A 115,343-nucleotide genomic window follows, 5' to 3' on the forward strand; every position below is an offset into this window, starting at 1 on the left:
AGTGATGTATTTGGTTTTACTGAAAAACTATGCGCTGAAAATGCACAACACTACTATCAAAAAATTACTGCCGCATTAGCAACACCCGAGTTTACGCCGCATGCATTGATGGACCGCTTTAACATTGAACTAATAGCCACAACCGAAGGGGCTCTTGATCAACTCCCGCACCACCGTGCAATTGCAGGCTCTGCGATGGCAAAACGTGTGATCACCACCTTTAGACCTGATGATGTGGTTGATGCTAGCCGTGAAGATTTTATCGACAACGTTGCTAAACTCGGTGAAATAACCGACCAAGATACAACCACTTGGCAAGGTTATTTAGCGGCAATTCAAATACGTCGTGATTACTTTCGTGTTGAAGGGCGTGCAACGGCCACCGATCATGGCCACCCTACTGCATTAACTGCTGACTTAACGACAGCTGAGTGCGAAGCATTATTTGAAAAATGCCGAACAGGCAACTCATCTGAGCAAGAGCAAGAGTTATTCCGAGGCCAAATGCTTACTGAACTTGCAGGTATGAGCATTAAAGATGGCCTAGTGATGCAAATTCACCCTGGTGCGCATCGTAATCATAACCAAGCAGTATTCGATCAATTTGGCCGAGATAAAGGCTGTGATATCCCAAGCCAAACTGAGTACGTTAATGCGCTAAAACCATTACTGAGTAAATACGGCAATCATCCTGATCTAAAGATTATCTTGTTTACCTTGGATGAAACTACCTATAGCCGTGAACTTGCGCCACTGGCCGGTCACTACCCTAGCCTGAAATTAGGCCCGGCGTGGTGGTTCCATGACAGCCCTGCAGGTATGCTACGTTTTAGACAGCAAACAACTGAAACAGCAGGTTTTTACAATACTGTTGGGTTTAATGATGACACTCGGGCATTTTTATCGATACCTGCTCGTCATGATGTTGCACGCCGTGTTGACTGTCGTTATTTGGCAGAACTTGTAGCGAATCATCAAATTAGCGAAAGTACCGCGCAGACTCTGGCTTATCAACTAACCTATGGGCTAGTGAAAAAAGCATATAATCTCGATAGATAACAATAATAGAGCCACTTAATTTAAGTGGCTCAACCATTGAGGACACACCATGACTTTAAAAACATCACTGTTATCAAAGCGTATTATGATGGGAACAGCTCTAAGCTCTAGCCTTTTACTGGCTGCATGCCAAGAACAAGCTGACCTTAAAGCACCATTGCAAGCAAGTGAGACTAACGCCCTCAGTAGCGCATTAGTTGCTAAAGTGGACATTGTTAATCCATCTTCGTTTAAACGCCCTGATGAGCCAATCTATCTTAGCTATTACGATTTAGGCCTTAGCCAAACTGCGGCTTTAACTGTAAAAACAGCGCAGCAAGTGTTACCTAGCCAAGCAGTAGATATTAACTCGGACGGTGAACTTGATGGTGTGTATTTTATTGTCGATTTAAATGATAAACCGATTGAAGTCACTATTACACAGCAAAGTAAGCCACCAATCACAGCACAAACAAAACGTGTGCAAGCTGATCTTGCCCATAAACAAGGTGGTCAATGGCAACCACACTCACGCCCGCCAAAACACCAAGTTGGCACAGGTAAACAAGAGTATGTCGGCGGTGAATTTAAAAATGTTGATGAGTTAACGCCACCAGATTATTACACCGATCATTCAAATTGGATCCGTTATGAAGGCCCAGGTATTGAGTCCGATAAAGTCGGCTATCGTTTTTACCTCGATTGGCGCAATGGCTTTGACATTTTCGGTAAATTAACAACTAAGCCTGTGCTGCATACTGTCGGCCTTGATGGTTATTCTTCGTATCATGACAAACAAGACTGGGGTATGGATATCCTTAAAGTTGGCAACTCTTTAGGTGCTGGCGGATTTGGTTTGATGGGTAGTAATGATGAGCTGGAACATGTCGCTGATGTGAACCAACGCACAGCACGCATTGTTGAAAACGGCGATTTACGCGCCAGTATCCAAATTGATTACCAAGGCTGGCAAAACAGCTATCAACAGCAAAATTTAACCGCGAATATTAGTATGCATGGCGGCTCACGTTTAGCACATGTAGAACTAAGCACTGATAAAGATTTGCCTAATCTAGTGGCCGGTGTGGTGAAACACCCTGAGACTGAGTTTATTCAAGGTGATCTCGATGCAATAAGTAATTATGGCTACAGTTATATTGCCAGTTGGGGCAATCAAAGTTTAGATAAATCAGCTTTAGGGATGGCGGTTTTCTTTAAAAAAGGCGATGTTATTGACGTACGCCAAGATAAAAATAACTACCTTGCAGTACTAAAACCAAAAGGGCAAAGTACACAGCATGTAGATTACTATTTTGCCTCAGTGTGGCAACCGGAAAGTGGTATCAACGATAAAGAAAGCTTTATTGAGTACCTTGATCAACAAGCTGAAAGATTGACTATTAAACCTCGCATTACCTTGCACACCACAGCAACAGCAAAAAAAACGACACAACCGCTTAATGATAAGTCAGCACTTCAGTGGGCGCGTGCCCTTGCCGATTCGGAGCTGAAAAGAAAAACACTGAGCTATCATGCCAATGGCTGGGACGTTAATCGTAAACGTAGCCCAAAGTTTGAATACGATATTATAGGCTTACAGCCTTATGCATACTACCAATTAGGGCTGGCAACGGATGAGCAAATTTATAAAGATGTAATTGCCCAAGTTACTGGCAGCTTTATTGATCAACAAGGGAAAATTAGCGCCTATAAACAAAGCAATTTTAATATCGATAATATTCCACCGGGTCGTAACCTTATCCAGTTATATCAAGATACCAAGCAACAGCATTACTTAACAGCTGCGCAGACTCTGCGAACTCAGTTACAGCAGCAGCCTCGTACCTCGCAAGGCGCATTTTGGCACAAAAACAAATACCAACATCAATTATGGCTAGATGGCGTATATATGGGTATGCCATTTTTAGCCCAGTACGGTAGCTTATTTGAAACGGGCCACCAGCAGCAAGAAACATTTGCTGAGGTTGTAAAGGAATTTAAACTCACTCGTGAAGTGCTTAGAGATCCAAAAACGGGCCTTTACTATCACGGTTGGGATGAATCTAAACAACAAGCGTGGGCTAATAAACAAACCGGTGTTTCCGCAGAATTTTGGGGCCGTGGTATGGGCTGGCTCGCGATGGCGGTAGTTGATGTACTCGATTACATCCCAGCAACAAATACAGAGCAACGCGATACCTTGCTCGCTATGGTACAAGAGTTAGCCACTGATATTGCCAAAGTACAAGATGCTGATACCGGCACATGGTGGCAAGTTTTAAACAAACCAACGACTTTAGGCAACTATCAAGAATCAACTGCAACAGCGATGTTTGCTTACTTTTATGCCAAAGCACTTAATAATGGCTATATCGATGCTGATTATCAAGACACTGCGCTTGCAGCGTATCAAGGTTTACTTAACCAATTTACATTAGTACATAGCGATGGCACGGTCAGTATGACAAACCAATGCTATGTTGCAGGCCTTGGCTTTGGTCGTGATGGTAGTTATCACTATTATATGAGCGAGCCGGTCAGCAAAAATGATCCTAAAGGAAATGGTCCCTTCATTCTAGCAAGCCTTGAAGTAGCTAAGCTTCTAGCTGGTAACAACTAACCAGCCATAGATTATTCAGCCGGAAAGCAAAGTCCATCGCATTTTTGCTTACCGGCTAACACTCACTTCCCTGCAACAACATCAGCACACTAAGCTCATAAGGATTTATGATGCGTATATTGAAATCCATTAAAATCACCTCTAAACAACAGATTATTTCTTTTTTTATCTACTGCTTATGCTGCTCAATACTAAATGTGTCTGCTCAAGAGGATAACAGCTCACTGAGCTATGCCGTGCAAATGGCAGAGTCAGAGATGATCCGCAACCCACAGGCGTACACCATTGATTGGCGCAGTGAACCGCGCTGGGACTACACCCATGGCTTAGTGTTACTGTCATTTGCCAAGCTCTACCAGCAGCAACCAGAGCAGCGCTATTTCAATTACATTAAAGAATATCTAGACGCGTTAGTAATGGAAGATGGCAGTATTAAAACCTATGTAATGAGCAAATATAATCTCGATATGCTCAATGCGGGCAAGTTACTGTTTTTTATGTTTGATCAAACCAAAGACCGTAAATATCGTCTTGCCCTCGATACCCTCTATGCACAATTCGCCTTACAACCTCGCACACAAGATGGCGGATTTTGGCATAAAAAACGCTATACCTCGCAAATGTGGCTTGATGGCTTATATATGGCAGCCCCCTTTTATGCCGAATATATCCGCCGCTTTGGTACGCCAAATCAGTATGATGATGTTATTAAGCAGTTTGAATTAATTGAACAACACACTTATCGCAGCGACACCGCATTACCCGTGCATGGTTGGGATGAGTCAAAACAACAACGTTGGGCGGATAAAAAAACCGGACAATCGCCTAATCATTGGTCGCGCTCTATCGGCTGGTACGCCATGGCAATGGTCGATGTGTTAGACCAACTACCGAATGAGTACCCGAAAAAAGCGTGGCTAACACAACGCTTTACCGCATTGATTGATAACATGTTAAAGCTACGCTCCGACTCTGGAGTGTGGTTTCAAGTTACAGATAAAGCTGAATTAGACGGTAATTATTTAGAATCCTCTGGTAGTGCTATGCTCAGTTATGCGATTGCCCGAGGTGTAAATCAAGGTTACTTACCTGATAGCTACCAAGCAATTGCAAAAAATACCTTTGATGCTGTAATTAGCAACTTTATCAAACGTGAAGCAGATAACACCTTATCAATCCAACAAGTATGTGAAGTTGCCGGACTTGGCGGTAAACCATACCGTGATGGCAGCTTTGCTTATTATATTAGTGAGAATGTCCGAGCAAACGATCCTAAAGCAGTCGGCCCTTTTATTCTTGCCAGTTTAGAAGTGAGAAATAATTGATGCTAAACAACAAATACTATTACTATTTAGCGCTGTTGGTTGTTTGCTTGAGTAGCAGCCAAGGTTACGCAAAAGAGTTACAATTATTATCACAAAAACAAACTCAAAATCCGTGGCAAGCTGATCTCGGCAATGGCGAGTATAAAAACCCAATCTTACATGCCGATTATTCCGATCCAGATGTGGTTGCCGTAAATGGCCATTATTACATGACCGCATCTAGTTTTAATTCCGCACCTGGCTTGCCTATTTTACATTCTACCGATTTAGTCAACTGGCAGTTAATTAATTATGCGCTGCCGATACAGCTGCCACAAGCCCATTTTGCAAAAGTACAACATGGCAATGGCGTATGGGCGCCAACAATCCGTTTTCATGATAATAAATTTTGGATTTTTTACCCTGATCCTGATTTTGGTATTTACGTTACAACTGCAAAGGACCCAGCTGCAACATGGTCAACCCCACAGCTTATTTTAGCTGGAAAAGGATTGATCGACCCTGCACCTTTATGGGATGACAATGGCAAAGCGTACTTAGTACATGCATGGGCAAAAAGTCGTGCTGGCTTTAATAATGTGCTGACTTTACGGGAAATGAGCAATGACGCAAGTTGGGTAAGCGACAAATATACACATATTGTCGATGGAAAAAATCACCCAGGTTATCGCACCATTGAAGGTCCTAAATTTTACAAACGCAACGGCTATTACTATATTTTTGCTCCCGCTGGTGGCGTAGATTTAGGCTGGCAATCGGTATTTAGAGCAACAGAAATTACCGGCCCCTATGAAGCCAAAGTTGTAATGGCACAAGGCAATTCAGTGATCAACGGTCCCCATCAAGGTGCGTGGGTTCACACCCAATTTGCTGAGGACTGGTTTATTCACTTTCAAAGCAAACAAGCGTATGGCCGAATCACCCATTTACAACCTATGCGCTGGGAGCATGACTGGCCAATCATTGGTATAGATAAAAATGGTAATGGAACTGGGCAACCGGTTTTACAGCACACTAAACCTCGAAGCAAAATTAGCCCACAACCCACCAGCATAGTGAACAATGATGAATTCAACAGCGCTGAGCTAAGCTTATTATGGCAATGGAATGCAAATCCAAGTAGCAGCTGGTATTCACTGACAGACAACCCCGGCTTTTTACGCTTATACTCGCAGCCAATTACAGCCCAAAATAGTACTAATTTATGGTCAACGCCTTCTTTGTTACTACAAAAAATTCCCGCAGAGCAATTTGCTTTTACGACCACATTGCAGGTCAACAAAACAAGCTCTGCTAGTTCCTCAGGAGTTATTTTATTTGGTGAAGACTATGCATGGATTGGTATCAAAACATCTTCTACTGGCGAACAACAGCTAGTCTATGTGCACTGTTTTAATGCGAGAAAAGGCTGTAAAGAAAGTATCGTAGAGCAACAACCACTGACACAACCCTATCTTGAACTAAAAGTCGTTCTACAACCAGGCGCCACCGCCATTTTTAGTTATAGAACCGATGCGAGCGCTGAATTTAAAATTATTGGTGAGCACTTCCAAGCTAAAAAAGGCCGTTGGGTCGGTGCTAAGTTAGGCTTATTTAGCCTGTCGCAAACTCCCGGCGCTAGCAGCTATGCCGATTTTGACTATGCCCGTTATAGCACTTTGGATTAAATGAATATGTTTAAACAGCAAAAGTTGAACTTTTTTGCCATATTATTGCTCTGTGTTCAGCCATGCATAGCAGCTGATTACACCGTTGAAAATACTTATAAAAAACTACTCAAACACTATCCACAAATGCAGCTGCCAGCAACGAAACTTCCTGACTCTGTGATCGCTCATAGAGCATTGGTTTACAAACAAACTGCGACCAGTGCGTTAACGTTAGATATTTACCAGCAACAGCAGCAAACTCAAACAGCACCTTTAATTCTATTAATACACGGTGGTGGCTGGCAGTCTGGTACACCTTCATTAATGACCGCGCTTGCCATTACGCTGGTAGAGCGAGGCTATATTGTTGCAACCCCCAGTTACCGACTCAGTGGTGAAGCACCTTTCCCAGCTGCAGTAGAAGACTTAAAAGATGCATTACTTTGGCTTAAAAAAAATGCGCGACAGTATAATATAGATAGCACTAAAGTTGTTTTATCGGGAGGCTCTGCGGGTGGCCAATTAGCTGCGTTATTAGCCTACAGCGGCGGGGTTATTGATAATGCCGATACTGCCTCGAAGCGAATTAATGTCCAAGCGCTGATAAACATAGATGGCCTAAGTGATTTCACCTCCGCTGAAGCATTACCATTTGAAAACAATCCAGCTAAAGCCGTCACTTCAGCCAGTAAATGGTTAGGGGGCCGTTATGAAAGCATCCCACAGCGTTGGCGCGCCGCATCGCCTATTTTCTATATTGATAAAAACGCGCCTGCGACACTCTTTATTAACAGCTCAGTGCCACGCTTTCGCGCAGGTCGAGACAGCGCAATATTAAAGCTAAAAGAGCTGCATATAACCAGCCAAGTTTATCAATTCGAGGACGCACCGCATTCCTTTTGGTTATTCCAGCCGTGGTTAACGCCAACGACTGGTGTTATTGATGACTTTTTAACAGCACAATTCGCTAACAGTCGTTGAGCACTATTGAAGTTATAATCGAAAGCCACTTTGACTTAACAATTCTATTTAAGTCTTAAAGTGGCTTTTGCTTTATTAGTTGCTAAGTGAGTTTAAATACGCCACTAAAACCTGCTCTTTAGTGGCATTTTTAAATTGTGGCTGATGTTGTTTTAGCCAGTCATCATCCACACCATCTTGATCTGTATCAGAGATTGCAGCAAAGCCTAAAAATTGCTTTTCATAAGTATCCCAATCGCCTATTAATTCAAATTCGTGGTCAATTAAACCGTTTTTCTTGATTGGCACAGCATCTGTTAATTGCTGATAAACTAAGTTATCAACATTATCAATAAATCGACCATTTGCATTGCGACTTGCACCTATATCTTGCGCTTTGCTGGCATCGTTAAATGCTTGCTCTGCACTAACATAGACCAATGTCTGTTGCATGGGTGAGGTAATGATTGCTTGATCAGTTAACCAAGGGCTCTTTGCATCACTCTTTGTGCGCTTTGCTTTGACTGCTTTACGGTAGTTTACACCTAAGTAGTTATGCTCACTTAGCTGTGGATTATTCTCAATGGTATTACCCATGATATAGGCTTGATTTTCTTTTATCTCAGGGGAGTACCAAATATCGGCAAACTGCATAATTTTGCTGGCTTTACCGGGTTTGTAATAATTATTGATTAAATTAAACCGACCATTTTCTGAGCCATACACATTGTTATGTCCCCAATTAAAAATAATATTATTGATAAGCTCAACAAACTCTTCATTTTGTGGGTACGGTGATTTAAGCCGATGACCATTGATCCTTGGTGTTCTACTGGCATGATTGGCAATTATGTTATTAATAAAGCTCGCATTTGCGCCGCCCCAAATACCACCATAACCATGATCCCCTTTTGGGTGAATGGAATGGCTTAAACTGTGCGAAATCATTGAGTTTTGTAGTGTGAAATTACGATTATTATAAAAACTCGCCGTTTCATCCACTGACCAACTTAATGAGCAATGATCAATAATCACATTTTCACTGTTACGTACCGTTAAAGAATCATCGGCATAGCCAAAAGTACCTAAGCGAAAGCGCAAATAACGAATAATCACATTATCAGCGGCAGATACCGTAACCGGAGCCCCGACAATAGCAATCCCACCTGGCGAGCTTTGCCCTGCAATGGTGATATTACCATGTGATATTTTAAGCTCCCCTGCCAATTTGATCACACCCGACACCGCAAATACGATAGTGCGAGGATGTTTTTGTTTAATTGCATAGCGAAGACTGCCTGGCTGCGGCTTTTCAACGTTATCTTCTAATGTAGTCACTCTATAAACTATGCCATCAACGCCGCCGGTCGCGTATTTACCAAATCCTTTTGCAGTTGGAAAAGCCAATGGCGTGTTAACTTGTACAGCGTATAAATTAGTCGAAACAAAAACCGTCAACACAGTAATGATGCTTATTAATACGATATTGAGATAGTTTAAATTATTATTCTTCAGAACTTGCATAATGTTCCTTGGCTATTGCGTTTTTAATGCTGGTTAAAATAAAAAATTGTCAATATGTAAATTGACAGTTTCATTAATACAGTGTTAACTTCATGTTATTCCATTTTGCCACCGGTGGCAAGTTGGGATTAAAATCAACGGGAATCGCATAACTTGCACACACAATTATAAGCCTGAAAAAGGAATAAAGATGAAAAGCATGAGATTAAGCGCGATCGCTGCAGCATTAATGGTTGCAATGCCACTTTATGCACAAACAGCCGATCCTGCACAGCCAAAGCTTGATAATAATACACAACAAGCCACAGCTGATGCCGAACAAGAATCAAAAAAAGCAGCCCAAGTTGCTGAAGATGATATAGAAATTATAGCTGTAACCGGTGTCTATCAAGCCGATTTGAAAGCACGCGCCATGGAGCGTGATGCTAAAGCCTTTAGTTCGGTGATTGCCACGGATGATATGGGCAACTTTGTTGACCAAAATGTCGCAGAGTCACTGCGTCGTATTCCCGGTGTCACTTTAGAGCGCAGCGAAGGTGAAGGAAAATACATTGCGGTGCGTGGTTTAGGGCCTAAATTTGTATCTGTGAGTATGAATGGTGCAGAACTCTCTGGTGCGGGGGATGATCGTAAAATAGGCCTAGATGGCATCACCAGTGATTCACTTGGTGCCATTGAAGTATTTAAAACCCTTACCCCAGATATGAACCTCAATTCAATTGGTGGTGCAGTAAATGTTAAAGCCATCTCTGCGTATGATCGTGGCAAAAACACTCTAAAAATGAAGCTACAAGATTCATACAGTGAATTACGCGAAGAGCAATCGCCAAAGTTTAGCATTGATGGTACCCAGCTATTTTTAGATGAAAAAATTGGCGTTGGTTTTGCTCTTTCTTATGAAGATAGGAAAACCCAAGTAGATGAAGCACGCCATCATAGCACCCGCGAGTTAAACTTTTTAAAAGGCGGGATTGGCCTCAGTGAAGAGGAGCTCAGTGTTGCACCAGAAATATTGATCCCCGCGCAACTTGAAAACCGCCGTGAAATTGCCGATAGAACACGTACCACCGCAACCCTAAATGTAGAATTTAAGCCCACCGCAGACAGCTTTTATTACATTCGCGGTAACTACTCAAATTACACCGATGATGACATCGCGCAAAGAGAGTTTTATAACTTTTATAATGGCGACCAAGCAGATGAAATTATCTATGTAAATGCTGATACAAAAGAGTTTGCTCTGTCTGATATCGATGTATTTAATCAGTATTTTGTCCAAGAAGGTGAAACGACCACGACTAACTACAGCTTTGGCGGTGAAAACTATATTACCGATACATGGCGGGTTGATTATGAATATGCATATTCTAAAACAGATGATAAATCAGTAGGCGATCGCCGAGTGCAATTTCGTGAGCGCGAAAATATTGTCTACGGTCAAGGCAGTAAAAATAATATTGTTGCGCAGGTGCTTACTCCAGAAGAAGCCGCTGCCTTAGGTGGTTTTGCGTTAGATCCAGACAATGATGTTTTTGCCGGTGAAGCCGATGGTGACATCAGCGATTTATCAAATATGGAATACGACAACTTATTTATGGAAGACAGTGTTCGTACGGATGAAGTCACCAGTATCAAGTTAAATATCCAAAAAGACTTTGATTTTGAGTACCTGAATTTCATCAAGTTTGGTGGTACTTATAATGAACGCGAACATTTCCGAGATAAAGATCGCTGGAGCTATGCAATAAATCCACTCGACTGCGGCACAGATGAAACCTGTATTACCGTCGCCAACTCAAATGTTACAGATTACAACTATGGGGTGCCTGAGGGTGGCTTATTTAACTACCCTTTTGTTAGTAAAGATGACCTTGAGTACATAGTTGATTCAACTAAAATCACACGCGAAAGTGCCACCGGTGGCGAGGTATCAATCGACAGTACCAAAGAGGACTATACCTTATACGAAGATACCTACGCTGCCTATATTATGGCCGAGCTGCAGCTATCAGAACAAGTTAGTGTAATCACCGGTGTACGCTATGCACATACCGAGTTTTCATCAACTGGCTATATGTCATTATCAAATGATGATTGGGATTTTGGCGGTGATCACACCTTAGATATTTCGGTGCCTTTACCTGAAGCATCTATTACCTACAGTGAATTTTTTCCAAGTATGCATCTGCGCTACGAACCGAATCCTGAAATGTTAGTGCGTACATCACTGTGGACTAGTTATACCCGCCCTTCGTTTAAACAAGCCCGTGGTTATGCACGTTTTGATAGTGATATTAGCCTATGTGATCCAACAACCAACGAATGCTACAGCACCCCCGACGGGCAAAGTGCCATTGATTTACAAGGCTATATTTTAGGGCCTGACAATGCGCTACAAGTAGGTAATCCAAACTTAGTGGCAATGACCTCAGATAACTTTGATGCCTCATTTGGCTGGTATCCATCCAAAGAGTTATTTATGGAAGCAGCAGTATTTTACAAAAATATCGATAACTTCATCGTGGATGTCACCGGTATTCAAATGAGTATTGATGAATTACCGCTTACTTTACCTGTAAACCAAGTATCTGATTTTGCAATTCCTCAAGATCTTGCTCTAAATCAGGTTGATATAACCCTCAATGGTGATAAAGCCACCGTTTACGGGATTGAACTTAGTTACAACCAGTTCTTCGAAAATGGCTTATTTTGGCAAAGTAATATGACCTTTGTAAAAAGTGAAGCCGAACTCGACGCCACGATACGACAAGACAAAATGCAGCTACCAGGCCAAGCAGATATTACCGGTAATGTTGCTGTGGGTTGGGAAGATGAAACTTTCTCGTTCCGCCTAATTAGTAATTACCGCTCGGATATTCTTGAAGAAGTTGGCTCTTGTCCTGCTACTGCCTCGGTAGCAGATCCCAAATCATGTAAATCATGGGCAGATATCTATCAAGACGATATTTTAACCTTTGATATGAAAGTCAAATATGACTTCACAAAAAGCCTCAGCGTGTACTTTGATGCCATTAACTTAACCGATGAAGCGGATTTACGTTACTTCAAAGGTAATGATTTATCTGGGGGCGAGATCCTTTACCAACGTGAGGATTATGGCCGCACGTTCCAGTTGGGTATGAATTATAAGTTTTATTAACAATCAACGAGTAATAAAAAAAACGTTAATTTCACACACAATTAACGCGTAAATGACGCGCTTTCATCCTTGGAGGGATGCATGAATAATACAATAAAAATACCATCGTGTTTGCTGCTCACCGCGATCTTAGCAGGCTGCGGTGAAGAAAGTTCTATCAATGTCAAAGAAGCCCCATTGCCACCTATTCAAGGGGTGTTTGTTGACAGCCCAGTGGCTGGTTTAACCTATAATAGCCCCTCGGTAACCAATGGCGTAACCACAGCTGACGGACAGTTCGATTACTATAGAGGTGAAGCTGTCGATTTTTCTATCGGTGCGCTTACCTTCCCTACGGTTGCCGCAGCAAATGTGCTTACCCCACTCGCGGTATTTTCAACCGATACCGTGTTTCATCCTGCGGTTATTAATAGCTTACGTTTATTGCAGTCACTCGATGTTGATGGTGATCCAAGTAATGGCATCACCATTAGCGCGCAAGCAGCCCAAGCGGCGCAGATGACGCTTGGTGAAGGACAAACGGTTACTGATTATTTTAGTAGCGATGAGTTTGAGGCTAACGTTAATGCCTGGCTCGCTGATGCAGGCTCTGTTAACAGTAGCTTAATTCCAGCTGATCAAGCTATTGTGCACTTTGTTGATTTTATTTTTGAACAATACAACAGCACCCAACCCTTAGCATTTAATACTGCCGATTTTAGCGGAACATTATACAACCCATTAGTGCAAGGCAGCGAGGCAACTATTGCACAGTTGATATTAACGCCCGTTGATGAAGCAAACCTTAGCGGTACATTCAGCCAAGTTGTCGATGGCAGCGAAACTGTAACAGGCAGTTATGCGTTTTTATTCGGTAACCGTGTACTTGCACTGACCTCAGGTGAAGGCGAGTCTGCTACCACTGAGTATATTATTTCTCGCTCACATAATACGGTTAATAATAGCTACAGTGTTTGTGCCACCAGCGATGTAAGCGCATTGGCAACACTGGTGTTGACTTGTGATAGTAATGATGATGCTAAAAACAATATTTTAGTGTTCTCCGAGCAGCAAGCGCAGGAAGAACTCATTAAGCTTAATGATCTCGCAGAGCAAGCAGGATTAGCCTTAATTGAAGAATTTGATACTGACACTGAGACATTTTTCTCATCAAGCTATAAAAGCTTATCGGCTGAGCAAGGTAGCGGTCCGCTATATTTTAAAAGTGGTGGTAGCGCAGAAATTGATGATGTAGCAGGCCAACTAATTCTTGAAGGCGATCGTATTACCATCGGTAATACCCTGCCCGGCAAAGAATCAACAGCGGCTGATAACTCAGGTGTGGGTATTTATAATTTAAGTGAAGGCTTTACCCTGAGCTTTGATGTGATTGCTCACAACGGTGCTGGTGGTCTTTCGCTGTATGTTGATAATAATACCGCCAGTCAAAGTAACTCAGTGCATGGCGGTGCCTCTAAGTTTTACGGCAAAGATATAAATGAAACCAACACCCCTGCGGGTAAACGGTTTTCTTATACCTACATTCCAGGTGAAGATGTAAATACCGGTGCCGATCTCACTCATGTCGATGCACGGGGTATTTTAAACCCAGATATTAAAAATTCGTACTTTCAAATACGCACTGATTCAGCTGCCATGATGGTCATTGACAATTTAACCATTGAAACTGTCGCTACGGATGTGCCAGATGTTGAACCACCTGTTGAGCCACCCATTGACCCTCCTGTAGAAGGTGAGATCCCAACAGTAGAATTACCAATCACCACTGACTTTACCGCGCTTACTGCGGATATTTTCTCTGTTGATCATCAAAAAATTATTGATGCTAACGGCGCTGAAATCCCAATGTTTAGCAAAACAGGCGGCTCAGTCACTGTGATTGATACCGGCTTAGAACTCGATGGTGGCCGTTTCACATTAGGTAATACTACGCCAGATATTGAAACCGCAGCAACGGATACCACCACCAGTGGAGCGTTGGATTTGTCTCGTCCATATCAAGTGGTGATGGATATTGTCAGTGTAAGCGACCCTGAAGGTGATAATAAATTCCAAATTTATGTGGATAACAATACATCTAGCAGCTCTAAATCAATCCATGGTAATGACTCACGTTTTTATAATGAATTGATCAACTCGCTTACTGTTGGTCAAACTTTAACAGTACCTGGGCAGCTTGCGACGAAAAACTCATTTTTACAGTTACGTACCGAAACAGGCGGCACTGTGGTGATCAATAACCTCAGAGTTGAGTATGTTAAAGATCCATCGGTATTTAGCTGCGCAGATGCAGCTGAACTGTATTTTTGCGATGACTTTGCCAATGGTGATTTAACTAATTGGCAAATTTTAGCCAAGCCCGATAACACTGAAGCCCCAATGGGTGAATTTGATGTACTCGACATTATGGGCAATAACATGATGCGTTACACCGCAGGCGGTGCCGGTGGAGAAATTATTTTAGCCACCGAAGAAGCTATGGCAAACGTGCCAGCGACGGGCAACTACTTTGTTGAAGCGAAAATTCGCCCACGGCAGAACTCTACAACGGCCAATAAGCAAATCTTCTTAATGGCACGCTATTTAAATGCCGGTAACTGGTATGCCGGTGGCTTAAATGTGCAAAACTCATCAAGCAGCACCCAAGTGGAAGTTGCCGTGAGTAGCGAAGGGTCAATTGCGCGTCCTGTGCAAACAAAATCACCAATCTTACTCGGTGAGAAAGGCGCCACTGAAGATGGCGTTTGGTACACCACTCGCTTTGAGATGATTGATGATCAACTTACCGTGTACTTGAACGGTGAAATAATGGGCACGGCTAGTGATACCAGCTATACCGCACGAGGCTTAATTGGTGTGTTTACGAATAATCGCTCGTTTGAGATTGATGATGTAAAAGTGGGCGACCCTAGCATCAAGCCGATTCAGCTAACCCTTGATTATAAAGAACCGACGTGGGATACCAGTACCACTATGGATCCGTTGTTGATCAATGTTACAGCGATTAAAAACGATGGAATTACAGCCGATACCTACACGGTCACATCAAGCAATGACGCTGTGGTGAGCGTTACAATTGATGCAAATATGATCACCCTCACGCCGATTGCCGCAGGTGATGCAACTGTCACGTTTGTATCTGATTCAGATCCAAGTATTACGCGTACTATTAAAGTCTCTGTGGCAGAAGGCTTTGTTATGCCAACCGCTGACTATGGTGACTTAACAGATAAAGTGATGCCAGCGATTGCTAGCGATAACCAATTTGTTGATACCCAGCTATCAATTACTTTTGATAACGCCCCTACCTTTGGCAGTTTAGGTGAAGTACGTATTTATAAACAAAACGACAACACCCTTGTTGATACACTTAAGGTTGGAAAGAACATTGATGTTATTGGCTACACTGGCCAAGATAAAGTCCGCTCTGTGTATTACTACCCGCTCACGATTGAAGGTAATACCTTAACTATTAAGCCACATAATAATGTGCTTGAATATGGCCATACCTATCGTGTTGTCATTGGTGATGATGTGGTACTGGGTGCACAACTAAACGGTGCTGATTTTGTTGGCTTAGGTGATAACAGTCAATGGACGTTCACCACTAAAGTAACAACGCCTGCAGGTAACCAACTACTGGTTGATGATGACGGTGTCGCTGATTTTAGAACCGTGCAAGGTGCACTTAACTTTGCAATGGCAAGCCTTGCTAAAGATGAGCAAACCACCATTTCTATCAAAGATGGTATCTATAATGAGTTGCTGTTCTTACGCAATAAAAATAACGTAACAATACAAGGGCAAAGCCAAGAAAACACCATTATTCAGTATGAAAACTACGAAACACTCAATGGTGGCTCTGGTGGCAGTGCGCCAGTAGGTTCAGGCACACCGGGCGGTGGTCGTGGTGTATTTTTAGTGGAAGGTGCGGATATGTTAGTGCTCAACAACCTAACATTGAAAAACACCCATTTGCGTAACAAGGTTGATTCAAACCAAGCTGAAACGATTTACTTTAATAGTAATGGCCGCTTAGTGGCTAACAATGCCAGCTTTATCAGTGAACAAGATACTCTATTACTTAAAGGTTACACTTGGTTTTACAATAGCTTAGTTGCAGGTAATGTTGACTTTATTTGGGGTTACCCAGTTACTGCATTATTTGAAGACAGTGAAATTCGCACTATTGGTGATTCGAAAGACGGTGATCCAACTAAAGACTCATCAGGTGGCTATGTACTGCAAGCCCGCGTGCCAGTACCAACAGATCCTGGCTTTATCTTCTTAAATAACCGTTTTACTCATGGCCCAGGCCCAATTGGCAATGATGTGTTAGACAATTCAACCTATATTGCACGCAGTGGGGGCAGCGACAGCTATTTTGATAACATTACGCTTATCAATAATAAGTTTGACACTCACATTGCAACCTCAGGTTGGGCTGTGCAAGGGGTTAACAGTCAACCGGCTCCAAACCCTGAAATCGCAACGGCCACCAGTGGCTGGCGCGAGTATGGCAGCATGGACTTAGCAGGTAATGCCCTTGATTTAAGTGCTCGTGTTGGCGGTTACATTATGCAAGACAGCGATGTGGTTAACTTACTTGACCGGAACGCTATTTTTGCCAGCTTTAACGATGGCCAAGGTTGGACACCTGAACCACTTGCCATTCCAGTATTACCCGATGAGCCAGTTGCAATAACACCGGTGAATAATAATCTGGGTTTTGCTGGTTATAATTTTAACCTAACCGGTGGCGCAGGAGGCACTGTGGTAACGGTCGATAATGGCACAGCGCTTAAATCGGCTTTAGCACAAGCAAAATCATCAGGCGTTCCAGTAACTATTTATGTGGATGGTGTCATTACTGATGCGAACAGCGGCGGTGACAATTCTTCTATCGAAATTAAAGATATGGATAATATCTCCATCATCGGTGTGGCAGATCGTGGTGAGCTAAGTGGTATCGGCATTGCTATTCGTCGTGCTAATAACATCATTATCCAAAACTTAAAAATCCATGAAGTACTTACCGGCGGTAAAGATGGTATTTCGATCGAAGGTGATGAAAATAAACCTACCGCGAATATCTGGATCGATCATAACGAACTCTATTCATCGTTAAATGTTGATCAAGACTATTACGATGGTTTAATTGATTCTAAATCGGGTGCTGAAAACATCACCATTTCATATAACTATATTCACGATAGTTGGAAAACCTCATTACATGGTCACAGTGATGATGACTCAAGTAGCAATAAAAATCGCCATATTACCTTTCACCATAACCGTTTTGAAAACATAGTCTCGCGGGTTCCATTATTTAGATTTGGTCAAGGTCATCTGTTCAATAACTATTACAACAATATCACCTCTAGTGCGATTAACTCACGGATGGGCGCAGAGCTACATATTGAAAATAACTACTTTGAGCATACTAAAAACCCTGTGGTTTCTTTTTACTCAAAAGTAATTGGTTATTGGAATACCTCGGGTAATTACTTAGGTGAAGGCGTTAGTTGGGGCGATGTGGCTGATGGTGATGTGGCAGCAGAAGTAACGGCTTCGGGCATAACGCCAACAAGCTCTTACCAAGCACCTTATGAGTATACTTTGACGCCAGTCATGGATGTTAAAGCGCATGTAATTGCCCATGCGGGGATTGGTAAAATTGATCAAAGCAATTTGGACATTCCTGACATTGCAGCGCCAAGTGAGCCACCGGTGCAACAGCCGCTAGGTTTACCATTTACTGAAAATTTTGCCGCAGCGAATACCGACGAGTTTTTTAGTAATAGTTATCGCGACTTATCGGGCTTAGCTGGATCTGGTACCCCGCTGTTTCATCGTGTCACTGGCACTATTGATGTATCAGCAGGCCAATTAACCATGACAGGTGCGCGTATTAGTATTGCTAATACCACCCCTGCGGTGAGTACCACCGCAGCAGATGCAAGCACCACGGGGTTACTGGATTTAAGTAATAGCTATCAAGTGAGCTTTACGGTCGCCGATGTGACAGGCAATACCGCCAAGAACTTCCAAATATATGTAGATAACAACACCTCTGGTAGCGCGAATTCAATTCACGGTAGTTCGTCGAAGTTCTACTCAGTACAGCTTCAAGACCTAGTCCCTGGGCAAACCTACACAGTCGATGGACTCGTAGCCACTGCTACCTCATTCATCACTATCAGAACGGAAAGTGAAGCCACTATCACATTGGATGAAATAACCATTCAATAGTTGTAATGAGCGCAGCCAAGCGCTGCTTTCACTCAATATGATAGTTACCAATCCCCTTGCTCTGTAGAGCAAGGGGATTTTTTTATCCATATCATTCCTTTCTCTTTGTGCAATAAGACCTTTAAGTGAATAATTCACAAAGAGATTAACAGGCGCTGCGCTTAAAGAGCTAGGGCATCATGAAATTAAAGTTTTTAAATTGATATTAGAGTCAAACGTGGCAGGACTTGCGGCGTTCAAAATGTGCCAGATATTAAAAAAGAAAGCGCCCTACTGTGTAGTAAGGCGCATTGTATCTCTGTAAGCAAAAGATTAAGGAGATTTAATCTAGGCTATTTAGCACATTTATTAGTAGATTCACGTTTCACTAAATAAGGCGTGACTACGTCATCTAATTTAATTCTTTCACTTTGTGTCGATTGGCTTTTATTAATCAGCTTTTGCACCGCTAAGCACGCCATATTTTGTACCGGCCTGCGAATGGTGGTTAACGATGGAATAATCCGTGAAGCCAAAATATTATCATCAAACCCAGCAACCGAAAGCTCTTCTGGTACTTTGATATTGAGGTTATTAGCAACACGCAAAACCCCTGCCGCCATTTCATCATTATTAGCAACAATGGCAGTTGGGCGTGGCTCAGTGTTTAATAAACTCATCGCGCACTCGATGCCGCTTTCGTAACTGTTTTTACCTTCAATGATGCGATGTGAAGGCAATTGCACATTACATTGTTGCAATTCAGCTAAAAAGCCGGCTAAGCGTTCGATTGAAGAACGATATACTTGCGGACCTGAAATAAAACCAATGTCTTTATGACCCAGTTCAACCAAGTAGCTGGCCATTTCTTTCATCGCCGCCCGTTCATCAGACACCACAATGTTATCGGCATCGTCTAAATCGACCGATGCTAAACGCACATACGGACAACCAGCTTCACGAATTGCTGCAGCCAACTCTTTGTTTTCAGATACTGGCGGTAAAATAATCACGCCATCAAGCTTAGAGCGCGAGATAAATGACAGGCAATCATCAATAAATTCAGCACTTTTAGAGTAACTAGGATGCACAACCAGCTCATAACCAAGTTCTGAGCAGACGCTTAATGCGCCTCGTTGCACCTGATCAATATACAGTGCATCGGGGTTATCATAAATTAAACCTAATAAATAAGAACGACTAGATGCTAGCCCCCGTGCTTGTTTGTCAGGAGAAAAACCAACTTCGCTGATAATTTTAAGCACTCGCTCTCGCGTCGCTTCACCCACAGCAGGAGAGCGGTTGATCACACGTGAAACTGTGCGCTTTGAAACACCGCACAGCTTAGCTACATCATTAATCGTTACTGACATAAAAGTTCCTATTTAGGATGATTGCAAAGTTTAACACTAACCGTAGATCCATAGAAGTAGTTAGTCAGCTCTTGTTATACATTGACTACTTTGATTTAAAAGAAAAATGGAGCTGTTGAGCTCCATCACAGATTTGTTTGGTTAAGTTGACCTAAACGCTGACAAATAAATTATCTCAAGTTCAGGTTAGTTACTCGATTAAACCAAATAAGCGCGGTAATGTTTCACTGATCGCAGGTACATAGGTCACTAACATTAATACCAGAAACATCACAGCATACAGCGGTAACATTGGTTTGATGATTTTATGCAACGACGTTTTTGCCACCGCACAACTGACAAACAGTACACTGCCAACCGGTGGCGAAACCAAGCCAATCGATAGATTTAACACAATCATAATACCAAATTGAATGGGTGACATGCCAAGCTGCTCAGCTACTGGTAAAAATATTGGGGTAAATATCAACACCGCTGGGGTCATATCAATAAACGCACCAACTAAAATCAGAATCAGGTTGATCAGCAGTAAAATTAATAACGGGTTTTCACTGAGCGTTAAAAAGAACTCACTGACCAGTTGTGGAATATGGGTGTACGACAATAACCACGACATGCCCGACGACGCGGCAATGATCAGCATTACAATAGCGGTTGTTTCACAGGCTTTCAGTAATATAGCAGGCATTTCAGCTATATTGATTTCTCGGTAGATAAATACCGACAGTACTAAAGCATAAATAACGGCAATAGCGCCTGCTTCAGTTGCGGTAAATACCCCGCCAATAATGCCGCCAATAACAATAAAGATCAGTAGTAAGCTTGGCAAAGCAGCGAGTATTTTTTCCAGCACAAGCTTAAATGGCAGTCTTGCTGTTACTGGGTAGTTGTTGCGAATAGAGTAAATAGCGCAAACAATCATCAACGCCAGCCCCACTAAAATCCCAGGTAAGTAGCCGGCAATGAATAATGCCGCTATCGACACCCCACCACTGGCAATTGCATAGATAATTAAAATATTACTCGGTGGTATTAACATGCCCGTAGTAGCGGCACTGGCCGTTACCGCTGCAGCAAAACTGGCACTGTAGCCATGTTTTTTCATCTCCGGCACCATAAAACTGCCAATCGCTGAAGTTGCAGCAACGGCAGAGCCTGAGATTGCACCAAATAACATGCACGACATTACATTTACCAGTGCCAAGCCGCCGGGTAAAAAGCCTATCATCGCCATCGCACATTCAATTAGCCGTTTAGCAATGCCGCCTTGGCCCATTATCAACCCAGATAGAATAAAAAACGGGATTGCCAGTAATGCAAAGCTATCAATCCCCCCCGCCATTTGCTGAGCTATGGTAGTGGTGGCAGGCGTGAAGTCGATGTGCATTAACAGCGCCGCTAATGTTGACAGTGCAATACACAAAGAAATAGGTACATTAATAAACAATAAAGTAAAAAAACAAACGATTAATACAATTGCCGTTAAATCCATTACGCTTGCTCCTTGAATGTTTGCTGTGCATAATTAACTAAGTTTTCAATGCAGTTTATAACTATCAGCACCCCGCTCAGCGGTAACACGATATACACATAACCCATGTTGATCTCAAGCGCTGCTGACGTTTGCTTTAATTCAAAGCTCAACATCATTAAACGACTGCCGCCATAAACCAAGATACTTAACGCAGTGAACAACACGCAGATTTCGATTAAAAATGAGCATTTATGTCTAAGCGACGGGATCATTTTTTGATAAAACAGATCAAGCCCTAAGTGGGCTTTAGTGCGATACGCATAGGACGCGCCTAACACCCCGATCCAAATCAGTAAAAAACGTGCTAACTCTTCGGTGTATGAGCTGGGCGCTCGTAAAATAAACCGTGAAAAAACTTGCCAACAAACGACGGTTACAATCGCTATCATGGCTAAAATCAGTAATCGCTCGATGATGCGATTTAAGTGTGTGTTTAGTTGTCGCATTGTGTGCCTCTACATGCTTTTTATTTTTTTAATATGCTCTGCAACCGCTGTATCAGCGAACGAAGCATGAAAATCAGCCACTTTATCTTGAAACGCTTGTTTATCTGGGTAGGTCACTTGTACGCCCTCAGCAATCACCGCTTTAAGTGCTTCATCGGATGCGTTTTGCCACAGTGAACGTTGATACTCAACTGAGTCGGCCATCGCTTGGCTTAACCACTGTTGTTGTTCACTATTAAGCGAATTCCACACGTCTAAACTGGCTAAAATCACATCTGGCACGAAAGTGTGTTCATCCAGTGAATAATATTTAGCGATTTCGTAATGACGAGATAAGTAATAGCTTGGTGGATTATTCTCTGCGCCATCTACTACACCTTGTTGCAGTGCAGCATACAATTCACCCCATGCAATCGGCGCTGCTGCGCCGCCTAAAGCTTGCACTGTTGCCACGGCTGTGGGGCTATTTAACACGCGAATTTTTTTGCCAATTAAATCTTCAGGGGTATTAATCGCACCATTAGTAGTATAAAAGCTGCGGCTGCCTGCATCGTAATAACCCAACCCTTTGAGTCTTGCAGTACTTACTTTATTAAGTAGCTCGGTACCTAAATCGCTTTTAAGCACTCGCCAAAAATGTTCGCTATCACGAAATAAATACGGAATACCAAACACTTTCATCTCTGGTACAAAGCCTTCCAGCGGGCTTGCCGATACTTTAGTGATTGATAAACTGCCTATTTGTAATAACTCAATGAGTTCGCGTTCAGACCCTAATTGACCGCCTGGGTAGATGACAATTTCCATTGTGTCATTGGAATAAAATGCCAAACGTTCAGCCATATATTCCATTGCTTGATGCACCACATGACGGGTATCGAGTGTATGCGCCAAGGTTAATCGCACTGTTTTTTTGTCATCGCTGCAACTGCTAAGCAAAAATAACGACAAAACCAGCATTATCTTTATGAGAAGATTTCTATTCATTATTATTTCTTCTTATCGCTATATGATCATAAAAGAGCTGATTATCTCAGCTCGCTCGGTTGATATTTATCCATATCATCATAATCGAGGTTTTCACCTGCCATGCCCCAAATAAAACTGTAATTTTGTGTACCAGCACCTGAGTGAATTGACCACGGCGGCGACACCACAGCTTGCTCGTTATGCACCCAAATGTGGCGAGTTTCAGTGGGCTCGCCCATAAAGTGACACACGGCTTGCTGCTCGGGCAGTTCAAAATAAAAATACACTTCGTTACGGCGATCATGTTGATGGGCAGGCATAGTATTCCAAACACTGCCCGGTTTTAGCTCAGTTAAGCCCATTTGTAATTGGCATGTTTGCACCACGGTATTGATCAGCATCTGGTTAATATCGCGCTCATTTGAAGTTTCAAGTGCTCCTAAGTGCAGTACATTGGCATCATCACGCGTTACTAACTTATTTGGGTATTTATGATGGGCAGGCGCAGAATTGAGATAAAACTTTGCTGGGTTCTTGCTGTCGTGACTTTTAAATACCACGTCATTGGTATCTTTACCTAAATACAAGGCATCTTTATAGCCAAGCTGAAAATCTTCGCCATCAGCAGTTACTGTGCCGCTGCCACCGACATTTATTACTCCGAGTTCGCGACCCGTTAAAAAGTTTGCAGCTTTTAAGTTGTCTACGGTTTCTAGCGTAAGTGACGTGCTGGTTGGTACTGCACTGCCCACCATAAAACGCTCATAGTGAGTGTATAGCCAATAAATGCTGTTCTCTTGCATGAGTTTGTCGACCAAAAACTCATCTCTTAACTGTTGGGTGTCATAGCCTTTAACTTCATTTGGCCCGACGGCATAACGTGACTCTATTTCTGTGCTCATAACATGCTACCTAAAATTAAAAATTATCGTGCTAACCAGCCACCATCAACCGCGAGAATATGGCCATTGACATAGTCACTGGCTGTTGATGATAAAAAGATGGCTGAACCAATTAAGTCTTCTGCTTCGCCCCAACGCCCCGCAGGAATACGCTTTTCAATTTCGCTATTGCGAGCGGCATCATCTTGTAAAGCTTGGGTGTTATCAGTTCTGAAATAACCAGGGGCAATGGCATTGACCTGAATATTGTGTTGTGCCCATTCGTTTGCTAATGCTTTAGTAAGACCCGCAACTGCATGTTTACTGGCGGTATAGGCTGGCACTGTCATGCCGCCGCTGTATGACAACATCGAGGCAATATTAATTATTTTGCCAAAGCCTTGTTTGATCATATTTGGCGCAACCGCTTGTGCTAATAAAAAGCTAGCATCAAGGTTTACTTTCATCACGTGCTGCCATTGCTCATACGGATAATCCACCGCAGGGCTGCGAAATATGGTGCCACCAACATTAACCAAAATATCAATACCGCCATGGTTTGCTAAGGCTGTTACTGCTAATGCGTTAACTGAATCTGCATCACTTAAGTCAGCGGCATAGTCATAAGCCTCACCACCGCGGTCTTGGATCATCTGACACGTTGTTTGGCAGCCTTGCTCTTTACTACTGCTGCAAATAACCTTTGCACCAGCAGCTGCTAAACCCAATGCTATTTGCTGACCCAGTCCACGGCTTGCACCGGTAACCAGCGCTGTTTTTGAAGTGAGATCAAATAAAGTGGCTGTCATGTTAAGTTCCTATCAATTTATTTATGCTTAATTACTAATTCAATGTAAATCGAATTGGCTAAACTTGTTAACACCCATTCTTCGCTACCGGTGGCAGTTTGTCAAATACTATTTGCCACCGGTGGCAAATATAGCTAAGATGTAACAATCAATCAGCCCATATAACGTTTATAGGTTCATATTATGCAAGCACTGAATAGAAAAAACTTTAATAAAAACAAATACCCAACAAAAATAATGCAATACGGTGAGGGAAATTTCTTGCGTGCCTTTATCGATTGGCAAATTGATAAACTCAATGAAACAACGGATCTTAACGCCGGTGTTGCGGTGATCCGCCCTATCGATTACGACGCAATTCCTTTACTTAATGTCCAAGACGGCTTGTATACCACTATTATTCGTGGCTTAAATGAGCAAGGTGAAACAGTCGCCGATCACCGTATCATTAGTTCAATCAATGAAGAAATTCCAGTTTATAAAGACTTCCCCCGTTATATGGCACTGGCTGAAAACCCTGATCTGAAAATTATTTTTTCAAATACCACTGAAGCCGGTATTGAGTACATTGATACAGATAAACTCAGTGACGCGCCCGCTAAAGCATTCCCTGCAAAATTGACGCAGTGGCTATTCCATCGCTTTAACCACTTTAATGGCTCAGCTGAGAGTGGCATGGTGATCATCCCTTGCGAGTTAATTGACTACAACGGCGAGAAACTCAAAGAAATCGTGTTTCAATACTGTCAACTTTGGCAACTACCAGAGGCGTTTACAAACTGGCTTAGTGAGGCTAACCACTTTTGCTCAAGCTTAGTTGACCGCATTGTGACAGGCTTCCCACGTGATGAGCATCAACAACTGCAAGAATCATTAGGCTACTTAGATAACTTTATGGTGACCGCTGAGTACTTTCACTTGTTTGTTATTCAAGGGCCGCAGCATCTTGCAGAATTGCTATGCTTGCAAAACAGTGACCTGAATATAAAAATTGTTGATGATATCTCACCGTACAAGCAACAAAAAGTCGGTATTTTAAATGGTGCTCATACGGCTTTAGTGCCACTGGCTTACATGGCGAACATTGATTCTGTGGGTGATGCGTTGGCAGATCCTTTGTTTGAAAAATACTTAACGCAATTAATTTTTGCTGAAATTATTCCCACTCTTGATTTACCGGAAGATGAATTAAAGCGCTTTGCCAATGATGTATTGAACCGCTTTAGAAATCCGTATATTTGCCATTTATTACTGGCTATTTCGCTCAACAGTATGACTAAATTTAAGACCCGAATTTTGCCGCAGTTACATACCTATGTAACAACAAATAACGCAGTACCGAATATGATGGCACTGGCTATTGCTGGGCAAATTTTAATGTATAAAGGCCTGCGTAATGACCAGCCAATTGCACTGAGTGATGCACCACAATGGTTAGAATTATTTAATACCTTATGGCATGACTTTGATAACAATGCGTTGTCATTAACGGCCCTTGTTGAACAAGTGCTAGGCGCAAAATGGCATTGGGAAAGTGATTTAAATACGCTGCCAGAATTAACCAGTACAGTCACAACTCACCTACGTAATATGCTCACTGAAGGTGTAGCTAGTACGCTTACTAACCAGTTAGGCCAATAATATGAAAGCATTAATTAAACTACATCCGACCGATGACGTTGCTATTGCAATGCGTAATATCACTGCGGGTGAAATACTGCCCGTTGATGGCGAAGAGATTTTAGTCAATGAGAACATTGATAAAGGCCATAAAGTGGCGCTGCGTGATATTAATAAACAAGAGAATATTATTAAATACGGCGCCCCAATTGGCTTTGCCCTAGAGCATATTCAAAAAGGCGGCTGGGTGCATACCCATTGCGTTAAAACCACCCTTAACGATGAGCTTGAATACCAGTATATTCCTGAATTTATTGAGCAAAGTGAAGCAACTCCTTCACCTGCTGTTAACCTTTACCGTCGTCAAAATGGCGAAGTCGGTATTCGTAATGAAATCTGGCTGATCCCTACGGTAGGCTGTGTCAATGGCATGATCAACCAAATGATCAAAGAGTTTAAACTTCGTCATCCACAATTAGAAATTGATGGCATTTATGCGTTTCCTCACCAGTTTGGCTGCTCGCAGCTGGGCGATGATTTAGACACAACACGGATACTGCTACAAAACATGGCACTGCATCCAAATGCGGGTGGCGCTTTAGTCGTTGGCTTAGGCTGTGAAAATAATCAATTACCGGCATTTCGTGATGGCTTAGGGGATTACGATGAAGGCCGCATTAAGTTTTTGATCACCCAACAAGCCGATGACGAAATTGAAGAAGGCGTTGCGCTACTTGAACAAATTTATGCCCAAGTAAAACAAGATAAACGTCAACCGGGTACTTTATCTGAAGTAAAGTTTGGCCTTGAATGTGGTGGCAGCGATGGTTTGTCTGGTATCACTGCGAATCCGATGCTCGGTTATTTTTCGGATTATTTAATCGCCCAAGGTGGTACCACAGTACTGACCGAAGTGCCTGAAATGTTTGGCGCTGAAACCTTATTAATGTCGCGCTGCAAAGATGAAGAGACCTTTAACAAGCTGGTCAGCATGGTGAATAACTTTAAAGGTTATTACAAAGCTCATAATCAACCGATTTATGAAAATCCGTCGCCAGGTAATAAAAAAGGCGGCATCACTACCTTAGAAGATAAATCGTTAGGGTGTACGCAAAAAGCCGGCAGCAGCAAAGTACAAGCGGTTTTGCACTATGGTGAACGCCTGCAAATACCTGGATTAAATCTATTGGATGCACCAGGTAACGACCCGATTGCCACCAGCGCACTCGGTGCTGCCGGTTGTCATATGGTGTTATTTACCACTGGCCGCGGTACGCCTTATGGTGGATTTGTGCCAACGTTAAAAATTGCCACTAATTCAGAACTGGCGAATAAGAAAAAACGCTGGATAGATTTTGACGCTGGCGTTTTAATTAACGATGTCACCATGGAGCAAGTCCACGGGGAGTTTGTTGAACTGCTAGTCAACATTGTAAACGGCCAACCCACCTGCAATGAAATAAACGACATTCGTGAAGTCGCTATTTGGAAAAAAGGAGTGACGTTATAAATGACGCCTAAGTCCATCGCAATTATTGGCGAATGTATGGTTGAGCTTAGCGGCCAACCATTTACTGCCATGCAGCAAAATTATGGCGGCGATAGCATGAATACCGCCATTTACTTAAAAAAACTCGCAGGCAATGAAGTAAACGTCAATTACGTCAGTGCTATGGGCACTGATCCACTAAGTCGTGCCCTCATCGAAAAATGGCAAGCTCATCATATTAATACCGACAATGTGCTACTCAGTCATAACAAACAACCGGGTTTGTATATGATTCAAAACGATGCATCTGGAGAGCGTACTTTTCAGTATTGGCGCAGCGATTCAGCGGCTAAATATTTAGTGCAACATGCTGATTTTAATAAAGTGCTTACAGCGCTCGCTCAAGTTGATGCTATTTATTTGTCGGGGATCTCACTGGCAATCTTATCGGAGCAAGACTGCCATACTTTACTCAGCCATTTAGCGCAGCTAAAACAGCAAGGGATAAAAATTATTTATGATAGCAACTACCGCCCTGCATTATGGTTAAGCAAAATGCACTGCCACCTTGCCAATAATAAAGCCTATGCACTGGCCGATTTAGCATTAGTGACCTTTGACGATGAAGCACAATTGTGGGGAGATAGCAGTGTTGCGCAATGTACCGAACGCTTGCACCAACAAGGCGCTCATGAGGTCGTTGTAAAACTCGGCGCGGATGGCTGCCAATACAGTAAAAAACACCCTGATAATGCCATTTCAGTCGAGCTGTTTAATACTGTCGCGGTAGAAAAAGTGATCGACACGACCGCCGCCGGCGACTCGTTTAATGCCGGTTTCTTAGCGTATTGGCTAACGGAGCAGCCTATAAAGCACTGTGCTCAAGCGGGTAATTTACTGGCCGCACAAGTGATCCAACAACGTGGTGCTATTGTTAAGATAGACACCCCAGCAATAAAAAATACCATAGAAAATAAGTAACACTATGAAAAAACGCTTTTTATTATATTTTTGTTTATTGATTACCTACTTTGGCTTGCAGGCGGCAACGCCGCCAATTGGTAGCGAGCCAAGTAAGGTATTGTATGTTGATAAAACACGGCCAAGCGCTTTTAAAACCATTCAAGCCGCGATTGATGCCAGTAGCCAGTTTAAATCGGCGATTATCTTAATTGGCCCTGGGTTATATCAAGAAAAACTGTACATCACCCGTAATAACCTCAGTTTAGTCGGCAGTTCGCTTAGCGATACGCGTATCGAATATGCGCAGCTTCGTAACAACTGGCGGGAGCAACACGATAGTGATTGGGGCGCTGCGGTGATCAATATTGCTGGCAGTGACATCAATATTGTTAATCTAACAGTGACCAACAATTATGGTCGCTTACATAACACCCATGACCATCAATTCGCTATTCGCGGCTTTGAAAATGCCACACGGATCATCTTGCATCAGTGTGATATTAGCGCCGATGGTGCTGATACATTAAGTTTATGGAATAAAGACAATGGCCTTTATTACCATTCTTATTGCTCATTTACTGGGGCAACGGATATGGTGTGCCCGCGTGGTACGGCGCTTATCGAACACTCAACATTTTTCAATCTGAAACAAACGGCAACCTTGTGGCATGATGGTGAGCGTGATCCAGAGCAAAAACTCGTCGTTGCCAACAGTACCTTTGACGGGGTGAAAAACTTCTGGCTTGGCCGCCATCACTATGATGCGCAGTTTTATTTATTTAATAATCAATTTTCAAAAAATTTGGCCGATAAAGCCATTTTTAAGAAAACCTATAAGGACGCTTCACGCAATCGTAACAACTATTATGGTGATCGTTACTACTTTTATGCCAATCAGAGCCCAATGGATTTTCCTTGGTTAGCAACCAATATAACCCAAGCTCAACACACGCAGTTTACTGAACCATCATTAGAGCAATGGGTATTTAAAAACAACTGGCAGCCTAGTAAGGTGCTTAGTGAACTACAACAAGAAATACAAAATCAACAATTTAAAAGCGAGCCATTTACGTTATAAACATCAGTAATGCCTCGCAATCGAACCTGAGTGCATACCTAAGCCTACTTTTTTAAAATAACTGCTGTGAGACGCTTATTTTATTTAAGTAGACTTCCTCTCATGGGTATGCACTCGAATTTACCACACCACTAACTTGCCACTAAGGCGCCGCTTTGCCATCAGCGTCGATGCCACGCTTCCAATACGCTGAACACACGATTCTTGCACTAGGGACAGCAAACTGCTCTTTGGCAAGATTTTGAATTGTGCGCACAAGTGCAGCTTCAAGCCCCATAAAAATGATTGGCGTATCGGTGTACTGCTCTAAACAGTGCGTGATCTGCTCCAGCAACTCTGTTTGCGGCTCGGTGGTAACTAGCCAGTTAATGCGATGGTTAGTATGTGCCTCTATCGTATCAAGTGTGATGATATCTTGCGAGTCAGCAATATGTATAAACACATCAACATTGGCACTTGCCGGTAGTTGCTGCAAATAGCCGTTAATTGCGTTGACAGAGGTTAGATCTGCAATCATTAAATATTGCGACTGACTAAAATCATCCAGTTTTTTAGGGCCTGGTCCTGCAATAGCCAATTTATCACCGAGTTTGGCCTGTTTTGCCCAGTCAGTGGCTATACCGCGATGTTGATTAACCACAAAATCAAGGGTAATTGTATGCTTAACAGGATCAATCGCCCTAATTGTATATGAGCGTTTAGGTGCTGGGTTAGCTGCTTTAAGGTCAATTTCAACCTCTTCTTGACCATAATGCGGAAGTAATACTTTTACATAGGCACCGAGTTGATCCACTGGAAAATCATAAAACTCATCACCTCCAACGACCAAACGCTTTAAATGCGGGGCAATATCTGTTGTGCTGATCACGGTTGCACGGCGTACTCTTCTCGTCATGTTTGTCTCCTCACACGGTTAATTCATTGTTTAATTGCACAACGCCCCATTAGTTGATAAAGTCAACTATAAAGAATTAATTGACTTTGTCAACTAACTAGGTGGAATATGCCACAACAAAATTTAGCTTCAACTCTCTTTGCACTGACACAAAGCTATCGGCTGATTGTAAGAGACGCTATCAATGCCAGCGAATTAGGATTAAATGCATTGCATGTTAAGTGCCTGCATATCATTGCCGATACTAGGGACTGCACAGCCAATGACATCGTCAATGAAACACAGCGTGATAAAGCACAAATAGCACGCTTAATTAAAGAGTTGCTGTCTTTATCCTTGATCACCAAGTGTGCGGATGAAAATGATAAACGCTGTTTTATTTTGTCATTTACCCAGCGTGGGCAAACACTTTATCAAACCCTTCAACAAGCCGAGCAGCGCGTTGATAGCTTACTCTGCCAAGGGCTTGACCAAGCACAAATTGATAATTTTTTAATGGTCGCTAACACTATGATCAACAATATAAAAAATGAATAACATCGGTAATATGCGCTGGCGACACTAATCTAACTCTTGGCATTTTAACGTGCTAAGCACTATACTGTACAAACGTACAGCATAGTGTGTTTTTATATATGCTTGTTATTCCTATTTATATCGAAGCGGGTATTTGTGGCTTTGAATCTCCTGCCGCGCAATACCAAGAGCTGGGGTTATCCCTCGATCAATTATTGATTAAACACCCTGATGCAACCTTTATCGGTATCGCCTCTGGTGAGTCAATGCAAGGCGTGGGGATTTTTGATGGTGACTTACTCTTGGTTGACCGCGCTGAGGAAGCCAAAAATAATGATGTGATCGTGGCTAATTTAAATGGTTTATTTGTGTGCAAATTACTTGATAAAACCAATGCTCGGTTACTGTCGGCGTCGCCATTATACGGCCCGGTGCAATTGAGCCAAGAAGATGAATTCCAATTAGAAGGTGTGGTGACACGTTCTATCCGGCTACACCGCACAAGCCCTGAGTTATACCAATGTATGCCTTAGTCGATGCAGTGGCATTTTATGCCAGCGCCGAGAAAGTATTTGATCCTGCACTGCGTACTAAGCCTGTTGTCGTACTGACTAACAATGATGGCTGTATATGTGCCGTGTGCCCTATTGCACGGCGGCTAAATATTCCTAAGTTTCAGCCTTACTTTAAAGTTAAACATTTATTAGCCAAACACAATGTAGTTATTCGCTCATCGAATTATGAGCTGTATGCCGACTTAAGCGATAAGATGATGAATATAATCAGTCGCTTTTGTGATAATCAGTTTGTGTACTCGATTGATGAAGCGTTTTTGCACTTTAACGGCTTTACCCCACTCATTAATGACTGGCATCAATATGGTCAGTTAATTCGCCGTACCGTTTGGCGCGAGACAAAGCTGCCCGTTGGGGTTGGCTTTGGTCCAACGCCAACCCTTGCCAAAGCGGCTAATCATGCAGCAAAGAAACTCAACGGTTTTAATGGGGTTGCAGTGATTGATAGTGAGCAAGCACGACAACATATTTTAGCCGCTATGGATGTGGGTGATGTTTGGGGCGTTGGCAGACGCTTAACTAAAAAGTTAAAACTACTTAATATTAACAGTGCGCTTGATTTAGCTCAGCAATCCCCACCTCGCATGAAACGCTTATTTAGCATCATGCTTGCCCGTACAGTGGATGAGTTAAACGGCCGCCCAACCTTAAATTGGCATGACGTACAGCAAAATAAACGCGAGATATTTTCAACCCGCAGTTTTGCAACTAGGTTAAGCTGCCCTATTGCTTTAAAAACAGCGTTAGTGAGTCATGCCATGATTGTTGCACGTAAGCTACGCGCCCAACACTCAGTCACTAAGCGATTGCTGCTGTTTATTGCCAGCTCACCCCATGAGCAACACTACACAAAAAAATCGCTTATTTATGAACTCCCTCACGCGAGTGCCGACAGTACTACCTTTGCTAATGCAGTAACGGCTATTTTCGAGCAACTGTATCAAGTAGGCGTACCTTATTATAAATGTGGTGTAGGGACATTAGAGATAAGCACTGCGCAGTTTCAGCAACAAGATTTATTTACTCAAAAAACAGATAATATTAACTTGATGGCCTGTTTAGATGCAGTCAACAAACGTTACGGTGCAGATAGCTTAACGCTTGCAAGTCAGCAACAAACTAACCAATGGCATATGAAGCGCACTTTTTTATCGCCCCACTATACAACCCGCTGGCAACACTTGCCAAAAATAAGCTGTTGTTAGCGTTGTAATTCAAACTGACAAAGGACATCGCTGTTTTCGACACTGTATGTAAGAGTCGTTGGTGAGATAAAGCGCAGCGTTTGGCTGGTATCTAAATTATCTACCTCATTCTCACAGCGAGTATGGCGTAGTGACATGGTAATACTTTGCGTGGTGTATTTATACTTAGTAGTGACTAAACAAAAGTTAGCGACTTTATTGGTTTGTGTGCCATGGTGTAAGTTGTTAAAAATGATTTCATCGCCGAGCTTAAAGCCAAGATCAGGCTCATTTTCATCAAGCAATGCTAACGCTCCACTAGCACACATTTTAGCGTCACCAGATACTAATTGATAACTGCCAACCTTAGTGTTGAATAAATTAATAAACTGACTCTTATTACTGGGTAACTCAGTTTTAGCGCATAATATATTGCTTACTAAAAGACTGCTTACCCATAGTAAAATTTTATAGTAATGCATTAAAAAACCTACTTTTAGGAATATAAAGAGCATAGCACACTCAAGCATGTGCTTTCTAAGATCATCGCTATAATATTTAAGATAAAAAAATCCCTTGATAAACATCAAGGGATTTTGATTATTTTACTTGGTACTTTTAAATAGTTAAGAGTAATTAAATTCTCTAACCCTTCTATAAAATACACATGTTAATAACACCAGAAGCATGAAAGCTAATGAACCACCACTTTTCTTACTATCAACAGTATTAGGTTCAACGACGACCTTTGGTACATCCTTAACCGTTACAGTAATAGCCTTCTCAACATCAGCTTCACCATCAGAAACCACAACTTTAAAAGCAAGTTCACTAGGCTGGCTCACATCTGGCGCGGTAAACTTAAGCGTATTTGTATTTACACCATCAAGTATTACTTCTATACCTTTTGTTTGTATCCAAGTATAAGTAAGTGCCGCTGACTCTTTATCTGATGCCGTAGCTGTAACAACCACTTCAGTTGCTTCATCGACAACTAGAGTTGAATTGTTTAGCTCAACACTTGGAAGTTGGTTAATGTGTAAAAAATCAATTTTATAATCATGAGAAAATTGCTCATAGCCATCAAAAATGGTTAGATTAACAATCCCCACCACAGATTCGGTTAGCTCACCAACATTGAGCAATACTTTGCCATCTGTGTCTGTTTTGCTTATTGATATTTGTGGATGCTCAACATGCCACTCAAATGTTAAATTATCACCATCAGGGTCAACAGTGTTTGTCGCATCAAGCACAACTTCAGTTAACTCTTCAACACTTTCAGGGATTGTAGCATTTAATATCGGTGCTTTGTTGAGGCTTTGTTCCGCTAGTTTTGCAACCACTTCAATCAAGCCATTCACTTTGCCGTCTAAATCAAATTCACTGCCATCAACAATAGCAAACGTTGCACAACCCGGGCACGCTCGTTCATACACATTACCAGAAAGTGCAGGCACAGATTTCCATCCCGTATTTGATAATACACGGATTTGTAGGTGTGAACTTAGTAGCGAATTAACACGCTGTGGTATCGCAATTTCAGCACTGTTTGCCATATTTGCAAGGGTGATATTTAAATTAACCAAATCACTCTTAGCTTGAAAATGTGGTTCAACTATATCTAGCTCAGTAAAGTGTTCAGCTAAGCTCTGCTCATCTATAGACATATCTGCAATTACATCGTCTGCTGAACTTTCCTTAATTGTACCTACAGATAAATGATTGAATTGATCAACACTCTGTACAAAATCTCCCGATGCCAATATAGCAGAGTGAGTAAATGCAGAGTTATCTAGGTAATCAGCAATACCATCTTTGTCACCATCACCCACACCTTCTTCAAAATCAGGTATACCATCACCATCAGTATCAGCCTCACGATCATCAAATGTAACATCGTCTATAACTTGTAACTTAATAACTTTAGATACCACAACTTCATTATCAACTTTACCTGTCATTGACAGTTCAAAAAAGTCACCATCAAGTGTACTTGGATCAAAATTAACAGCCCAACCAGACTCACTCGAAAGGTATTGAGTAAACGCAGTATTTGGAGATACCTCTAATTCAAGGTCGTATTGAGAATTTGATATAGGTAACCCTAAAACTTTAATTTCTGCAGAGAAGTTATTTAATGAGCGCTGCACTGTTTTATTGATTATTTTACCATTTTGACGCAAGTCTATTGTTAACGAAGGAGAAGCCTCTTCTTCCAAATATACCAACGTGCTGGTGTCGTTCTTATCAACAAAGACATGACTTCTGCCATTAAGCGTAATAACTGCAGGGTTTTGAGACGAAGGACGTTCTAACTCAACTTTGATGGGGCCATACAAATATGTCGAAAAGTAATAGTTTCGATTATTCATATTCAAAGAAAAGCTAGTATAAGTTGAAGGACTTTCACCATGGATGAACAAATCAACAACTATTTTACCACTTTGATACACTTGGGTATACGGTTGAATACTCACCTCAGGGTAAATACTAGCAATTAAATTACCGGTTGCGCTATTGCCCGCACCATCAGTCACCGTAACAGGAACTTGTACATTGCCTGTTCTGAACATAAAGCTACTGTCAATTTCTAACGAGCTAATACCTGATGCAGCCTCATCAATTACATAGCTATTTGTAATAGCATCTTTAAGCCCTACTAAGGTATTGCCATAAAAAGAAACAGAATACCCCTCTCGGATCGCTGGTGGTGTAGTATCAACAATCGTTACTGTTTGAATCGCTGTTGTTTCATTACCAACAAAATCGCGCGCTACCCAGCTTATTTGATGCTCACCTAAAGGAAATGCCGATCCATTTTGCATATACACATCCGGCTCTAAGCGCCCATTATCAGTCACCTCAGGCAAAAAGACATTTGGTACATAGGTATTTTCAGATGTGGCTTCAATTGTAATAGGTTCAAGGTTACCAAAAACGGGGGCTTGATTTTCACCTAAGCTTGCATTATCTGGGTGGCTATCTTCGCTATCATATACACCGTCAGAATCACTGTCTCTGGCTCGAGGGTTAGTTTGAAGGTTAAACTCTTCTAAATTAGATAAGCCATCATAGTCAATGTCAATGGTGGCATCATATGGCACGAGTACATTAAGGTCATTTTCATATTCCCAATAATCAGGAATACCATCCTCGTCAGAGTCCGCGCTAGTATCAAGTTCCGTAAACCATTTAAAGTTATCAAATGATACCCTCTGATAGTTCTGTGAAGTCTTTTCAAATTTAACTTTTACAATATTATATCCATCATCAACAGGTAATAATAAACGTGATGTAGAGTGTTCTGATTCAATGACACTGCCGTTCACACTAACTTCTAAAAGGTGGCTATAATTAGTTTGATAGTCAAAGGTAATAAAACCCGAAGAAAAAATCCCCGCAATAGCAAAACCTGAAACACCAGTGACATCATTCTGAGCTAGGATTAAACTCGCATTGCCATCAGTGAACCAATCTGTATTTCTTTCCCAGGTTCCTATATTTAAAGCAAGCTTAGTAAAGTGATTCGGTAACCTTCCCTCTTCAAAACTTTCATTTAGCAGCTCAAAGCGTTGAGGTGTCGATGTTGAGTCACTAGCACTACTTTGTGCATAAAACTCTTGGATGTTAGTGAAACTGTCGTTATCAAAATCAGAGGTCGCATCATCTGCATCAAGCGGTGACAAGTTTTGAGTAACTTCGTAAGCATCTGACATTTCATCGTTATCAGAATCACCCGATGTAGGGTTTGTACCTAAATTAAACTCTTCAAGCGCTGACAAACCATCAAAGTCATGGTCAGACAGTGCATCTGTGGGGTCTAAACGATCAAGCCCGTATTTTAATTCCCAATAATCTGGAAGTTGATCTTGATCGGTATCTGTTAGGTCACTTTCAGAATAATATACAAAATTATCAAGCCAAACAGTATCTTCTCCACGTGAAGATGAAACATCCTTTTGGTATTTAAACTCTAATCGATGAAGGCCACTAGGAACATCAATAATGACTGTTGTAAACGAAGAGGAATCTTGATTTTGGCTGTTAAAAACGTTCACGCCATCAATAAATACATATAAATGATCACAACATGACTCAGACTCTACCTTATAGTCGAACAGTAAAATACCCTTTGCAAATAAACCTGCAACATCAAAGCTACTAAATTGAGAGTCATCTATATCACCAGCTCGAATACTCTGCAGTCCATCCGTTGTATAGTCATTAGTAATAAACCAAGGAGCTGTTGAACCTTCCACCTGATTTAACCAAACAGGCAAAGTGGGTGATTCAAACGAAGATGTAATATTTAAAAGTTCAGGAAAAGAGCTTGCAAGTTGAGGATCAGTGCCTGAAAAATATTCTGATAAATTATCAAAACCATCATCATCTGGATCTTGAGTTGCATCTGAAGCATCATCAAGGTGCAGAGCATTATCATATTCCCAACCATCTGGCATTGTGTCGCCATCTGTATCTGAGTTATTAGGAAGGCCATTATTTAAAAACTCAAGAAGGTTTGATAACCCATCCCCATCAAAATCTAAAGCTGCATCTTCACTGCTATAAATATCAAGTTCATGTATTAATTCCCATGAGTCAGCAATACCATCTTCATCTGAGTCTAAAAAGTCACTACCAATATATACATTATCAATAAAAACAGCATCTTCTTCGGTTGAAACAGAGATATCTTTAACATAAGTAAATTTCAAGGTGTTAAAACCAGCAGAAACAGGTACTGATATTGCTTTCCAATCGATATGTCCTGATTCTTGAACAATAACCTCATCATTCAAATAAACGTTTAAAAAGTCATACCCAGCCTCAGTTCTAAGCATGTAGTTAAAGCTTACAAAGCGTTGTTCAGCCGTTAAAAAGTTAAATTCAACACTGGTTTGATACGAGTCATCAATATCGTTATTCGTAAGTGCAAAACCTTGAGAGTCACCAACTTCTTTTACTTGCCAAGGCGTGATGGAATTTGAGGAGATAAATTCACTAGGTAATTGACCATCGTCAAAATTAAACACGGCTTCTTCAAGAACACTCGGTGTAGAGTTAGAATCTGATGGATCACTATCACCAAAAAACTCAACAAGATTAGTCCAAGTGTCATTATCTAAATCTAACTGCGCGTCAGATGAATCAAGTGGATTTAGCTCAAAAGACACTTCCCATCCATCAGGCATTTTATCTGAATCTGAATCGGCGATAAGTGGGTCAGTTAAATGAACGTTTAACTCATCGTAATCGGATAAATTATCAGCATCCGAGTCCTGAGCATTAGGCAACGTATTTGCAAGATATTCTTCAAGATTTGATAAACCATCCTGGTCTAAATCAAGGAGAGCATCATCAGCTGAATTAGGGTTCAAACCATATAAAAGCTCCCAATTATCGTCCATTGAATCTAAGTCCGCATCAATAAACTGAATGTTATCGCAACTTATTTCAACATTTTGAAATGTATGAATTACATCAATAGCGCTATAAGATAAGTCAATTGCAGCATTGATTGCACCACAAGCACCATCAACGAAATCAGTCGAGTTCACCCAGTAATTTTGGTTTGCTCTGAGCATTATTTCAAATGCTTTACGCGGGTTCCAACCTTCAGTGTTAGAGAGTAAAAAAAATGCTCGGTTAAAAACGCCACTGCTATGATGAACATCCATGCCATAATAAAAATCACTGGCTCTACCTATCGAATAGCCATCAAGAGAAGGGGTTTCAAAATAGCGTAATGCAGGGATCTCTATTGAAATGTCAGCACCAGAAAGCCAATCAGTTTGTCCCCGTAAGAAGTATTCAGCGGCTTCACCAGCCATATCAGAAAACGACTCATTAATACCACCAGACTGATCGTAATAAAAAAGATCAGAGTTTTGACTAGTAAAACCATGGCTTACTTCATGGGAAACAATATCTAGAGATACTAAAGGGTGATATAAGTCAGATCCATCACCAAAGGTCATGGCTTCACCATTCCATGTAGCATTATCCCAATTTTCACCATAATGAACACGCATCAACAATTGAAAAGTTAATGGTGCAGTGTCATACCACTGTTGATACATATCGAAAACGGCAGTACCGAAGGCATGCGCGTCATTGAGTGGCGAGTAAGCACCATTGATCTCTTTATGTGTATTACGGTCGCATGCAAATGAAAAAGCTTCGGATGGCTCGAAACCTGACTCCATAGAGACTGTTTTTACTTTTTCGTTTTCTAAAAAGCACACGTCACCACCCTGAGTAACATCAAGAGCGGGGAAATCACTACCATATTCATAAAGTCCCGTTTTTACATTACCACCAGGTCCCGTAGCATGTGCGTTTTGAATATTATTCCACTGTTTAAAAATTCGATAATTTGTTTCACCAATTAAAGCTATCGGCCGCTGCTCAAAGCCATTATTAAGTACTTTAAGCTCTATTAATCGAACATAATATGATTGGCCATTTTCAATAAAAATATAGCGTTCATTAGAAATAAGCTGTTGATTTGATATAGAGTCTAATTTCGCACCTTTTAATAGCGCATTGATAGCTATTGAATCATCAAACTCTGTGCTGGCAGTTTGTTTTAGTGCCTCAAAATTAATATCTTTAGCAAAAAAACCACTTATATGTTGATTATTTTTCTTAACCCGAATTTGCTGCCCCCAAATAGGCACTCCAGCTAAGTATTGTTGCATCTTTTTAGTTGAATTTTGTACCGATGAAACAACTTGTTTAGATTTAGTAAAATGAGGTGACTCTAATTCTATAAAATATGAGTCGCTGGATGCCATCGCTTTTGCAACTGTATTTTGTTCTAACAGAGCTTTAATTTCGAGGGAAGACGATTTAGTTACTCGCTGCGAAGTCGCAGCGTGAGAATTAAACGAGCTTAATAAGCAAAATGCAATTAAACCCGAAGAAAGTGATTTATACATAACATTCCTATGTCGTATATTATTATTCAGTTTGCGTTCATAAAAACCAAAGGAATGTAACATAAATATTAGCGTGGAGTAACTACTTTAGACCCAAAACAAATACATCAAAAAGAATAAAAGGACTAAAGTTTATGAAGTCAATAACATTCTAGGAAAATAGGGTTGATTTATGACAACCCAAAAGAAATAGATACGTAGGAATACTTTTACATTACTGCCAATACTTAGCAAAAAGTTGCGGGTAAGCCTGCTTTAAAAACTTAGGTTTATCTTTGAAGCGTTTACCCTTTGGCTGTTCAAGCCCGGAAGGAACAAAAGGCAACTCGTCTTCGTTACGTTCTTCGTACAGTAAACCAGCTATTAAATCGTATTCATCTAAGTACGGATAAGGCTGCTCATTTAAATGATAGACAGGAGTGCACTGGGCTAATGAATCGGCATTTTCAAGGGCGGCATTAAAGGTCGTTTCACCACGAGAAATCAACCAACAACGAAATTCAGAGAAGCCATAATCGTCGTTGCAACCAGCCATTACAAACGCAGCGCCAAATAACTCCCAAGTATAGCTTTGACGCATACAAAGGCTAAATTGTTTATCAAATTCAATAAGCTGCTCATCTGTCAAATCGCTCAGTAGCGTTTTTAACCGTTCACTTACCGACTCTGGCTCGGCGGTTTTATCGGGAACGGTAACTAATTGCCAAAACTCGCTAGACGAAAGCACACTCATGACAGGATCTCTTTCACACGACCAACTTGGCCATCTTCTAATTGCACTTTAATACCATGGGGATGATTTGCTGACTTGGTCAGCAACCGTGAAACAATACCGTTGGTAAGCGTGCCACTGCGTTGGTGTTGTTTTAAAACTATGTTGACTTCAGTACCTGGAGAAATTTGTGAACGAGTAGGAACAGCCATAATACACCTCTTTTGCTATTTTATTGAATTATAGCTACATGTATCACTGATACCAAACTTAAAGTACAGTGATGATGATGTTTTCGTGCTCAATTGCGGTAAAAATGAACTCTTTAACTGTTAAATCAATGCTCGCAAGTTCCTTGCTAAGTATATGTTTGATTAATAGTGTATCTTGATTTTTCGTTGCTTGTTCAAGTGCCAACTGATCTTTAAAGAAACAGCTAATTTTAAGTGACGTAGCTGGTTTTTTTATATCTATATCATGAGTTAACCAACTAAACTCTGTTACTTCATCTTTAATACATTCACAGGCACGCGTTAAAGTCGTACGTAATACTTTATCAAATTGTTTTTGTGTTTTAGTCATTATCGGTTGTTTGCTCTGCTTCGCGTTGTTTTTTAAATTCGTCGTAGCTATCTTGTTGGCGTTTTACGCACTCATGGTACTCTTTATCTGCCATATAACTACATTCCCCAAGCCGCGCAGCTTGGATTTCGTGATAGCGCGAATCTGAACTACAGGCGGTTAAAAACAGTACCAGCACAATGCTCATTACATATTTTAGCTTATTAAAAAGCATTAAAAATTCCTTACATTTTTAACTGGAAAAGTAATTCATCCACGGCGATTTTACTGTATATTGCAGACGTTTTATATCACTAACCGTTAAGGGCTTATTATGATGTTGTCGCAGTTACAAGAGCTGTTCCAGCGTATCGATAAAAGTAAACTATTTCAATCATTTGTTATCGCCGTTATTGTGGTATCAGCGCTCACCGTTGGTGCGCATACTTATTCGTTACACCCCACTGCTGAACTTGCTTTACACTGGATGGACATTGGCATCACGGTATTTTTCTTAATAGAACTCATTATCCGCTATGTGGCGAGCAAAGGTATCAAAGACTTTTTTAGCAAAGGCTGGAATATTTTTGACTTTATAATCGTCATTGGCAGTTTATATCCTGCTGCAGGTTCAAGCATTTTTATAGCCCGTTTACTGCGAATATTCCGTGTACTACGGTTAGTCTCTATGGTGCCAGAACTACGTTTACTGGTTAATTCATTATTAAAAGCCATACCGCAAATGGGCTACATTGCGCTGTTAATGTTTGTTATTTTCTATATTTATGCCGCAACTGGCAGCATGTTATTTGCTGATATAAACCCATTTCTATGGGGTGATGTATCAATCTCAATGCTGACTTTGTTTAGGATTGCAACCTTTGAAGATTGGACCGATATCATGTACGAGACCATGGCGGTCTATAAACTTAGCTGGATTTACTATCTTACATTTATATTCTTAACAGCGTTTGTGTTTTTAAACATGATGGTAGGCGCAATTCTTGAAGTGATGTCAGAAGAGCATCGTAATGCCCGAGAAGAGCAAGCTGATATTGATTCTCTGCCCGCAACCCAAGGGCAAATTAATGAGCTCAAAGCGCAAGTTACAGAGCTTACACAATTGATTAAAAATCAACGTTCATAAGTCACTAAAAATAGGCCAGCTTAGCTGGCCTATTAGTTACACTTTAAATCTGCCTACCAACTCGGTTAATACTGACGAAAGTCGATTCATTTTATCGCCATTTTCATGAGTCGCATTAGCAATATCACTGACATCATCAGCAACATTTTTTATCTCTGTAACATTACGATTAATGTCTTCCGCAACATGTTGTTGCTCTTCAGCTGCGGTCGCTATTTGTGTGTTTAAATCACTGATAGTTGCAATCGATGTGGTGATCTCAGCAAACTGTTGCTGCGCCGAGTGCGATAGCTCCACTGTTTTATGCGTACTTTCAAGACTGCGGTTCATTTCATTGGACACTTGCGCAGACATACTACGTAGCTTATCTAGCTGTGATGCAATCTCTTGCGTTGATTCAGCAGTACGTTGCGATAATGCGCGTACTTCATCGGCTACGACTGCAAAGCCTCTGCCATGCTCTCCAGCCCTTGCAGCTTCAATGGCGGCATTAAGTGCAAGTAAATTTGTTTGTTCTGAAATACCGCGAATAACATTCAAAATCGACATGATGTTTTCACTTTCAGCGTCAAGCTGCGAAATATCAGCACTGGCTTTGGTGATCACCACAGAGAGTTGCTCAACACTTTGCACTGTTTGTGTGATCACCGATTGACCAAGCTCTGACGCTTGTTGCGTTTGCATTGCAAGATCAGCAGCATTAGCACAACTTGCCGACACTTCATTGGCAGTCGCAGCCATTTCGTTAATTGCCGTGGCAGCCATTTCCAGTGCTTGTTGCTGTTGTGAAGTTGCCCCTGTTAACTGTCCTGCCTGTGACGACGTTTGTTGCGATGCATCAGACACATCTTTAGCACATTCATTGATTTGAGTAACAAGCTCAGCAATCAAGTTTAAAAACAGATTAAAACTATTGGCAAGCTTTGCCGTTTCATCTTTGGTTGTTATTGTGAGCCGTCGAGTTAGATCACCACCGCCTTGCGCAATTTCAGCCAGACCATCACTGACTTCAACTATAGGTGAAGAAATTACTTTTGAGATATAACTTGCGATCAAAATGAATACAATAATTAGCACCGCACTAATAATTAAAATTGTAAAGGTCATGGTGTTTGCGGCGCTCATCACCTCTGACTTTTCAACTAAACCAATAAATTTCCAGCCCAACTTAGCTGAAGTATATATATTGGCAATAAAATCTTTGTTATTAATAACAATTTCAAACTGACCTTGGGTATTAGCAGCTAACTGCTTGTACTTCCCACCCGCAATATCAGCTAAACGTTTAAAACGAAAATCTTCATTTTTAACATCAACAAGTACATTTCCCGTATCTTCAATCAGCATTAAGTAACCAGTTTCACCCAGCTTAATATTGGCAATCATTTCTGTCAGTCCTTGCAAAGAAACATCCATTCCCTGTACACCGATAATTTGTCCATTATCTTTTATTGCTTTTACAGTAGAGACAATAACCATATCGTCAGCTGCCCAATAGTAAGCACTGGTGCGAACCGTTTTACCGCCCGCAGATTTACCTGCTAAATACCAAGGTCGAGAGCGTGGGTCATAATTGGCATTAACTTCTCCCGCTGGCCACTGAATATAGCCACCTTGTTCATTGCCCATATAAATATAAGCAAGTCCAGGGTGAGTTTGGCCGAAGTGATCAAACTGTTGAAATGCGGCACGTTCAACACTGCTGCCCTGAAGATGTTTTAGCATCACCGAATTATTTGTATCGACATGAGTTTTGACATCTTGCTTAGCAGCTAAGACCATTTGATGTGAAGCTAGATAAGCAACATTTTTTTCTATTTCGGCAAAAAATATAGCGATACCATTATCTATTTGCCGTGCTTCTCTTTCGCTCATTTGCGCAAAGTTATCAATAGCTTGTTCTCTTGTTTGCGTGATAACAAGGGCTGCAATAATAAAAAGAGGTAAGGCGATGGCTGAGGCAAAAGATAGTTTTAATTTTTTTGATATATTCATACATAGGAGGCCAAATAGAGACTCCCATAAAGATAGTAAGCTATTGAGTATTCAGCAAGAAACGATCTAACTAAATTAACTAAGCAGTGACAAAACTAAAGCGATGCAAAAAGACAACAGCAAAAGGGCTGGCACATTGCCAGCCCCCTATATTAACTAGAATAAATGGCTGCTGGTAAACTAATGTTTGTTATCAACAATAATACGCAGCATGCGACGCAGTGGCTCGGCGGCGCCCCATAATAATTGGTCACCAACGGTGAACGCACTAATGTATTTAGGGCCCATTGCTAATTTACGAATACGCCCTACCGGAATACTTAACGTGCCAGTGACTTTAACTGGAGTTAAATCTGTAGCCGTAATGTCACGCTCATTCGGGATAACTTTAACCCACTCATTATGTGATGCCAAAATCTGTTCGATTTTCTCAACGCTAATGTCTTCGCGTAGTTTAATGGTCATCGCTTGTGAGTGACAACGCATTGCGCCAATACGCACACATAAACCATCAATTGGCACCGGCTGTTTACTTGAACCTAAAATTTTATTTGCTTCAACTTGCGCTTTCCATTCTTCTTTTGATTGACCTGATGGCATTGGCACATCAATCCATGGAATTAAGCTGCCTGCTAACGGCACGCCAAATTGGTCTTGCGGTAAATCGCTTGAGGCAATTTGCTGTGTGACTAGTTTATCAATTTCTAAAATCGCTGCTTGTGGATCGGCCAGCTTATCAGCCACGCTTGCATGAATAGAGCCCATTTGCGCAATCAGCTCTTTCATATTACGGGCACCGGCACCTGATGCTGCTTGATAAGTCATTGGGCTTACCCATTCAATCAGGTCTTGCTCAAATAAACCGCCTAATGCGAGTAACATCAATGAAACGGTGCAGTTACCACCCACATAGGTTTTAACACCTTGCTGTAAACCTTGCTCAATGACGTCTTTGTTGACCGGATCAAGGACAATAATACTGTCGTCGCTCATCCGCAGTGCTGATGCAGCATCAATCCAAAACCCGTGCCAACCCGCTTCACGTAATTGTGGGTATACAGCTTTGGTATAATCGCCACCTTGGCAGGTAATAATGATGTCCATTTTTGCCAGCGATTCAACATCCATTGCATCAAGTAATGGTTTTGCAGGACCCGCTAAATCAGGGCCAAGTTGACCGGTTTGCGAAGTAGTAAAAAAAGTAGTATCGATATTAGCAAAATCATTTTCTTGTTGCATACGCTCTAATAACACAGAGCCAACCATGCCCCGCCATCCGACCAATCCTACTTTTTTCATTGTTTGTTCCACTGTTTGAGTCATAAGAAATACCTAATACGTTAAAAATTAAAATTCATTGCGTGAGATTTAATTTTTATAGCCTCCTAAGCTAACACCACCAGCACACTAAAACTAGTCAATAAACTGTAACTTAAATATTTTTCATAATGTAAAACTGTGCAATAACATACAGCATTTATTTTAAACTTTAATAAAAGCTTAACCTTGTTGAAACCTATATTTACCAAGCTTAGTAAGCACATTAGATAAAGATGTTTTGTGTAATTCTACATTCAACTAAAGGAAAAGATAATGAAGACACTTACTTTCGCTGTACTTGCTTTAGCATCACTTAATGTATTTGCAGATACAACACTTTCAGCGAGCACAATAACGCTAAAAGAAAATGAAAAAGTATCTTTTGAGCGCGCAGAAATAAATATGGAAGAACAACAAGGCGTATTAATCAATACTGCAACAACCTATTACAGTCCAAAGGTGTGGATAAATGGACGCTTAGAGCTGTTTTTTGTTGGCTCTACAAATGGAAATCAATTTTGTGAAGAGCGTGGTCACAACCAAGAAATCTCTGGAAGCACAATTACCTGCGGAGAAGATGAAAGCGCCTATGGAGACTTTGATTGGTATAACCAAACATGGGGAATGAAAAGCACGGGTAGTAAAAATCAATGTTACCCGCTTTATGCAACTATAAAGTGCCAATAAAGTATTGAATTATAAAATTATAGCCCTGTATCAGTTACAGGGCTACTAGCTATTTACTACCTTAGAGACGATGAACTGAGCCTATATAATCAGTAACGCCATCACTACAACTTTGCGCATCATCACCGTTAAACTCCTCTAGTATATAAATTTTTACAGACGCCCCTGAATCTTTAGCTTCAGCAAGCCTTTCTAAAATTTGACCAAATTGACTATCTTGATAAGCTAGCGTTAACTTATCATTATTCCTATGAGTTATGCTATTAGTTGTCTTTACAGTGACTTGGGGTAACTCTAATTGAAGGCTATTTAATCAACCCTATTACGACACAACCACCCGTTTTACAAACAGCAGATAATAAAAAGCCCTACACTTGGCAGGGCTAGGGTAATAATGGCTTATTGTAGTTGCCTTTATTAGATGACTTTAAAACTCGTAACTAAAGCTCACACTTAATTCTCTAGGTGTTTCTTCAGAACGAATTAATACGTCATTTTGTTCAACTTCAAAGTTTTGTCCCAACATATTTTTCACTTTAAGTGTTAGTGTGGTATTAAACGTTGGGTAATAACTATAAACCATGTCTAACGAGTTTAAAGGTTGTTCGTAAGCGTCATCAAAGTTATTAACACCCGCAGCTAAAATACGATCACCAAATACATTGTAGATAACAGAGGCTTGATGCATGCCATCATGTGAATCGTAATTCAGTTGTAAGTTGGCAACATACTTTGAATGCCCCGTCATACGTCGCTTTAGATTCGTAAGATCGGCGCGCTGTTCTTCTGCAATTTCAACTTCTGAATCACTGAGCGTTAAATTACCAGAAGTAAAGAAAGCACCTCCTAATAAATCACTGTGCAACTCAGTTAACCATTCAGCTTCAATACCGTAAACATAGGCTGTATCTGCATTATCAAACTGCAAAGTAAAACGGCCGTCGCTTTCTGTTAATAGCGCTTCGATTGGGTTATCAATATCTTTATAGAATGCGCCAATTGAGTAATTATCGCCATTGTCCATATAAAATTCGATACGTGCATCAAAGTTATCTAAATAGCTAGATTCTAAGAATGGATTACCAAGAGTTCGATAACCAGTAAGCGGATCTTGGAATTGAACAGGGCTTAGCTCTCGCAAATCTGGACGTACAACCGTGCTACCATAACCAAAACGAACTTGATACGATTGCTGACTATATGTCATAGATAACGAAGTAAAATACTCATCTTCCATCACACTTGCTTGTTCTATCGCATCTGCACTTAATTTATCTGCTAGTAGAGCAGGATCAAATGCTGAGCGAGAAAAAGCAAGCGCAACTTGGCGGAAGTCCTCGTAACGCACACCACCACTTAAACGCCAATCTTGAGCAAACGTGATGTCAAAAGAGCCGTAATAAGCATCAATCATTTGCGCTGCTAAGTAATCATCGGCGGTTGGTTCTTGGAACAATAACTCGACATCCGTTGAATCAATAACAGCATCGTCAGCAAAAAAACTACCAATTGAAAGTGCTTCGTCTTCACTTTGTGCTAAATCTAAAGACTGAGTTTGGCTAAAGCGATAGTTAAAAAAGTCTGTGCGGTAATCACGTGTTTTTTCAACAAAATAACCACCACCCGCAATTTCTACTTCGGCGTTATCAAAGTAAAAAACTTTGTTTACATTGACGCCCCAGTTTTCAACATCGTCTTCTAGCTCAACAAATCGATACAAATAAGGATTACCACCTAAGCTACCATTGTAAAAAGTACGTTGATATTCGCCATCTAAGTACTCATCACGAACCGTTACTTTAAGCTCACCAGGTATACTTGTAGTCGCTGTTGAGTCAGTATACTGCCAATCTACACCAACACCTTCAAGAAAACCCCAATCTAAATTGTGCATACCACGAAGTTGAAGTATTTCAAGTTCTCGTTCCTCAAAAGAGGTTAAGTGACTACGCTGCAACTGCCCAGCATCAATACTTAATGACTTTGAAGGTTCTTGGTAAAGCGCAACAGAAGCTTCATCTTCAGTATCTCGTAACATCATATAAGTTGCTGTTAAATCATGGCCTCCAATTTTATAACCTAAATTTAGAGAGCTATTTAACTTTATATTATGCTTGGTTGACACTTCTTTCTCTGTTGCAGAGTAACAAGTAAAGTCATCTTTTGAACATTCGGATTCAGATGCGTCAACAGAAGAAAGTACCGCACTAAACTTCTCAGCATTGGACCATTCATTTTCATAGGCAACTGACGCTAAGAAACCAAACGAGCCGTCTAAGCCAAATAAGTTATCAAAACGATCACCATACACAGCTTTTATACCTGCATCAGGATTTAAGCTTTCTTTCTCCAAGCCAAAATCTCTTGGTAGTGCTTTTGCTAAACTTTTATTTAAGTCTATCGCAGCAGCTTGGCCAATATCAGCCCCCTGACGTCTTGACTCTACATCTCTGATATTTCTGTATGAAATATCAGACAAGCCATTGATATAGGTATTTAGCGCTGTCTTAACTGAACCAGGTAATGCGCGTGTACCATCATCTTTACCTAACCAGTCATCACTGCCGCCATTGTATGTATAGCCTTCATCGTTTGTATCTTTATAGCTAGCACCAATCTCAACTTTAAATAAAGTATCACTTGGAATGCTCTTGGTTCTGATATTAACGTCACCACCACCAAAAGCCGCTGGCATATTAGGTGAATAGGCTTTTTGTACAGCCAAGGATTCAATAATACTTGCTGGGAAAATATCAAGTGGAATTACATTTCGGGTTAGATCCGGGCTTGGCACTACCGCACCATTTAAACGTACGCTTGAGTAACGCTCACCTAACCCGCGTACATAGATAAACTTATCGTTAACTAATGATAAGCCTGTAACACGGCGAAGTGCCGAAGCTGCATCACTGTCGCCCGTTCTAGATATTTGCTCTGAACCCATTATATCAGCAACGAATGCCTGATTTTTACGTTCATCAATTACCGCACTGGCACTGCCTTTAAGGCGTGTACCTGTTGCAACAACTTCTTCTATCGCGTCTTCATTTATTATTTCTTGTGCTTGATCAGCGAAAGAATGAAATGAAGAAAAAAGGGAGAGCAGAGATAAAGTTATTAGATTGGTTTTAAACTGCTTTTGATGTTTCATATTTATATCCTCTAAACCTAAAATTCCCTTAAAAAAGGCGCCGTAGCGCCTTATAATTAGAGCCGGTCTAGATTAATTACTAGCGCGTTGTAAAGATGCGGCAACAAAATCAGCCCACTCACTTGATTCACCTTCTTTAAGTGCACCAATATAGCCCGCGTTAGTAAAGAAAGAGTTAACTTCACTCATATCTTTAGCTGTTGTGGCTACTGCAGTACCTTGTGAATCAGTAATAGTTGCAGCTGTTGAAACACCATCAGCAGCAAGCACATTTGCAAAATCAGCAAAGCCAATTAACTGGTTATTCTCGCCACCAGTAAACCAAGAAGTAATATCAAAATTTGCTAACGAGTCAGTTAAAGGAGTATTTACGTCTTCAAAATTCTTACCACACGCAAATATTGAGCTCATAAATGCGATATCGCCATTATTTGCATTCGCATGAACGCCTGCATCCCCTGATTGGTCTTTTTCATTATATAAATCAAAACAGCCAGCACCATCTACAGATGAAGAGTTTACAAATAGCATATTAGCTAATTGCGCTTTACCCCATTCTTTCATTTCCATACCAGCACCAGTACGACGCCCTTCAGCTCCTTGATCGCCAGTAGTTACAACCGTTGCATTAGCAATTGTTGGATTAGAAACAGTCGTTACTAAATCTTGCGCATCGGCTGATAATGGATCAACTTTCGCTCCATCTGTTTCAAAGCCATGGTTACCATACTCATTTGAACGTACAAGAATAAATTGTCCATAGCCTTTCCAGCCTTCATCCCAGTCAATACCATCATCACCTGTATCAGTGATAACAATATGTTTGAGGTTAACGCTACCACCAAAAAGCTCTATGCCATCATCAAAACCATTATGAACATGCACGTAATCAATCGTTGTGCCTGAACCTACAGCATTAAGGGTTAAACCATTGAGTTCATCACCTTCAACACCAAAACCCGCATATTTAATAACTATATGCTTTAGGATACCGCTGCTATCTTGCGGATCATTACCACCATAATACGACACAATGCCTTCAGCAGCATGGTTACACATATCCTGCGCAGCTGCTGCAGCTGTACAACGAATAGAATGACCACGTCCATTTACTTGAACGCCACCCCAGTCACCAATTTGTGCGGTTGTTGAGTCATCACCATCAACTTCTTTGATGCTAGTGAAAACAATTGGTTTGTCTACCTCACCAATTGCTTCAATATTAGCGCCACGGGCAACACGTATGAAACTTTCAGGCTTAGTAAAAGCAATTGTCGCTCCAGCTTCAATAGAAAGTGTAGGTCCATCGCTATCAATGACTGCACCTGTTGATGTATCAACATCATCACCAATAAACAACGCACCTTCAAAAACATGCACGCCATCATTATCTAATGCAGGAATAACAAAAGAACTGGTAATTTCTTTTGCATTGCTTGCGAAAGCTTGACTGTAAATACAGTTAACGCCCTCAGCTTCACCTTTAAATGTAGCTCCATCTAATGTGTATGTTGCACACGATACGGTCTCACCACCATTATCGCCACCTGGGTTAGTCACTGAGTTGTCTACACTGTTATCAACTGTTGTAGGTGTAACATTAATATCACCACCGCCACAGCCAGCGAGTGTAATTGCAGTAGCCACAAGGCTGATTTTAAATAAACCAGATAATTTCATTGTTCACTCCGTTAAAGTATTTAATTATTTTATTAGCGCATTAAGTAAAAACCCAAGTCACCTTAAAACACGCAAGCCATGCTTTAAGGTCACTTGAGTTTTTCAACGAGGACTACAATACGGGAGGTGTATGACAATACAGTTACATTTTAATAAACATAACATGACAATCTAATTTATTTAAATAACAACCTGTTAGGATAAATTTAAACGAAAAAAACCGCCCTAGGGCGGTTTTGGTGTTGCGATTATAAAACGGGTTTTGTAATTAAATCGTTGCAGTTAATATGGCGCTTTTTAGCCCCACATTTACTTATAACAATGCGGTACGCAATGTTTCAGCGTGTAACTTTTCACGCTTGACATATTTGATCCATTGCTCGGCGAGTCGCTGTGATTTTTTATGTTTCTCAGCTTGTTCGAATGCTAAAATAGACGCATCAAAATTTTGTAAACTATACTGTGCCATGCCTAATGCAACATAGGCGTTTGATTCAAAATCAAGCGAACCTTTATCAAGCGCTTTACGCGCAGCATCTGCTGCATCTTCGTACTTTTCAAGATTCACATACACTTCGGCCATACGCTGTTCATACTTGCCATGGCTTGAAAGATCGGCCGCTTTTGCAAAATAACTAACAGATTTTTCATCTTCTTTTGCTTGTATCATGGCTTCTGCGATAAAAGCGTAATTTTTCGCTGACTTTTCCGCAACGCCTGTCTCAATCGCTTTACTCATCACATCAGCCGCTTTAAACGCTAAACCGTTATATAAATACACTTGGGCAAGTTGGCGTAAATCTGATTTAGAGGTCAAAAAACCTTGCTGATAAGCGGCTTCAAGTACTGCTAACTGTTGTTTTTCTTTCCCTGTTTCACCATACATACCACCAAGTTGCACCCAGTATTCTGGCTTGTTATAAAGCTTAACCATACGCTCTAACACAGCAACAACATTGTCGGTCTGGTTAAGCGAATAATACATAGCACGCTGTAATACTAACCAGTTTTCTTTTGGCTGTTTGCCTTCGCTATCGCTTTGGGCAATCGCTAAATTAATATTATCAATGCCTTTTTGGTAATCTTTTAACTGATAATACGCTTGTGATTTAAGTACATAATACGCATCAGTTTTAGGCTTAGTGTTGATAGCATCCCACTGTGCTAAAAAATCAATAACTTTATTATAGTCACTATTAGCCATCGCCAATTGCGCTAAGCTAAAGGTGGTACTTAAACGTAACGTTTCAGGAATACCCTCTTCTGCTATCACTTTCTCAAATGCTGCAATCGCCTTAGACAAATCATTTTCGTTGTAATAAATGAAGCCATAAAAATTATGCATCATGGCGATTTCATAGGAGTTCATACTTGATGAACGTTCTTTGATGCTATCAAGCGCCTCAAGTCCCGCTGTTGTGTCGCCATCATCGGCTAACTTTTGTGCGCGAGCTAATTGGCTATACACTTTTTCACGCAGTGCCGGCACCTTGGTGGTTTTTTGCTCTTGTGCATAAACGCTACCAAGCGTAACACCAGGCAACATAGAGACTAAACTTGGCAGCGCAACACTGGTGCCTATCGCAAAAGTACACACTAATGCTGTTTTTAATAATTTCATAATCGCAATCCTCTGTTTCTAGCCGTTAATTTGGAAAGAAATTTTATTCTGTACACCCGCAACTTCAACGGCTTCACCATCGATCACGCGTGGTTTATATTTAAATTTAAGTGCTGCATCAATAGCGGCTTGGTCAAACAATGATTCAGGTTCAGCTCTCACCACTTTGGCGTCACGCACTGTGCCTTGCTTGGTTACTGTGAACTCAACAATCACATACCCTTCAATACCACGCGATAAAGCTCTGCGCGGGTAAACTGGCGCGACCTTCACAATCGGTAGGTATTCACCATCACTTGAATCAAGTGCCAGCCCGCCACTGAGACTTACATCCGCATCCACACTGGCACCAAAGTCAAAATTAGACGCCGCGGCATTGGGATCACTGTTTTGCATTTGCGGTGACTCCATTGGCGGTGGCGGCTCTTTTGGGGTCGGTGGTTTTTGCGGTTTACGTTCTTTCTTTTGCACGGTTTCTTCTTTTTTCAAGCGTACAAAATCAAGCACATTGCCCTTGGCCGGCTCCGTCATCGCCCCTTCACCACCGGTGATCAGTGCCTGCATGCCTAAAAACAACATAAAGGTGACGACACCGGCAACTAATAATGCTACTAAATAACGCATTATGGCTTCCTTAGGCTTCTTGTGCCGCAATAGACACATCAAATACACCAGCGGCGCGTGCTGCATCCATCACTTTAATAAGGGTATCTGTGGTAGCTTTTTTATCAGCTTGGATAACCACACTACCTTGTGGATTTTCAGCTTTTAAACGCTCAATATTCGCCTGCACGGCTCGTACATCAATTTGACGTTTATTGATCCAAATCTCCCCTTTGTCAGAAATCGCCACTAAGATATTAGCGCGTTCTTTCTTTACCGCGGTGGCTGCTTCTGGGCGATTTACATCTATGCCAGCTTCTTTTACAAAAGAGGCAGTTACAATGAAGAAAATAAGCATAATGAAGACAACATCAAGCATTGGTGTCATGTTAATTTCTTCTGCTTCATCTTCTTGAAAAAGGCTTCCTAATGGGGCTCTCATTTTATTCTCCTGATTGCATGTGGCTGTCGCCACATACTAAAAATTGTTGTTTTAATGGTCTAAAACCATGCTGTCTTCAAGTAGTGCAACTTCACGCTTCGCTTTACGTTGTAAGTAGGTTGAGGCAAACACCCCCGATAACGCACCGACCATACCGGCCATAGTTGGGATAGTTGCTTTCGATACACCTGATGCCATTGAACGTGCACTGCCCGTTCCGGTAATTGCCATCACATCAAATACTTCTATCATCCCTGTCACCGTACCGAGTAACCCCAACAAAGGACATAAAGCAACCATCACATTGATCAGCGCTAAGTTGCTGTTTAGCTTCATCCCTGCGCGAGAAATCGTGGCTTGGCGTATTTGCTCTGCATTCCAGCTGTTACGCTCAACGCGGCCTGTCCAACTACTTTTAACGGCATGTTTGTAACTGCGAAAACCATTAAAGAAATAAATAAATCGCTCGAGTATCAATAACCACATCGCGAAGATTAACACTCCGATGACCAACAGAACTTGGCCACCGGTGTCGAGAAAATCACGGATAGCATTGATTGAGTCAATCAATAGCACCATGGGTTACGCTCCCTTTTCGCTACGCTCAGCGATAATACCCGCGCTTTGCTCTTGTAAAATAAGCAATAAATTCTTTGAGCGAGTATTAAGTAAGGTGTATAAAAATACCGTAGGAATAGCCACAACCAGACCAAGTACCGTAGTAACAAGTGCTTGCGAAATACCACCAGCCATCAATTTAGGGTCACCAGTACCAAACAGGGTAATTGCTTGGAAGGTATTGATCATACCGGTAACCGTACCAAGTAGACCGAGCAGCGGGGCAACCACTGAGATAATTTTGATAAGCGTTAAGTTACGCGTGATTTTTGGCATTTCACGTAAAATCGCTTCGCTTAATTTAAGTTCAAGCGTGTCATAAGCGACATCTGGATATTGATCTTTGACTTTCATTACACGACCAAGTGGGTTGTCATCACGCGGCACAGCATCTTTAAGTTGACGACGAATTTTGCCACCCATCAACATCAATGAAATAAAGCGTTCAATTGCGATCAGTAATGCCAGTAAACCAACACCTAAAATCACGTAACCTACTGCGCCACCTTGATGAACTTGCTCTGTAGTATCAGGTGCTTGTACCAATAAACCAAGGATAGAGCCACCGGTTGGGTCAAGGGCAAATTGCACAGTGCCTGATTTAGCTTGTTGTAAATCACTCGCCGTTGAGGTGTAACGGCCAACAGGTTGACGAGTAAGTTCACTTATCGTATTAGTGCTGGTGTTGTACTCAAGGTATTTACCTTGTGAAATTAAGTTAAACGCACCAACACGCATCACTTCCTGCTTCGCTTTGTTACCGCCTTCAACAATAACATCGGTAGTAAAGCGTGATACTTTGCCTTGCTCAGTCATTTCGCGTTGCAGTTCAAACCATACTTTTTCAATGTCTTCGATTGACGCAAGTTGAGAAGTCGAGCCCATTTTTTGCGCCAATTCATCCATAAATGCGCCGCGCCCTGGTAACTGAGCAGATACTACTGAAGTCGCAAATTTATTACTTGAGTCACCAGCCACTTGCTGCAGCACACCAAACAACTCTTTTAATGAGCCCATGCGCTTTGATAAAGTATCAGTGAGGTTAGCTAGTTTTATTTCATTTTCTTCAAATTGAGTTTCAAGACGTTCAGACTCGCCAAGCATTTGATTACGTTTAGCTTGAGTATCTTTTAGGGTCTGTACTTGCTCATTTTGACGCGCAGCAAATTCTTGCTCACGTTGTTTGTTTTGCGCAGATTGCGCTGATTTGCCTTGCTCAAGGGTTTTTAATAGTGAGTCTAAATCCATTGCATCTGCGGCAACGCTATTACCAACAAAGCCCAGCGTGGCGCTTAATAAAGCAATTTTGGTCATTTTTGTGAAAAGTTTCATTTTAACCTCTTATTCCGCAGCGTGTACTGGCAGTGTTAACATATCTGGGGCTAGTTGCTTACGCGCAATACGTAAACCTTTACTAATTTGGCTGATTGTTGAGTCATCAAGAGCAACAAACTGTTTGCTGGTTGCGTCCCATGTGCCCGCTTTTTTACCATCGCGAGTAAGGTAAATTAGCTCTAAACGACCAATCCGTAGAAAGTCTACTTCACGCTCTTTGCCATCAACATCTAATAACGCGGTATACGCTTCGATAGTACGACCGTAGTCCACTTCAACTTGATAGGCTTCTAACACACGGCGGAATTTTTCACTTGAATTAATGTCAGCACGATTCATCATGTCTTTTAAAGATGCGATACGCTTTTCACGCTCGTCCGTTAAAAATGGCACATCAAGGGCAACAAATTGCTCAAGGCCGGTGATCATGCGCAGCATTAATGGCGTAATTTGACGTTCAATAATAGAAACCTGATCCATTGATAGATTAATGGCTTCCATTTCACTTATTTGATTACTAAGCTGTTTACTTAGCTGTGCGTTATAAACAGTTAAACCATCAATTTCTTTATTGAGAGTTTTAAACTGTTGCAAACGCCCTTGCATTGAATCTGCAATCTTGTCTATTTTTGTTTGTGATTGCGCAGCTGATTGATTAATTTCACTGCTTTTATCGATAACCTTATTTAGATCATTTGCTTGCACTGTCGCACTCATGGCAACAATACTAGCTAATATCAATGGTTTAACGCCTTTCATCGCATACACCTTTACTCGTTAAATTAGCGGATTTGCTAGTTGCTTAATATCAATGAACGAGATTCTATAGGTGAAAAATGACAGAGGTGTTGCGCTAAAAAGTCTGTTTTATGACAAAGGCAATAAATTACTACAATGACAGAGAATAAATCACTCTCTGCAGGCAAGGTAAGCTGAATTGGAGGTAGTATCCGAGCAAAGAATTAGTGGTATGTTATGAGGCAAGTACAGTGCGAATATCGGTAATAACCTGGTCTGCATCGGTATAATTTATGGCAATAGCATAGTACTGCTGCTTATGTAGCAGTACTAATGAAGGAAAACCTTGCACTGGAAGTTGCTGTACATACACTAGCTCTTGTTGAAACTGCTGCTCAAGTTGTGCGCTTTGCAACAAAGTTAAAAATGCGCTGCTGTCTATATCCAGTTGCTGCGCAAAATGCACAAGTGAGCTTATGTCCGAAGGGTTTTGTGCTTGCAAATAATAGCCCTGTTGAATTGCTTCAAGCATTGCTTGTTCTTTATTAAATTGTCGCGCAGCGATCACAGCGCGACAAGCAGGGTATGTACTTCGACGAGGCTGACAATGAGTCCAAAAATCAAAGTTAAATTTAGCACCCGTTTGTACACTAATACGCTGCCAAGTTTGCTGTAAAAAAAGCTGCATATGCTCGGGCATTGGCTGATCTGAATCAGCGGCAAGCCCACCAACTTTATAAATGATCTCAAGCTCATCAGCTAACGTCACTTGAATTTTTTGCCAACATTCTTTAAAGCCCCAACACCAGCTACACATTGGGTCATGCACGTATATAAGCTTAGTATTATTCATCATCGCCCTGTTGTTGATTGCTTGAAACAACTTTGTTTCGACCTTCACGTTTCTTGATATAACTAGTAGATGGCCAAAATCATGGCCATAGTTATCATTTATACTTTAAAACGTAGTACCATTTTCTCAAGTTCATCAAATTGCAGTTTTAGCCGTGTACATTCTGCCAAGGTATTATTTAAATTTAGCTGACCTTGTTGAGATAACTCACTGATTGTATGAATGTCATTATCTAATGATTGAATAACTTGATTTTGCTCTGTCGTTGCATTGGCAACACCATGATTTACATCATCAATGGCTTTAATTGCGCTCGTAACTGCCGCCATTTTATCACCGGCTACATGCGCTTGTTTTACGCTATTCTCACTTTCGACTAAACTGTCTTTCATTACCTTAACGGCACTGGCTGAGCCCTGTTGCAATTGACTTACTGTGTTTTCAATCTCTTGTGTTGATTGTTGAGTGCGATGAGCAAGTTGTCGTACTTCATCTGCAACGACGGCAAACCCGCGCCCGGCTTCACCAGCGCGAGCGGCTTCAATCGCAGCATTTAGTGCGAGTAAATTAGTTTGTTCACTGACACCTTTGATCACCTCAAGGACCTGGCCGATACTTGCCGAATGCTCTGCAACATTACTAATAATATCTTGTGCTTGGCGCATATTTTTAGATAACACACCGATGGCATTAATATTATCGTTTAACGAGCCTTGGCTTTGCTCTGACTGGGTGTTTGCATCGGTAGCAAGCGTTGATGCATGGGTTGCACTACTGGATATTTCAATTGCACTGGATGACAATTGATTTATGGCTGTAGCAACACTGTCTGTACGTTTGGTTTGATCGCTGTACATAGTTAATGTCGACTGAGTTTGCTCAACTAAGCTTTCCACTGAACGTTCTAGTTCCACGGTAGTGGTTTTTACTTGCTCGATAGAGGTATGAATTTTATCTATAAAAGCATTAAAATAGCGTGAGAGCTCACCAAATTCGTCATCATTTTCAATTTCTAAGCGGCGGGTTAAATCTCCCTCGCCTTGGGCTATGTCTTTAATCGCATCGTTCAAACGCTGCATAGGGCGCATTAAATAACGCAGTGAAAATTGCATCATTAAAATAGTCGCGACAATCCCTAACAGCATATAAATTGCCGCCATGTTTCGAAATGAAGCAACCGATGAAAACGCAATATCTTTATTGATCACCACACCTAAATACCAATCAACATTTTCAATCCCTTTGATGCGCGTAAAGGAAACTAGATGATCGTCACCGTTAAATTCAAGTTCAACGAATTCAGGGTTTAACGCCAAACGTTCACCAAATAAACTGGCCATATTCTGGTCATTAAAATCAGTATTAGGATGACTTAAGATACGGCCATTACTGTCGAGTAAAAATCCATAACCAAAACCTAGAAAATCAATTTCATTGACAATTTTAGTGATGGTTTCCATATCAATATCAGCACCGGCAACACCACTGAAACTGCCATTATTTAAAATCGGCGCTACCGCAGAGATAGTTAATTCATTGGTGGTTACATCAATATAAGGGGTGGTAAAAGCGGTAGTGGCTTTGTTTTCAACTAATTTATACCAAGGGCGGGTTGTTGCATCGTAATCTGCAGGTAGCACCACCGTTTGGTCATTGAGTACAAATGTTCCATCGGGCTTGCCTATATAAGTATTTTTGAAACTCCCCGCCATTTCCGCAGTATTAAGCTGGCTAAGCGTTAATGCCTTGGTATCATTTTGTTGATGGGTGTTAGCCACCGATTTAATAATAGCGAGTTTATTGTTAAGCCAATTAGCTATATTTTGAGAAACCGATTGAGAGCTTTCTTGTAATACTAAAGACAGTTGCTGCTGTGTTTGTGCTCGCATTGAAATAAAATTATTTATAGTAAATAACCCTAATACCAACACAAGTACAACGGACGCTGCAATGGTTACCTTAGTGGTAAATTTAAGCGAGCTTTGCATGACATACCTATTTTTGTTTTTATCATTGTTAGCAAGTCTCTTTGTAACAAAAATAAGGCTCTTTGTCTTATCTATTCGGCAACAGTTGCTATGTTATGGACAAAAACACGACAAAAGCATGATCAAAAGCACGCTACTGGAGAATATATGCAGTGAATCAGGGGGGATTTACTATTCCAAACAAAGGTGAGCTTAATAACGTGACACTGAAGCAAGACGTGCTCGTTGCTGTTTGCGACTATAATCAACACTGGATCGTTCCAGTTATTTTATAGTCCTTTGCTATTGAATACGTATTCAATAGCAAATAGCTAAATGTGTTATATTTTTGTATCTATGCAGCTCAGATAACAACTTTTAACGCTGAGGATCAGTTGGCGGGAAGTGAAACAGCAAAATGCATCGACAGTAGTGTAAATGCATTTTGCAAATGACCTATAACTTAATTAACTGTTTGTTGCCACTTATTAGTGAGCTTAACAACATTTAGTCCATACCAAGCGATAAAAACGTAACACAAAGCAGGTATGATAAAGCTGATCTGGATATTCACAACATCAGCAACCACGCCTTGAATTAACGGTATTAGTGCCCCACCTACAATCGCTAAACACAACCAACCAGAGCCTTTACTGGTCAATGAGCCTAACCCTTGGATAGCCACTGAAAAGATAGTTGGAAATAATATAGAGTTAAATAAACCAATCGACAGTACTGCATATAATGCGATATTACCTTGTGTGAAAATAGTCACTAGGAGTAAAACAATCACTGCAAACGCATTAAATGCGATGGCTTTTGAAGGGGCTATTTTTTGCAGCAAGGCTGAACCTATAAAGCGCCCTACCATTGCTCCGCCCCAATAATAGGCAATTAAAGCAGCGGCGGCATGTTCTTCTAAACCAGCGATATGTGCTTCGCCGAAAAAGTTAACTAAAAAACTACCAATGGCTACTTCGCCACCTACATAACAAAAAATTCCCACAACTCCCATCACTAAATGAGGTGCTTGCGTTAATGAATGACCTTTCGCCTTACAATCAAGTTCTTCTTTATGTGATTTTATTTCCGGTAGTTTTAAAAAAGCAAAAACCACAGCAATGGTTAACAACGCCGCGGCTAAAACTAAATAAGGAATTTTCACTGAGTCAGCGGTCCCCGCGGTTGCTGTTAACGAACCCGCTGCGCCAAAAAATAAAATACCACCAACATAGGGACCAATGGTAGTACCTAATGAATTAAGCGCTTGTGCTAGGTTTAAACGTGACGAAGCTGTTTTTTCAGGGCCCAGTGCTGCAACATATGGATTTGCAGATACCTGCAATACAGTAATACCACCTGCAAGTACAAATAAAGCGGTTAAAAACAGCCAATATTCATGTACAACCACAGCAGGGTAAAATAACATACAGCCTAGCGATGCAACGATAAGACCAGTAAGCACACCATTTTTATAACCAAATTTATTAACCAATATGCCAGCTGGTAATGACACAATAAAATAAGCACCAAAGAAACAAAACTGCACCAGCATCGCCTCTGTGTAGCTTAAATCAAACACCCCTTTTAAGCGTGGGATCAACACATCATTTAAAACAGTAATGAATCCCCATAGAAAAAACAGGGTCGTCATTGCGGTTAAAGGTAACAGGTAATTTTTATTTTGCTGCGACTGTTCGGTGATAAAGCTTTTATTTGTATTTATTTCACTCACGTGACTTTCACTCCATTAACAAGTTGCGATTGATTTTACACACTCCAACAAGAAGATCACAAATTATTACTTGGAACGTTCCGTAAATATGAGTTGATGCTATCGTCTTTATTTATTAGCGTGACTATTCAATATCTGTTTGCCTTCGCAACCCTGAATTTAGATTAATTCGCTCTCTTTTAAGCAAGCGGCTCAATGGTTGCTATAATTTAATTCTGCCGACTGTGTTTTTATAAGGAACTCATATGAGCCAAAAGTTACTCGCTCCGTTGCTTGGATTGGCCTGTGCGTTCAGCAGTTATAGTTATGCTCAGCAGTGGCAATTTAAAGTTGAACCTTATTTGCTGCTAACAAGTATTGATGGAAATTCAACTATTGGCACAGTCGACGCACCATTGGCAGTAGATTTTGACACTATTTTAAACAATTTCGACAGTGCTTTTATGCTGCGGTTTGCAGCTTTTCATCAATCCAATTGGGCAGTAATGGCTGATTGGGGATATATAGATCGAAGCAAATCGCACCAACAAGCAAGACTTGGAGTATTAAATGCCCAAGTTAGACAAAGCGTTATGCAGGTCGCCCTTGCTTATAAACAATCAAGTCCAAATGTGGGTGAATGGATAAACTACCTGGGCCTGCGCCGTTGGGATAACAGCTATCAATTCAATCTTGAGACTAATCATTTTCCGCAAACCTCATTTGTTGATAGAGATGAAGATTGGGTTGATATTATTCTCGGTTTTAAAATCGATAAATCAATCACTAACAACTGGCTGCTTAGCTCATCAGGGGATATTGGCGGGTTTGGTCTTGCGACTACTAAGTTGACCGGTAGTCTAAAAGTAGGCGTAAGTTACCATTTAAGTGATGAATGGGATGTATCCTTATTATATAAAGGCACTTACGTTGACTACGACACGGGGGATGAAGCAGATAGCAGTTACTTTAACTACCAAACAATCACCCATGGGCCCATTATAAGTGCCAGTTATCAATTTTAACGGCAATAAACACACAAAGTGCTAAGGCACTTTTTGCCACTTCATTTTATTATTAGTATCACGGCTTTGAATTATTGTTGTATCAGAGCTTTCTACGCCACCGAGCTTCGCCAAGCGGTCATATAGCACCACATTACAGGTTGCGGCTAAATTCATACAACCTATGGTTGGGATATACACCACTTCATCACACCATTTCAGTACATCTTTACTAATAGAGCCATCTTCAGGACCAAAAATGTAAAATGCGTTTTCTGGGTGAACAAATTCTGGCAGTGGCGTTGCCCCTTCAATTAATTCAATCACCACCACCGTTGCACCGTCAGGTTTAGCCATTGCTAAGTCGGTAACACTGGTTAAAGGAATACGCTCTACTACATTTTTAGTATCCGTATGAAATTTTTGCGCGTTTAAATACCGCGTGCCAGTGAAGAACACTTGCTCAGCACCATAGCACCCTGCAGCACGTAATACTGCGCCAACATTGGTTGGGCTTTTAGGGTTGATCAAACCAATTTTTGCTGTCATTAGTCGCAATCCATCGTTGGCCACTGAGCTTCATACAAATCAAAATCATCTAAAGCAACATCACAATCTTTAACTGTTTTGCCTTGAGTCGAAATGCCTAATGCATGCATCGGCTCTTTACTACCATTATTATTTAATGGATGCCAAGAAGCTAACCCTCGCCCTTCATGCAAACGCCGGTAACTGCAACTTTGCGGCATAAAAAAGATATCTTTGAGAGTCTCTTTGGTTAACTTAACGCAGGTTGGCACCAATGTTTGTCGATTTGCATATTCAGTACAACCACAGCTGTTGCTATCTAAATATTGACAGGCAATATTGGTGAAAATAAGTTGTTCACCTTCTCTGAGTTGATCTGTGGCATTAAACTCGTCCTCATCTTCACTATCAATAAAGGTGTTTAAGCAACATTTACCACAGCCATCGCAGATAGCCTCCCACTCAGTTTGCGTCATCTGCTCAAGCGTTTTAGTCTGCCAGAATTTAACCGACGAATTATCCGATACCATAATTATTCTCATGCCCCATAGAGCGCGCATTTTAACGCAAAGCCAGCGTTACAGCAAAATTGATGCTATGAAATATAAAATTAGTTATTTTTATTTTACGGGCACTGATAACTGAAATTCAGCCATATTTACGCACGGCAATGCATTTTGAGGGAGGACTACTTTTATAACACTGCTACGAATTGCAAAAAGGGCTGCATACACAGCCCTGTCCTATTGGCTTATTGTGCTGCAACCCAACGTTTTATTTTCGCTTCTAAGATTGGCATTGGCAGTGCGCCATCAATCAATATTTGCGTATGAAACTCTTTAATATCGAACTTATCACCCAAAACTTGTTTGCAGTAATCGCGCAATTCTTGAATCTTAAATTGCCCTAACTTGTATGACAGTGCTTGCCCAGGCCAAGCAATATAGCGCTCAACTTCTGCGGTAACATCACTCAAAGCCATTGAAGAATTAGCCAGCATATAGTCGATCCCTTGCTGACGAGTCCAGCCTTTGGCATGAAAGCCTGTATCAAGGACTAAGCGCATAGCGCGTAATTGCTCATCCGCTAAACGGCCATACCACATATACGGATCGGTAAATAAGCCCAACTCTTTACCTAAACTTTCGGCATACAAAGCCCAGCCTTCGGCAAATACAGTGTAACCACCAAATTTACGAAACTCAGGTAATGATTCGACTTCTTGCTGCAAGGCAATTTGAAAGTGATGCCCAGGCGCGGCTTCGTGAATAGACAATGTCTCTAGTAAAAATTTAGGCTGCGCTTTTAAATTAAAGGTATTGATATAAAAAATACCAGGTCGAGAGCCGTCTGGTGCAGGTGCTTGATAAGATGCACCAGCAGCAGATTCAGCACGAAAATCTTCAACTGCCTTCACAACATAATCAGCTTTGGGAACAATGTTAAATAATTTAGGTACGCGGGCATCGATTTTTGTTTTCACAGCTTCATATGCCGCGATTAATTGCTCTGGTGTGTCAAAATAAAATTCATCCGAGTCACGTAAATGGGCGAAAAACTCACTTAAATCACCTTTGAAGCCAACGGTGTCTTTCACTGTTTTCATTTCATTTAAGATACGCGAAACTTCTTGTAAACCAATTTCGTGAATTTCATCAGCAGACAAACTCAAAGTAGTGTTTTGCTTGATTTGATATTCATACCACGCCTTACCATTTGGTAAATCACTGTAGCCTACAGAGTCACGACTATTGGGAATATACGTAGTGGCTAAAAATTCACTCATTTTTACATATGCAGGCACTAATTGGTCCATGATAAGGGCACTGTACTGCTTAGTGAGTTGTTGCTTTTGCTCAGCGCTGAAATCAGCTGGCAGCTGCTTTATCGGGCTGTAAAAAAGTGATTGTTCCGCACTAGTAACTATGTGCGCTTGAAACTGTGGTAATAATTTTTCAGCCAGTGGTTTTGGTAATACAATCCCTTGCTCTATGCCTTGGCGCATAGCATCTTGTACCGATGCTAGCCAAGTAACAAATCCTTGGGCTCGACTTATGAAATTTTCGTAGTCTTGAAAAGTTGCAAATGGTTGCGCACTTTGTGCTGAGCCAAAGCCGGCAAACGTATTGTGCGCGCCTGACATTTGGTTAATTGGTAATAAGTAACTTGGGAATTGAAAACCTGCAATTGTTAACGCTAAATCGCGTTCGAGTATTTCGTAACTTAGTAATGCTTGACCCGTTAATTGCTGCTTATCAATTGCAGCTAAACGCTGTTGATAATCTTGATAAAAAGTCTGTTGTGTGGCTCGGTTTTGCGCAGTACTTGGCGCTGTAAATTGGTTATTATATTGACTATAGCCGATATAGGTTGCGCTCAGCGGTGAAAATTGTAACGACTCAACAAAGTACTGCTCAACCAGTGTATTTAATTGTTGGCTCGCGGTATTTGTGGTTGCTGCAAGTGTTGTTGTTCGGGTAGGTTCATTGTTATTAGTTGTAGTCGAACATGCAGCTAATGCGCTAAGTACGCCAGCAACAAGCAAGGTTAACTTAAATTTATTCATAATTTTCCCTGAGTGTAAGTATTAACAACGATTATGCGACTTTCCTGCCGCTAAATAAAGAAAATACGATACTGAGCGCGTTTTGTTTACAGCCGAAAAACAGCTTGCTACATTGCCATATTAAATAATCAAAAATTAGAAAATAAATGAATAAATTATCATTCTCTGCCTCACTCAGCATGCTGTTTGCCAGTGCTTTTAGTGCCCACGCAACAACTTACATTAGTGCCAAAGCAATGCTTGATGTTAATAATGGCAAGTTAATTAATGCCCCACTGATTCAAATCGATGACGGTATTATTACTAAAATAACGAAAGGTAAAGCACCGCAGCTGCAAACCGGTGATCAGCATATTGAACTTCCCGAGCTTACGCTTGTGCCGGGCTTAATGGATATGCATGTGCATTTAACCAGCGATCCAACCGTACCGCGCAGCGAGCGCATTGGTCAATCAATCCCACGCAAAGCAATCAAAGCGGCCTATTTTGCTGAAAAAACGTTAATGGCTGGATTTACCACATTACGTAATGTCGGTGCTGAAGGTTACAGTGTTATTGCAGTACGCGATGGTATTAATGCTGGCGATATTATTGGCCCGCGTATTTGGGCTGCTGGCCCATCATTGGGGGTAACCGGTGGTCACTGTGACAACAATCGCCTCCCACCTGAAATGAAATACACCGCTGAAGGCGTGGCCAATGGTCCTTGGGCGGTGCGCGAAAAAGTCCGTGAGAACATCAAATACGGTGCCAGTGTCATTAAATTTTGTGCCACAGGTGGCGTTTTTTCAAAAGGCACAAAAGTCGGTATTCAACAATACAGTCAAGATGAAATGAATGCGATTGTTGATGAAGCACATATGCGCGGCTTAACTGTTGCGGCTCATGCACACGGCACAAGTGGGATTAAAGCGGCCATTGTCGCAGGTGTAGACAGTGTTGAACATGTCAGTTTTGTTGATGATGAAGCCATTGCACTGGCAAAAAAACATGGCACTTGGTTCTCAATGGACATTTATAACACTGAATATACCCTCACGTTTGGTGAGCAAAATGGTGTAGCCGAAGAAAACCTCGCAAAAGAGCGCCAAGTATCTAAAAAGCAACGCGACAGCTTTAGCCGTGCCGTAAAAGCGGGCGTAAATATGGTATTTGGTACCGATGCTGCCATTTACCCACATGGTGATAATGCAAAACAGTTTTCTCGGATGGTTGAATTTGGCATGACGCCACTACAGGCAATTCAGGCAGCCACTATCAATGGCGCTAAACTGTTAAAAGTTGAAAACCAACTAGGCCAAATTAAAACAGGCTTTGCCGCAGATATCATCGCAGTCAAAGGAAATCCACTGCAAGACATAACCTTGCTGGAAAACATCGCATTTGTGATGAAAGCAGGTGTTACTTATAAATAAATGTGTGGGGTTAGCGTTAAGCTAACTCCGCTATTAAGCAAGGGTTAAACTAACTGCTTACTAAATACGTTGATAATGCATTAATAACTTGAAAACAAAAAGTAAGCAGCCTAGGTTAAATTTAAATAATTGCCTTTTTTAGGTAATTAACACTTGAAATACAAATGCAACCCATTATCATTGCGAAAATTTTTTAATGGTAATGACTATGACAACCCATAAATTCTCTCTAATTACCCTAGCCTGCTTAACAGCATATAATGCAACTGCGGCCGAACAATCCGATCTTGAACGCATCACGGTTTATCAAAAGCAAAATCATGTAGTATTAAACTCAGGTTTAGCAACAAAATCTGATATGTCGTTAATGGAAACGCCAGCGCCGATCGTGGTAGTTGACCAAGAACTTATCAACTCGCAAGGCGTAGATAATTTACAAGACTTAGCGCGTAATATCAGTGGTGTAACCCAAGCCGGTAATAACTACGGAATTGGCGACAATTTAGTGATCCGTGGCCTTGGTGCAAATTATACTTATGATGGTATGTATGGCGGTGCGGGCCTAGGTAACACCTTTAATCCAACTCGATCACTCACCAATGTGGAAGCCGTAGAAGTATTAAAAGGCCCCGCCACTGGTTTATATGGCATGGGCAGCGCAGGTGGCGTTATTAACTTGATTGAAAAAAAGCCACAGTTTACAGAGCAGCACAACGTACAAGCTGAAATTGGTCAATGGAATACCTATTCATTATCAATTGATAGCACTAATGCAATTACCGAAAATCTAGCATACAGAGTTAATGCAAAAACAGCCCGCAGTGATGGTTACCGTGATTTAAAAGATGACCGCGATGAAATCTACGGCGCATTAAAATATGTGTTCAATGACCGCCAAAATATTATGATCTCAGCCGCTTATATCAAAGATGCGATTGCAGTTGATTCAATTGGCCATCCGATCCGTATTTATAATGCGCAGTCGGTAAATGGCAAAACCGCCAGCCAAGTGACGGCGGATGATTTAGTCAATGATCCAACCTCTGCAGGGCTGCAATTATCTGATGCACAGCGCCAACAATTAGCTAATTCACTTGCAGCATCTGATGGTTTAACACCGTATAAATTTGGCCATCGCGGTATTATCTCACCCATGGCAAAAGATAATGAAGGTGAAGAACTGCGTTTTAAACTCACTCATAATTACTATATAACTGACAATTTATTTTTAAATCAACAGTTACAGTACCGTAATTATGAGTCAAGTTTTGCACGTCAAACCGGCGCCTATAATTATGTTTATTGGAAACGAAAAGATAAAGGTAAATATGTCATTAATGCAGCTCCACGCGCACCATTGGTTGTAGATGATGTACTTTATCCATTTGCAGCACGGCGCCAAGAATATCGCCAAGTAGAGGCCGATGAAAAGTCATGGCAATACTTTGCAGATCTACGCTATGACTTTAGTTTAGGTGATATAGAAAACGAATTCTTAGTCAATGCAAACTACGAAGACCGTGATATCCGTTTTACGCAATACTCTATTTGGGATAAAGACTACAGCCTAAAAGATAAAAATGGCGATATAACCTATCAAGGCTCTTTACCCTATATTCTAGATATCCGTACACCGGTTTGGCCAGACGGGCAATTTAGCGACTATGATCCGCTAAAAACCAGTAACTATAGTAAAAAAGTGCAAGCATGGGGCTTAGGACTGCAACATGTTGCTTATATCAATGACACCTTCACAACTCGTATTGGTGTTGCGTACAACGAAATTACCCAAAAATATGAACATTTAGGTGTTGATGCGCGTTACCGCGCCAGCGCCGCTGCAGCAACGCCAGAAGCAAGTACCTCAGATAACGGTTTAACCTATAATTTAGGTGCGACCTACAAACCAAGCGATGACTTGTCTATCTTCATAAACCATTCGAAGGGTCGCACTGCGTACAGCGTTTTAGGCTCTGTTGCAGGCAATGAGGCTGACCGTGAAGATGCTGAGTCTCTTAGTACTGATTTAGGTATTAGAGTAAAAGCCTTTGATGATCAACTACTCGCTTCGTTAGTGGTATTTGATACCGCGCGAACTAACTTAGAGTATGCAAACCCAGCGTTTGATGACACGAAACCTGATCCAGCAATTCCTGAAAGCTTCTTTGATGGTGAAGAAAAAACCCGCGGTGTTGAGCTTGATTTAAATGCCTATTTAAATGAGCAGTGGAAGGTCAATATCAATGGTGTTTACCAAGATGCTCGTGATCAGAAAAATCCAAATTCAGATAGCTTTGATACCCGTCAAAAAGGTGTGCCTTATGTAACAGCAAGCACATGGTTAACATACAGTGCTCAGTGGTTTGAACTAGCCCAGCCACTAAAATTAAGTGCAGGCGTAAAGTATGTTGATGATCGCAGTACTAACTCGTCATCATTCGGCATCCCTGATGGTTATGTACCAAGCTATACTATTTATGATGCTGCACTGAGTTATAACACTGATAAATGGGGCTTACAGCTAAACTTAAACAACCTGTTTAATAAAGTGTATTATTCAAAAGCCATGTTTTTGGGTGGTATGCCAGGCGAAGAACGTAATGCTAAATTAACCTTAAGTTATAAGCTTTAAAGTAATGAAAAAAAGCGCACAAAATGTTTGTGCGCTTTTTTACGTTTACATAGTGACGACTATACGGCCATTGATCTCACCTTTGAGCATATCGTCAAATATGTCATTGATATCTTCAAGCCGTTTTTCTTCAATAATTGCTTTAACTTTGCCCTGTGCAGCAAACTCTAAACATTCTTGTAAATCTCTACGTGTGCCAACAATTGAGCCAACAACAGAAACGCCATTGAGTACAGTATCAAAAATCGGCAACGGCATATCTTCTGGAGGCAGGCCAACTAACACGCATTTTCCACCACGGCGAACACTCTTATAAGCTTGTTCAAAGCCCGGCTTGGATACCGCGGTACATACCACAGCATGTGCGCCCCCTACCTGTTCGAATATAGCCTCACTCGGTACACATTCTTTAAAGTCCAAGGTGATATCTGCACCTAACTCTTTTGCTAAAGCCAGTTTTTCAACACCGGTATCAACTGCAATTACATTAAAACCCATTGCCTTTGCATATTGCACCGCAAGATGCCCAAGCCCACCTACACCAACAATAGCGACCCATTGTCCTGGCTTAGCCCCTGACACTTTGAGTGCTTTATAGGTTGTAACACCGGCACAAAATAATGGCGCAGCTTCTGAGAACCCTAGGCCTTCAGGGATCTTTACAACATAGTTGCCATCGGCTAAACAATATTCAGCGTAACTGCCATCAACTGAATAACCGGTATTATGCTGTGAAAGACATAAAGTCTCTTTCCCTTCTAAACAAAATTCACAATGACCACAGGCACTGTATAGCCAAGGAATGCCAACGCGATCGCCAATTTCTAAATGAGTAATATTGCTACCCAGTTGTTCGATCACTCCTACACCTTCATGCCCCGGAACTAGCGGCATTTTAGGCTTTACTGGCCAATCACCATGACAGGCATGTAAATCAGTATGGCACACACCACATGCGGCTATTTTAACTAAAACATCATTGACTCCAACGGTTGGAATGGGTAAATCTGAAATTTCTAATTTGCCTTTGTAAGTACTATTAACGGCTGCTTTCATTGCTCGTTCCTTGTTGTTGCGAAGTTGTTATTGAATAGTTGTTAAGAAATTAGTTGTCGTAAATTAGTGTACACCTTACGCGACTCTAGGTGAGCAAAAATTAATCTAAATCAAACTTTAGTGATATAACTTGTTCTGAACGACTATTAGTACCAGCACATAATCCCATAGGCTTGCTTCAGCCAAGGAAAATTCAGCGTATTGCTCAGTAAATCTTGCTAAACATATTCAGCGTGCTAGCATTAATTTCATTATTTATTGAAACTTGAGAAGCAATGACATTATCAGATAAGAACTTTGCCTTTGTAATGCACTGTGGCGAAATGGGTAGTCGTTGGGGTTTTAATCGCACCATTGGCCAAATGTGTGGTTTATTGATCATCACCAAAGAGCCAATGACAGCAAACGAAATCGCCGATGCCTTAAGCATTTCTCGTGGTAATGTCAGCATGGGGATCAAAGAACTGCAATCTTGGCGTTTAATAAAAGTGCAGCATATTCCAGGTGACAGAAAAGAATATTACGCCCCTGCAGGTACTATTTGGGATATGGCAAATCGCGTATTCGAGGAACGTAAAAAGCGTGAGATTGACCCTACTCTCAGTTTACTCAGAGATAATTTGTTAGAGCCTGCAACCACCGACGATGAAAAGTTTGCCCAACAACAAATGCATGAAATTCATGATCTACTCGAAACCGTCACTAAGTGGTCTTCAGAACTACAGCGTTTAAGCCCAGAGCAACTACAAAGCTTAATGAAGCTCGGCTCTGGTATTGGTAAAGTACTCGATTTTAAAGATAAGATATTGAAGAAATGAAGAGTTAGCGAGGGACGAGAGTAAAGTTAGCGAGCTTTATGGTTCTAGGTTCTAGGTTCTAGGTTCTAGGTTCTAGGTTCTAGGTTCTTATATGGACTCCCTAAGTAAATCAACAAAGAACTGTCTTTAAAAACAAGTATAGATGCGTGCTTATATACGGGCTTTATTGAGGAGCTACCTCGCCCTAAAATGTACTCGCACCAATAGGCAAATTCTAGGAAGCGGCATCTAAAGTGCCTTTGGACCTAACTTGCTTCTATTGGTCGGTCTTACCTGCTTTACATCGCTCTTTGCTGATTCAACATGGAATATCAAACCAATGAGATTGGCTGATATTCCGTGTCATTCTTTAATATCGCATACGCGGTTCTCACCGTTTTGTTTGCTAAAGCAACCGCTGCGATTTTTTTGCCTCTTCTCTCAACTAAGGCTTGTAGCCAACGCTCTTTGCTTGTTCTAGCTGGACGTTTACTCACTTGAGTGATAACAGAAAGCGCTCCTTGAAAAAGAGTGGAACGAAGTCGCTTATCTGCATTACGCTTTGAAATATGTCCAATACGTTCTTTACCACCTGAACTATGTTGCTTTGGCGTTAACCCTATATTTGCTGATGCTTCACGACCGTTGGTAAAATTCTCACCCTGACCTAAACGCACCGCTAGCCCTAAAGCACCGATGGGGCCGACACCCTCTAACTTCATCAACTTTTGACAGGTAGTATCATATTTTACCGCGTCTTCGAGCTGGCGTTCCAAAATGGCAACATGTTCGATTTGCTGTAGCAAGTGCTGCCATAAATAATTCAGTGTTTCACGAAAAGACTGAGGCAAGCTATTTTCAGCGTCTTCCAGAATAAAAGGAATGTGCTTACGGAGCTGGGATAAGCTTGGTGGCACAATAATACCAAACTCTCCAAGTAAGCCCCTGATTTGATTACTCTGTGCTATTTGATGTGTCTTTGCTAAATGACGAGCTCGCTCCAATGATTGCAGAGCCTGCTCTTCGGCAGATTGCACACGAGCACCATGGATATGCTCTTGAGAAGCGGCGATTGCGATAGCTAAAGCATCATTACGATCCGTTTTTTGCTTAGTTTGGAAAGGCTTAACTGTTCTTGCGGAAATGACTTTGACTTCGTGACCAAGAGCACGTGCTAGCCTAGCCCAATATTGCGCACTACCACACGCTTCCATCGCCACCACTGAGCGTGGCTGCTTAGCAAGCAGCTCTTTTAGCTTTGCTCGGCTAAGCTCTCGGTTGAAGAGGATTTTACCTTTTGGATCTCGCTTGCAGACTTGAAAAACATTTTTTGCTAAATCAATAGCCAATATATTAGTATCTTTCATGTATGGACTCCTTTGGTTAATCTTTTGTCGGATTAAAACCGTACCTCCTCAGGGAGAGGGAGTCCATACATCTAGGTTCTAAAAAAATTTAACCACAGAGTTCAGCAAGAAGTAAATAAAAGTCCAAAAATTTTTACTCTGTGCAGCGCGAAGCGCCTTTGTGTGCTCAATGGTGAATAAAAAGATAAGTTGTGCCTGTAAGCTCGCAGATAAATAATTCATTTAATTGTAACTTGATAACCAAAGGGGCAAAAACAACTTGCCCCCTGATGACTAAAATTATACGTCAGCACCACCTAGCACCTTGTCTAGTTGCATTTCTGTCAAAACACGATCTTGGATAGGTTGTTTAGCTGCGTTTATTTCATCTACACCCCAAACTAAACCAACTGCTGTGCGTGTTGGGCGTTTACCTTTAGGCATGTCTGCTAGCGCTAAATAGGCATCTACCACCATTTGTGGATTAGGCGCTTGATCGCTCTGCATAAATTTACCGAATTCCTCGAACATAGCGGCAGGAATGTTTGCCAATTCACCGTAGCTGTCCAGTATGTCTGTGCGTGATGGTTGTTGTCCTGATGCACTTAGACCTGTAGGGAATGGCCCTGGTTGTACGATGGCGACATCGATGCCGAATGGTGCTACTTCGTAGCGTAAACCTTGGAGGTAGCCTTCTAAAGCATGTTTTGTCGCTGCGTAAGTAGAGAAATACGGCGCTGAAATTTGGCCAACCATTGATGAGGTGTTGATGATCAGGCCAGACTTAGCTTCACGCATCGCAGGCAAAACTGCCAGAATAGTACGCATAGCGCCATAGTAGTTGGTTTCCATCTGCTCGCGAGCTTGATCAATGCTAAATGCTTCTGTAATGCCAAGATACATTACACCAGCATTGTTTAGTAACACATCAATTTTTCCCGCTTTATCTAGCACACTCGCAATGGCGGTTTTGACAGAATCGTCGTTAGTAACATCCATATCAACAACCTGAATAGAATCGCTATACGCTTCTAATTCGGCTTTAACTGCAGCGTTTTTGCCTTCAGGGCCGCGCATAGTAGCGAACACTAGATAGCCTTTATCAGCAAAATCTTTTACTGACTTTTGACCAAATCCACTGCTGCTACCTGTGATAACGATGCTTTTTTGTGTTTCGTTCATTATTCTTTCCTATTTGCTTTGCCTAATTAAATACCAGCCGGTACAATAAACCGTAAAGAACAGCCTGTCAAATTAAAATACCGAGTGGTACTAAATGAATTCAAATACAGTTAAGCCCGTTAGAGGGCGTCCAAAGACCTTAGATCGCGATCATGTTTTAGATGTGGCAATGGATTCTTACTGGAAAGACAATATAGGTAATTTATCCCTTAATGAAATTTGCAGAAGATCGGGTGTATCTAAACCTGGTCTTTACCGTGAATTTTCTAATGAAGATGGCTTGATGAAAGCTGTCCTGATTAGGTATCAGGAGCAAGTGTTAGAGCCTGTGCAGCAGATGCTAAATAGTGACGTTCCATTTAAAGAGGCCCTTGATAACCTTATATCGTTTGCCACTTCAGTTAATTGTCATGATGAATCTCCAAATGGCTGTCTTTTTATAAAAATGCGCGAATCACGAGTACATTTGGGAAAAGAAACACAAGCGCAAATAGATTTTCTTGAAAAGCAGGGATTAGTTTTTTTCAAGAAATGGGTAGAGCGTTCAAAGACTAAGGGAGAGTTTTCTGTGGACATGTCATCGGAATTTGCTGCTACTTATATTGACGCGCAGCTAAGCAATGCATCGACACAACTAGCTCGAGGTGTGGCCCCTGAAACGGTGAAAAAGATATTATTAGTCGCTTTTTCTGTGCTGGAATGACTACGCCAGCTCGTTCAGTTTTAAGACATTTTTTCAACAAAGGTTGAAAAGAGAACTTTATGACTCAAATCAGCACAATAATTCGCATCAGTATGTATATTTATTTTGGTTAGTGTCGAATTTGATATTCATAGCAAAGCTCGGTTGAACTCATAGTGCTCTAACGAAGTTCGACTGCGAGCAATAACTGGCTATTGATAATAGCTAATTAAGTAGTCAAACGTTGTTTGCTCAGATATTCAAGGATATGAGCGACGCGCGTATATTGTTCCATTTAGCTTTACTTAAAGATTTTAGAAAACTTAATAACAGTAATATCTTAGCTAATTTGTTAAAACTGTGTAAAGTATACATATGAGTGTGGTCGGAGCAGAAAGCTCCGCCCTTCGCGCACTATAAATTGTTATGTATGTTTGATCTTGAGGGTGAGCTTACAGGCTTCACTGTGATAGCAACTGATGAAGTGTCTCTGCAGTATGACATGGAGGGAGAGCCAAAGTATTTCAAGATAAAAGCTAACAATGATGTTCTAATTCTTTGTGATTTTGATGGCAACTGGGGTCAGTTTGGATTGCTAATGGTGGCGGCTACTTCAATCAGTTTGATTTGAATGATAATTGGTTGGGTTTTTCAACTTAATATTACATAACAAGCGTAAGCACGCGGATCAATTTTACGCCGCGCTTCAAATTGCCCTGTGTTGCGGGCGTTAGGTGCTTTTAGCATCACCATATTTCGGAGTATAATAATGAGTGATTCTCAAGACTTTTGCGAGGCGTTCGGTGGCTCTGCAAGTGATCCTGACTTTATGGATAATTGGTTGTCTGAACATGCTGGTGATGTGTCAAAAACGTCTTCTGAATTACAAGAAAAAATCAAAGCATTTGATTACGAAAGTTTACTTGTTGAATACAGCCTATCCGAACCTGAAATGGTTCAAATAAAAAATTATATGGCTATTTATAATGAGTATAATTTCAAAACACAAAAAGCTGCAAATAATTACATCACCGAAAGTAAACGTTGGGATGAGTTTCCTAATATAAGATCTTTAAATGATCACGGATCATATACAAATATTCCTGGGATATTTCCTAAATTTTATAGAATAACCTGCGAAATATTAAAGATTACTAAAGGTAATGGTGCTCACCTAACAAAAGCTACAAAGTATTAACCCGCACCTAATCGAGTAGCCGGAGGTCTCAAACCTTCAGCCCCCACACCACCCATCATGCGCTTTTTATTAGCAGGAAGTGCAATGGGCGGTTCACCTTCCATTACGAATATTAGTCCAAACATATCTCAGTGCCGCTAACCCTTGTAAAGCTACATAGTCATTGCCTAGCGCAATGTTAATTCCTTTTTTGAGCCCTTCCCCCTCAAATCAGCCACTCAAACACCTGTAATACCTTGCAAAATGCCAATTAAAACAACACCAAGCCCTCTTTTTATATTTAACATGAAACTCAGTTATCGATTGAATCAAAATAGCAACTCGGCTATGGTTAATGCAATCAATAAAAATAAATCAAAAACGAGTTATTCTACAGCCTCGTTGGATGAACGAGAAATGGATTTGAATCTCAAGTATTTTATTCTTATCGCAGCAATTTTTATGCTGCCGGCGTGCACAACGGGAAAACTGTATTACAAGGACAATTCAGGCAATCGTATTTTAGGGTGCGATGTGGAATTTGTGGGTTTGCCAAGCGTGGACAAATTCGCCGTTGAATATGCATTAAGCCTTTGCGCAAAAAGTGTTATTAAAAAAGGACACAGTCTAGAAAAAGAGAAAGAGTATTTGCTAGCGATTGATACTACTATTCCTTCAGCACCTTGTGGGAAGTCGTGGGATCACGAGCTTGCTAAGAATGAGTACAAAAAAGGCAGTCTATCAAAAAAAGAATATGGTTATATTGTAGCTAATATAGACTTGGGGCTAGCGGTCATCAACGAATGTTCATCTTATCAGGTAGCCGGAGGTTTCTAACCTCCAGCCGCCATGCTCTTTTTATTAGCAAGAAGTACAATGGGCGGTTCATCTCCCGTAATGAATATTGCTCCAAATATCTCTTAAACAAAAATATACCAACCAAAACACGAGATAAACTCGCGCCTACAACAGACACAGCTAGTTACCTAGCGCCGTATATATTATCTTGATGCAGATTTAAGGGAGATTTTTCCGTTGGGTCCGTTGCACTCAACCCAACCTTGTAGCCAATTTTAACGCTGAACTTACCGCTTAAAGCTTACTACTTCGAGCTAGCTTATATCTTCTCTTAAAGCGCAGCACCTCTTGACATCTTTGTGAATAAATTACTTAAAGGATTTTAAACACAATGCGAATTAAAATATAAAAAGCACTTGTTAATGCTGAGCCTGAATGCATACTGATAGGGTATTTTTCGTTGGGTTTCGTTGCACTCTACCCAACCTACGTAGCCAATTTTAACGCCGTTCTTACAGCTTAAAACTTACCGCTTCTGGCTAGTTTGTATGTTTTACAACCAAAGCGCGAGATAAACTCGCGCCTACAACAAACGCCCCTAGAACCTAGTTGCCTAGCACCTAATTATTTATTAAATCGCTGGATAACCAATGCGATCCGATAAATAACCCACGCTGGTGGCAAAGTAGTATGAGCGATTCCAATGCATTAGCGCTTTGTAGTTATCATAAGCTAAGTACATTCTGCCGCCCATATCATCAGGCATTACTAATGCTGCGGTTACATCAACATTAGGTAAATCAGTACCATCCATTTTACGCACACCTAAAGCTTGCCAATCAGCTAAAGAACGTTCTGATTTGGCCCAATATTCAAGCCACTGAGTGCGTGTTTTTGTGCCACGTTGTAATACATAGCTTTGATCAAAACCATCAGGTAATTGCACCTGACGGCCCCACGTTAGCTCGTCATTCCAACCGGCCTGTTTTAAATAATTAGCTATTGATGCAAAGGCATCGGCTTGGGTGGTCCAAATATCTTTGCGGCCATCCTTATCATAATCTACCGCGTAGGCGTTAAATGAGGTTGGCATAAATTGCGTTTGTCCCATCGCACCGGCCCATGAGCCTTTAAATTTGTCTAAGGTGATATGCCCTTCTTTGAGGATATCCAGTGCGGCCCATAATTGATTTTTGTACATGGTTTCACGGCGGCCATCAAAAGCCAGTGTTACTACCGATGAAATAACATTGTGGCCACCTTGGATTTTACCAAAGTTACTTTCAAGGCCCCACAACGCAACAATAAAACGTGCTTGCACGCCAAACTCAGCAGCAACTTGTTCCAAAATATCTTTATTTTCAGCATATAGCTTACGTGCGCGATCAATTTTCCATTGCGGCACCCGTTTTGGTAAGTAGGTTTCGAGGGTTTCTTTAACTTCAGGCTGATTTTTATCTGCTGAAATTACTTTTTCTTTAAAGTGTGCTGTAGCAAAGGCATCTTCAATTAACTGGCTATCGTAGCCTTTTTGCGCAGCTTCTTGTTTTAAGCCTGCAACATATTCGTCAAACTGTGCTTGAGTCTTGGCCAGTGCCGATGTGCTGATACAGGCACTACATAAAATTGCAGCCAATTTTGTCATTATATGTTTAGTCACTTTCAACTCCATTTTGTTTTCTGTGCTCAGCTAATAAGTTTGCTTGTGGTGGGGGTATTTGCAAGTAGAACCCATTATCTGTTAACGCTTGCTTAACTAAATCTAAATCAGCCGCGCCTAACTGCACCCGTTTTGCTAAATTTATTAGCATTACATAATGTGGTTTACCAAACATTGCCATTAAAGGTTGCGGTACCTTACTAAAATCATCTCTTTTTTCGACAAAAAGGAAGGTATCCGCTTTTTTGTTACTTTTATATACCGCAGTCAGCATTATGACCCTATAAAATCTTGCTTAACAGTGCTGCACACTATAACATGAGAGTCATAATAAGTTAGAAAAATTAGATTAGAAATTTCACCTTATCCATATAAACACAGGCCTTATTCAGCCTGCGTTTATCTAAAATTGATTTCTGATCACACTATTCAATTGAGCGTGTATGTCGGACCAAACTTTTGAGCTAAAAGGGAATCTTTTTACGTTATCAGTTTTACATCTGTATAGTACTGATATTAATCTTTTAGCAGAACAACTCTATACAAAAATAGCCCAAGCCCCTCGTTTTTTTGAGGGTGCGCCTATTGTTGTAAATTTAATTGAGATAAAAAACAATCTTGTTGATTTTGTACATTTAAAATCATTAATAGAACGAATGAATTTTAATGCTGTGGGTGTATGTAATGGCTCAGACGAGCAACATGCGCAAGCTAAAGCCGCTGGGCTGTCAGTTTTAAATTATTCACAAGACGTTAAGAGTGAAACTGTTACAAAGCAGAGTAATACATCTATTGTTGAGAAAACAGTTTACTTACCTGCCCAAGTTATCAATGGCACCGTTCGCTCTGGTCAGCAAGTGTATGCAAAAGACCGTGATTTAATTGTCTTTGGTGCGGTAAGCCATGGTGCAGAAGTCATTGCTGATGGCAATGTACATATTTATGGCACATTACGTGGCCGTGCAATTGCAGGCGCACAAGGTTATAACGAAGCCCGTATTTTTTGCCAGAAACTAGAAGCAGAACTTGTTTCTATTAATGGCAATTACTGGATCAGCGACTCTCTGCAAGGCGAGTTCTGGGGCAACGCGGCACAAATCCAACAAAAAAATGAATCATTAGAAATTTCAGCTTTGGTTAAAGGATAAATCTTATGGCAAAAGTAATTGTCGTTACGTCAGGTAAAGGTGGTGTAGGCAAAACTACATCGAGTGCTGCTATTGGCACAGGTTTAGCTCTAAAAGGCTATAAAACAGTCATTATTGACTTTGATATTGGGCTACGTAACCTTGATTTGATCATGGGTTGTGAGCGCCGTGTGGTCTATGATTTTGTTAACGTCATCAATGGTGAAGCGAACCTTAATCAAGCACTTATCAAAGACAAACGAGTCGAAAAGTTATTCTTACTTCCAGCCTCACAAACTCGTGATAAAGACGCACTTACCCGTGAAGGTGTTGAGCGTGTACTAAACGAGCTGAAAAAAGACTTTGATTACATCGTCTGTGATTCTCCGGCAGGGATTGAAGCAGGTGCGATGATGGCGATGTACTTTGCTGATGAAGCAATTGTCACTACCAATCCTGAAGTATCTTCAGTACGTGATTCAGACCGCATTTTAGGTATTTTGCATAGCAAATCTAAACGCGCTGAAGAAGGCCTTGAAAATATTAAAGAGCATTTATTACTGACCCGCTATAACCCAGATCGGGTAGCACGTGGCGAAATGCTGTCAGTGGAAGATGTACAAGATATTCTTTCTATTCCATTACTTGGGGTTATTCCAGAATCACAAGCGGTATTAAGCGCATCAAACTCAGGTCAGCCTGTTATTCTTGACACTGAATCTGATGCAGGCCAAGCCTATGCCGATGCGATTAATCGTTTACTAGGCGAAACTGTTGATTTTCGCTTCTTAGATGTAGAGAAGAAAGGTTTGTTCAAACGGATATTTGGAGGTTAACGTGTCACTACTTGACTACTTCCGCTCAGAAAAGAAAAATACAGCGTCACTAGCAAAAGAGCGATTGCAGATCATTGTTGCGCATGAGCGCTCACAGCGTGGTACGCCTGATTATTTACCACAACTAAAACAAGATATTCTTGATGTTATCCGTAAATACGTCAACATCAGTAATGACGCGGTGCAAGTCCAATTCGATCAAAACGAAGACGACTTAGCAGTATTAGAACTCAACGTCACTTTACCGGATGAAGAGAAAAAACCATAAAAATTAGGGCGCTATTTAAGCGCCCTTTCACATTTTAATATTAACTTTGGCTTCGTGTTCAGTTTAATATCATACGCTAAAGCGTTTTACTAATTCATTTAAATCCACCGCTAAACGCGATAATTCTCGACTGGAAGCACTGGTTTGCTCTGCTCCTGAAGCTGTTGAATTAGACAAATCACGAATACTTACCAAGTTTTGATCAACATCTCGTGACACATTCGCTTGCTCTTCAGCTGCACTGGCAATAGAAATGTTATGGTGATTAATTTCTGCAACAGCAGTAGCAATAAGCTGTAAAGCATCGCCCGCTTCACGGGCAATATCTAATGTTTTAGTGACCCGGTGTAAACTTTTATCCATTGTTGCCACAGAGCGATCGCTAGATTTATTAATCACTTTAATCATGTCTTCAATTTCTACCGTAGATTGCTGTGTTTTATGGGCAAGCGAACGAACCTCATCAGCCACAACCGCAAACCCTCGCCCCGTTTCGCCAGCTCGTGCCGCTTCTATTGCCGCATTTAGTGCTAATAGGTTTGTTTGATCTGCAATACCGCGAATAACTTCAAGTACTTTGGTGATACTCTTAACTTTATCAGCTAACTCAGTTACATTTCCTGATGACTCAGAAATTTCTCGTGCTAATTCATCAATAGCCTGAACAGTCTGCCTTACCCGTTCATTACCCTGCTGCGCCTGCTGATTAGCTTGATCAGATGCTTGAGAAGCATTTTGCGCATCTTGAGCGACAGTTTCTACTGCGGTAGTCAATTCATTAACCGCTGTCGCTGCTTGCTCTAACTCTTCTGATTGCTGTTGAATAATACGTGTGGAGTCTTCAGTAACAGAGCTTAACTGTTCAGATGTCGATGCTAGTTGCTCCGATGATTGGGATATAGTAACAATCGAGTTTCTTAGCTCATCTTGGGTTAACTGTAATTGCTGCAGTAATTGCGCGGGTTCATCATTGCCAATAATTTCAATACGTTTGGTAAGATCACGCTGGGCAATCGTTTGTGCAAACGACACCGCTTCAGCAATCGGTTTTACAATACTGCGGGTGAGCATAAATGCGAATAAGGCTAACAATACAATAACCACAATCAACACAATAATAACGGCAATATTCGCAGCACTAGCGACAGCATGGGCTTCCTCTGCGGCCTCATCTATTTGTAACATTTCTCTAGCAAGTAGCTCTGTGAGCTTCGTTGTGATTGTATTGGTTAAAGGCAGAATACGATTCTCACGTATAGAGTCGATTTCATCTTTACGACCCGCAGCAACTAATTGATTAAACTGCTCAGTTAATTCTTCGTACTGACTATCAAGTAGCATATATTCATTAAATATTTTTCTCGTTTGTGCATCAGTGATAACTGTCTCATATTCTCCCTGATTTCGCTTTAGATCACTAATAGCTTCTTTAAATTTGCCTTGGTATGTTTGCAGACGTGCGGGATCATCAATATAGCTGCTAATATTAGCAGAATGAATACGTGCCCTAAGAAACTGCCGATTTAAGTCATTAACGTTGTCAACTGCTGGAACTTGTTTGTCACTGATGAAGGTTATTTCATTATCAATCACTTTAATACGATTTATTGCAACTCCACCCAAAATAAGAGTTAATAAACCAATAAGTCCAAACGCAATACTAGCGCGAACACCTATGGAGAAATTTCGTATCATAGTAAACTCCGGGATTAAAAATTGTGGACGCCACCCCACTCTTGCAGCAATTTTGTAAAAATAGTTACAAAGTTAGGTTAGTTAGCTAACCTAAAAATGCACCAAAAACTAACCTTTAGAACCTAACACATAGCTAGGGCAAGATCACGAACTTTACCTTGACTTAAAAGTATGATCTTATACTCCTTTTAAGGAGCATCCCTATGGCTGACATTCAGTTATTTAAATATTTCGAATCAATTGATGACCCTCGCCAGCAGGGTAAAGTTGTTCACAAGCTTTTTGATATCATAATCTTAGCTATAGAGAAGAAAGGTTTGTTCAAACGGATATTTGGAGGTTAACGTGTCACTACTTGACTACTTCCGCTCAGAAAAGAAAAATACAGCGTCACTAGCAAAAAAGCGATTGCAGATCATTGTTGCGCATGAGCGCTCACAGCGTGGTACGCCTGATTATTTACCACAACTAAAACAAGATATTCTTGATGTTATCCGTAAATACGTCAACATCAGTAATGACGCGGTACAAGTCCAATTCGATCAAAACGAAGACGACTTAGCAGTATTAGAACTCAACGTCACTTTACCGGATGAAGAGAAAAAACCATAAAAATTAGGGCGCTATTTAAGCGCCCTATTTATGTTTTGCACACTCAGTTAGCGTTCAACAATCGCCTTAAAACTGCCATAGATAAGACGTTTACCGTCAAATGGCAATGGGTTTTGCTGTATGTCGCAAATAGGATCCTGCATAAATTTAGCCATGCCTTCGTCTCTGGCAGCTTTTGATGGCCACGTTACCCACGAAAATACCACAGTTTCATTTTCTTGACACTTTACTGCCTGTAAAAACGAGGTATGTGTCCCATCGGGAACGTCATCACCCCAGGCCTCAATCACCTGAATTGCACCGCATTGTTTAAACACCTGTGCCGCTTTATCTGCATGCTCAGCATATTCGACCTGTCTATTTGTGGGGACTGCACACACAAATCCATCAATATAACTCATTGTAATTCTCCTTTTATGTTTATCTATGCCTAATAGCCTTGGTTATCAGTTGCTTGAAGCTCTCTAACGGGCCTTATTTCAATACTGCCATAGCGAGCGGGAGGTATTTTACTCGCAACGTGTATCGCTTCATTAAGGTCTTTCACATCTAATAAATAAAAACCAGCGAGTTGCTCTTTAGTTTCCGCAAAAGGGCCATCGGTTATTTCTACTTGACCAGTGCGAACTCGTAATGTGGTTGCAATTGTTGTTGGCTGTAACGCCTGCCCTCCCAGCATATAATTGCGTTCACGCAATGAATCACCACAGGCAATACATTCTTGATTCAATGCATCCCACTGCTGTTGCGATAATTTTTGCATTGTTGCTTCATCGTAATAAACCAGTGCCACATATTTCATATCAATACCTGCTTATTTTATAAATTAATATCAATTAGTTGCCATCAGGGCTTGGTAACATTAGCATCCAACCAATACCGAATTTGTCCGTTACTTGACCATACAAAGGTGACCAGAAAGTCTCCTCCAATGGCATCCTTACCTGACCGCCATCGGCTAAGGCAGCAAATACACTACGCAAGGTTTGCTCCGAATCAATTGTTAGGGTTAGATTAAAGCCAGAATAACTAACCCCATCACCTTGGTTATCGATACAACCATCTGTCGCTAAAATTTTCATCCCAGCGACGGTAAATTCGCTATGCATTATCTTATCGTCAAAATTGGCAGGAATTGCGCCTTCAGGGATCGGCTCTGGACTATCACTGAAACGAAACATCATAGCTATTTTTGCATTAAGGTGGGTCTGATAATAGGTTAATGCTTCTTCACAGCGGCCTGAGAAAAACAGATAACAACTTGCTTTAGCCTGTTGCATTACAATGTTTTTCTGTAGTCTCTGCTCTTGCTCAGCAATACTGCCATCAGTGTCTACTTCTGCGAAATCGGCCATTTCATAAAAAGGTCGGATCTCAATATCGGACTCTTCAGTCATTGGGTTAGGACACTTTTTAACCCAAGCTATCGCTTCATCCATGGAGGCCACATTCCATACCCAGTAACCTGCGACGAGTTCATTCGTCTCGGCAAAGGGTCCTTTGGTTACAATCCGCTCCGTATTACTAAAACGCACACGAACCCCTTCCTTGCTTGGCTTTAAACCATCACCTGAGGCCATGATCCCCGCGGCCACGAGCTGTTCATTATAGTCTCCCATAGCACTTAGCAGCGCTTTATCGGGTAATTCACCATTTTCTGAACTGTTGCTTGCTTTGACTATTACCATAACTTTCATTTTGCATACTCCTTTGTGTTTTTACATGAATTAAAAATAGCGCTTCATGTAATAATCGAATGGCAAAACATAAAATCGACAGATATTTAAAAATATTTTATAAAAATTTCTAAATGTGTCCTAAAGCAACTAATTTACGCTGCAGTACTCGCTGCTCAGGGACTTGTTTGGTAAGGGTTAAAGCATGTTCAAGTGCAACGCGAGCCTCTTTTTTACGCCCTACCCGAGTTAAAAATTCGGCATAAGTGGCATAACAAAGATGATATTTTTGCATTACTTTTTGCTGTAATAGTTGCTCGACTAACACTAAAGCTGCCTCAGGGCCATGATGCATAGCCACTGCAACAGCACGATTAAGCTCAATAACGGGTGAAGGTGCCACTTGTAATAGTAAAGAATACCAAGCCAAGATCTGCTCCCAGTCGGTATTGTTTGCATCTGACGCCTGGGCATGTACTGCAGCAATAGCAGCTTGGATAGTATAAAAACCATATTCCCTCTTAGCCGTAGCACTTTGCACTAACGCTATTCCCTCTTGGATCAGCGCTTGGTCCCATAGACTGCGGTCTTGCTCTGCTAAAAGAATGATATCGCCATCTTTATTCGTTCGCGCATTGTGGCGAGATCCGTTAAGTAACATTAACGCAAGCAAGCCCGTTATTTCTGTGTCGGATAATAATGACTGCAGCAGCCGTGCTAAGCGAATAGCCTCAACGGTTAACTCAGTTCGCGTCACGCTATCGCCGAAAGAGGATGAATAACCTTCGTTATACACTAGGTAAATAACAGATAGCACAGCGTCAACTCTGTTCTCTAACTCTTCTTGTGATGGAATTTGAAAGGGTATATTGGCGTCACGAATTTTCTGTTTGCCACGCACGATGCGTTGTGCCATGGTCGATACAGAGGTTAAAAATGCACTTGCAATCTCTTCCGTTGTTAAGCCACACACTTCACGTAAGGTGAGTGCTATCTGGACTTTAATATCAATTGCAGGGTGACAACAGGTAAAAATCAAGCGCAGTTGATCATCTGCAATTAACTCATCATCTACTGCGTTTGCTAGAGTAAACTCAGCCTCTACAGAGCTGTCGTCTGCTAATTGCGCCACAATTTCGCTATGACGGTGTTGGCGTCGTAACTGATCAATTGCTTTAAAACGACCAGTAGAGACAAGCCAGTTGGCGGGTTTATTTGGAATGCCTTCAGATTGCCACTGTGTAAGCGCAGTGCTAAAAGCATCATGTAACGCTTCTTCTGCCAGCTCAAAATCTCCAAGCAAACGGATCAAAGTAGCGTATATGCGCCGTCCTTCATCACGATATATAGCTGCTAGTTTATTTTTTACCGCATCATTTGTGACGCGTGTATTGTCTTTATTCATCAACCGCCTAGCTTGTTTTAGCTGAGAAATGACGCGCTGACATTTTCCCACTGATGCCACGAACATCTCACAATTTACCCAAAACAGTAGCGCAGTAAAGCACAATTTTCAAACAAACCTGCCACTAAATCCTACACGCCAGCTGCTCAAAGGAATCTTTTGTGGTGTACGTGTAGAAAGGTAACGGCGTCTGCATGCAGGCAATTCGCTATCTCGACAAGCTAATAGATGAATTAGCTAAAGGTACAACGCTGAAAACAATTTTCAGGCTTAAATTTCACTCCATTGCATATGGTACTCAAACTGATCATCCCCCGTTACTACAAAGCCAAGTTGCTGGTATAAATTCCAAAACCAACGTTCTCTCCTTGTTTTTTCTTTAAGTATTTGAGTATGAATGAAATAAATTATTTATTTAAACTTTAAGGATACTCGCCGCATCGAGTAATTGACTCCCTGCCTTTGATGTTACGGCATAATTAAAACCGGGCTGAATACAAAACGAGCCATATTCGCCTGATTTACTCAAAGCTAAAAAACCGACTTGAAATTGTTTATAATCACCCAATTTATGAGCAATTCGCTCAACTGCGGCCTTACATGCTTGAGTAGGTGTCATGCCTTGGCGCATCATTTCAACTACTAAATGACAGCCCACCGTTTTGATCATTAACTCACCCATGCCTGTTGCTGTCGCAGCACCAACTTCATTATCAACATACAGTCCAGCCCCGATAATAGGCGAATCTCCTACTCTGCCTGACATTTTAAACGCAGCGCCACTGGTGGTGCAAGCTCCTGATAAATCTCCATTACTATCAAGCGCTAACATGCCGATTGTGTCGTGATTTTCAATATTGATCACCGGTGCATATTTTGATTTCACCAGCCAATCTTGCCAGGCTTTTTTTGCTTTGCTAGTTAAGAGGTTTTGCTCTTGAAAACCCTGAGATTTAGCAAATTGCAGCGCACCTTCGCCCACCAGCATGACATGCGGAGTTTTATCCATCACTAAACGAGCAACAGAAATTGGGTGCATAATGTGCTGTAAACATGCAACAGAGCCACAGTTTTGATTTTCATCCATAATGCAGGCATCAAGCGTAACGTTCCCTTCTCGATCAGGGTAACCACCATAGCCAACTGTCATCACATCAGGGTCTGCTTCAGGAATTCGCACACCCGCTTCCACTGCATCAATGGCTTTACCATGCTCAGCAAGTATCTGCCATGCAGCTTTATTGGCAGCCAATCCGTGTTGCCATGTCGAGACTACGATAGGCTTATTAACTTTACTTTTAGCTACTGTCTTAAACGGTATTAATGCAACAGCACTTGAAATAGCTGATAACTTTAAAAAGTCACGTCTGTTATTGATCATTATTGTTTCCTTATCAAACTTGCGAGCATTGGCTGTAAAGCAAGCGATTTAATTTAATCACGACTCGTCTATGAGTTGGTATATCTGTTTAATCTTTAACTGAGCGTATATTTAAAGACTGCTGAAAACGTTCACTCCAATAATGAGTTCGTTTTAAATAGTAGTCCGCAGCTAAAGGGCTGTAGTCAAGATACTTATAGTCACCCACTTGCTTCTCAATCGCAGGCTCGATCTGAGTCCCTTCGTGCCATTCATTAAATGAAGTCACCCCGATAAATGTTGGAGCCACTGCAATTGCTTTTTAAACATCGCGTCATAGTACTTTCCAGCTTCGCGTGCCCTGAAGTTTTTTTTGTTCCAAGGACGAATTCTATCGTCGGCATACCCAGGGCCGACACTTGGAATAAACAATTTATTGTGTTGCTTTGCCCACTTAGCTAGGTATGGCCAGTTTTTCGTGGTACTGCCATAAACAAAACCATCAACAGCAAAGTAGGTATAAAAGCCATCCATACCACTGTTTAAAAAGAATGACTCCTCTCCTTTATCAACCCACAGCCCGATAAAGTTAGCATCATACGTTTTACCTCTGACTGTTAATTCGCCTTTTGGTAACAGCACTTTCTGCCATTCACTGATTGGCATTTTGTATGAGTCATAAACATAATATAATGGCTTGCCTTGGTAATGATATAAAGCGGGATGTTGCCCAAAGCGCTGGTCTAGCTGTTTTACTACCTGTAAAAATTCAGCTGCACTGTGATAGATAGGTTCAATATGGAAGTTAACTTTAAGGCCAATTTTAGCGGCTTTATCCATAAAAATAGGCACTGAACTGGTACCAAAATCGCTATCACCCCACCAACTTAATATAATTACGCTAACCCCTGCTTGCTTCATCATCGCCAAATGTGTATCCATAACTGCTTCGTCGTTTGCACTGTAAGTACCTAATTCAGGATAGAAATTAGCACCAATGTCATCGCCGCCTGGGTAGCCTTTACGTCCCACAATAGGTTGATCACCGTAAGGTAATACCTGGTGATCCCAGTGCGCCCATTGACCATCAACTTTTAAGTTGCCATACCAACTGTAATAAAAAATATGCAGCCCACGCTGTTGAGATCCGGCTACAGATTCAGCAGTCACATAAAAACTGCATAATAAAAGGCTTATTAAAATGGCAGAGCACCTTTTTAATCGCGAAAGTTTATTCTTAAACAACATATTATTTACCGTTTCACCTAAAAAATAGGTAGCTTGGAGCGCTATTTAGCACTCATAAGCTACCAAAAAAATTAAAACTAAAATGGTTGCAGTGGGCCTATTAGTTCGAGTTCAGAAACTTGAACTTGCTGGGCATCGCCATTGTTAGCACTAATACTTAAACGATATAAGCTAAAGGCAAAACCATTCCCTATTGTAAAGAGACGTCGTTGGTTTAATTGTTCAAATTCCTCGTCTTTAAAGCTAGCTATTTCTAACCATGTTTTACCGCCATCATTTGAGCCTTGTAAGATGAAGTTTTTCGGATCTTTGTTGTTACTATCACTGCCATTCGTGATTGCGATATTAGTGACAATCTGTGCTTGGGGTAATGCAACATCAAGCCATACAGGTACAGTCTCCGTGGTAGCAGTCCATACCGTCGCTTTATCATCATCCGTTGCATTATTTTCTACCACTCCCTCTTGCTCGCCAGCACCTGCAAGGACTGATGATGCAGTTGCAGAATGATCAACTGAAGCAACCTGCGGACCTATTAGCTCGATCTCTGCTATTTGCATCAGCGTATCGTCGCCACGATTTTTAGTAATATTGAAGCGATAAAAACTAAAACCCAAATCGTTACTAAAAGTGAAAACACGGCGCTGAAAACGCTGCTCAAAGTTCTCACCTAGCCAAGCACCAAGTGTGATCCAATTTTCACCGTCATTTGACGCTGCTAAGTTAAAGTTTTGCGGATCACGTGAGTCAGCATCGTTTGCACTTGTTAGTGCCAGCTTATTAACCGCTGTCGTGGCACTGAACTGTACCATTGCCCAAGATGGATTTTCCGCGCTTGGTGCGCCAGACCAATCATTATGGTCCAACCATTTGCTATCAACATTACCATCGAACGCTTTAACACCCGCCTCACCATCACCAATCTGATTACGAACGGTAATTATTGCATCGGCTGATAACGCATGATTTAAATCTGCCACTTTAGGCCCTACCAAGGCAATATCAGCAATTTTTAACTCGGCGCCAGCGGCAGTTTTAGTTACGCTTAAACGATAGCTAGAAAATGCCAGTGTATTATTGGTCGCAAACGATAGCCTTTCGCCACGACGTTCAAATGTTTCATCTGAATAATCAGCTAAGTGAACCCATGTTTGCCCATCATCATTACTTGCAGCAAGTGAAAATGTAGCGGGATCACCATCTGCGTTTTGAGCATCTGAAATCAGTACTAACTTATCAACGGCAGCGGCTTGTGCAAACGTAGCTGTAATCGAAACGGGTACTTCAGTTGTAGGCACATCAGAGACCCAACTTGTGGCATCATTATTATCAAATGCCAGCGCATAACTGTCACCTGCACTTGCAGATATTACAGCACTGCCAATTGGTTCAGCATGATCAACACTTGCATTTATAGGCCCCACAAAAGCAATCTCTGATAACTGCATTAAACCATCATCACCTCTATTTTTAGTGATATTTAAACGATACGAGTAAAATTCTAAACCATTGTCAAAACGAAACTCACGTCGTTGAAAGCGCTCATCAAAGTTCTCACCAATAAATTTAGCCAAGGTTAGCCAGTTTTCACCATCGACTGAACCTTGAATATTAAAGTTTTGAGGATCTCGAGACTCAGCATCATTAGCACTCGTAATGAACACACTATTCACAGCATGTTTTTCAGCAAAATCAACTTGGATCCAAGATGGATCTTGCTCACTTGGCGCACCTGACCAATCATTATGATCAAGCCACTTGGTATTAGTGTCACCATCAAATGCTTTACTTTCAGCTTCGTTGTCACTTATGCGATTACGAGCATTGATCGTTGCTGTAGCAAGGTTTTCAGCATTGGTAATTTCTTTAACAGGGCCACTAGATGCGGCACTTTCAAGAAAAGGTAGCGCAACATCAATGACATCCTCAGCTGATAGCGCTAATTTATCTAGATAAGGAAAACTGGCAATGGTTTTCAACATTCGCTCACGCAATGGCTGTAAAGCGACTACATCGCCATCATTGGCTAAGTTAATCGCGCTAATGAGTTCGTTAATAACACCCGCGACAGTTTCATCTTTACTAAGACTTGCAAATACTGCATTAGCTAAAGAAAGTTTAATAATATTAATATCGGCCAATTGGTCTGTACAATTACCTTCACTATCGCAATCTTGGCCTACTACAAAATTATCGTAGCTTTCGGCACTGATCAATTGGGTATTAAAGACATTGGTTTTACTGTCGATCCCCAGTGCTTTTAGCACTAAACGCGAGTTATCTGATAAAGCTAATTCATATAACTCACGCACAGCAACATTTAAACCATTGGCAATACTTTGCTCAACTAAATGAGTGGCTGTTGTAGTTAAAGCATTTACTTGAAAATTAGCGTCCGCTACGCCATCACTTGTGGATGCGTAAGGCACATCAACATATGTTAAAGTCGCTAACTGCAGATCAGCAATCTCAGTGCCACTGATCTGTTCACCGATTAGGTGTTCAGCACAGCTAGGCGCATCACATATCATCGTTGAGTTAGCATCCGTATTAACGGTCATCTTAAACATACCGTTAATACCAAAGCCTTGTTGACTTTCTATGCTCAGATTTACCATACCAGCAGCATCTGTTTGACTGTTAGACGTCACCTTAATATCTGAGCCATTCATTTGCTTTACAGTGACCGTTGCGAAACCTAATGTTCCTTTCACTGCACTACCGGCAATATCAGCAGAGGTAATATCAATTTTTGCTGGGATATCAGTCGGATCCGGATTATCAGCACCACCACACCCTGATAGGCCGATCATTGCTACCAGCATAATGCTAGATAGTTTACTAAGTTTGGGCTTATTCATGTTTATTCCTCTATACAATTCTTGGTTATTTGTTCCATCTCACCTAGCACTATTAAAAGCGGTAAGTTGCACCTGCGTAAAAACGACGACCACTGTATGCATTTTGAATAAAGCGGTTTTTAGTATCGTCACCTAGATGCATATAAGTATCTGATTGAGTGAGGTTAATAACGGAAGCAGATAACACGAGAGCATCAGTCAAGTTATAACTTGCATTGACGTCTACCTGATCATAGGCTTCATTGTAATAGTTCATTTCCCATGAGGCGTTGTAGCCTTGAACCGTTGGACCGCGCTTATTGTATGAGGCGCGAACACTGAATAAGTCATCTTCATAAAATACCGATAAATTCATCTGGTATTTAGAACTGCCGATCAAAGGTGACTCTCCCACCTTTTCACCATCAAGCTCTACATTGGCTTGATTAGTGTTATTGCGGGTATAATTAGCATAAAGACCAAAGCCATTATCAAAGAAGTGCTGGATAAAAACTTCAGCCCCTTCAGAAGAAGCATTCGTGCCATTAGCAACAGTACTAAAATCCCGAACAACAAAATTGTCGCCACTGACATTGACTTGCTCATCACCTGCGTTAGGTAAATTAAATGAAATGTCCGGTGCACTGCGGGTAACATCAATTATTAAAGGCACAACAAAGTTATCAACATCTTTTTTAAACAAGGCAATACCAAAGCCAGAGCCAGCTCCGTAGTAGTATTCTAAAGACATATCAAATTGGGTTGACTCAAATGGCGCTAGCTGGTTATTACCACCGGATCCTGTCCACCCTTCGCCATCAATAATTGCATCAAAATTGTCTGCCGCTGAGCGATCCGTTGAGTATTCATTCGACGTGTACGTTAAAGTCTGAAACTGGCCTAAATCATCATAACCAGGACGAGCCATGGTTTGTGATGCCGCTCCACGTAGTACCCAGTTGTCATCGATATCCCAGACTATATTAAAGCTGGGCAGCACCTTCGTTTCCGTACTCTCTTTTTCAATAAAAACAAAGTCTTCTACACGTTGTTGGTCGATTGGTAATTCATTGCCGTTGTCGTCCTTCCAATCTAATCGGTAGGTGATTTTATCTGATGATCCGGTGGTCGTTTTGGTGCGCACTACGCGTACACCCAAATTACCCCGTACTTGTGAAAAACGATAATCAGCTTGCATATAAGCCGCTGTAATTTCTTCTTCAACACTATAAACATAGTTAGGCTCTATACGCGTATAATGAACAAAGTTTTCATTCAGATGATCTTGGTATTTATGCCAGTTTACGGCTGGGAATAAGTTCGTATTAATTACATCAGACAAGTTAGCTAATGAATCTGAATAAATTAAATCTGCAATATCCGGTATGCCGCCATTCTTAGAATAATCATCATCCAAATCAATGGTGCCTTCAGCTTCACCTTTTGCTATATCAAAATCTGGAGAGAGATAAAAGCTGTTGCGAGTATCGCGATGAATTTTACCTTTGCGATATTTCGCACCAAAATGCAACGTTTCAATTACGCCATAATCCACAAAATAGTCAAAATCAATCTGTCCGTAATCTTCTTCTTGAGTACCGGTCACAAAACTAGAATCGGTGGCTGTTACATCAGGTTCGCCACCAATGCCTGCAGCCAAGTTACTGATCATACTTGGGTCCATATAAGTGGTCATGCGCCCATCAGAAAAATCGTAACCATAGTAAAGCGAGGATTCATTTGCATAATAAGCGGCACGATACTTTTCGGAAGGACCACCTTCAGCTTCGGTATGGCCCAGCACTACTTTAACGTTGTAATTATCACCTTCGTATTTAGCATAAAAATCATATGTATCAGAGCTGGATTCTTCAATCGTATATTCACCATTAATACGTGGGATAGGAGAAACAGCCTGAGTGCCAGATGCACCAACAGAGTAGTCAATACCTGTAACAAACTGAGACTCTTCATCAACACGAACATCGGTCCAGAAATTATCGTTATTGTTCCATTCTGGGTATTCTAATTGATTTAAAATTGAGTCTTGTCCCAATTTAAAATTAAAATAATTAAAGCCAAGCTCTAAGTTACTAGTTGGTCGCCATTGAGTAGTAAACTGGATCCCAGTTCGATTTCGCTCTTCGTTTAAGACTTCCTGAACCATACTTTGTGCAGCATAACCTTGCGCGCCGCCCTCAACCATTTGATTATCTTTCATTTCAGAATAAAGATAATTTTTATTCATGATATTGATACGCGAGCTTTGTGAGCGATTAGTGCGGTCTTGTTTTGTATAACCCACTAAAACCCCAAAATCTTCATCATCATTTTTCCATGAATAAATACCACTAAACTGAGGTTCATACTTATCAGTAATATCAGAATTACTGGTTTCAAAATTAATGATCCCAGAGTTTTTATCCATATCAAGGGGCTTACGGCTATACAACAAGACCGTACCGCCAATTCCGCCCTCATCAAGGCGAGCTTCTGAAGATTTATATACTTCAACACGTTGGATCATGGTTGCAGGTAATAATGCGTATGAAAATGAACGCGATGGTTCACCGGGGGACGATGCTATAAAATTGCCATTTAATTGTGTGAAGGTTAAGTCCGATGATAAACCTCGAATACTAACAGAGGCGCCCTCACCGCCATCCCTTTGTATAATGACCCCAGGCACACGTTGCAATGAGTCTGCCACATTCTTATCTGGGAACTTACCAATGTCTTCGGCGGTAATAGCGTCAACGGTTGCATTAGACAACCGCTTAATCGCTAAGTTTTCAGCTGCAGAGGCACGAATCCCCCTGACTTCAATTACTTCTAGGTCGCTCTCTTGGTCATTTTGTTCTTCTTGTGCGTATACGCTATTACAGCTTGCCATTACCGCTAGCAGCAGTGCAGATCTCTTAAATCGCCTTGAAATACCTGAAGCTCCTCGGCTGTTATTATTATTCATGTCTATCTCCAGTTTTATTGTGCGTTTTTTGTTGTGCTTGTTATCTAACCCATACAGCCTAGCAACTGATCAATCTTCCGATGCTTCAGAACAGGGTTAATAGATTGTTAAACTACTTTTCCAGAATAGGGTTCTGTTAAAGAAAGTGATAATAGAAATTCGGTTGCTAGCAGGACAAAATCGGCGTTTAGCTTAAAAATAGATCCAATTAATAGTTACTTCATTTATAGTGACAAACTCAAGAAGGAGTTAAGGTAACGTTTGATCAGGATAAAAAACTCGCCGAAATAAAAATTAACGAATTGAATTTAATGAATATATTTTATTTTTATATTCTAAATTTGAATGTTAAATAATTTATCGGAATTAGTCGTCTAAAGATTCTGGAATTGCACAATAGGTAAAAATTTAGCAATCTGTTTAAATTCAGATGATCATATAAATTAAGCTAATAATGTAAAAATTGTATTCAGTGCAGATGTAAGTTGAATCGAACTGTGAGGTGCAGCAATGTATCTTGTCGAAGTGAGTCAAAATTGAAACTGCAGCAACAACATTGTCCTCAAACGGCGAGTTACTTGTAATAATAAGGCCAATCGCGAAGATTAATTGCAAAGCCAACTCTCCTTGTGTTTGCTTTGAGTATCAGAAATATAAATAAAACGGGCATTCTTTTTAAAGAATGCCCTGTCAGTTTATAATCTTAATAAAGCTATTTAGAAATTATAATTAGCACCTAAATAAAACCTTCTTCCTGAATACTGATTATAGGTAAACCTATTCTCTTGTTTCCAATACCCTTCTTCGACTTCCTCAGTCAAATTAACCACAGAGGCTGTTAATGACAGTTGTTCAGTTAAATTATAAGCCGCGTTCAAGTCTAATTGGCCATAATCTTTCGTATACATGTTGTAACCTTGATGGATGCTATTAGCACGGTCATCTTTCCAGTTATATGAAGCCCTTACACTAAAATCATCATTTTCAAAATAAACGGACACATTGTATTGATGCTTTGCAGTTCCTGGGATTTCAGCATCTGTTTTTTGGCCATTTGTTGATACTTGGCTAGTACTTGTATCAGTGAATGTATAATTTGCTAATACCCCAAAACCACTGTTGAAAGAGTGTTGAAAGAATAGCTCAACCCCTTTAGATTCAGCATCTCCACCAGCAACTTTGGTGTTCATTTCAACTTCAATCGGACCGTTACAACAATCATGTTCCCGTTCAACAATTTCAACAGCAGAGATAGGCAAATTAGAAATATCTTTACTAAAGTATGTCGCTCCAAGTGCTGAACCTTCACCGTAATACCATTCAATACCAAGATCAAACTGATCTGACAGCATAGGATCTAAGCCTGTGTTAACCGATGTACCAGTACCACGGCCAGTCCAAGAATCAGGTGAGTTGATATTGACCGGAGGACCGTATGACTCAGCTTGGCTCAAATCAGAATAACTAACACGTGACATAGCACGTGCTGCTGCAAAGCGAACAACGAGATCTTCAGTCGCATCCCAAGCAAGGTTAAAACTCGGCAAAAATTCACCATCATCACTCGAACGTTCATTTGCAGTGGTATCATTATTATCTTGGCCAACCACATCGTCATAGGTCAATGTACTTAAATCGGTATTTACATAACGTACCCCTAAGTTGCCGCGAAAATCTTGCCACTCAAAGTTACTTTGTGCATACACAGACCAAATATTTTCCTCTAGCGTGTAGGTCCCACCTAACGAAGGGACAACGGTTTGCGTAAAATTATTCCGTAAATAGCTATCGAGTGCTGCAAAATCAAACGCTAAAAAGTTAAACGCTCCGGTATTCCCTGCACTGTTATCAACCACAGTGTCACTGACTAGCGATTCTGGATCAGGATGAAAATCAGGGTTATGGAACCATTCACTGCCAGACAAGTAGCCACGGTAACCGCCATTGTCGGCAATACCATCATCCCAGCGGAAATCGTTTTTAATACCTTTGATTTCGTGGCTACGGTATTTCGCACCGACAAAGAAAGTAGTGAAAATACCTGTATCGATATCAAATTGCAGATCAGCTTGTACATAATCTTCAGTATCTTTATTTTCTGATGAATAAGAATCAAACCAATCATAATATTGATATGCTTGTTTATCCGTGGCTAAGTCTGTGGAAACTTCATAACTGGGTTTACCATCCACTGTTGACCAGAACCAGCTATTTACAGACCCCTGACGAGCATCAATATTCGCGTAGGTTTCACGTGACGTCCCGCCTTCTGCCTCAGTATGACCTAGTTTTAAAGTGGCAGTAAATAAGTCCCCATAATATTTGGCTTCAAAATCAAATGTATCAGATTTAGACTCCCCGACTCTTTCTCTGCCTGTTAGCTGAGGTGACAATAAGCCTCTCCGAACGGCCACACCATTATTAACATCGGCATCCCCCCAGTTATTATCATTCAATAAGCCATTATCTGCATTACCATAGGCAACGACGGTATCTCCGTCTAGAACAACGCCATAATATGGGTTATGGTTATCATTCCACTCTGCAAACAATACGCTCTGAGAAGATGAGTTATAATCTAGTTTTGCACCAAAATAGTTGAGATTTAAATCGAGTTTATCTGTTGGCATCCATTGAATAGCCACTTGGTAACCATCCCGAGTGCGATCTTCTGTTGAGTTACCGGTACTCATTGCACGTGGAGCCCAGACATTGTTATAAACTTCCCCCGTCGCTTGATCGACAATCGCAGGACGCTCTGCCCCCTCCACAGTATCTGAATGGAAACGCCAGTGTGAAGCATTGTTGGTAATGCTAGTTACTGTTTTATCTTGACGAGTAAATCCAGCTAACATCGCGAAGTTTTCATCTGAATTTTTCCAAGAATACAGCACATTCACTTGTGGTTTAATATCTTCAGACACATCATCATAGGTTGCTTCAAGGCTTATTGCGCCAGAATTGGCTTCCATCTCTAACGGCTTTCGAGTGTGTAATATAACAGTACCGCCGATACCACCTTCATCTATGCGAGCTTCTGCGCTTTTGTAAACTTCCACACTGCTGATCATACTTGAAGGCAACAAGGTATAATTAAAACTACGCGTTGGAACACCAGCACCGGATGAAGCAATATAATTACCGTTTAGTTGGGTCAAGGTCCAATCGGGTGAGGTACCTCGAATACTGACTCGGCTACCTTCACCACCGTCACGATCAATCAATACCCCCGACACGCGTTGTAGTGAATCAGCGACGTTCTTATCTGGAAATTTACCAATATCTTCTGCGGTGATTGCATCCACCGTTGCTGCAGAAAGGCGCTTAATTGCTAAGTTTTCCGCTGTTGAAGAACGGATCCCCCTAACTTCAATCACTTCCAAGTCACTTTGTTGTGCTGCTTGATTTGCTTGTGCATACGCACCATTACAACTTGCCATAACCGCCAACAACAATGCAGACTTATTAAATCGCCGTGTAAGGGCTGCAAATTCTCGACTCGTTTTATTATTGCTCATGCCAATTTCCTTTATTATTGTGTGTGCTTGGTTATATTTATTCACATTAAAGCCCTTCACAAAACGAATCTGTAATACTCAGATCATTTCGCAGAGGGTTAATGGCCTGTTAAAGTGCATTTCCAGAATAGGGTTCTGTTAAAGAAAGTGATAATAGAAATTCGGTTGCTAGCAGGACAAAATCGGCGTTTAGCTTAAAAATAGATCCAATTAATAGTTACCTCATTTATAGTGACAAACTCAAGAGGAAGTTAATCTGACGTTTTTTTAGTATGAAAAATACGCAGCAATAAAATTTAACCCACTGAATTTAAAGGGTGTATTTTATTATTGTAGTAACGACCTTAATATTAAATAATTTATTGAAATTAGTCGCCTTAAGATTATGGAATTACGCAATGGGTAAAAATCTAGAGATCTGTTTGAATGCAGATGATCATATAAATTTAGCTAATAATGTAAAAACTGCATTCAGTGCAGGTGCAAGTCGCATCGAGCTGTGCGGTGCAATGCATCTTGCTGGACTAAGTCCAACGGCAGATGAAATTGAAACTGCAGCAAAAGCATTGCCCTCAAACGGTGAGTTACTGGTGATGATAAGGCCGACCGCGGATCACTTTAATGTTGACGCTGCGCTACTCAAAACTATGACCAGCCAGATAACCCGCGCTGCACAATTAGGTGCCACTGGGGTTGTTTTTGGGGCAATTGCTGGCAATGAGCTTGATGTGGCAGCTACATCTACACTGGTTGAGTGCGCGAAACACTATCAGCTTGCCAGCACATTTCATCGCGCCTTCGATTGTATTGCAGATAGTCGCAATGCACTTCACATTTTAAGCGAGCTCGGGGTTGATCGTATTCTTACCAATGGCACACGCTGGACTGATAATAAAGATGTAATGCAAGGGCTTAACCAGTTGCAAAGCATCATTACTGACGCTAAAGGGCAAATCGAGATCGTGATTGGCGGTGGCGTAACCACAAACAACGCGCCTATTTTGTGGCAGCTAGGCAGCGAAAATTTAATATCATTGCATGCCTACTCAGGCGTACTTAATAGTGATGGTTTAGTGGACCCTTTATTAATTAACTCAATTTTACAAAAATCAACTTACGAGCAGACTAAACATGACTAAGCAATCTCACTTCCCTTTGTTTTTAGGTATCGATGGTGGTGGCACTAAATGCCAAGTTAGGCTTGAAAATGACCGCGGAGTGTTACTTGCACAAGCGCAAAGTGGCCCCGCAAATATTGCTACCTCAGTAACCGTTGCGCAACAATCAATCCTTGCTGCAACAATGCAAGCATTACAAAAAGCTAATTTACCAGCCAGCGCACTCAGCACAATTAATGCCTATGCGGGCCTCGCTGGTGCAGGGATCAATAGCGCAAAAAACAAAATGGCGCAATGGCAGCATCCATTTGCACAATTTAATTTCTCAACTGACTTACACATTGCCTGCCAAGGTGCCCATGGCAATAACAGTGGTGCAATTATTATATTAGGCACTGGCTTTTGTGCAGGCGCGATAAAAGGTAACACTATCATTGAATTAGGTGGTCATGGTTTACTCTTAAGTGATGGTGCAAGCGGAGGTTGGATTGGTTTAACTTTATTTAGGTATGCGTTGGAAGTCTTAGACGGAATGTCACCTTCAAGTCCATTAATTAAATGCTTACTAACCGAGTTGGGTTGTGACGATAGCAGTTCACTTACTGAGCTTGCACTCAACGCAAAACCGGCCTACTTTGCAAGCTTTGCTCCTTTAGTTTTCAACATGCAGGATGATCCCGTAGCACAAACGATATTAGCCCAAGCAGCTAAATTTATTACCCGCTATATCGAACATTTAGCCCAACTTGGCTATCAAAGTATTACCTTAATGGGCGGGACCGCAAAAACAATTACACCCTGGTTATCAAGCAAAGCACAAGGTTATCTGTGTGATGCACAGTATTCGCCTGAGCAAGGGGCAATTCAATTAGCAAAAAGGCACCTTTAACGCTCAATATGGGCACGCATTTGTGATGGGATTTCACCAAATAAGCGCCTGAATTGTTTGCTAAAATAGCTAGGTTCAGCAAAACCACATTGATAAGCTATTTGTGAAATCGGTAAACGCGTTTCAACCAGTAGTTTACGGGCATTTTCGAGTCGTATTTCATTAATAAATTGATTCGGGGTTTTCGCTAAATGCTTTTTAAAACGCCGCTCCAATGCACTAACAGATAAATGCGCAAGTTCAGCTAACTCTTCAACGCAGATATTTCTATGGTAGTGTTCGCGAATATAATTAACCGGACCTTCAATTGCTCTTACATGAGAAAGCGCCTTGGAGGTTTTCTGTAAATGGCGTGTAATGCCATAAGTACCAAGTATATTGCCATTATCATCACAAATCATTTTTTTAGACGTTGAAAACCAGGCTAATTCACCATTTGATGTCTGATTTAATTCCAATCTATCCGTGACAATATAGCCATTCATAACGCGTTTATCGTCATTCACATATTGAAATGCAAGGTGCTTGGAAGAAAAATCAAAATCGGTTTTAAGCAAGATATGGTCTAACACCTTGTACCCTTGATGTTCAACAAAGTGCTGATTAGCATATAAAATTCTACTCTCAGTATCTTTTACCCAAAATAAGATATCCGGTAATAAATCAAATGCAGCAATCAATTGCTTTACACCCGCTTTATCGATAATCGTTTCTACATCCATACTATAAAACTCTGTAAACCTGAATTTGTTAATAATATATAAAACGCCGATTTTATTGCATTGTCAACCGAATTTATATTAGCCCTAGTGCTAGGCATTCCCTATTATTAATAACATGATATTAACCAACTTCAGTTGTCAGTTACTGAAATGGAACTTTTAATGAATAAAACAAAGGTCCGGATGGGCATGGTCGGTGGTGCACAAGGCGCGTTTATTGGAGCGATTCATCGCATTGCAGCGCGTTTAGATGGCTTGATTGAGTTAGTCGCGGGTTCTTTTAGTTCAGATCCAACACGCAGCCAAGCAACTGCGGCAATGCTGGGGATAAATCCAACACGCTGTTATGACAGTTATCAGCAAATGTTTATTGAAGAAGCTAAGTTACCAGCAGATCAACGCATTGATTTTGTCACAATTGTTACACCTAATCATTTGCACTTTCCCATCGCAACGCTTGCCATTGAAAGTGGTTTTCATGTTTTATCAGATAAACCAGCGACATTAAATTTACAAGAAGTGTTGTTATTAGCGCAAACCTTGCACTCAAGTGATTGCTTATATGGCTTAACACACACTTACACGGGTTACCCGATGATCAAAGAAGCGCGTCATCGTATTGCGCAAGGTGAACTTGGTGCTATTCGTAAAGTGGTTGTGGAATACAGTCAAGGTTGGCTTTCGAGCAATGAAGACGAGCACGCTAAACAAGCAAAGTGGCGTTTAGATCCGCAAAAAGCAGGTATTAGCTGCTGCATAGCCGATATCGGTGTCCATGCTGCAAACTTAGCAGAATATGTAAGTGACTTAGAAATCACGGCGTTATGCGCAGATTTAAATCACGTTGTACCAGGCAGAGCACTCGATGATGATGGCACTGTTTTACTGCGCTTTAACAGCGGTTGTAAAGGCGTGTTAATGGCAAGCCAAGTTGCATTAGGGGAAGAGAATAATCTTAATCTGCGTATTTACGGCGATAAAGCCAGCATCGAATGGTCGCAAATGGAACCCAATAGTTTATGGCTAAAAAGTCATAATGCGCCAACGACGCTACTACGAGCAGGAGTCGCACTAAAAAGTAACGCTGCTCAAGACGCTTTACGCGCCCCAGCCGGTCACCCAGAAGGTTACCTTGAAGCATTTGCCAACATTTATGTCAATTTTGCTAAGCAGATCAACGCGAAAAAAGCGGGTGAGTTAGCAAGCAACGCTGACTATGACGTACCGGGTATTAAAGAAGCAATTCGTGGCATGGCATTTATTGAAAATGCAGTCGAGGCTGCAAGCCAAGACACTAAATGGCACCCATTTAAAATTGGATCAGCAAACTATGAATAAAATAAAAGGCCCGGCAATATTTTTAGCGCAGTTCATCAGTGATGAGGCCCCTTTCAACAACTTTACAAGTATTTGTCAGTGGGCTGCAAGTTTAGGCTATAAAGCAATTCAACTGCCCACTTCAAACCCAGAGATCTTTGATTTAGAAAAAGCCGCCCAAAGCCAAGCTTACTGCGATGAGGTGACTGGTATTGCAGCACAAGCAGGGCTTACAATTTCAGAGTTATCAACGCATTTACAAGGTCAATTAGTTGCGGTACACCCAGCTTACGATGAAATGTTTGATAACTTTGCGCCCGAGCAATTACGCGGCAACCCAACAGGTAGAACCCAGTGGGCAATCGAGCAACTGATGATGGCAGCCAAAGCCAGTAAACAATTAGGGTTGAATACTCATGTCACTTTCTCAGGCGCTTTGCTTTGGCATACTTTCTACCCTTGGCCACAACGACCAGCAGGCCTCGTCGAAGCCGGATTTGCAGAGCTCGCAAAACGTTGGCTGCCAATACTCGATTACTTTGATGAAATGGGGGTGGATGTTTGTTACGAGCTTCATCCTGGTGAAGATCTCCATGATGGCATTACATTTGAGCGCTTTTTAGCCGCGACAAATAACCATCCACGGGTAAATATTCTTTATGATCCCAGTCATTTTGTACTACAGCAGCTTGATTACCTTACATTTATTGATATTTACCAGCAACGCATAAAAGCATTCCACGTCAAAGATGCTGAGTTTAATCAAAATGGTCGCAGTGGTGTCTATGGTGGCTATCAAAATTGGCAAGACCGCCCTGGTAGGTTCCGCTCATTAGGCGATGGGCAAATTGATTTCAAAAGTATCTTTAGCAAATTAACCCAATATGGGTTTGACGGTTGGGCCGTTTTAGAGTGGGAGTGCTGTATCAAACACCCTGAAGACGGCGCACGCGAAGGCGCTAAATTTATTCAAGATCATCTGATCCGCCCGACAGCTAAGGCATTCGATGACTTTACTGCGATGGCAACAAATGATGATCGCAATAAGCGGATATTAGGCATTTAATAAACAGGATCACACACAATGAATAATAACAATAATCAGCGTATTATTTTTCGGCTTTGCTGCATCGCACTCATTGTTACTTCAATGACGTTTGCAATAAGAGCCGGTATTTTAGGGCAATTAGGCGAGCAGTTTGGCCTTACTGGCGCTCAGTTAGGTTGGGTTAATGCGATGGCATTTCTCGGTTTTCCAGTTGCGACTATGCTCGGTGGCATCATTTACAATGCCATTGGCGCGAAGAAACTAGTGGCATTGGCATTTGTTTGTCACTTAGCAGGACTGCTTTTAACTATTATGGCCGAAGGTTTTTGGGGACTGCTTATCTCAACCTTTTTAATCGGCTTTGCAAATGGCTCTGTGGAAGCGGGATGTAATCCGCTTATTGCCCAAATGTACCCGAAAAACACCACCACCATGTTAAACCGCTTTCATGTATGGTTCCCTGGCGGCATTGTAATTGGTGCATTGGCTTCAAACGCAATGACCTCTTTTGGATTTAGTTGGCAATGGCAAGTCGCGTTAATTCTAATTCCAACCATTATTTATGGCCTGATGATAGTTAAAGCGCAGTTCCCACAATTTGATGCTCAACAAAATTCAACGACCAGTAACTTAAAGCACTTACTTTCGCCTTTATATCTGTTTTTAATTATTTGCATGACCCTAACCGCAGTTACCGAGTTTGGTACTCAGCAGTGGATCGAACAAATCCTCGGCTCTTCTGGTGCCTCGCCTATGGTTATTCTCGCGCTGATCACCGGATTAATGGCGCTGGGTCGCTTCTTTGCAGGGCCTATTGTCCATCGTTTTAGCCCGTCAGGCGTACTACTAGGGTCAGCGGTGTTTTCAACCATTGGCATATTTTTAATGAGCCAAGCGCAAGGTAATGCAATTTACTTTGCCGCCGCGCTGTTCGCCATTGGCGTTACCTATTTTTGGCCGACCATGATTGGCTGTGTTGCGGAATACACGCCAAAAACCGGTGCGTTAGGAATGTCTCTGATCGGTGGCGCAGGGATGTTTGCAATGAGTTTGTGGAACCCAGTTATAGGCTACTGGATTGACAGTGCCAAGCAACAAGCTCAACAAACACATGTCTCAGCAGAGCAAATCGAAGTGGTCGCAGGACAAGCAGTTTTACAAAACCTATTGATCTTTCCAATAGTACTGATTGTTGTATTTATTGGGCTGCACCTATTTATAACAAAACATAAAAATGTAGAAAAATACGTTTAATAGCAATACGTCGCACACAAAAAAATAAGGGGTACTTTATGCTTAAATCAATCTCGATGTTATCAATTGCACTGGCGTTTAGCAGTACTGCATTTGCCAAAACAGCTGATAACCAGCTAAGCAAAGAAGAGCAAAAAGCAGGCTGGCAATTACTGTTTAACGGCCAAGACATGTCTCATTGGCGCAATTTTAAAAGCGATACGCTCAGCTCAAAATGGACAATTGACGACGGCGCTATGTTACTCACCCAAGGCGGTGGTGACATACTAACTAAAAAGAGCTATGAAAATTTTGACTTAAAACTTGATTGGAAAATCAGTGAAGTTGGTAATAGTGGCATTTTTGTTCTAGCCGATGAATTGGGCAAGTATATTTACTCTCACGCGCCTGAAATCCAAATTATTGATAATGAACGCCATTCAGACACCAAAATCGACTCTCATTTATCAGGGTCAATTTATGATTTGCTAACGGCGCCTACCTCAGCTCACAAACCAGCAATGCAATGGAATACTGTGCGCATCAAGATGCTAAACAACCATTTACAGGTTTGGCAAAATGGGGTTAGCACTGCCAGTATTGTTGTTGGCAGCAGTACGTGGAATACCTTGGTTAAAAACAGTAAATTTGCTACGTGGTCCAACTTTGCTACCGCAAAACAAGGCCGTATTGGCCTGCAAGATCATGGCGACAAAGTTTGGTTCAAAAACATAAAAATTAAGGAGCTGTAATTATGTCAACATTTGATCATAAAGTGTTAGTTGTCGGCTCTGGTGCCGGTGGTGCAATGGCTGCGTATACCCTTACTAAGCTTGGCCACAAAGTATTATTACTCGAAGCGGGTCGTGATTACGATCCGAAAAAAGAAAGTCCGATGTTTCGCCGCAATAGTGAAGCGCCATTAATGGCAACCAGTACTAAAGATAAAAACTTTGGTTTTTATGATGCCACTGTTGATGGCGGTTGGCAGGTTCCAGATGAACCGTATACCAGTGCCAAAGGCTCTGAATTTTTATGGTGGCGTGCTCGCATGCTGGGCGGGCGTACTAACCATTGGGGCCGCTACTCACTACGTTTTAGTGAACATGACTTTAAAGGTAAAAGCCGTGACGGCCAAGGAGCTGATTGGCCATTTGTGTACGATGATATCGCCCCTTGGTACGACATTACCGAAGAGTTAGTGGGCATTTGTGGCACTAACACGGGTTTAGATGATATGCCCCCTTCACCTGAGGGCGTATTACAACCGCCTCCAAAGCCACGCGTGCCTGAATTATTGATTGCAGCCTCGGCAAAAAAACTAGGTATTGCCGCGGCTCCTATGCATCGCGCTGTATTAACACGCCCTAAAGATGATCGTATGGCCTGCTTTTACGCCACTCCATGTGGTGCGGGTTGTTCAATTGGTGCTGCTTTTCAAACCACCACATCCTTGTTACCGATGGCGCAAGCTACGGGTAACTTAAAAGTGATCACTGATGCGATGGTAAAGTCGGTGTCTGTAAATGATGATGGCAAAGTAACCGGCGTGAGTTACATAGACAAACACTCAGCTCAACAACACACTATCGAAGCTGATGTGGTTATTTTAGCTGCCAGTGCCTGCGAATCGGCGCGTATTCTGCTTAATTCTAAACATAAAAAGCACCCTAAAGGTCTGGCTAATTCAAGCGGTCAAGTTGGCCGTAACCTAATGGATTCAACCGGTGCATGGCTAGGCGCACAAATTCCAGCACTTAAAGGCCGTCCGCGCTATAACGAAGATGGGCACACTGCCAATCATTTATTTATACCTTGGTGGGGCCACCAAGCCCAAGCAAAAGGAGAACTTGATTTTCCACGTGGTTATCACTTTGAAATAGGCAGTGGCTTTAATCAGCCAGGTGCGGGTGTATCCGGTGATAAGCAAGGCTATGGCCTGCAACTTAAGCAACAAATACGTGATGCCTATGGCTCATATGTGGGCTTTGCGCTGCGCGGTGAAATGCTGCCTAATAAAGATACCTATATGGAAATCGATGAAAACGTTAAAGATAAATGGGGTATTCCGGTGGCTAAGTTCCACTTTAAGTGGTCTGACCGAGAACTTAAGCAAATTGAGCACGGTTTAAAAACAGCGAAGCAAATCCTTGAAAACATGGGTGCCAAAGTAGGCGAACTACCGCCTGCGGAAAAAGCAATTTCAAAGGGCGGCGAAATTATTCATGAAGTGGGTACTACACGTATGGGTAGCTCCCCTACTGATTCAGTCACCAACCAATGGGGACAAACCTGGGATTGCGACAATTTATTTGTTATGGATGCCGGCGTATTTGCTTCTAACCCTCATAAAAATTGTACCTTAACGATTATGACGCTTGCGATGCGTAATTCGACTTGGTTAGCTAAACAGATCAGTGAAGGAGTATTGTAATGAACACCAACGATCGTATGGATTCATACAAATATATTTCTGGTATGACACGCCGAGAATCACTTAAGTGGCTGGGCCTACTTGCCGCAGGTTCAACTGTCGGTTTAACCGCCGGTTGCACTAAAGTACTTGAAGATACACCAACAAGTTCGGGGCATTGGCCTGATATTGATATCGCCCCCATTACTGCAAAAGGCTATGGCACCGATCCTAACTTGGTCATTCCACCGTCGTCGCCTTGGCCGTTAACTTTAACCCAGTCGCAATTGACTTTAGTGGCTATTTTATCCGATCTATTGGTGCCAAAAGAAGGTGACATCCCCAGTGCATCTGAGCTTAACGTGCCAAGTGTTATTGATGAATGGGTCAGCGCGCCCTATCATGGCCAACAAAAAGATCGTGTTACTATTTTACATGCATTAGCGTGGATTGATGACGAATCTAAAATCCGCTTTAATAAACTTTACAGTGCCCTCAATAAAGCTGAGCAACACGCTATATTGGATGATATTGCTTATTATAATGACGACACACCAGAACAATTTCAACGTATTGCAAAAGCATTCAAGCGCTTTAAAGAATTAGTTTTGGCTGCGTTCTTTTGTACGCCTCAAGGCTGTAAAGATATCGGCTATTTGGGCAATGTGCCGATTGCGGGTGATTATCCAGGCCCTTCAACCGAAGCTAAAGCCCATTTAGAGAGTATTTTAGATGAACTTGGCTTAAGTGAGTATGCTTATAAAGATGAGTGATCGACAACCCAATGTTCGTTTTTAGTTAGCCCAGACCAAAGCAGGGAGCTATTCCCTGCTTATTTTTTAGGTGTTTTATTATGTTTAAAGCCACGTATTCATTATTAATTAATGCTATAACAAGCATTTTAGTCATACTCGCGCTGCAGTCTTTACCTGTATCCGCCAATAGCAGTGAGCCCGCTAAAGTAAGCGTGCAATTGTGGTCGGTTAAAGATGCTTTAAAGGCTGACTTTGACGCAACCATCACAGCGCTTGCTGACATGGGCTTTCAAGGGCTCGAATTTGCAGGTGATTTTGGCCCTTATAAAAATAACCCACGGGCGCTAAAAAACAAACTCGCCAGCTTAGACTTAGTCGCTAGCAGTGCCCATATTGGCTTTGATGCATTAACTGAAACCAACTTAATGGCAACCTTATTATTTTATAAAACGCTCGGGGTCACTACTTTGTTCGTACCGTGGGATGAGCGCGCATGGGATCCTAAAGGCGTAATGCCACTGACAAAGCAACTCACTGAGCTTAATGAGCTTGCCCAAAAATATGAGATGCAAATTGGCTTTCATAATCATAATAAAGAGTTTGAACAATATAAAAACGCAACCTATTGGGATGCGATTGCCAGTAATACCCCCTCGAACTTGCCACTGCAACTTGATATTGGCTGGGTGCATTACGCAGGCAAAGAGCCGCTGCATTTCATAAAGAAATATGCGGGTAGAACCTATGCGACACATTTAAAAGTTCGCACCCACGAAAATGACGGCTTAAGCCCTATATTCGGCGAAAACAATTACCCGTGGCAAAAAATAATTCAGTCGCTGCTCACTGATGGCGGCACAAAGTGGTTGGTTATCGAGCAAGAAGAATACCCAACTGGCTTAACGCCTTTACAAAGCGTTGCTAAATCAAAAGCCAACTTAGATAAAATACTTCACAACATGTAATACTGTACGCTATGAACTCGCTTAATGATAAACGAGTTCCTGCAATCTATTTACACATCCCACTCGGTCAGCGCATCTTTTACATAAACGTAGCGCCATGAGTTAAGCAGATCAGGTTTAGGAGTCTGGGCTCGTTGCGCTGCGGTTAACTTCCAATTCCAACTGATCAGCTGGTTAATTTGCTTTTTAGACGCTAATACATCCTCAGGTATACCCTGCTCTTTCGCGACTTTAGTGATTTTTTGTTTGATCTCTTTGGCGACTTTTTTATAAGCAGGAAAGTCAATAAGGCGCTTCAACGGCTCCGGGAAATCTGAAACCGGCACTACTTTTGCCTTTTCTATACACTTTAAAATCTCCACACCAGAGCGATTAACTTCAATGCTTTCAACTTCTGGAATGTTGCGCAATGCATTTAGGCTGGTTGGTTTACGCTTCGCAATTTCAACCAAGTTATGTTCTTTTAATACAAAGTTTAGCGCTAAGTTTTTACGAATTGCTTTATTACGACGCCATGCGGCAAGCTCTCTAAGCACCGCAAGATCCGCAGGTATTAATTGCCAGGAATTTTTTATATCTTGATAAAGGTGTTCATCAGGCGTTTGATAGGCGCGCTTTTCAGCCACCAGCTCACTTTCATTGATCACAATATCAAAAAATTCAGCTTCATTGATTTGCTTAATAATAATCTCAAAACACGGCAATAAATGAAACACATCAGCCGCGGCATAATCGAGCTGCTTAATTGTCAGTGGACGCTGTAACCAATTAGTGCGTGATTCACTCTTATCTATTTCAATATCCAGCAAGTTTTTAACCATATGCGCAAAGCCCATACAGTTGCCGTTGCCTAATAGTTGCAGTGCAAATTGCGTATCAAATAATGGCATCGGTACAAAGCCGGCATACTTTTGAAATACTTCAATATCCTCTGAGGGCGAATGTAATACTTTAAGAACATTGGGATCGCGTAAAATCTGCCAAAAATCAAACAATGACAATTCAGCAAGGGGGTCGATTAACGCTAAATGCTCACCATCGAACACTTGAATAAGCGCCACTTCAGGATACAAAGTGCGCCGGCGCATAAATTCGGTATCAATTGCTAAGATAGGTTTGTTGCGAATTTGCTCAACAAACTCATTTAATTGATGTTGGGTTTGGATCAATTGATATTGCACTTAATCTCCTACAGTAAAAAGCCGACAAATAATGTCGGCTTTTTAGCTTGCTAATCTTTCAAGGCTCGTCTGAGTATCTTGCCAACGTTTGTTTTTGGCAACTCATCCCTAAACTCAACCAGTTTAGGAACCTTGTAGTTAGTTAAATTATCACGACAGTGGTTTATTATATCTTTTTCAGTTAAAGATGGGTCTTTTTTAACAACAAAAACTTTAACTTGTTCGCCGCTAACATCATGTGGGATACCAATTGCGGCGGCTTCGAGCACACCGTCATGCATTGCGATAACTTCTTCGATTTCATTTGGGAACACATTAAAGCCAGATACGATGATCATATCCTTCTTGCGGTCAACAATATAAAAGAACCCTTCGTCGTCATAGGTGGCAATATCACCGGTTGCAAACCAACCATCTTGCAAACATTCAGCGGTTGCATCTGGGCGGTTATAATAACCAACCATTACTTGCGGGCCTTTTACCCATAATTCACCAGGCTCACCTTTGGCCGCTTCTTCGCCGTTATCTAATATCAGTTTGATATCAGTATTTGGCGCAGGTAAACCAATCGAACCATTGTATGCATCTAGATCATAAGGGCTGACAGTCACCAATGGCGAACACTCAGTTAAACCGTATCCTTCCATTAATTTGCTGTTGGTGATTTTTTGCCATTTTTCTGCAACAGGACGCTGTACGGCCATACCGCCACCCAATGACATTTTCAGACTTGAAAAATCAAGTTCAGCAAAGCCAGGGGTATTTAGTAAGCCATTGAATAATGTATTAACACCAGTAATTGCAGTAAATTTATGTTGGCTTAATTCTTTTACAAAGCCTTTCATATCACGTGGATTAGTGATCAATAAATTTAATCCGCCATACTTCATAAACGTTAAGCAGTTAGCCGTTAGTGCAAAGATATGATAAAGCGGTAATGCTGTAACCACGACCTCTTTACCGCGCTCTAATACTTTATCTAAACAACCTGATACTTGCTCTAAATTACCGACCATGTTGCCATGGGTTAGCATCGCGCCTTTAGAAACACCGGTTGTGCCCCCGGTGTATTGCAAAAAAGCTAAATCAGTAAGATCAATGGCAGGCTTGTTGTAGCCTGACTCGTCTGCGGCTAACGTATCGGCAAATTTAATCACATTGGGCAAGCTATACGCTGGCACCATTTTTTTGATGTATTTAACCACCAAATTAACGATATGCTTTTTCAACCCACCCATCATGTCGCCCACTTGGGTGACCACAATATGTTTAATATTAGTTTTTGGTAAGGCTTTTTCTAGCGTGTCGGCAAAGTTCGCAAGGATAAAAATCGCTGTCGATTCAGAATCATTAAGCTGATGTTCAAGCTCACGGACCGTGTAAAGTGGGTTTACGTTTACCACTACGCAGCCTGCTCGCAAAATACCTAAAATAGTTACGGGCGTCTGTAGCAAGTTGGGCATCATTACTGCTACTTTATCGCCTTTTTTTAGCCCTAATTCATTTTGCAGATAAGACGCAACCCGCTTAGTGGCGCTATCTATTTCGCGATAGGTCAGTGCTTTACCCATGTTAGTAAAGGCCGGAAGATCACTATAGTCAGCAAAACTTTTTTCGAATAAATCGAGTAACGAGTGATAGTGCTCAGGGTCGATTGTTTCAGGCATACCCTCTGGGTAGCGCTTCAGCCAAATTTTTTCCACTCTTAGCTCCTGTTCTATTTATAATTTATTTTTATTAAACCTTAAACTAAGTAAGGCAATTCCACAATTGAGCAATAACTCTAATTTTGCAAATATTCCCACATTTTGTGCAAATATACAATTAACATGCACCAGTTTGCAGCATAAATGCTTGAACTTGCTGTAAACATTCTGTCGGGCTTTGCATATGACAATGATGTCCTCCCTCGACCTTACTAACTATTAACTCTTTGTAATAAATACTGTATTTCTCAAAATTATCATTCACAAAGGCATAACCTTGACGACCTAATATTAATTGGCAAGGTACATTTATTTCGCTTATTACCGCTATACATTGTTGCTCATCAAACCTAAAACCTGAATGATTTTTAAGCTTTGGATCAGTACTTAGCAACCAACCTCGATCAGTTTTGATTATATTTCGCTCCATCAGCACTGTCACCAAATCAAATGGCAAATCGCTAACTTGCGCGCGCGCTTGGTATATTGTTTGTTTTGAGTCGTATTGTCTTGGTATTTTTTGCTTTATACGACGTCGGTTTAAAATCGCATTACGCAGTTGCTCAACAGCCCGATCGCTGGGTGTTGTGATCACACCTAGCCCTTCAATCATAGTCACTGATTGTACTTTTTCGGCAAAACAACTGGCAAACAGGCCTGCTGCCATTGCCCCCATCGAATGGCCAACCAAGTGCACTTTTTCAACCCCGAGTTTATCAATTAAATTATAAATATCATCGATATAATCAATAAAATAATAGTGGGCATCAGCACTTCGCCAATCAGACTTGCCATGCCCTGGAAAATCAATGCAATACCAGGTTGCTGATAACACACTGTTTTCTAACATAGGTAAAAAGCTATGGCAATTATCTAACCAACCGTGCAATCCAATCACAACGTCTTCACCTTGGCCAAAGGTTAGGCCATGAAGTGTTAATTCGCCACTTTGTACTGAAAATGGATGCACTTGGTAATTCCTCTTTATTTTTGGGTCGTTTAACGTAAAAGACATTTATTTATCATACAGGGGGTATACAATAACACCACATAATAAACAGGGTACAAAAATGAAAAAACACATCAGCCTCTTGGCATTATTATGCTCCGCAAGTGCATACGCAGAGCAAGCACCAAAGAACATTATTTATATGATTGGTGATGGCATGGGGCCCGCTTATACTACAGCATACCGTTATTTTAAAGATGACCCGTCAACCAAAGAAATAGAAAGCACGGTATTTGATACCATGCTTACCGGTATGGCGCATACTTACCCTGACGATCATACTTATGTGACAGACAGTGCAGCAAGTGCAACCGCACTAAGCTCAGGCCATAAAAGTTATAATGGTGCAATCGCTGTCGATACAGACAAAAAACCACTTAAAACCATGCTGGAAATCGCCAAACAACAAGGTATGATCACCGCACTCGTGGCCACCTCACAAATCAACCATGCAACCCCAGCAAGCTTTGCAGCGCACAATGAATCACGTCGTAACTATGATGAGATTGCTAATGATTACATTGATAATAAAATAGCAGGGAAACTGCCTGTCGATCTGATGCTTGGTGGCGGCACCAAATATTATATCCGTGAAGACCGTAATTTGGTTGCAGAATTCAAACAAGCCGGCTATCAATACAGTGATGACTTTGCTGCTTTAAAAGATATAAAGCAAATTCCTGCGCTGGGTTTATTTTCGCCAGTTGGCCTTGATTTTGCGTTAGATAAAAACCCCACTCGTTTAGCACAAATGACCGATAAAGCACTTGAATTACTTGATAAAAATAAGAAAGACGGCTTTTTCGTTATGATTGAAGGTAGTCAGATTGATTGGTGTGGACATGCCAATGATATTGCCTGTGCAATGGCTGAAATGGATGACTTTGCTAAATCAATTGAGCAAGCAAAAGCCTACGTTGATAACAACCCTGATACCTTATTAGTGATCACTGCTGATCATTCTACTGGGGGGCTTACCTTAGGTGCCCATGGTCAATATAAATGGGAAGCTGAGGTTGTGAAGGGCGTTAAAGCTACTGCCGTTAAATTAACCGAACAAATGTTAGCCTCGGATGATTTAAAAGCGATTTGGACTGCTAATACAACTATTGATTACACTCCTGAAAATCAAGCTAAGCTTGAACAGGCGAAAAAACTAGGTGACAAAGCGCTTAACCTTGCCATTAAAGATATTATCAGCAACGCCAGCTTTACCGGTTGGACAACGGGTGGTCATACCGCAATTGACGTACAAGTTTTCGCGCATGGTAAAGGTGCTGAGCACTTTATCGGCTCACAAAACAATACTGATATAGCAAATAAGCTGATTGGCTTTATTAAACAAAAGTAAGGGGTCGCCTTTAAATTGTTTTTATAACAAGCAAAAACAATTTTAAACTTATGCCTTATAAAATAAAAAGCCCTGCTATCACTATAGCAGGGCTTTTTATTTCCCCGCCAGATTATACCAATCGACTTAAATATTTAACTATTCTAGCGGGCTAAATAACGCGCTAACAGCATTAGTGATTTTTCAAGTAGAACAATTATGAGCGATGAGAGCAGCAAAGAGCTTATAATATTTGCTTAAATGGCTTTAAATTGGGTGTAAGGACAGGCTAACGAGTAAAAAGCTGATTTATTTAAGTGCGCTGCTCTATTAAGCGTATATATCAACACCAATTAAATTTTGCACCTCAGCGCGGCGCTCAAGGTTTGCAAACTCGGTATATGTAGAAATAGCGCGACTGACTTTTGCAGTAGGTTGGTCATAAATCGTTTGTCGATAGCTAGGCGGTACTGTTTCACTTTGTAGTTTATCGGCAAGCGCAATGCCTGCTTGACTCGACTTTACAAACTCAGCAGACTTTTTATTATCGGCAACAGGTTGCTCTAATAAGCCTTGAGGTTTATTAGTAGTGAGCTGTTTTGGGGTGATTTTACCGGGGATGTCTCCCGTGTAAAAACCTGAACCAATAGGTATAGTCACAGTTGCGTCTCGCTATTTAGGTTATTAAATTATGTGCCATATTTAATAACCTTGCAAGTTGCTTTATTAATCAGTTTATTCGCGCCCAGGTAACTTTTTCCAGGTTACTGTATCACGTACATATTTGGGCTGAGCTTGCGCTGCACTAACCGTACGTTGCGCACTGAAATCATCGCTAATTGTAGCCAACATAAAACCGGCATCAGGTAATATGATGTCGTTATTGATAGCAATTTGTGGGTTATCTGCCAGTGCCTCAGGGTATGTTTGCCAACCCGTTCCAACCGCAATACCTTGTTTATCTGCAAGCGTTAACAATGCCGGTTTTAATACCTGTTCTTCACCCTGCAAAGTCATAATACCAATATCATTTAGCGTATAATGAGCAAAGTAAATCTCGCCCATACGCGCATCAATGGCACTAAAAACACTCGTTTCCCCAGTTTGCTGATACGCTTGTTGCGCCATCATCTGTAGCGTAGATACTCCAACCAGCGGCAGTTTGCACGCATAAGCGAGGCCCTGCGCAATCGCGACACTAATGCGTACTCCGGTAAAACTCCCCGGACCTTGGCCAAAACCAATCACATCTAAATCTGTTAATTTGCAGTTTGCTTTTGCCAGTAGTGCATCCACTAACGGTAAAATCTTTTGGCTATGTTGCTGCGGGCACTCTTCAAAATGGTGAAAGAGTTGACCATTATAATTCAGCACTAATGACAATGCTTCTGTAGAGGCATCAAACGCCAATATGTTTATTTTGCTCGCAGTTAGTTGCTTATTCATGGAAATTATTTCTCTAATCAATATGTTCTAAAAATTCGCTGGCAGCAGCCAAGCTTCGGGTACGGCGCATCGGCGGTAAGCTTTTTAAGAATACTTGGCCATATTGGCGTGTCACTAGGCGGTTATCGCAAATTACCAACACGCCCTTGTCTTTATTATCACGAATTAAACGGCCAACGCCTTGTTTTAGTGCAATCACAGCTTGAGGAAGTTGTATGTATGCAAATGGGTCATGGCCTTGTAATTGCGCATCCTGCATTTTAGCTTGTAATAATGGATCATCCGGTGCCGCAAAGGGCAATTTGTCAATAATAACACAACTTAACGCACTACCTCGAACATCAACCCCTTCCCAAAATGAAGCCGTACCAAGTAATACGGCATTACCATGGCGGGTGAATTTTTCGAGTATAATGCGTTTAGACATTTGCCCTTGCATATAAATTGGATAGTCAATTTGTGTGCTTAAACCCTCAGCCACTAAGTGCATCATCCGGTAGCTAGTAAACAATACAAAGCAGCGCCCTTTGGCTGCTTTTATTAAATCTAACGTAAGCTTAACGATTGCATGGGGCATATTTGCCGCGTGTGTTTCTGGCAAGTAGCGCGGTAAGCATAATAATGCTTGTTGATAATAATCAAACGGGCTATCAACCATCATGCTTTTGGCAGGTTTAAGTCCAAGACTTGCGTTAAAATGATCAAGTGCGTTATCGACAGACAAGGTTGCGGAGGTAAAAACAAACCCAGCGCCGGTATCTTTCATCATTTGTGCAAATTTAACTGACACATTAAGTGGCGTAACATGCACGGTTAGATAACGGCGAGTTGTTTCATACCAATAACTGTAGCCGGTTTGGCTAATATCAAACACCCGTTCTAATTGGC

Annotated in this window: 92 protein-coding genes and 1 pseudogene (2 of these 93 only partly in view); 40 read left to right on the forward strand and 53 right to left on the reverse strand. The window is 41.3% G+C overall.

The genetic code is table 11. From position 1 onward, the window contains the following. From uxaC to ACMVDV_RS19435, 5 genes are all read left to right on the forward strand, one after another. Positions 1–1,059: the 3' portion of a glucuronate isomerase gene (gene uxaC, locus ACMVDV_RS19415; RefSeq protein WP_416159299.1), read on the forward strand. 390 nt of this gene lie to the left of the window's left edge; 1,059 of the gene's 1,449 nt are visible here — the last part of the coding sequence; its start codon lies beyond the left edge, outside the window; it ends in the stop codon at positions 1,057–1,059. 49 nt (positions 1,060–1,108) lie between these two features. Next, on the forward strand, positions 1,109–3,658 hold the full coding sequence (locus tag ACMVDV_RS19420) for a glycoside hydrolase family 88 protein (RefSeq protein ID WP_416159300.1): 2,550 nt from the start codon (positions 1,109–1,111) through the stop codon (positions 3,656–3,658). Positions 3,659–3,855: 197 nt separating this feature from the next. After that, positions 3,856–4,983, forward strand: coding sequence for a glycoside hydrolase family 88/105 protein (locus ACMVDV_RS19425; protein ID WP_416159301.1), 1,128 nt, complete (start codon positions 3,856–3,858; stop codon positions 4,981–4,983). Beyond that, positions 4,983–6,650, forward strand: a complete 1,668-nt coding sequence (locus ACMVDV_RS19430) for a glycoside hydrolase 43 family protein (protein WP_416159302.1) — start codon at positions 4,983–4,985, stop codon at positions 6,648–6,650. The genes ACMVDV_RS19425 and ACMVDV_RS19430 overlap by 1 nt, the downstream gene beginning before the upstream one ends. Next, positions 6,651–7,613: an alpha/beta fold hydrolase gene (locus ACMVDV_RS19435; protein ID WP_416159303.1), complete on the forward strand. Its 963-nt coding sequence runs from the start codon at positions 6,651–6,653 to the stop codon at positions 7,611–7,613. Between the two features lie 75 nt (positions 7,614–7,688). Here the strand turns inward: ACMVDV_RS19435 and ACMVDV_RS19440 are convergent, their stop codons facing one another. Next, positions 7,689–9,116 (reverse strand): pectate lyase family protein, encoded by a 1,428-nt coding sequence (locus tag ACMVDV_RS19440; RefSeq protein WP_416159304.1) that lies wholly within the window; start codon positions 9,114–9,116, stop codon positions 7,689–7,691. 190 nt (positions 9,117–9,306) lie between these two features. On the opposite strand from ACMVDV_RS19440, the gene ACMVDV_RS19445 reads away from it, so the two are divergent. Together ACMVDV_RS19445 and ACMVDV_RS19450 are read left to right on the forward strand one after the other, a co-directional pair. Continuing rightward, a complete protein-coding gene (locus tag ACMVDV_RS19445; protein ID WP_416159305.1) occupies positions 9,307–12,276 on the forward strand; it encodes a TonB-dependent receptor in 2,970 nt (989 codons plus the stop codon). An 81-nt stretch (positions 12,277–12,357) separates the two neighbouring features. Further along, positions 12,358–18,528 carry a pectate lyase gene (locus ACMVDV_RS19450; RefSeq protein ID WP_416159306.1) on the forward strand — a complete coding sequence of 2,057 codons (6,171 nt, stop codon included), beginning with the start codon at positions 12,358–12,360 and terminating at the stop codon, positions 18,526–18,528. Positions 18,529–18,860: 332 nt separating this feature from the next. Here the strand turns inward: ACMVDV_RS19450 and ACMVDV_RS19455 are convergent, their stop codons facing one another. The 6 genes from ACMVDV_RS19455 to ACMVDV_RS19480 all read right to left on the reverse strand — a co-directional run bounded on the left by ACMVDV_RS19455 (position 18,861) and on the right by ACMVDV_RS19480 (position 24,519). Further along, complete coding sequence (locus ACMVDV_RS19455) at positions 18,861–19,880, reverse strand: LacI family DNA-binding transcriptional regulator (RefSeq protein ID WP_416159307.1); 1,020 nt, start codon at positions 19,878–19,880, stop codon at positions 18,861–18,863. Between the two features lie 190 nt (positions 19,881–20,070). Next, a complete protein-coding gene (locus ACMVDV_RS19460; RefSeq protein WP_416159308.1) occupies positions 20,071–21,372 on the reverse strand; it encodes a TRAP transporter large permease in 1,302 nt (433 codons plus the stop codon). Then, positions 21,372–21,860, reverse strand: coding sequence for a TRAP transporter small permease (locus ACMVDV_RS19465; protein WP_416159309.1), 489 nt, complete (start codon positions 21,858–21,860; stop codon positions 21,372–21,374). The genes ACMVDV_RS19460 and ACMVDV_RS19465 overlap by 1 nt, the downstream gene beginning before the upstream one ends. A 9-nt stretch (positions 21,861–21,869) precedes the next feature. Then, positions 21,870–22,847: a TRAP transporter substrate-binding protein gene (locus tag ACMVDV_RS19470; protein ID WP_304185783.1), complete on the reverse strand. Its 978-nt coding sequence runs from the start codon at positions 22,845–22,847 to the stop codon at positions 21,870–21,872. 41 nt (positions 22,848–22,888) lie between these two features. Beyond that, positions 22,889–23,731 (reverse strand): 5-dehydro-4-deoxy-D-glucuronate isomerase, encoded by an 843-nt coding sequence (gene kduI / locus ACMVDV_RS19475; RefSeq protein WP_416159310.1) that lies wholly within the window; start codon positions 23,729–23,731, stop codon positions 22,889–22,891. A 23-nt stretch (positions 23,732–23,754) separates the two neighbouring features. Then, positions 23,755–24,519, reverse strand: a complete 765-nt coding sequence (locus tag ACMVDV_RS19480) for an SDR family oxidoreductase (protein WP_416159311.1) — start codon at positions 24,517–24,519, stop codon at positions 23,755–23,757. Between the two features lie 183 nt (positions 24,520–24,702). Between ACMVDV_RS19480 and ACMVDV_RS19485 the strand changes: the two genes are divergently transcribed. The 4 genes from ACMVDV_RS19485 to ACMVDV_RS19500 are packed head-to-tail and all read left to right on the forward strand — an operon-like array spanning position 24,703 to position 29,669. Continuing rightward, positions 24,703–26,160 carry a tagaturonate reductase gene (locus tag ACMVDV_RS19485; protein ID WP_416159312.1) on the forward strand — a complete coding sequence of 486 codons (1,458 nt, stop codon included), beginning with the start codon at positions 24,703–24,705 and terminating at the stop codon, positions 26,158–26,160. Between the two features lies 1 nt (position 26,161). Continuing rightward, the gene (locus ACMVDV_RS19490) at positions 26,162–27,649 is read left to right on the forward strand and encodes a UxaA family hydrolase (protein ID WP_416159313.1); all 1,488 of its coding nucleotides are present in this window, start codon (positions 26,162–26,164) and stop codon (positions 27,647–27,649) included. Continuing rightward, entirely contained in the window at positions 27,650–28,609 is a 960-nt protein-coding gene (locus ACMVDV_RS19495) for a sugar kinase (RefSeq protein ID WP_416159314.1), read from the forward strand. A 4-nt stretch (positions 28,610–28,613) separates the two neighbouring features. Further along, the gene (locus ACMVDV_RS19500) at positions 28,614–29,669 is read left to right on the forward strand and encodes a pectinesterase family protein (RefSeq protein WP_416159315.1); all 1,056 of its coding nucleotides are present in this window, start codon (positions 28,614–28,616) and stop codon (positions 29,667–29,669) included. 142 nt (positions 29,670–29,811) lie between these two features. On the opposite strand, the gene ACMVDV_RS19505 is transcribed toward ACMVDV_RS19500, so the two are convergent. Further along, positions 29,812–30,564 carry a siderophore-interacting protein gene (locus ACMVDV_RS19505; protein ID WP_416159316.1) on the reverse strand — a complete coding sequence of 251 codons (753 nt, stop codon included), beginning with the start codon at positions 30,562–30,564 and terminating at the stop codon, positions 29,812–29,814. Between the two features lie 108 nt (positions 30,565–30,672). On the opposite strand from ACMVDV_RS19505, the gene ACMVDV_RS19510 reads away from it, so the two are divergent. From ACMVDV_RS19510 to ACMVDV_RS19520, 3 genes are all read left to right on the forward strand, one after another. Next, entirely contained in the window at positions 30,673–31,101 is a 429-nt protein-coding gene (locus tag ACMVDV_RS19510; RefSeq protein WP_416159317.1) for a MarR family winged helix-turn-helix transcriptional regulator, read from the forward strand. 98 nt (positions 31,102–31,199) lie between these two features. Next, on the forward strand, positions 31,200–31,613 hold the full coding sequence (locus ACMVDV_RS19515; RefSeq protein WP_304185792.1) for a LexA family protein: 414 nt from the start codon (positions 31,200–31,202) through the stop codon (positions 31,611–31,613). Then, on the forward strand, positions 31,601–32,860 hold the full coding sequence (locus ACMVDV_RS19520; protein WP_416159318.1) for a Y-family DNA polymerase: 1,260 nt from the start codon (positions 31,601–31,603) through the stop codon (positions 32,858–32,860). Before ACMVDV_RS19515 ends, ACMVDV_RS19520 begins: the two co-directional genes overlap by 13 nt. On the opposite strand, the gene ACMVDV_RS19525 is transcribed toward ACMVDV_RS19520, so the two are convergent. The 6 genes from ACMVDV_RS19525 to ACMVDV_RS19550 all read right to left on the reverse strand — a co-directional run bounded on the left by ACMVDV_RS19525 (position 32,857) and on the right by ACMVDV_RS19550 (position 41,291). Continuing rightward, complete coding sequence (locus ACMVDV_RS19525; protein WP_416159319.1) at positions 32,857–33,321, reverse strand: hypothetical protein; 465 nt, start codon at positions 33,319–33,321, stop codon at positions 32,857–32,859. The two genes, ACMVDV_RS19520 and ACMVDV_RS19525, sit on opposite strands and share 4 nt — an antisense overlap. Before the next feature lie 144 nt (positions 33,322–33,465). Further along, the gene (locus tag ACMVDV_RS19530) at positions 33,466–39,783 is read right to left on the reverse strand and encodes a M4 family metallopeptidase (protein ID WP_416159320.1); all 6,318 of its coding nucleotides are present in this window, start codon (positions 39,781–39,783) and stop codon (positions 33,466–33,468) included. 214 nt (positions 39,784–39,997) lie between these two features. Then, positions 39,998–40,516, reverse strand: a complete 519-nt coding sequence (locus ACMVDV_RS19535) for a DUF4240 domain-containing protein (RefSeq protein ID WP_416159321.1) — start codon at positions 40,514–40,516, stop codon at positions 39,998–40,000. Next, positions 40,513–40,707 carry a YwbE family protein gene (locus ACMVDV_RS19540; protein WP_416159322.1) on the reverse strand — a complete coding sequence of 65 codons (195 nt, stop codon included), beginning with the start codon at positions 40,705–40,707 and terminating at the stop codon, positions 40,513–40,515. Before ACMVDV_RS19540 ends, ACMVDV_RS19535 begins: the two co-directional genes overlap by 4 nt. Before the next feature lie 58 nt (positions 40,708–40,765). Continuing rightward, positions 40,766–41,077 (reverse strand): hypothetical protein, encoded by a 312-nt coding sequence (locus tag ACMVDV_RS19545; RefSeq protein ID WP_416159323.1) that lies wholly within the window; start codon positions 41,075–41,077, stop codon positions 40,766–40,768. After that, on the reverse strand, positions 41,070–41,291 hold the full coding sequence (locus ACMVDV_RS19550; RefSeq protein WP_304185799.1) for a hypothetical protein: 222 nt from the start codon (positions 41,289–41,291) through the stop codon (positions 41,070–41,072). The genes ACMVDV_RS19545 and ACMVDV_RS19550 overlap by 8 nt, the downstream gene beginning before the upstream one ends. A 102-nt stretch (positions 41,292–41,393) precedes the next feature. Here ACMVDV_RS19550 and ACMVDV_RS19555 point away from each other — a divergent pair, with 102 nt between their 5' ends. Then, entirely contained in the window at positions 41,394–42,203 is an 810-nt protein-coding gene (locus ACMVDV_RS19555; protein WP_416159766.1) for an ion transporter, read from the forward strand. A gap of 36 nt (positions 42,204–42,239) precedes the next feature. Here ACMVDV_RS19555 and ACMVDV_RS19560 read toward each other — a convergent pair whose 3' ends face one another. Continuing rightward, positions 42,240–44,198 (reverse strand): methyl-accepting chemotaxis protein, encoded by a 1,959-nt coding sequence (locus ACMVDV_RS19560; protein ID WP_416159324.1) that lies wholly within the window; start codon positions 44,196–44,198, stop codon positions 42,240–42,242. Positions 44,199–44,378: 180 nt separating this feature from the next. Beyond that, the gene (gene asd / locus ACMVDV_RS19565; protein ID WP_304185801.1) at positions 44,379–45,521 is read right to left on the reverse strand and encodes an aspartate-semialdehyde dehydrogenase; all 1,143 of its coding nucleotides are present in this window, start codon (positions 45,519–45,521) and stop codon (positions 44,379–44,381) included. Positions 45,522–45,791: 270 nt separating this feature from the next. On the opposite strand from asd, the gene ACMVDV_RS19570 reads away from it, so the two are divergent. After that, the gene (locus tag ACMVDV_RS19570; protein ID WP_304185803.1) at positions 45,792–46,205 is read left to right on the forward strand and encodes a hypothetical protein; all 414 of its coding nucleotides are present in this window, start codon (positions 45,792–45,794) and stop codon (positions 46,203–46,205) included. A 427-nt stretch (positions 46,206–46,632) separates the two neighbouring features. On the opposite strand, the gene ACMVDV_RS19575 is transcribed toward ACMVDV_RS19570, so the two are convergent. From ACMVDV_RS19575 to ACMVDV_RS19625, 11 genes are all read right to left on the reverse strand, one after another. Beyond that, positions 46,633–49,356, reverse strand: a complete 2,724-nt coding sequence (locus ACMVDV_RS19575) for a TonB-dependent receptor plug domain-containing protein (protein ID WP_416159325.1) — start codon at positions 49,354–49,356, stop codon at positions 46,633–46,635. Between the two features lie 72 nt (positions 49,357–49,428). Continuing rightward, positions 49,429–51,036 (reverse strand): hypothetical protein, encoded by a 1,608-nt coding sequence (locus tag ACMVDV_RS19580; RefSeq protein ID WP_416159326.1) that lies wholly within the window; start codon positions 51,034–51,036, stop codon positions 49,429–49,431. A gap of 313 nt (positions 51,037–51,349) precedes the next feature. Beyond that, the gene (locus tag ACMVDV_RS19585; RefSeq protein WP_416159327.1) at positions 51,350–52,657 is read right to left on the reverse strand and encodes a tetratricopeptide repeat protein; all 1,308 of its coding nucleotides are present in this window, start codon (positions 52,655–52,657) and stop codon (positions 51,350–51,352) included. An 18-nt stretch (positions 52,658–52,675) separates the two neighbouring features. After that, entirely contained in the window at positions 52,676–53,281 is a 606-nt protein-coding gene (locus ACMVDV_RS19590) for an energy transducer TonB (protein WP_304182593.1), read from the reverse strand. Between the two features lie 10 nt (positions 53,282–53,291). After that, complete coding sequence (locus ACMVDV_RS19595) at positions 53,292–53,702, reverse strand: ExbD/TolR family protein (protein WP_064664908.1); 411 nt, start codon at positions 53,700–53,702, stop codon at positions 53,292–53,294. A 51-nt stretch (positions 53,703–53,753) separates the two neighbouring features. Beyond that, a complete protein-coding gene (locus tag ACMVDV_RS19600; protein WP_304182591.1) occupies positions 53,754–54,281 on the reverse strand; it encodes a MotA/TolQ/ExbB proton channel family protein in 528 nt (175 codons plus the stop codon). Positions 54,282–54,284: 3 nt separating this feature from the next. After that, complete coding sequence (locus ACMVDV_RS19605) at positions 54,285–55,652, reverse strand: MotA/TolQ/ExbB proton channel family protein (protein WP_416159328.1); 1,368 nt, start codon at positions 55,650–55,652, stop codon at positions 54,285–54,287. A gap of 9 nt (positions 55,653–55,661) precedes the next feature. Further along, complete coding sequence (locus ACMVDV_RS19610) at positions 55,662–56,414, reverse strand: DUF3450 domain-containing protein (RefSeq protein WP_416159329.1); 753 nt, start codon at positions 56,412–56,414, stop codon at positions 55,662–55,664. A gap of 214 nt (positions 56,415–56,628) precedes the next feature. Then, entirely contained in the window at positions 56,629–57,246 is a 618-nt protein-coding gene (locus tag ACMVDV_RS19615) for a DsbA family protein (protein ID WP_416159767.1), read from the reverse strand. 98 nt (positions 57,247–57,344) lie between these two features. After that, positions 57,345–59,234, reverse strand: a complete 1,890-nt coding sequence (locus ACMVDV_RS19620; RefSeq protein WP_416159330.1) for a methyl-accepting chemotaxis protein — start codon at positions 59,232–59,234, stop codon at positions 57,345–57,347. 442 nt (positions 59,235–59,676) lie between these two features. Continuing rightward, positions 59,677–60,948, reverse strand: coding sequence for a sugar MFS transporter (locus tag ACMVDV_RS19625; RefSeq protein ID WP_304182585.1), 1,272 nt, complete (start codon positions 60,946–60,948; stop codon positions 59,677–59,679). Positions 60,949–61,193: 245 nt separating this feature from the next. Here ACMVDV_RS19625 and ACMVDV_RS19630 point away from each other — a divergent pair, with 245 nt between their 5' ends. Continuing rightward, entirely contained in the window at positions 61,194–61,952 is a 759-nt protein-coding gene (locus tag ACMVDV_RS19630) for a hypothetical protein (protein WP_416159331.1), read from the forward strand. Positions 61,953–61,973: 21 nt separating this feature from the next. On the opposite strand, the gene ACMVDV_RS19635 is transcribed toward ACMVDV_RS19630, so the two are convergent. From ACMVDV_RS19635 to ACMVDV_RS19645, 3 genes are all read right to left on the reverse strand, one after another. Continuing rightward, a complete protein-coding gene (locus tag ACMVDV_RS19635) occupies positions 61,974–62,480 on the reverse strand; it encodes an RNA methyltransferase (protein WP_416159332.1) in 507 nt (168 codons plus the stop codon). Further along, positions 62,480–63,001 carry a YcgN family cysteine cluster protein gene (locus tag ACMVDV_RS19640; RefSeq protein WP_416159333.1) on the reverse strand — a complete coding sequence of 174 codons (522 nt, stop codon included), beginning with the start codon at positions 62,999–63,001 and terminating at the stop codon, positions 62,480–62,482. The genes ACMVDV_RS19635 and ACMVDV_RS19640 overlap by 1 nt, the downstream gene beginning before the upstream one ends. Positions 63,002–63,210: 209 nt before the next feature. Further along, a complete protein-coding gene (locus ACMVDV_RS19645) occupies positions 63,211–65,025 on the reverse strand; it encodes a DUF885 domain-containing protein (protein WP_416159334.1) in 1,815 nt (604 codons plus the stop codon). Between the two features lie 146 nt (positions 65,026–65,171). Between ACMVDV_RS19645 and ACMVDV_RS19650 the strand changes: the two genes are divergently transcribed. Both ACMVDV_RS19650 and ACMVDV_RS19655 read left to right on the forward strand, forming a co-directional pair. Then, positions 65,172–66,440: an amidohydrolase family protein gene (locus ACMVDV_RS19650; RefSeq protein ID WP_416159335.1), complete on the forward strand. Its 1,269-nt coding sequence runs from the start codon at positions 65,172–65,174 to the stop codon at positions 66,438–66,440. Positions 66,441–66,648: 208 nt separating this feature from the next. Continuing rightward, positions 66,649–69,072, forward strand: coding sequence for a TonB-dependent receptor (locus ACMVDV_RS19655; protein WP_416159336.1), 2,424 nt, complete (start codon positions 66,649–66,651; stop codon positions 69,070–69,072). A 45-nt stretch (positions 69,073–69,117) separates the two neighbouring features. Here ACMVDV_RS19655 and adhP read toward each other — a convergent pair whose 3' ends face one another. Beyond that, positions 69,118–70,128: an alcohol dehydrogenase AdhP gene (adhP, locus tag ACMVDV_RS19660; protein ID WP_149980237.1), complete on the reverse strand. Its 1,011-nt coding sequence runs from the start codon at positions 70,126–70,128 to the stop codon at positions 69,118–69,120. A gap of 275 nt (positions 70,129–70,403) precedes the next feature. On the opposite strand from adhP, the gene ACMVDV_RS19665 reads away from it, so the two are divergent. Continuing rightward, entirely contained in the window at positions 70,404–70,946 is a 543-nt protein-coding gene (locus ACMVDV_RS19665) for a GbsR/MarR family transcriptional regulator (protein ID WP_182761049.1), read from the forward strand. A 311-nt stretch (positions 70,947–71,257) separates the two neighbouring features. Here the strand turns inward: ACMVDV_RS19665 and ACMVDV_RS19670 are convergent, their stop codons facing one another. Together ACMVDV_RS19670 and ACMVDV_RS19675 are read right to left on the reverse strand one after the other, a co-directional pair. Continuing rightward, on the reverse strand, positions 71,258–72,292 hold the full coding sequence (locus ACMVDV_RS19670) for an IS110 family transposase (RefSeq protein ID WP_416157821.1): 1,035 nt from the start codon (positions 72,290–72,292) through the stop codon (positions 71,258–71,260). Positions 72,293–72,571: 279 nt separating this feature from the next. Then, positions 72,572–73,453, reverse strand: a complete 882-nt coding sequence (locus ACMVDV_RS19675) for an SDR family oxidoreductase (protein WP_149980236.1) — start codon at positions 73,451–73,453, stop codon at positions 72,572–72,574. A gap of 94 nt (positions 73,454–73,547) precedes the next feature. Here ACMVDV_RS19675 and ACMVDV_RS19680 point away from each other — a divergent pair, with 94 nt between their 5' ends. The 3 genes from ACMVDV_RS19680 to ACMVDV_RS19690 all read left to right on the forward strand — a co-directional run bounded on the left by ACMVDV_RS19680 (position 73,548) and on the right by ACMVDV_RS19690 (position 75,333). Beyond that, the gene (locus ACMVDV_RS19680; protein ID WP_416159337.1) at positions 73,548–74,156 is read left to right on the forward strand and encodes a TetR/AcrR family transcriptional regulator; all 609 of its coding nucleotides are present in this window, start codon (positions 73,548–73,550) and stop codon (positions 74,154–74,156) included. A gap of 409 nt (positions 74,157–74,565) precedes the next feature. Continuing rightward, complete coding sequence (locus ACMVDV_RS19685) at positions 74,566–74,766, forward strand: hypothetical protein (RefSeq protein ID WP_416159338.1); 201 nt, start codon at positions 74,566–74,568, stop codon at positions 74,764–74,766. A gap of 138 nt (positions 74,767–74,904) precedes the next feature. After that, the gene (locus ACMVDV_RS19690; RefSeq protein ID WP_416159339.1) at positions 74,905–75,333 is read left to right on the forward strand and encodes a hypothetical protein; all 429 of its coding nucleotides are present in this window, start codon (positions 74,905–74,907) and stop codon (positions 75,331–75,333) included. On the opposite strand, the gene ACMVDV_RS19695 is transcribed toward ACMVDV_RS19690, so the two are convergent. Beyond that, positions 75,330–75,458 carry a hypothetical protein gene (locus ACMVDV_RS19695; protein ID WP_416159340.1) on the reverse strand — a complete coding sequence of 43 codons (129 nt, stop codon included), beginning with the start codon at positions 75,456–75,458 and terminating at the stop codon, positions 75,330–75,332. The genes ACMVDV_RS19690 and ACMVDV_RS19695 overlap by 4 nt on opposite strands. Before the next feature lie 118 nt (positions 75,459–75,576). Here ACMVDV_RS19695 and ACMVDV_RS19700 point away from each other — a divergent pair, with 118 nt between their 5' ends. Then, positions 75,577–76,149, forward strand: coding sequence for a hypothetical protein (locus tag ACMVDV_RS19700; protein WP_416159341.1), 573 nt, complete (start codon positions 75,577–75,579; stop codon positions 76,147–76,149). 592 nt (positions 76,150–76,741) lie between these two features. On the opposite strand, the gene ACMVDV_RS19705 is transcribed toward ACMVDV_RS19700, so the two are convergent. Together ACMVDV_RS19705 and ACMVDV_RS19710 are read right to left on the reverse strand one after the other, a co-directional pair. Beyond that, positions 76,742–77,758 (reverse strand): lytic murein transglycosylase, encoded by a 1,017-nt coding sequence (locus ACMVDV_RS19705; protein ID WP_416159768.1) that lies wholly within the window; start codon positions 77,756–77,758, stop codon positions 76,742–76,744. A gap of 4 nt (positions 77,759–77,762) precedes the next feature. After that, positions 77,763–78,044 (reverse strand): YcgL domain-containing protein, encoded by a 282-nt coding sequence (locus tag ACMVDV_RS19710; RefSeq protein ID WP_304180283.1) that lies wholly within the window; start codon positions 78,042–78,044, stop codon positions 77,763–77,765. 169 nt (positions 78,045–78,213) lie between these two features. Here ACMVDV_RS19710 and minC point away from each other — a divergent pair, with 169 nt between their 5' ends. Genes minC through minE (ACMVDV_RS19725) form a run of 3 tightly spaced genes read left to right on the forward strand, consistent with a single transcriptional unit; the run spans position 78,214 to position 80,001 of the window. Continuing rightward, the gene (gene minC / locus ACMVDV_RS19715; RefSeq protein WP_304180285.1) at positions 78,214–78,918 is read left to right on the forward strand and encodes a septum site-determining protein MinC; all 705 of its coding nucleotides are present in this window, start codon (positions 78,214–78,216) and stop codon (positions 78,916–78,918) included. 5 nt (positions 78,919–78,923) lie between these two features. Next, entirely contained in the window at positions 78,924–79,733 is an 810-nt protein-coding gene (gene minD, locus ACMVDV_RS19720) for a septum site-determining protein MinD (RefSeq protein ID WP_304180287.1), read from the forward strand. Between the two features lies 1 nt (position 79,734). Continuing rightward, the gene (gene minE, locus ACMVDV_RS19725; protein ID WP_416159342.1) at positions 79,735–80,001 is read left to right on the forward strand and encodes a cell division topological specificity factor MinE; all 267 of its coding nucleotides are present in this window, start codon (positions 79,735–79,737) and stop codon (positions 79,999–80,001) included. Positions 80,002–80,070: 69 nt separating this feature from the next. On the opposite strand, the gene ACMVDV_RS19730 is transcribed toward minE (ACMVDV_RS19725), so the two are convergent. After that, complete coding sequence (locus ACMVDV_RS19730; protein ID WP_416159343.1) at positions 80,071–81,696, reverse strand: methyl-accepting chemotaxis protein; 1,626 nt, start codon at positions 81,694–81,696, stop codon at positions 80,071–80,073. Between the two features lie 203 nt (positions 81,697–81,899). On the opposite strand from ACMVDV_RS19730, the gene ACMVDV_RS19735 reads away from it, so the two are divergent. Next, the gene (locus ACMVDV_RS19735) at positions 81,900–82,040 is read left to right on the forward strand and encodes a hypothetical protein (protein WP_416159344.1); all 141 of its coding nucleotides are present in this window, start codon (positions 81,900–81,902) and stop codon (positions 82,038–82,040) included. 1 nt (position 82,041) lies between these two features. Further along, positions 82,042–82,308 carry a cell division topological specificity factor MinE gene (gene minE / locus ACMVDV_RS19740; RefSeq protein WP_416159345.1) on the forward strand — a complete coding sequence of 89 codons (267 nt, stop codon included), beginning with the start codon at positions 82,042–82,044 and terminating at the stop codon, positions 82,306–82,308. A 47-nt stretch (positions 82,309–82,355) separates the two neighbouring features. On the opposite strand, the gene ACMVDV_RS19745 is transcribed toward minE (ACMVDV_RS19740), so the two are convergent. From ACMVDV_RS19745 to ACMVDV_RS19760, 4 genes are all read right to left on the reverse strand, one after another. After that, positions 82,356–82,709, reverse strand: coding sequence for a DUF1428 domain-containing protein (locus ACMVDV_RS19745; RefSeq protein WP_416159346.1), 354 nt, complete (start codon positions 82,707–82,709; stop codon positions 82,356–82,358). A 29-nt stretch (positions 82,710–82,738) separates the two neighbouring features. Next, the gene (locus tag ACMVDV_RS19750) at positions 82,739–83,110 is read right to left on the reverse strand and encodes a YciI family protein (protein WP_416159347.1); all 372 of its coding nucleotides are present in this window, start codon (positions 83,108–83,110) and stop codon (positions 82,739–82,741) included. Between the two features lie 34 nt (positions 83,111–83,144). After that, positions 83,145–84,005 carry a YciI family protein gene (locus ACMVDV_RS19755; protein ID WP_416159348.1) on the reverse strand — a complete coding sequence of 287 codons (861 nt, stop codon included), beginning with the start codon at positions 84,003–84,005 and terminating at the stop codon, positions 83,145–83,147. A gap of 109 nt (positions 84,006–84,114) precedes the next feature. Next, positions 84,115–85,389, reverse strand: a complete 1,275-nt coding sequence (locus ACMVDV_RS19760; protein ID WP_416159349.1) for an RNA polymerase sigma factor — start codon at positions 85,387–85,389, stop codon at positions 84,115–84,117. 194 nt (positions 85,390–85,583) lie between these two features. Between ACMVDV_RS19760 and ACMVDV_RS19765 the strand changes: the two genes are divergently transcribed. Further along, entirely contained in the window at positions 85,584–85,772 is a 189-nt protein-coding gene (locus ACMVDV_RS19765) for a DUF2200 family protein (RefSeq protein WP_416159350.1), read from the forward strand. Between the two features lie 32 nt (positions 85,773–85,804). On the opposite strand, the gene ACMVDV_RS19770 is transcribed toward ACMVDV_RS19765, so the two are convergent. From ACMVDV_RS19770 to ACMVDV_RS19790, 5 genes and pseudogenes are all read right to left on the reverse strand, one after another. Then, positions 85,805–86,770: an isoaspartyl peptidase/L-asparaginase family protein gene (locus ACMVDV_RS19770; protein WP_416159351.1), complete on the reverse strand. Its 966-nt coding sequence runs from the start codon at positions 86,768–86,770 to the stop codon at positions 85,805–85,807. A gap of 88 nt (positions 86,771–86,858) precedes the next feature. Next, a pseudogene (locus ACMVDV_RS19775) lies at positions 86,859–87,997 on the reverse strand (alpha-mannosidase). Between the two features lie 77 nt (positions 87,998–88,074). After that, positions 88,075–90,858, reverse strand: coding sequence for a discoidin domain-containing protein (locus ACMVDV_RS19780; protein WP_416159352.1), 2,784 nt, complete (start codon positions 90,856–90,858; stop codon positions 88,075–88,077). A gap of 52 nt (positions 90,859–90,910) precedes the next feature. Further along, entirely contained in the window at positions 90,911–93,805 is a 2,895-nt protein-coding gene (locus tag ACMVDV_RS19785) for a TonB-dependent receptor (RefSeq protein ID WP_416159353.1), read from the reverse strand. Positions 93,806–94,521: 716 nt separating this feature from the next. After that, on the reverse strand, positions 94,522–97,323 hold the full coding sequence (locus ACMVDV_RS19790; protein ID WP_304183636.1) for a TonB-dependent receptor: 2,802 nt from the start codon (positions 97,321–97,323) through the stop codon (positions 94,522–94,524). Between the two features lie 398 nt (positions 97,324–97,721). Between ACMVDV_RS19790 and ACMVDV_RS19795 the strand changes: the two genes are divergently transcribed. Both ACMVDV_RS19795 and ACMVDV_RS19800 read left to right on the forward strand, forming a co-directional pair. Further along, entirely contained in the window at positions 97,722–98,462 is a 741-nt protein-coding gene (locus ACMVDV_RS19795) for a copper homeostasis protein CutC (protein WP_416159354.1), read from the forward strand. Next, a complete protein-coding gene (locus ACMVDV_RS19800; RefSeq protein ID WP_416159355.1) occupies positions 98,455–99,330 on the forward strand; it encodes a BadF/BadG/BcrA/BcrD ATPase family protein in 876 nt (291 codons plus the stop codon). The genes ACMVDV_RS19795 and ACMVDV_RS19800 overlap by 8 nt, the downstream gene beginning before the upstream one ends. On the opposite strand, the gene ACMVDV_RS19805 is transcribed toward ACMVDV_RS19800, so the two are convergent. Continuing rightward, positions 99,327–100,052 (reverse strand): AraC family transcriptional regulator, encoded by a 726-nt coding sequence (locus ACMVDV_RS19805; RefSeq protein ID WP_304183639.1) that lies wholly within the window; start codon positions 100,050–100,052, stop codon positions 99,327–99,329. The two genes, ACMVDV_RS19800 and ACMVDV_RS19805, sit on opposite strands and share 4 nt — an antisense overlap. A gap of 162 nt (positions 100,053–100,214) precedes the next feature. On the opposite strand from ACMVDV_RS19805, the gene ACMVDV_RS19810 reads away from it, so the two are divergent. From ACMVDV_RS19810 to ACMVDV_RS19840, 7 genes are all read left to right on the forward strand, one after another. Then, entirely contained in the window at positions 100,215–101,390 is a 1,176-nt protein-coding gene (locus tag ACMVDV_RS19810) for a Gfo/Idh/MocA family protein (RefSeq protein ID WP_416159356.1), read from the forward strand. After that, complete coding sequence (locus tag ACMVDV_RS19815) at positions 101,383–102,435, forward strand: sugar phosphate isomerase/epimerase family protein (protein ID WP_416159357.1); 1,053 nt, start codon at positions 101,383–101,385, stop codon at positions 102,433–102,435. Before ACMVDV_RS19810 ends, ACMVDV_RS19815 begins: the two co-directional genes overlap by 8 nt. Positions 102,436–102,453: 18 nt before the next feature. Further along, positions 102,454–103,671, forward strand: coding sequence for an MFS transporter (locus ACMVDV_RS19820; RefSeq protein WP_416159358.1), 1,218 nt, complete (start codon positions 102,454–102,456; stop codon positions 103,669–103,671). A 38-nt stretch (positions 103,672–103,709) separates the two neighbouring features. Further along, positions 103,710–104,402, forward strand: coding sequence for a 3-keto-disaccharide hydrolase (locus ACMVDV_RS19825; protein WP_416159359.1), 693 nt, complete (start codon positions 103,710–103,712; stop codon positions 104,400–104,402). Between the two features lie 2 nt (positions 104,403–104,404). After that, positions 104,405–106,084, forward strand: coding sequence for a GMC family oxidoreductase (locus tag ACMVDV_RS19830; RefSeq protein WP_304183646.1), 1,680 nt, complete (start codon positions 104,405–104,407; stop codon positions 106,082–106,084). Next, entirely contained in the window at positions 106,084–106,836 is a 753-nt protein-coding gene (locus ACMVDV_RS19835; protein ID WP_304183647.1) for a gluconate 2-dehydrogenase subunit 3 family protein, read from the forward strand. The genes ACMVDV_RS19830 and ACMVDV_RS19835 overlap by 1 nt, the downstream gene beginning before the upstream one ends. Positions 106,837–106,916: 80 nt before the next feature. Further along, positions 106,917–107,783, forward strand: a complete 867-nt coding sequence (locus tag ACMVDV_RS19840; RefSeq protein ID WP_416159360.1) for a sugar phosphate isomerase/epimerase family protein — start codon at positions 106,917–106,919, stop codon at positions 107,781–107,783. 50 nt (positions 107,784–107,833) lie between these two features. Here the strand turns inward: ACMVDV_RS19840 and rnd are convergent, their stop codons facing one another. From rnd to ACMVDV_RS19855, 3 genes are all read right to left on the reverse strand, one after another. After that, positions 107,834–108,964, reverse strand: coding sequence for a ribonuclease D (gene rnd, locus ACMVDV_RS19845; protein WP_416159361.1), 1,131 nt, complete (start codon positions 108,962–108,964; stop codon positions 107,834–107,836). Between the two features lie 50 nt (positions 108,965–109,014). Further along, positions 109,015–110,667, reverse strand: a complete 1,653-nt coding sequence (gene fadD, locus ACMVDV_RS19850; protein WP_416159362.1) for a long-chain-fatty-acid--CoA ligase FadD — start codon at positions 110,665–110,667, stop codon at positions 109,015–109,017. Between the two features lie 121 nt (positions 110,668–110,788). Further along, on the reverse strand, positions 110,789–111,640 hold the full coding sequence (locus ACMVDV_RS19855; RefSeq protein WP_304183863.1) for an alpha/beta fold hydrolase: 852 nt from the start codon (positions 111,638–111,640) through the stop codon (positions 110,789–110,791). A gap of 100 nt (positions 111,641–111,740) precedes the next feature. On the opposite strand from ACMVDV_RS19855, the gene ACMVDV_RS19860 reads away from it, so the two are divergent. Further along, positions 111,741–113,030 (forward strand): alkaline phosphatase, encoded by a 1,290-nt coding sequence (locus ACMVDV_RS19860; RefSeq protein WP_416159363.1) that lies wholly within the window; start codon positions 111,741–111,743, stop codon positions 113,028–113,030. Between the two features lie 309 nt (positions 113,031–113,339). On the opposite strand, the gene ACMVDV_RS19865 is transcribed toward ACMVDV_RS19860, so the two are convergent. The 3 genes from ACMVDV_RS19865 to ACMVDV_RS19875 form a co-directional block, all read right to left on the reverse strand. Beyond that, entirely contained in the window at positions 113,340–113,669 is a 330-nt protein-coding gene (locus ACMVDV_RS19865) for a hypothetical protein (RefSeq protein WP_304183655.1), read from the reverse strand. A gap of 75 nt (positions 113,670–113,744) precedes the next feature. Further along, positions 113,745–114,455, reverse strand: coding sequence for a tRNA (adenosine(37)-N6)-threonylcarbamoyltransferase complex dimerization subunit type 1 TsaB (tsaB, locus tag ACMVDV_RS19870; protein ID WP_416159364.1), 711 nt, complete (start codon positions 114,453–114,455; stop codon positions 113,745–113,747). 13 nt (positions 114,456–114,468) lie between these two features. Continuing rightward, positions 114,469–115,343, reverse strand: partial view of an ATP-dependent DNA helicase gene (locus tag ACMVDV_RS19875; protein WP_416159769.1) — the 3' end only. The gene runs 952 nt beyond the window's last position; 875 of the gene's 1,827 nt are visible here — the last part of the coding sequence; its start codon lies off the right edge, out of view; the stop codon is at positions 114,469–114,471.

The organism is Pseudoalteromonas sp. ASV78, from assembly GCF_047806705.1.
GTDB classification, from domain to species: domain Bacteria; phylum Pseudomonadota; class Gammaproteobacteria; order Enterobacterales; family Alteromonadaceae; genus Pseudoalteromonas; species Pseudoalteromonas prydzensis_A.

Coding starts and splice junctions, on each gene's coding strand:
- ACMVDV_RS19420 (WP_416159300.1), top strand. CDS start 1,109: ATGACTTTAAAAACATCACTGTTATCAAAGCGTATTATGATGGGAACA.
- ACMVDV_RS19430 (WP_416159302.1), top strand. CDS start 4,983: ATGCTAAACAACAAATACTATTACTATTTAGCGCTGTTGGTTGTTTGC.
- ACMVDV_RS19435 (WP_416159303.1), top strand. CDS start 6,651: ATGAATATGTTTAAACAGCAAAAGTTGAACTTTTTTGCCATATTATTG.
- ACMVDV_RS19440 (WP_416159304.1), bottom strand. CDS start 9,116: ATGCAAGTTCTGAAGAATAATAATTTAAACTATCTCAATATCGTATTA.
- ACMVDV_RS19445 (WP_416159305.1), top strand. CDS start 9,307: ATGAAAAGCATGAGATTAAGCGCGATCGCTGCAGCATTAATGGTTGCA.
- ACMVDV_RS19450 (WP_416159306.1), top strand. CDS start 12,358: ATGAATAATACAATAAAAATACCATCGTGTTTGCTGCTCACCGCGATC.
- ACMVDV_RS19455 (WP_416159307.1), bottom strand. CDS start 19,880: ATGTCAGTAACGATTAATGATGTAGCTAAGCTGTGCGGTGTTTCAAAG.
- ACMVDV_RS19460 (WP_416159308.1), bottom strand. CDS start 21,372: ATGGATTTAACGGCAATTGTATTAATCGTTTGTTTTTTTACTTTATTG.
- ACMVDV_RS19465 (WP_416159309.1), bottom strand. CDS start 21,860: ATGCGACAACTAAACACACACTTAAATCGCATCATCGAGCGATTACTG.
- ACMVDV_RS19470 (WP_304185783.1), bottom strand. CDS start 22,847: ATGAATAGAAATCTTCTCATAAAGATAATGCTGGTTTTGTCGTTATTT.
- kduI (WP_416159310.1), bottom strand. CDS start 23,731: ATGAGCACAGAAATAGAGTCACGTTATGCCGTCGGGCCAAATGAAGTT.
- ACMVDV_RS19480 (WP_416159311.1), bottom strand. CDS start 24,519: ATGACAGCCACTTTATTTGATCTCACTTCAAAAACAGCGCTGGTTACC.
- ACMVDV_RS19485 (WP_416159312.1), top strand. CDS start 24,703: ATGCAAGCACTGAATAGAAAAAACTTTAATAAAAACAAATACCCAACA.
- ACMVDV_RS19490 (WP_416159313.1), top strand. CDS start 26,162: ATGAAAGCATTAATTAAACTACATCCGACCGATGACGTTGCTATTGCA.
- ACMVDV_RS19495 (WP_416159314.1), top strand. CDS start 27,650: ATGACGCCTAAGTCCATCGCAATTATTGGCGAATGTATGGTTGAGCTT.
- ACMVDV_RS19500 (WP_416159315.1), top strand. CDS start 28,614: ATGAAAAAACGCTTTTTATTATATTTTTGTTTATTGATTACCTACTTT.
- ACMVDV_RS19505 (WP_416159316.1), bottom strand. CDS start 30,564: ATGACGAGAAGAGTACGCCGTGCAACCGTGATCAGCACAACAGATATT.
- ACMVDV_RS19510 (WP_416159317.1), top strand. CDS start 30,673: ATGCCACAACAAAATTTAGCTTCAACTCTCTTTGCACTGACACAAAGC.
- ACMVDV_RS19515 (WP_304185792.1), top strand. CDS start 31,200: ATGCTTGTTATTCCTATTTATATCGAAGCGGGTATTTGTGGCTTTGAA.
- ACMVDV_RS19520 (WP_416159318.1), top strand. CDS start 31,601: ATGTATGCCTTAGTCGATGCAGTGGCATTTTATGCCAGCGCCGAGAAA.
- ACMVDV_RS19525 (WP_416159319.1), bottom strand. CDS start 33,321: ATGCATTACTATAAAATTTTACTATGGGTAAGCAGTCTTTTAGTAAGC.
- ACMVDV_RS19530 (WP_416159320.1), bottom strand. CDS start 39,783: ATGTATAAATCACTTTCTTCGGGTTTAATTGCATTTTGCTTATTAAGC.
- ACMVDV_RS19535 (WP_416159321.1), bottom strand. CDS start 40,516: ATGAGTGTGCTTTCGTCTAGCGAGTTTTGGCAATTAGTTACCGTTCCC.
- ACMVDV_RS19540 (WP_416159322.1), bottom strand. CDS start 40,707: ATGGCTGTTCCTACTCGTTCACAAATTTCTCCAGGTACTGAAGTCAAC.
- ACMVDV_RS19545 (WP_416159323.1), bottom strand. CDS start 41,077: ATGACTAAAACACAAAAACAATTTGATAAAGTATTACGTACGACTTTA.
- ACMVDV_RS19550 (WP_304185799.1), bottom strand. CDS start 41,291: ATGCTTTTTAATAAGCTAAAATATGTAATGAGCATTGTGCTGGTACTG.
- ACMVDV_RS19555 (WP_416159766.1), top strand. CDS start 41,394: ATGTTGTCGCAGTTACAAGAGCTGTTCCAGCGTATCGATAAAAGTAAA.
- ACMVDV_RS19560 (WP_416159324.1), bottom strand. CDS start 44,198: ATGAATATATCAAAAAAATTAAAACTATCTTTTGCCTCAGCCATCGCC.
- asd (WP_304185801.1), bottom strand. CDS start 45,521: ATGACTCAAACAGTGGAACAAACAATGAAAAAAGTAGGATTGGTCGGA.
- ACMVDV_RS19570 (WP_304185803.1), top strand. CDS start 45,792: ATGAAGACACTTACTTTCGCTGTACTTGCTTTAGCATCACTTAATGTA.
- ACMVDV_RS19575 (WP_416159325.1), bottom strand. CDS start 49,356: ATGAAACATCAAAAGCAGTTTAAAACCAATCTAATAACTTTATCTCTG.
- ACMVDV_RS19580 (WP_416159326.1), bottom strand. CDS start 51,036: ATGAAATTATCTGGTTTATTTAAAATCAGCCTTGTGGCTACTGCAATT.
- ACMVDV_RS19585 (WP_416159327.1), bottom strand. CDS start 52,657: ATGAAATTATTAAAAACAGCATTAGTGTGTACTTTTGCGATAGGCACC.
- ACMVDV_RS19590 (WP_304182593.1), bottom strand. CDS start 53,281: ATGCGTTATTTAGTAGCATTATTAGTTGCCGGTGTCGTCACCTTTATG.
- ACMVDV_RS19595 (WP_064664908.1), bottom strand. CDS start 53,702: ATGAGAGCCCCATTAGGAAGCCTTTTTCAAGAAGATGAAGCAGAAGAA.
- ACMVDV_RS19600 (WP_304182591.1), bottom strand. CDS start 54,281: ATGGTGCTATTGATTGACTCAATCAATGCTATCCGTGATTTTCTCGAC.
- ACMVDV_RS19605 (WP_416159328.1), bottom strand. CDS start 55,652: ATGAAACTTTTCACAAAAATGACCAAAATTGCTTTATTAAGCGCCACG.
- ACMVDV_RS19610 (WP_416159329.1), bottom strand. CDS start 56,414: ATGAAAGGCGTTAAACCATTGATATTAGCTAGTATTGTTGCCATGAGT.
- ACMVDV_RS19615 (WP_416159767.1), bottom strand. CDS start 57,246: ATGAATAATACTAAGCTTATATACGTGCATGACCCAATGTGTAGCTGG.
- ACMVDV_RS19620 (WP_416159330.1), bottom strand. CDS start 59,234: ATGCAAAGCTCGCTTAAATTTACCACTAAGGTAACCATTGCAGCGTCC.
- ACMVDV_RS19630 (WP_416159331.1), top strand. CDS start 61,194: ATGAGCCAAAAGTTACTCGCTCCGTTGCTTGGATTGGCCTGTGCGTTC.
- ACMVDV_RS19635 (WP_416159332.1), bottom strand. CDS start 62,480: ATGACAGCAAAAATTGGTTTGATCAACCCTAAAAGCCCAACCAATGTT.
- ACMVDV_RS19640 (WP_416159333.1), bottom strand. CDS start 63,001: ATGAGAATAATTATGGTATCGGATAATTCGTCGGTTAAATTCTGGCAG.
- ACMVDV_RS19645 (WP_416159334.1), bottom strand. CDS start 65,025: ATGAATAAATTTAAGTTAACCTTGCTTGTTGCTGGCGTACTTAGCGCA.
- ACMVDV_RS19650 (WP_416159335.1), top strand. CDS start 65,172: ATGAATAAATTATCATTCTCTGCCTCACTCAGCATGCTGTTTGCCAGT.
- ACMVDV_RS19655 (WP_416159336.1), top strand. CDS start 66,649: ATGACAACCCATAAATTCTCTCTAATTACCCTAGCCTGCTTAACAGCA.
- adhP (WP_149980237.1), bottom strand. CDS start 70,128: ATGAAAGCAGCCGTTAATAGTACTTACAAAGGCAAATTAGAAATTTCA.
- ACMVDV_RS19665 (WP_182761049.1), top strand. CDS start 70,404: ATGACATTATCAGATAAGAACTTTGCCTTTGTAATGCACTGTGGCGAA.
- ACMVDV_RS19670 (WP_416157821.1), bottom strand. CDS start 72,292: ATGAAAGATACTAATATATTGGCTATTGATTTAGCAAAAAATGTTTTT.
- ACMVDV_RS19675 (WP_149980236.1), bottom strand. CDS start 73,453: ATGAACGAAACACAAAAAAGCATCGTTATCACAGGTAGCAGCAGTGGA.
- ACMVDV_RS19680 (WP_416159337.1), top strand. CDS start 73,548: ATGAATTCAAATACAGTTAAGCCCGTTAGAGGGCGTCCAAAGACCTTA.
- ACMVDV_RS19685 (WP_416159338.1), top strand. CDS start 74,566: ATGTTTGATCTTGAGGGTGAGCTTACAGGCTTCACTGTGATAGCAACT.
- ACMVDV_RS19690 (WP_416159339.1), top strand. CDS start 74,905: ATGAGTGATTCTCAAGACTTTTGCGAGGCGTTCGGTGGCTCTGCAAGT.
- ACMVDV_RS19695 (WP_416159340.1), bottom strand. CDS start 75,458: ATGTTTGGACTAATATTCGTAATGGAAGGTGAACCGCCCATTGCACTT.
- ACMVDV_RS19700 (WP_416159341.1), top strand. CDS start 75,577: ATGCCAATTAAAACAACACCAAGCCCTCTTTTTATATTTAACATGAAA.
- ACMVDV_RS19710 (WP_304180283.1), bottom strand. CDS start 78,044: ATGCTGACTGCGGTATATAAAAGTAACAAAAAAGCGGATACCTTCCTT.
- minC (WP_304180285.1), top strand. CDS start 78,214: ATGTCGGACCAAACTTTTGAGCTAAAAGGGAATCTTTTTACGTTATCA.
- minD (WP_304180287.1), top strand. CDS start 78,924: ATGGCAAAAGTAATTGTCGTTACGTCAGGTAAAGGTGGTGTAGGCAAA.
- ACMVDV_RS19730 (WP_416159343.1), bottom strand. CDS start 81,696: ATGATACGAAATTTCTCCATAGGTGTTCGCGCTAGTATTGCGTTTGGA.
- ACMVDV_RS19735 (WP_416159344.1), top strand. CDS start 81,900: ATGGCTGACATTCAGTTATTTAAATATTTCGAATCAATTGATGACCCT.
- ACMVDV_RS19745 (WP_416159346.1), bottom strand. CDS start 82,709: ATGAGTTATATTGATGGATTTGTGTGTGCAGTCCCCACAAATAGACAG.
- ACMVDV_RS19750 (WP_416159347.1), bottom strand. CDS start 83,110: ATGAAATATGTGGCACTGGTTTATTACGATGAAGCAACAATGCAAAAA.
- ACMVDV_RS19755 (WP_416159348.1), bottom strand. CDS start 84,005: ATGAAAGTTATGGTAATAGTCAAAGCAAGCAACAGTTCAGAAAATGGT.
- ACMVDV_RS19760 (WP_416159349.1), bottom strand. CDS start 85,389: ATGAATAAAGACAATACACGCGTCACAAATGATGCGGTAAAAAATAAA.
- ACMVDV_RS19765 (WP_416159350.1), top strand. CDS start 85,584: ATGCAGGCAATTCGCTATCTCGACAAGCTAATAGATGAATTAGCTAAA.
- ACMVDV_RS19770 (WP_416159351.1), bottom strand. CDS start 86,770: ATGATCAATAACAGACGTGACTTTTTAAAGTTATCAGCTATTTCAAGT.
- ACMVDV_RS19780 (WP_416159352.1), bottom strand. CDS start 90,858: ATGAATAAGCCCAAACTTAGTAAACTATCTAGCATTATGCTGGTAGCA.
- ACMVDV_RS19785 (WP_416159353.1), bottom strand. CDS start 93,805: ATGAATAATAATAACAGCCGAGGAGCTTCAGGTATTTCAAGGCGATTT.
- ACMVDV_RS19790 (WP_304183636.1), bottom strand. CDS start 97,323: ATGAGCAATAATAAAACGAGTCGAGAATTTGCAGCCCTTACACGGCGA.
- ACMVDV_RS19795 (WP_416159354.1), top strand. CDS start 97,722: ATGGGTAAAAATCTAGAGATCTGTTTGAATGCAGATGATCATATAAAT.
- ACMVDV_RS19800 (WP_416159355.1), top strand. CDS start 98,455: ATGACTAAGCAATCTCACTTCCCTTTGTTTTTAGGTATCGATGGTGGT.
- ACMVDV_RS19805 (WP_304183639.1), bottom strand. CDS start 100,052: ATGGATGTAGAAACGATTATCGATAAAGCGGGTGTAAAGCAATTGATT.
- ACMVDV_RS19810 (WP_416159356.1), top strand. CDS start 100,215: ATGAATAAAACAAAGGTCCGGATGGGCATGGTCGGTGGTGCACAAGGC.
- ACMVDV_RS19815 (WP_416159357.1), top strand. CDS start 101,383: ATGAATAAAATAAAAGGCCCGGCAATATTTTTAGCGCAGTTCATCAGT.
- ACMVDV_RS19820 (WP_416159358.1), top strand. CDS start 102,454: ATGAATAATAACAATAATCAGCGTATTATTTTTCGGCTTTGCTGCATC.
- ACMVDV_RS19825 (WP_416159359.1), top strand. CDS start 103,710: ATGCTTAAATCAATCTCGATGTTATCAATTGCACTGGCGTTTAGCAGT.
- ACMVDV_RS19830 (WP_304183646.1), top strand. CDS start 104,405: ATGTCAACATTTGATCATAAAGTGTTAGTTGTCGGCTCTGGTGCCGGT.
- ACMVDV_RS19835 (WP_304183647.1), top strand. CDS start 106,084: ATGAACACCAACGATCGTATGGATTCATACAAATATATTTCTGGTATG.
- ACMVDV_RS19840 (WP_416159360.1), top strand. CDS start 106,917: ATGTTTAAAGCCACGTATTCATTATTAATTAATGCTATAACAAGCATT.
- ACMVDV_RS19860 (WP_416159363.1), top strand. CDS start 111,741: ATGAAAAAACACATCAGCCTCTTGGCATTATTATGCTCCGCAAGTGCA.
- tsaB (WP_416159364.1), bottom strand. CDS start 114,455: ATGAATAAGCAACTAACTGCGAGCAAAATAAACATATTGGCGTTTGAT.